Origin of the sequence: Dyella acidiphila, from assembly GCF_014863405.1 — a bacterium.
GTDB lineage: Bacteria > Pseudomonadota > Gammaproteobacteria > Xanthomonadales > Rhodanobacteraceae > Dyella_B > Dyella_B acidiphila.
Genome location: NZ_JACZZA010000001.1, coordinates 1 through 109,141 on the forward strand (window position 1 = coordinate 1; position 109,141 = coordinate 109,141).

Below are 109,141 nucleotides of genomic sequence, written 5' to 3' on the forward strand. Positions count from 1 at the left end.
CGCCTTGAATTCACCACCGAAACGCTCTGCGCCGATCTTCGTCAGCGCCGCCGTCAGCGTCGTCTTGCCGTGGTCCACGTGACCGATCGTGCCCACGTTCACGTGCGGCTTGGTGCGTTCGAATTTACCCTTTGCCATGAGCGTTAAATCCCGATGGAATCAGTGAGTGAAGGAAAGCCTAAACCAAGGTTTTCAGGCGATGCCGCAAGAAGTTCTGCGGTGGTGCTCATGACTGGAATCGAACCAGCGACCTCTTCCTTACCAAGGAAGTGCTCTACCGACTGAGCTACATGAGCATAAAAAACACGGCGACGAGATCAATGGAGCGGGAGACGGGAATCGAACCCGCACCATCAGCTTGGAAGGCTGAGGTTCTACCATTGAACTACTCCCGCCCTGTGCGGAACTCGTCTAACAAACCGCTACAGCGTGCATCCATTCCCGCTTGCGACCTGTTGGCCAGCCCTGCCCGGTTGCCCGTAACAATGACTGGTGGAGGGAGGTGGATTCGAACCACCGAAGGCGTAAGCCAGCAGATTTACAGTCTGCCCCCGTTGGCCGCTTGGGTATCCCTCCAACAAAGAACGGCTATTGTGTGGATGGAGGCCGTTTGTGTCAACACCCGATGACGAGAAACGGGCCGTTTTCCCAAGATTTTTCTGACCAAATACGGCCCGGTCAGTCGTTGCCGGCACCGCGCGTATCGACCAACTGCTCCATGCTCTTGGAAAGCTCCAGCAGATGCAGTGCTTTCTCCTGCAGGCGCCGCTCGTTGTCGTCGCGCGGCGTCCACTGGGGCACCGGCGTGGGCTTGCCATCGGGCTTGTCCAGCGCGACGAATACCATCACGCAGCTGGTGGCCAGGCGCTCTTCGCCAGTACGCAGGTCCCGCGCCAGCACATCCACCGCCATCTGCATGCTGGAGCGACCCGTATGGATCAGCTTGGCCCGCACGCTGACCACATCGCCGATCAGGATCGGCTTGACGAACTGGATGCCACTGACCGCCGCAGTCACGCAGTACGCCCCGCTCCAGCCTACGGCACAGGCATAGCCGGCCTGGTCGATCCATTTCATCACCATGCCGCCATGCACCTTGCCGCCGAAATTGACGTCGGTGGGCTGGGCGAGAAAACGGAAAGTCACTTCATGCTGCTGGCCTGACATGCAATCTCCGGCGAGGGGGCGCCATGGAACGAGGCGCGCATTATGCGCCTTTGGCGCGCGGGTTCGGCAGCACCAGCAGCATCGGCGTAGTCATTACGCCCAGGGGCGACGGCCGCTCCGGCCCGATGGCGCGAAAACCTAGCCGCCGATAGACCGGCACGGCGCAACGGGTCGCATTGAGGGTAAAGCGGCGGGTTCCTGCACGACGCTGCGCATCCCGCAGGGTCCGCCACCATAGACGCCGCGCTATTCCCCGTCCCTGGTAGCGCGTGCTGACAAAGAATTGCACCAGATGCGTGTCATCCCGCATGGCCGAGACACCAACCAGCACATCATCCAGATAGGCGAGATGGAAACGCTGCCCTTCCTGGATTTTCTCGCGCATCGCCTTGGCACTGCTCCGCGCTAATAATGCCGCAGCCACCTTGCGCGACTGGTCCGGCAGCACCCAGCGGCGCAGCACACGGCGGATCAACACGCCGACAACGCGCGCATCCTCCATGCGCGCCAAGCGCAGATGCAATCGCAAAGCTTCCACCGCCACCACCTGTCGCTCCACGGCTGAGGCAACCATGTTTGCACGAGCTCCCGGCGAGTGCCTTCCCACACAGAAAAAGGCCGCATTACGCGGCCTTTTTTTTGCTCAACCCATGCAACGCCTAGACGTTGAACAGGAAGTGCAGCACGTCGCCATCCTTGACCACGTAATCCTTGCCTTCCTTGCGCAAACGCCCTGCCGCCGCAGCACCGGTCTCGCCCTTGTACTGGATGAAATCGTCGTAGCCCACCGTTTCCGCACGGATGAAGCCGCGCTCGAAATCGGTATGGATCACGCCAGCAGCCTGTGGCGCAGTGAAGCCGCGCTTGATGGTCCAGGCGCGCACTTCCTTCACGCCGGCGGTGAAATAGGTCTGCAGGTTGAGCAGCTTGTAGCCGGCGCGGATCACGCGGTTGAGGCCCGGCTCTTCCAGGCCGAGATCCTTCAGGAACTCGTCGCGGTCGGCGTCTTCCAGCTGCGACAGCTCCTCCTCGATCGCCGCGCACACCGGCACCACCTCGGCACCCTCGACCACCGCGCGGGCGCGCACGGCGTCCAGATGCGGATTGTTTTCGAAGCCGTCCTCGCGCACGTTGGCGATGTACATCAGCGGTTTGAGGGTAAGCAGGAACAGGTCGCGCACCAGCGCCTTTTCGTCTTCATCCAAGCCCAGGCTGCGCGCCACCTTGCCTTCGTTGAGGCCGGCGGCGAGCTTCTGCAGCACCGGCTTCTTGGCCAGGGCTTCCTTGTCGTTGGCCTTGGCCGCGCGCTCGGCGCGATTCAGCGCCTTTTCCACCGAATCGAGGTCGGCCAGCGCCAGCTCGGTGTCGATGGTTTCGATGTCGGCGATCGGATCGACCTTGCCCGCCACGTGGATGATGTCGCTGTGCTCGAAGCAGCGCACCACGTGTGCAATGGCATCCACCTCACGGATATGCGCCAGGAACTTGTTGCCCAGGCCTTCGCCCTTGGAAGCGCCAGCCACCAGGCCGGCGATATCGACGAACTCCACCGCAGTGGGAATCACCTTCTGCGGATTGACGATATCCGACAGCGCCTGCAGGCGCGGGTCCGGCACCGGTACCACGCCCACGTTCGGCTCGATGGTGCAAAACGGAAAGTTCGCCGCCGCGATGCCGGCCTTGGTAAGCGCGTTGAACAGGGTGGACTTGCCGACGTTAGGCAGGCCGACGATGCCGCATTTGATACCCATGAGGAAATCCGTGCAGGTGGCGGACAGGCCGCCAGTCAATGATGAAGGTCAGCCCGGCCGCCGATTCAGGCGGGCTTGGTGTGCAATTGCTGCATGGCCTTGTCGAATTGACCCTCGACAGCCAGCGGCAGCACATCGAGCGCGCGGGCAATGCTGTCGATTATCGCATCTTCGTCCTTGGCGGAAGGACGGCCCAGCACCCACGGCGTCACCTTGTCCTTGTGGCCAGGGTGGCCGATGCCGATACGCAGGCGATGGAACTTGGCATGCCCCAGGTGCGCAATGATGTCGCGCAGGCCGTTCTGGCCACCGTGGCCGCCATCGAATTTCATGCGGATGGTGCCCGGATCCAGATCCAGCTCGTCGTGTGCCACCAGGCACTCATCCGGCTCGATCTTGTAATAGCGCAGCGCCGAGGCAACAGCGATGCCGCTTTTGTTCATGAAGGTGGCGGGCTTGAGCAGCCATACCTGCTGGCCGCCGATGCGCACCTTGCAGGTTTCGCCATGCAGCTTGCCGTCGAGGCCGAAGCGCTCGCCCTGCCCCGCTGCGAGGGCGTCAACAAACCAGAACCCGGCGTTATGCCGGGTTCTGAGGTGTTCGGCACCGGGATTGCCCAGTCCGACGATAAGTCGTAGCCCTGCCATATGTAGGGTCGCCGCAGGCCCCATCCCTCTCCCGGCAAGGGAGAGGGGGAAAGGCGCCGTAGCGGCTTACTTCTTGGCAGCGTCGCCGGCGGCCGGCTTGGCAGCTTCGCCTTCGGCACCTTCGGCAGCCGGGGCTTCGTCGACTTCTTCCTGCACGAATGCGGCAGTGACCACCGCCACGTCGTGATCCACGCCCAGGTGCAGCGACGGGATTTCAACGTTGGCCGGCAGCTTGATCTGCGACAGGTGGACGATGTCGCCGGGCTTGAGGTCGGCCAGGTCGAGTTCGAGGAACTCCGGCAGATCCTTCGGCAGGCAGGACACTTCCACTTCGTTGAGGTTGTGCGAGATGACCACGCCAGCGGTCTTGCCGGCCGCGGACTTTTCCTGGTTCAGGAAGTGCAGCGGCACGCTCACGCGGATCGCTTCGTTCTCGTTGATGCGCAGGAAGTCCATGTGCAGCATCTGCTGCTTGAACGGATGCTTCTGCCAGTCGCGCACCAGCACCTTCTGCACCTTGCCGTCGACGTTCAGGTCGAGCACCGAGGAGAAGAACCACTCGTGCTTGGCGGCGAGCAGGATGGTGTTGTGCTCGATCTGGATGTTTTCAGCGGGCTGGCCCGCACCGTAAACAACGGCCGGCACGAAAGACGCGTGACGCAGGCGGCGGCTCGCACCTTTGCCCTGGTCCTTGCGGCTCTGCGCCGGGATCTCATGAATCTTAGCCATGTCAGTAATGCCTTGGATTGGAAAGCCGCCTCACGGCAGCCGAACTGACTCCCCCGCGACCAGAGGAGCCGGATTGCCCGCTTGCGCGGACGGAAAAGCGGGTAAGTATACAGAAAATCGAGCGTTATGGCCCCTCCTCCCCTGCAGGAAGAGGCCTGGGACACGAGGGTCACCGCCAGGAAAGCCACGGAAGCTCGCCCTTCCCCGAGGGGGAGAGGCGAAAAAACACGCGCTCAGTCGATATAGAGCGAGCTGACCGACTCGCCAAAGGCGATACGGCGGATCGTCTCGGCCAGCAGCTCGGCCACCGACAGCTGGCGGATCTTGGCGCAGGCCCTGGCCTCGTCGCGCAGCGGCAAGGTGTTGGTGACCACCAGCTGGTCGAGCTGGGAGCCCTCGATATTGCGGATCGCCGCACCGGACAGCACCGGATGCACGCAGTAGGCCACCACCTTGCGGGCGCCGCGCTCCTTCAGGGCGGCGGCGGCGGCGCACAGCGTGCCGGCGGTATCGACGATGTCGTCCACCATCACGCAAGTCTTGCCTTCCACGTCGCCGATGATGTTCATCACCGTGGCCACGTTGGCCTTGGGGCGGCGCTTGTCGATGATCGCCAGATCGGCGTCGTCCAGGCGCTTGGCGATGGCGCGGGCACGCACCACGCCGCCCACGTCCGGGCTGACCACGATCAGGTCGTCCATGCTGTGGTTGCGCCAGATATCGGCCAGCAGGATCGGCGAGGCGTAGACGTTGTCCACCGGCACATCGAAGAAGCCCTGGATCTGGTCGGCATGCAGGTCCACCGTGAGTACGCGGTCGACGCCGGCGGTGCCGATCAGGCGGGCGACCAGCTTGGCGGTGATCGGCACGCGCGCCGAGCGCGGGCGGCGATCCTGGCGGGCGTAGCCGAAGTACGGGATCACCGCGGTGACGCTGGCGGCAGAGGCGCGCTTGAGCGCATCGACCAGGGTGAGCAGCTCGAACAGGTTTTCGGCACTGGGCGCGCCCGTGGGCTGCAGCACGAACACTTCCTGCCGGCGCACGTTCTCTTCGATTTCGATCTGCACTTCGCCGTCGCTGAACTTGCCGACCAGCGCCTTGCCTAGCGGCACGCCCAGTCGGTGAGCAACGTCTTCGGCGAGGGCGCGGTGTGCGTTGCCGGCGAACAGCATCGGGCTGGACGTATCCACGGTTGTTTCCTCAGAAACCAGGCCATTGTGTGAATGGCTGGGGCGGCAGGATTCGAACCTGCGCATGCGGGAATCAAAATCCCGTGCCTTAACCAGCTTGGCGACGCCCCAGTGTTACTCGTTTTTGCAATTCGCTTCCCAGCCGCTTCAACCCGCTGCAGCATGGCGGGACAACGCCCGCCGCAACGGTGAAACTCCCACACCCTCGGCCACCCAGGCCGTGAACGTTGCCGGGCAGCGCCTGGCGACCGCTTCGGCCCGTTCGGGCGTTGCCGTTTCGAGGAAAACGCAACCGCCGCTGCCGGAAAGCCGCGCGTGGCCGTGGCTTCCGAGCCAGTCCCAGGCCGCCGCAACCCGTGGGTAGCGCGCACGAACGACAGGCTCGATCACGTTCTCCAACGTTTCGCCGGAAGCAAAGAAGGAAATTGTCGCCGCGGGCGCAATTCGTGTCAATTCAGTTGCTTGAAATATTTCCTCAACTGCCACGCTTTCGTGCGGATCGATCAGCACGTACCAACGCTGCGGCAACTTGGTGGACGTAGCACGTTCATGCGTCAATGTCGTCTGCACGGAGCGCCCGTGCAGGAATATCGGCACTTCACGGTCAAGCTCGCGCCCCAGTTCGGCCAGTTGCTCGATCGTCAGGCCGGTGCGCCAGAGGTGATTCAAGGCCACCAGCACGGTGGCGACGAGCGAACTTTCGCCGGCAACGCCGACACCGGCAGGAATGCGCTGCTCGATCCGGATATCCGCACCGGCCTGAATATGCGCATGTTCGCGCAGCAGGTTTGCCGCGCGACGCGCCAGTTCCGCATGTGCCGGGTTACCGGCATGCGCATCGATCAGATCGTCGGTACGCGCACGCAAACGGAGCTCGTCACAGGCATCGAGCAGACGCACGATCCGCTGCCATTCGCGCGGCTCGTCATCGCGCGGTTTCACCGGCGGCGCAAGCAGATCGAGCTTGGCCGGTGCCGGCCACACGCTCCACTCATGCGCGTCCGGCGGCGCCAGCCGGCGGGTCATGAATACGCGCAATGTCTCGGGAAAACCATGTTCTTCGTCGCGCTCGCGCGCATAGGCGAAATCCGGATCGTGCTTGTCCACGATCGAAAAACCGTGCTTTGCATAGAACGGCGCATTCCACGGCACATCCGCCAGCGTGCCCAGATCGACCCGGCGATAACCTGCCGATCGCGCCCATTCACAGGCGCAATTCAGCAACGCGCTGCCGATGCCGCGCCTGCCGTAAGCAGGCAACACATCGATTTCGGCAATGCCCACCACCCTGCCACCGTGTTCGGTATCGAGCCAGACAAAACCGACCGGCTCATCGCTGTCATCGGGCAACGCCACCCAGACGAGTCCCTGCTGGATTTCCATGGCGAGCTGATCGGGCGGAATGGAAACGGCGCGATAGAACGGCCACGCCTGGTGACCGCGGAACATTTCGACTGCGCTGCGCTCGATCGCGCAAATCGCATCCACGTGCGCGGCAGTGGCGCGTTCAACACGAAAAGTCATCGAATCAGGTGACAAAAGACGGCTCCAGCGTTTGAGCGCACGACGAGGGAAAAACTCATTGCAGGTTCCACGACTTGATCGCGAGATGCACTTTGTAGGGCGGATTTTCCGCAAAAACCTTGGTCGGCAGCGGCGGTTGGCGGGTCATATCCCAGGCCGGATAACTCACTGCCCAGCCATCCTGCTGCAATAGCGACGGCAATTTGTTGTCGCCGAAACTCAGCTCGGCGCCACCGCCCTGCGCACGCACCGCCAGCACCCACGCACGCAGTTCGTCGAGCGGCACATCCCAGCCGATCGCACGACGCATCAGCGCCTCGGCGCTCGCGCCTTGCAGCGGACCGCCTTCCACCCCTTCCAGCACGGCGCCATCGGGGCCGCCGGTGAGGTGCACGCTCTTGCCGGTGATCGGGTTGTAGCGCACGGTGACGTCGTAACGATCGCCGTTCTGGATCCAGGTCAGCGTGCCGCTGCCGCCGTCCTTGCCATTGGAAACCCCGATCAGGCCTTCCATGGTCCAGTGATTGGCATTCGCCAGCTGCTGTTCGCGCGCATCCTGCTGCGCCAGCGAGGCGGCATCGCCACGGTTCCGGACCAGTTGCTGCGGCGGTGCGCAGGCAGCCAATAGCAGCGGCGCCAGCGCCGCGAGAAAACGCAAGGATGATTTCATGGCCGCAGACGCTTCAGGGTTTCTTGCAAGGTACTGTTTTTTGGATCCATGCGACGCACCTGATCGAAAATCTGCTGCGCCTGCTCGTGATGCCCCTGCTTCCACAGCACCTCGCCCAGATGCACGCCCACGTCGGCGTCCTTGCCGTTCTCCCAGGCGCTGTGCAGCACTTCCACCGCCTGGTCCAGATGGCCAAGGCGATATTGCAGCCAGCCCCAGGAATCGGCGATGGACGGATCATCCGGCTTGGCGGCGCGTGCCGTAGCAATCAGTTTTTCCGCTTCCGGCAGATCGCGGCCCGCATCGGCGAGCGTGAAGCCCAATGCATTGCTGGCATCGATATCGTCCGGCTTGACCTTCAACAGCCGGCGAAAATCAGCCACGGCCTCGTTGATCTTGCCGATCTGCGCGTACGCCAGGCCGCGCCCATAAAGCAGGTCCGGATCGTCCGGCACCACTTGCAGCGCATGCGAGAAAGCATCGATCGCTTCGGCATAGCGCTTGTCGCGCAGATACAGGTCCGCGTCCACTTCGTAGGCGCGGCGCAATTGCGCGGGCTGGTCGAGATAGTCGGTCTGCATTTCCGCCAGCTGCTGGTGCGCTTCGGCGCTGCGACCCAGGTCCTGCAGCAGAATCGCGGTGCGCAGGTCGGCGTCGAAGGCGTGATCGTCGTCGTCGGAGACCTGGTCGTACCACTTCAGCGCATCCTCCTTGCGGCCCAGCACTTCGGCCAGCTGGCCCAGCAGATACGCACTGCTTTCGCGCACATCGGACGGTGCCTGCGACAACTGTTTGTAGACCTGCTCCAGCGCCTTGTTGTCCTTGGCGCTGGCGGCGAGTGCGGCGCGCATGGCGTAGGTTTGTGCGTTTTGCGGGCCGCGCTCCAGCAACTTGCTCGCCTGCGCGTAGTCGCCGCTCTGCCCCAGCACCGAGGCATAGGTAAGACGCAGGCCGATATTGCCCGGATCCTTGACCTGCGCCTGCTTCAGCAGATTCAGGCCGCCATTGCGGTCGCCGTTATTGAGTTTCAGCTGGGCGGCCCAGGCGTACGTGTCGGCGGTGCCGAAACGCTTCATGGCGCCATCGGCAAGCTGCTGGGCATAGGTGTGGCGCCCAAGCTGCTCGCCGAGCTGGCTCATCGCCAGCCACGCCTTGGGGTCCGGCGGCAGGCGATCCGGCGTGGCCAGGGACTCCAGCAGGTTGGAAGCCAGGGCGGAATCGCGGCTGCCGATCAGCACGCGCCCGAACAGGCGCCAGGCATCCTTGTCGCCACTGGCCAGCAGCAGCGACAGCTGGTGCTTGGCCTCGTCGGTACGGCCCTGCTCCACCGCCAGTTCGGCGCGGGCCTGGGCCAGCTGTGCCGGGGTCGCGCCGAGCGCCTGCCAGCGGTCGATGGCGCGGGCGGCACCATCCGGATCGTGGATGGCGATCGCCAGGGCGGCGGCCTTGCCGGCCACCTCGGGATCGTTCGAAATCATCATGGCCTTGCCATAGGCCTGCGAGGCAACCTTGAGATCGGAGCCCGCCAATCCCAGTTCACCGGCCATCAGCTGGGCCAGCAGGTCGTGGTCCAGGTCCGGCGTGGCGACCGTGATCCGTGCCAGCGGCTGCGGCGTGGACGGCGACGCGGGGCCACTCCGATTCGGCAGCGCGGCGCATCCCGTCATGCCCAAGACCACCAACCCTACAGCTACATACTGCCGCACTTGCTTGAACTTGACCGTTCCGCTCAGCACACTATTCCTCCACACCACCTGTCGGTTCCGGTCACATCCGGCCATGTCTAGTCTACGCCGGCCCAAGCCCGCCGCCTCGCCTCTCATCTCGTCATGAAGCTGATCGCCCTCGGGCTCAACCACCTCACTGCGCCGGTCAGCCTGCGCGAGCAGGTGGCGTTTGACGAAGATGCAACCGGTCTGGCGCTGCGCGAGCTGGCGCAGGAGCCCGGTGTCGACGAGGCGCTGATCCTTTCTACCTGCAACCGTACCGAGCTTTACGTCAGCGTAACGTCTGGCGCCGAGCACGTAGCGCAGGACTGGTTCAACCGTCACCATCGACTGACTCCGGGCAAGCTCGATGAGTTCCTCTACCGGCATGATGACGAAGCGGCCGTGAGGCATATGTTTCGGGTCGCCACCGGACTCGACTCCATGGTGCTGGGCGAACCGCAGATCCTGGGCCAGGTGAAGGACGCCTATCAACAGGCCCGCGGCGCCAACGCGCTGAAGACCCCGATGGACCGCCTGCTGCAGCACACCTTCGCGGTGGCCAAGCGCGTGCGCACCGATACCCGCATCGGCGCGCATACCGTATCCGTCGCCTTCACCGCCGTGCGCCTGGCCGAGCGCGTCTTCACCGACCTGCGCCAGGCCTGCGTGCTGCTGATCGGCGCCGGCGACACCATCGAGCTGGCCGTGCGCCACCTGGCGGAAAAGCAGGTGCGCCGGCTGATCGTCGCCAACCGCACGCTGGAAAATGCGCAGGAGCTGGCCAGCCGCCATGGCGGCTATGCCATCGCCCTGCACGATCTGCCGCAGCACCTGGCCGAAGCGGACATCGTCATCGCCTCCACCGCGGCTCGCCAGCCGGTGCTCACGCGCGCGATGGTGGAAAAGGCCATCGCCACGCGCCGCCGCAAACCGATGTTCATGGTCGACATTGCCGTGCCGCGCGATATCGAACCGGCGGTGGGCGAACTGGACGACGTGTATCTCTACGGCATCGACGACCTGCGCCAGGTGATCGACGACAACCGCCGCTCACGCGAAAACGCCGCGCATGAAGCCGACGCCATCATCGACCTGCAGGTCGAACGCTACATGGCCTGGCGCCGCGCGCTGACGGTGAAGAATCCGGCGCTGGACCTGCGCCAGCACGCCGAAATCTATCGCGACCAGGTGCTGGAAAAAGCACGCGCCATGCTTGCCCGCGGCAAGTCGGCGGATGAAGCGCTTGCGTTCCTCGCCAACACGCTCACCAACAAGCTGTTGCATCACCCCAGCGCACGCCTGCGCGAAGCGGTGCTCAGCGGCGACCACGATCTGCTGCATGCCGCCGGCCGCCTGTATGGGCTGGACGAGGAAGCACAGGCCGCGCTGAAGGACGCATCACTGGAAGACAAATAGCGAGGGCGGCTGGCTGCCGCAGGCGCATCGCGCCGTTACTTCCATCCTCCTCGCCATCTGGTTGCTTCCCATGACCCCTTCCATTCGCCGCAAACTCGAAGCCATTGCCGAACGTCACGAAGAAATCGGCCTGCTGCTCGGGCAGGCCGAGGTACTCGCCGACAACACCCGCTTCCGCGAACTCTCGCGCGAATACGCCCAGCTCGAACCCGTCGCCGCCGCCATGCGCGAACAAGTGGGCATCGAGCACGAACTGGCCGATGCGCGCGGCATGCTGGACGACCCCGAACTGCGCGATATGGCGGCCGACGACATCGGCCGCCTGGAAGCCCGCGCGGCCGAGCTGGAAGGCGAACTGCAGTTGCTGCTGATCCCCAAGGATCCGCGCGACGAGGCCAATTTGTTCCTGGAAGTACGCGCCGGCTCCGGCGGCGACGAAGCGGCGATTTTCGCCGGCGACCTGTTCCGCATGTACACCCGCTACGCCGAGCGCCAACGCTGGCAAGTAGAGGTGCTGAGCGAGAATCCGGGCGAGCACGGCGGCTACAAGGAAATCGTCGCCCGCATCGAAGGCCGCGGCGCGTACTCGCGCCTGAAGTTCGAATCCGGCGTGCATTGCGTCAAGCGCGTGCCGCTCACCGAATCGCAGGGCCGCGTGCATACCTCCACCGCCACCGTGGCGGTGCTGCCCGAACTGGACGAGATCCAGGACATCGAGCTGTCGCCGGCCGACCTGAAGATCGACACCTTCCGCGCCTCCGGCGCCGGCGGCCAGCACGTGAACAAGACCGATTCGGCCATCCGCATCACCCACCTGCCCAGCGGCATCGTGGTGGAATGCCAGGACGAGCGCAGCCAGCACAAGAACCGCGCCCGCGCCATGAGCCTGCTGAAGGCGCGCCTGCTCGACGAGGCGCAGTCCAAGCAGGCCGCCGCGCAGGCGCAGACGCGCCGGCTGCAGGTGGGCACCGGCGACCGCAGCCAGCGAATTCGTACCTACCGCTACAAAGACAACCTGGTTACCGACCACCGTATCGGCCTGGACCTGTACCGCCTGTCGGAGATCATGCAGGGCGACCTGGACGAACTGATCGGCACCCTGACCCGCGAACACCAGGCGGACGAACTGAAATCGCTGGCCGGCGCCTGAGACGGGCCGCGAAAAGTGCGCAGTGCGTAAAAGCCGCAGGATCGCGTTACGCTTAACCTGCACACGCAAGGGGGCCCCTTCTTATCGCGCCAATGCCTGCCGGCTCCGCTGGCAGGTAGCCTGTACCTACGCCGCCACTCCAACGCATTGCCAGCTCCATGACCGACGCAGCACCCAACGACATCGCTCCGATCCTGCAGCAGCTCAACGAGTTGCTGCGGCGTGACGCCAACGAAGAGGCTCTAAGCGTGGCCGCGCGGGCGCGCCGGCAGTTTCCGGTATCGCCCGACCTGCTGCGCCTGCAGGGCATGGCGCTGTTGCGCCTGGGGCGGCGCCGCGAGGCGCAGGTGGCGATGAATCGCGCCGCCGAAGTGGCGCCGGGCAATCTGGAAGTGCAATGCAATCTGGCCAGCCTGGCGCTGGCCGACGGCAAGCCGGCCGCCGCGATCGAGCGGATGCAGAAAGCCCTGGCGCAGGCCCCCGGACATCCGGCCTTGCTGCAGGTGCTCGGCACGGCCTATATGGAAATCGGCCAACACGTGCAGGCACGCGATGCATTCGCACTGGCGGTGCAGAACATGCCGCAGCATCCGGCTATCCGCCTCAACCTCGCCTCCGCCGAAATGGAACTCGGGCGCCTGCCCGAGGCCGAGGCACACGTGCGGCAGGCGCTGCAGCACGCGCCGGCTTCCGACGCCGCGCACGCCATGCTGGGCCATATGCTGCATCGGCAGCGCCGGCCGCAGGACGGCGCCGCCTCCCTGCTGCAAGCCGGCAAGCTCGCCCCGAACAATGTGCAGCACGTATACCAGGCCGCGCTGATGCTGGACGAAGCGGGCGATCTGGTCGGCGCCAACGAGGCCTTCACCGATGCCTTGGCGCGCGCCCCGGATTCGGTGGTGGTGATGGCGCAGACCTTGTTCACCCGCCGCCGCCTGTGCCGCTGGCAGGGCCTCGACGGCCTGAGCGAACAACTGCAGTTCGCCGTGTCGGAAAATCAGCCTGGCGTACATCCGTTCGCTTTTCTCGCCGAAGATGTCGATGCCGCCATGCAGCTGCGCTGCGCCCGAATCTTCGCCGGATTGATCGAACAGCAGACAGCCGGCTTGCGCCAGCAGCTCAATCTGCGCCACAGCCTGCCCTTGCCGGACAGCCCGGTACGCATCGGCATGTTGTCGGACGGCTTCCATGAAGCCGCGGTCGGCCAGCACATCGTGGCACTGATCGAAGCGCTGGCCGACAGCGAACTGGACATCCACCTGTTCGCCACCACGCCCGACGACGGCGGCAACACCCGCCGGCGGCTTTCGGCCGCAGCCACGCTGCACGATGTCTCGGGCCTCAATCATGCGCAGCTGGCCAGGCTCATGCATGGCACGGCGATCGAAATCCTGTTCGACCTCAATGGCTACCGCGGACGCGGCAATGCCGAAATGATGTCGCTGCGCGCGGCGCCGATCCAGGTGGGTTGGCTGGGTTATACCGGCAGCTCGGGCGCGCCGTGGATGGACTATCTGCTGACCGACGCTGTCACCGTTCCCGCTTCGCTGCGCGAACACGTCAGCGAGAAAGTGATCCGTATGCCGCGCTGTCCGCAGCCCAGCGATCCCCTCCGCGAGGTGGCCCCTGCGCCTTCGCGCGAAGCGTGCGGACTGCCGGAAAAAGGCGTGGTATTCGCCTGCTTCAACGAAACCTATGCGATCAATCCGGCAGTGTTCGCGCGCTGCATGCTGATCCTGCAGCAGGTGCGCGGCAGCGTGCTGTGGCTGCTGAGCGGGCCGGCCGATTCGGACGACCGTTTGCGCCAGGCTGCGGCCGCACTGGAGATCTCGCCGGAACGCCTGATCTTCATGCCGCGCCTGCCGTACCACGAATACCTGGCGCGCTATGCGCACATCGACCTGTACCTGGACACCTTGCCGGCCAACGCACGCGCCACCGCTTCGGATGCGCTGTGGTCCGGCTGCCCGGTGCTGACGCGCAGCGGCGACACCATCCCCGGCCGTACCGTGACCAGCCTGCTCCATCAGCTGGGGCTGCCGGAACTGATTACCGCCGACAGCGTGTCGTTTATCGGCATGGCCACGGCGCTGGGCAATGACCACGATGCACTGGCCACGCTGCGCCGCCACCTGGCCGAGCGCTGCCGCAGCGGTTCGCTGTTCGACATGCAGGGCTTTGCCGCGGATTTCCGCCGCGTTGCACTGGCGATCAGTGCGCGCCATCGCATCGGGCGCCCACCCGCCGATATCGACCTGTAAGATGGCTGCCGGTTGTTCCACGGGGAGATCCACCGATGAGCAAGCCGGACAAGCAATACAACAAGACCATGGAAGCGCTGCAGATCGAGCTGGCCGGGCTGCATCGCTGGCTGCGGCGCAGCGGCAAGCGCCTGATCGTGCTGTTCGAAGGGCGCGATGCCGCCGGCAAGGGCGGCACCATCAAGCGCATCACTGAAAGCATGGATACGCGCGGCTATCGCATCGCCGCCCTGGGCAAGCCGGACGAAACCGAAACCACGCAATGGTATTTCCAGCGCTATGTGGCGCACCTGCCAGCGGCCGGCGAATTCGTGCTGTTCGATCGCAGCTGGTACAACCGCGCCGTGGTGGAACCGGCGATGGGTTTCTGCAGCAAGGCGCAATACGAGGCGTTCCTGGCCGCGGTGCCGGTGTTTGAAAAACTGCTGACCGACGACGGCATCATCCTGCTCAAATACTGGCTGGCGGTGGACCAGAAAGAGCAGGAAGAACGCTTCGCCGAGCGCGCCAAAGATCCACTCAAGCGCTGGAAGCTCTCCCCGGTGGACCTGGCTTCGCGTGCCAAGTACGCCGAACTGGGCCAGCTGCGCGATGTGATGATCGAGCGCACGCACACCGCCAATGCACCCTGGTTCGTGGTCGACTTCAACGATCAGAAGCGCGGGCGCATCAACTTGATCCGCCACCTGCTGGAACAAGTGCCGCGTCACGACACGCCGATCCCGGCGGTGAAGCTGCCCAGGCTCAAGCACAAGCCCAGGCACGAACACGTCACCGACAAAGCCTTGTGGGTCCCCGACAGCTTCGACGGTTGAGCGCCGGGTTTCAGCCGACCGCGAAGCCGCTGGTCAGCGGCGCGTCGTAGTCGCTGCGCAGCACCTCATCGACCTGCGCAGCCGGCGGCCCCTGCCACAGCCATTGCTCCAGTGCCTGCAGGGCTTCGGGCGTACCGCCGGCCACCACTTCCACCCGGCCATCCGGCAGGTTGCGGGCATGGCCTTGCAGACCGAGCTTCAGGGCCTCCTCGCGCGTGCTGGCGCGAAAGAACACGCCCTGCACTTTGCCGCTGACCAGGAAGCGTGCGCTGCGACTCATCTGCTCAACGCCCGATCGCGGCACTCAGCATCGCCGGCTTGATCGGGCCGGTGAAGTGCTTGGCCACCTTGCCATCGGGGCCGATCAACCAGGTGGTCGGCAGGCCCAGCGGCGTATCGAAGTCCTTCAACGGCTTGTCCATGGTGACCTGCGCCACCGGAAAACTGACCGGATGTTTCTGCAGGAACGTGCGGATATCGGCCGGATCCGTATCGTCGTAAGCAATACCGATGGCGCTGACATTGGGGTGCGTGGCGACGAACTTGGAAATATCCGGCAATTCCTTGATGCACGGCGCGCACCAGGTCGCCCAGAAATTGACGATCACCCAATGGCCGCGCTGTGTTGCCAGATCGTATGGCTTGCCGTCGAGCGTGGTGATCTTCAGCGACGGCTGCGCCGGCATGGCGGCGAAAGCGGGAGCGGCCAGCGCGCAGACAGCCAGCAGCAGCGACGAGGCGAACAACTTCATGTTTCGGATTCCTGGGGATGGGGAACAGGTAGGCGCACGGAGGCTGCGCGGCTGACAGGATAAACCTTGTCCAGCCGCGTCCCCAAGGCGCTGTCCAACGAACGTGCCAGTTGCTCCAGCAGCGACAGCAGCTCGGGCGGCAGCTCGATGCCGGACTTGGCCACCTGCTCCGCCGGATTCAGCGGCAGCCGGTAGCGGTTGTGACGATAGACGTGCAGCAGGTCCGTGCTGTCGAGGCTGCGCATCAACAGCCAGCCGCCGGTATCGCTGCGCTGGATCAGGCCGGCCTGTGCCAGATCCTCGAAATAGGTGACGATCGCGCTGCTGCGCAGGCACGGTTCGGTGGCGCGGATCGCCGCCGGATCCACGCTGTGACCGGCACGGTGCGCATCGATGAAATGACGCAGCACCACCAGCAGCCCCAGAAACTCCGAGCCCTGCGGCATGGCATCGCAAGGCTTCTGGTATTCGAACGCCGACACCGATGCGGCCACCGACGCGCACAAAATCACGATCACCCACGACAAGTAGATCCACAACAGCAGCAGGGGAATGATCGCCAGTGCGCCATAGATCTGCTGATAGTTCTGCGCGTGACGCACGTAATGAGTAAAACCCCAGCGCGCCAGCTCGAACAACAAGGCGCCAAGCAAGGCGCCGAGGGCCGTGTGCCGGCGATTGACGCGGCGATTGGGTACGGTGCTGTACAGCAGCCACAGCGTGAGGAAGGTGACCGCAAACGGCATCGCCTTCAGCAGCTGCTGGCCGATGCCCAGCGACTCGGTGGCGTTGCGCAGCATCGGCACCGCGGCCACGTAAGAAGTAATCGCGATGCCGCCGACCACCAGCACCGGCCCCAGCGTCAGGGCGGCCCAGTAAAGCAACAAGCGCGGCCCCCATGGCCGATGGGTTTGCACGCCCCAGATGCGGTTGAGGCGGTCTTCGATGCTGATCATCATCGACACCGCACTGAACAGCATCACCAGGATGCTGATGCCGGTGAGCTTGCGCGCGTTGGAGGCAAAATCCATCAGCGCGGTCTGCACTGTCTCGCCCGCCGCCGGCACGAAATTGCTGAAGACAAAATTGATCAGCGTGTCGCGCGCATCCTCGAACATGGGGAAAGCGGCGAACATGGTGAGCACCACTACGGTGAGCGGCACCAGCGAGACCAAGGTGGTATAGGACAGTGCGCCGGCCGTCTCGAAGCATTTGTCGTCGAGGAAGCGCTGCCACAGAAAATGGCTGAAGGTAAGCGTGCGGTCGCGATCGAAGCGCAGGTTCATGATGCCAACTTCCCTGATCCCCCACGTACACTACCCCATTCGATCTGAATCGCCCAAACGCCCATGAGTGACATCCTGATCCTCTACTACAGCCGCAACGGACACACGGCCCAGCTGGCGCGCCTGATCGCCCGCGGCGTGGAAGAGATCCCGGGCATGCGGGCACGCCTGCGGCAGGTGCCGCCGGTGGCACCGGTCACGGAAATTGCCCATCCGCCCGAACCGGAAGATGGCGCACCGTATGTGAGCCGGCAGGATCTGCACGAATGCGCCGGCCTTGCGCTGGGCAGCCCGACCCGCTTCGGCAATATGGCCGCCCCGCTCAAGCATTTCATCGATAGCACCGGCGCCGAATGGGCCAGCGGCGCCCTGGTCGGCAAACCGGCGGCGGTGTTCACCGCCACCAGCAGCATGCATGGCGGCCAGGAATCGACCTTGCTCAGCATGGCGCTGCCGCTGCTTCATCACGGCATGCTGCTATTGGGTATTCCCTATACCGAGCCGGCCCTGAGCAGCACGCTCAGCGGCGGCACGCCGTATGGCGCCAGCCACGTCGCCGGCAGCAAAGGCGACAACGCGATCACCGAGCACGAGCGCGAACTGGCGCGCGCGTTGGGCCGACGCCTGGCCGACACGGCCCGCAAGCTGGCGGCAGGCGCATGAGCGCTTCGCTGTCGGCAAGCTTGCGCGTCGGCATCGCCGCATGGGCCGGACTGATCATCCTGCAATGCGTGTGGTACGCATGGTTGTTTCCGCCGCAGCAGTTGCCCATGGCGCTGGTCTTGGCGATCGCAGTGATTCCGTTGCTGCTGCCGCTGTTGGCGATACGCACGCCACGCCGCGCACTGTTGCTGGCAGGCATGCTCAGCCTGTTCTATTTCTGCCACGGCATCGCCGAAAGCTGGAGCTCGGTGCCGGAGCGCTGGCCGGCCCTGCTGGAAGTGCTGCTGGCGGTGCTGCTGATCGGCACGCTCGGCGCCGGCGTGAAACGCAAGCCGAAACCTGCTGCGCGCTAGCCGAATATCACCATGCTCTGGCGGCTCAGCGCGAGCGGCTCGCCATGCGGTCCCCACAGCATGACCTGCTGACTGGTATAGCCATACTGGGCTGCCTGCAGCAACGCATCCACACGCCAGCCGGTCAACGGCAGGCCGCGGCTGTCGGCAAACAATTCCAGCATCCAGGTCAGCGAACTGCCGGGCGCCGGCTGGTGCAGCATGGAGAGCGCCACGGGCGGAATGAAATCGGCGAAGGCGATCACTTGCGCTTCGTCCGCCACGCCATCGTCCTTCAACGCCACTTCCACCACCTGCGCGGTCTGCTTGCTGCCGGTGAACGGAATATCGCCTTGCAGCCAGCGCGCCTCGAAATGCTGGGTGAACTGCGGCAACAGGCCCGGCACATAGCGCAGCACATGCTGTGTGGCCAGCGCTTCTACCGCCGGCTGCTCGGGCAATACGCGCAAGGCGGATTCCCGCGGCGCGCCGAAGATGCCGATGACCATGCAGGCCGTCGCATCGCCATCCAGCAGGCGCGCTTCCAGCTGGATCACGTTCTTGCCCTGGCGCAGGATGCTCGCCGCAATGCGCACGGTGCCGGCCGGAACCGGGGCGATAAAGCTCACCTGCAAGCTGCGCAACGGCACATAGCCGGGCAGCAGTTCGCGCATCACCTGCACCGCCAGGGCCGCCTGCAGGCCGCCGAAGGCGCTGCGCCCTTGCAGCCAGTCTTCGCTGATCGCGGCAATCCATGTATCGCCATCGCGGCGCACGCTTTTCAGCACTTCTGAAAATCGCATGTTTTTGCCTCCCTAGGTCGCGGCCATGCTACCGGAAGCTCGCGTGCAGGCGCAGTCATGGCCGCTGCGGCAATCATGCCTATACTGGCCACGACCTTCGGCGAGGTGCTCGGCATGGGATTCCTGCAAGACGCTCCGCAACTGTCGCATCCGTATCGTGGCGACCGCTTGTTGCTGGGATGGCTGGACCGCGTCTTCCCCTCCAAGCGCCGTGCGGCACTCGATGCGGATCTCGATGCGCTGGGCGATTACGCCCAGATGGCGTTCGAACGCAGCAGCCGCAGCACACGCCGCAAACCGGTGCTGACCCAGTGGGATGCATGGGGGCGCCGCGTCGACCGGATCGAATTGACCACCGCCTGGCAAGAAGGCCCGGCCCTCACCACCCGCCACGCCATTCTTGCCGCAGGCCACGAAAGCCACGAACACGCGCGGCTGGAAGAATTTGCGCGCGTCTACGTCTATCACGTGGCGAGCGAGTTCTATACCTGCCCGCTGGCGATGACCGACGGCGCCACCACCGCCTTGAAGGCCTCCGGCAACCAGGCCCTGATCGAGCGCGCGCTGCCGCACTTTCTCAGTCGCGATGCGCACGCTTTCTGGCTCTCCGGCCAGTGGATGACCGAAAACACCGGCGGCTCGGACGTCGGCCAGACCGAAACCGTCGCCAGGCAGGATGCCGACGGCCAGTGGCGGCTATATGGCCGCAAGTGGTTCAGCTCGGCGGTCGTCGGCGAAGCGGCCCTGGCACTGGCGCGGCCGGAAGGCGCCGACCAGGGCGCCGGCGCGCTGGCCCTGTTCTTCGTCGAAACCATGGACGGCGCGGATCGCAAGCCGCAGCTGGTGATCGACCGCCTGAAGGACAAACTCGGCACGCACGAACTGCCCACGGCGGAAATCCATCTCGAAGGCATCCCCGCCTGGCCGCTGGGCGAACTCGGACATGGCGTGCGCCAGGTGGCGCCGATGCTCAACATCACGCGGACCTGGAATGCCATTTGCGCGGTGGCGAGCATGGCGCGCGCGATCAGCCTGGCGCGCGACTACGCCCTGCGCAGGCGCGCTTTCGGCCGCCTGCTGATCGAGCAGCCCCTGCATGCGCAGACGCTGGCCGACATGCAAGCCGAATTCGAGGGTGCCTTCGCACTGGCGTTTGAAGTGGCGCATCTGCTGGGAAGAGTGGAGCACAACGCCGCCACGCTGCAGGAAACCGCATCGCTGCGCCTGCTGACCCCGCTGGCCAAACTGTGGACCGGCAAGATGGCCGTCAATCTGTGCTCGGAAGCGCTGGAATGCTTCGGTGGCGCCGGCTACATCGAAGACACCGGCCTGCCGCAGCTGCTGCGCGACGCGCAGGTGTATGCGATCTGGGAAGGCACCACCAATGTGCTTTCGCTCGACAGCCTGCGCGCGCTGGCCGGCAACAACAGCTTCACCGCGTTGCGCAAGGTCATCGCCGGCTGGCTGGGCGAGGCGCACAACAACCAAGCATCCTTCGCCGTGCAGGCGGCGCTGGACGCCACCGCGACGCATATGGACGCGAAAAAGGTCGAGCGCAGCGTGCTGGAAGCCGGCGCGCGCGGCATCGCCACCACCCTGGCCCGCTGCGCGGCAGCGGCGCTGCTGGCGCGCCAGGCCGCCTGGGCCTCCTCGCGCGGCGACGAACGCCCGGCGGCGGCGCTGCGCCGCTTCATCGACCACGGCCTGCTGCGCCTGTCCGACATCAGCGGCGAAGACACGCGTCTCTTGCTTGAATAAGGCTGAAAGGGGGCGTACGGCGGTCATGATCGGCAAGCCGGTCTGCGGTTAAACTGCGCGCCTCCACCTCCACGGCACCCCGACCATGCAGCACCTGACCATCGTCACCACCGGCGGCACCATCGACAAGATCTATTTCGACGACAAGTCGGACTACAAGATCGGTGCACCGCAGATCGGCGAGATCCTCAGCCAGTTGGGCGTGGCGTTCCAGTTCGACGTGATCCCGATCCTGCGCAAGGACAGCCTGCACATCAACGCCGAAGACCGCGTGCTGATCCGCTCGGCGATCGAAGCGCAGCCGCATCGTCACGTGCTGGTTACGCACGGCACCGACACCATGGTGGAAACGGCGCACGAGCTGGCCAATATCAAGGACAAGGTGATCGTGCTGACCGGCGCACTCAATCCGGCGCGTTTCCAGGGCTCGGACGCGGTGTTCAATATCGGCTGCGCGGTGGCCGCGGTGCAGACCCTGCCCGACGGCGTCTATATCGCGATGAACGGGCGCGTGTGGGATCCGGCCAAGGTGCGCAAGAACCGCGATGCGAACCGCTTTGAAGAAGTGAAGTAAAGCAACGCACGAACGGCGGCCTGGGCCGCCGTTTCGCTTACAGCATGCCGGTTTCGAGCTTCGCCGCGTCCGACATCATCGAGTGATTCCACGGCGGATCGAACACCAGGTCCACATCCGCCTCGACCACGGTGGGAATCAGTTCCAGCTTGGTGCGTGCATCGTCGATCAGCACATCGCCCATGCCGCAGCCGGGCGCGGTCAGCGTCATCTTCACGTAGATTTTGCGCTGCTCGGTGCCGACCGCTTCCAGGCTGAGGTCGTAGACCAGGCCCAGCTCGACTACGTTGATCGGAATTTCCGGATCGAACACGGTGCGCAGTTGCTGCCAGGCCAGTTGCTCGACATCGGCATCGCTGGCATCGGCGCCCAGTTCCAGCGGCGGCGGCGGTTCCTTGCCCAGCGCATCGGCATCGTTGCCGGCAATGCGGAACAGGTTGCCTTCCACGTACACCGTGAAACTGCCACCCAGCGCCTGGGTGATATAGCCCACCTGCCCCGCCGGCAACGTGACATTTTCGCCCTGCGGCACCATGACCGCCGTGCAGTCGCGCGCCAGGGTGAAGGGTTCGCTGCTAAGACTGAAACCGCTCATGCCATCTCAACTGATCGTTATGGAAAGCCGTCCGGGGGCTTGCCGGCCCTCTATTATGCCGGCCGCCTGCGCGGCTTGTCCCTCACATCAGGTTGCCGGCCGGCAAACTCAAGGGACAGGCCCGGCGGCGGCGCGGGCTACACCAATCGTGCAAACAGGCCCTAAGATGCGCGCTTTGCCCGCAGGACCCGCATGACCGTGAGCCGCCTACCATGACCGCACGCCAGATCATCGGCGAATGTTTCGCGCTGCTGTGTGCGGTGATGCTGGGACTGGCGGCCGGCGCCGTCTGGCTGCTGCCAACGGTCTACCTGCAGCGCCCGCTGCGCTGGCTGGCCGTGCTGGCCGGATGGCTGCTCGGCGCGGCTGTGCGCCAATGGGTGCATGGCCGCGGCTGGCATGCGGGGGTGCTGGCCGCCGTCGCCACCGTGGTGGCGAGCGCTTATATCCACGTGCTGATCGCCACCGTGAACATCTCGGCCATGATGGGCTACGGCTTGCTCGACACCATGCACACCGCCGGCCTGTCCATGCTGCTGGACATGGCGCGGATCGGTGTGCGCCTGCCGGACCTCGCCTGGACGATCGCCGGCATCGCCGCCGCGCTGATCAATGCGCGGCGGGCGCCGCGCCGCAAGACGCGGGCGGCGGACTAGGCGTCCAGCGTCTTCAGCGCGGAAACCAGTTGGCCGGCCGCGGCCTGACCGTCGCCGTACAGCATGCGCGCGTTATCGGCATAGAACAGTGCGTTTTCGATGCCCGCAAAACCGGTGCCCTTGCCGCGCTTCACCACGATCACCTGCCTGGCATCGGCCACGTCGAGGATCGGCATGCCATAGATCGGCGAGGCCGGGTCGGTCTTGGCCATCGGGTTGACCACGTCGTTGGCGCCGATCACCAGGGCGACATCGGTGGCGGGAAATTCGGGATTGATATCTTCCATGTCCACGATCAGGTCGTAGGGCACGCCCGCTTCGGCCAGCAACACATTCATATGCCCGGGCATGCGGCCGGCGACCGGATGGATGGCGAACTTCACCTTCACGCCGCGCGCGATCAGCAATTGCGCGAACTCCCACACCTTGTGCTGCGCCTGGGCCACGGCCATGCCATAGCCTGGCACGATCACCACGCGTTCGGCATAGGCCATCATCACCGCCGCATCCGCCGCCTCGATCGGCTTCTGGCTGCCGTCGATGGCCTGCGCAGTGGCGCCGGCCACCGCGCCGAAATTGCCGAACAGCACATTGCCCAGCGAACGGTTCATGGCCTTGGCCATCAGCTGGGTCAGCAACGTGCCGGCCGAACCGACCACCATGCCGGCGATGATCATCGCCTCGTTGTGCAGTACATAACCTTCGAACGCCACCGCCAGACCGGTGAAGGCGTTGTAGAGCGAGATCACCACCGGCATGTCGGCGCCGCCGATCGGCAGCGTCATCAGCACGCCGAACAGCAAGGCCAGGCCGAAGAATGCGCCGATCAGGCCCAGGCTCAGATGCCCGCTGACCAGTACCGCCCCGATCGCCACCGCCGCCGCCAGCGCCAGCAGATTCACCACCCGCTGGCCAGGGAACACAAAACGGCGATCCAGCCAGCCCTGCAGTTTGGCGAAGGCGATCAGCGAGCCGGAAAAACTCACCGAACCGATCAACGCCCCCAGCACGCCCAGCGTCAGCGCCACCGGACTGAGCGGCGCGACCACCGTCGCGGCATGCAGCGCCGACCAGCTCTCAGGCAACAGCGGATAGGTGTTGGGTGCGCTCACCCCGTTCAGTGCCACCAGATCGCCCACGTGGCCGATCAGCTCGCTGGCGCCGATCGCCGCCGCCGCGCCGCCGCCCATGCCGTTGTACAGCGCCACCATCTGCGGCATGGCGGTCATTGCCACGCGGCGCCCGGACCACCAGGCCGCCGCCACGCCGATCAGCACGGCGGCAATGATCAGGCCGCGGTTTTCCATCTCCGGCAGCAGTAACGTAGCGACCACCGCCAGCAGCATGCCGAAGCCCGCCCACACGATGCCGCCGCGCGCCGTGCGCGGCGAGCTCATGCGTTTCAGGCCAAGGATGAACAGCAGGGCGGCGAGGAAGTAACAGGCATCGATAACCGTCTGCAGCCAGGCCATCACTTGGCCTCCCCGTTGCCCTTGCCGGGCTTGCTGGACTTGAACATTTCCAGCATCCGTTCAGTGACCACATAGCCGCCGGCCGCGTTGCCGGCGCCCAGCAGCACGCCGATAAAGCCGATCCCCATCTCGAACGGGGTTCGGGCGTGCCCTAGCGCGATCATGGCCCCAACTAGGACAATACCGTGGATAAAGTTCGAGCCGGACATCAACGGAGTGTGTAGGATCACCGGCACCCGCGAGATGATCTCGTAGCCCGTGAACGCGGCCAGCATAAAGATGTAAAGCGCCAGGAACCCGTCGAGCATGCGTTTCCCCCGCCAATCAGTCGTGTACGCCTCATCATACGGTGAGAGCGCGGCGCTGATCCATGCCGCGAGCGCCGATAGGGCCGTTCGCGGGACTTGTCATCAACGCCCCTGGTCAACCCTGGCAGGGTTCGCGCGTTGATGTCGAGAGTCGAACAGATGGAGCCCCGGGATGCTCGCCCTGACGATTCAGAGAACAACGCTATGAACAGCGTTTCAGCGCTGTTTGAGGCGGAAATTCTTGCGCAGGACACCCGGGCGGTTCCGACCACCCTGGATGCTTTCCTGGCCAGCATGGAGCGGCGTGCATTCCGCATGGCCGAGATGCACCTGGGCAACCGGGAAGACGCCCTGGACGCGGTCCAGGACGCCATGCTCCGGCTGGTCAAGCACTACCGCAACAAGCCCGCCGAGGAATGGACACCGCTGTTCTGGGGCATCCTGCGCCGCCGCATCGTGGATCTGCAGCGCCGCCGCAAGGTGCGCTCGATCGTGGTCGGCTGGCTCGGCGGCGGACACGATGACGATGGCGATGAATTGCCGGCATGGGAGCCGGCCGACACCGGTCCGGACCCGTTGGAAAAACTGCATGGCGAAAAATCCTATGCAGACATGGCTGCAGCCGTGCAGCAGCTTCCGCAGCGTCAGCGCGAAGCCTTCATCCTGCGGGTGCTGGAAGGATTGGACGTAGCTGAAACCGCCCATGCCATGGGCTGTTCGGAAGGTAGCGTGAAAACACATCTCTCGCGGGCCATGCAACACCTGCGCGAGGAATTGGAGGCGTGGCGATGAATTCGTCCGATAAACAATTCGAACAGCGCGCCCGCGCGCTCTACCAGGAGGCGGCCCAGCGCATCGATCCGGTTACCGCCGGCCGCCTGCGCGCAGCGCGACGCACGGCACTGGAAGCGGCCAAGGCGCAGCCCTCGGCGCACCATCGTGCGCGCGTGCTGCTGCCGGTGGGCGCACTGGCCGCAGTCGCCCTGGCGGCGATGATGATCTGGCAGCCGGCGCCGCACCAGCCGCAGGGCAATGCACCCGCCGCCGCGATGGCCACCACCACAGAACAGGACCCCGAGCAATTGCCGCCGGGTGCCGACAAGGCCGATCCTGGTCTTTACCAGAATCTCGACTTCTACAGCTGGCTCGCTGCCAACGACAGCAACCAGTCCAAACGCTGATCCATGCTGCCACGACGACTCTGCCTGCCATCGCTGTTTGCCCTGATGCTCGGCCTGCTGGCCGCGACACCAGCGCACGCGCAAGGCATCACGCATCCATGGAACACGCTTAGCCCGGCGCAGCAGAACATGCTGCAGCCGCTGCAATCGAAATGGGACACCCTGCCGCCCAAGCGGCAGGAGCACATGCTTGAACGTACGCAGGACTGGATCAAGCTGCCGCCCGACCAGCAACAGCAGATCCGCGACCGCATCGCACGCTGGCAGCAGATGACGCCGGAACAGCAGGAACAGGCGCGCCAGAACCAGCACCTCTACGACACGCTGCCGGCCTCCAAGCAGCAGCAGTTGCACGAAGCGTTCAAGCGCTTCCAGCAGCTTCCGCCGGAGCAACGCGAAGCTCTGCGCCGCAAGTGGCAGGAGCAGAGTCCGGATCAGCGGAGGCAGTGGCTGGAGCACATGGGGCCGGGCTCGACCCTGCCCGGCAAGCACGCGTTCGGCATGCCCGGCCGCTAAGCGCTTGTGCGTGCCAGGCCGGCGCGGCTGACTCAGCTCTTGAACAAGATCTCGCCGTTGCGGACGAGGCAGCTTTTCGCCACCAGCTCGTCATTGAAATCCGGCGCCAGTGCGCCGTCGCGGATCAATAGCTCGGCAAAGTTGTAAATATTGCGCGCATACATTTCCGACGCGTGCAGCGGTGCACCGGCCGCGAGATTGAGCGGACCGAGGATCAGCACATCGCCGTGCTCAACCCGCTCGCCCGGCCGGGTCAACTCGCAATTGCCGCCGCTTTCGGCCGCCAGATCGACAATCAGCGCACCGGGCTTCATGCCCTCCACCATCGCCTTGGTGAGGATCTTCGGCGCCGGACGGCCCGGCACGGCGGCGGTGCTGACCACCACATCGAACACTTTCAGATGGTCGGCAAGCGCCTGCTGCTGCGCTGCGCGTTCTTCGGCCGTCAGCTCGCGCGCATAGCCGCCGCTGCCGGCCGCGCTGACACCGAGCTCCAGAAACTTCGCACCCAGCGACTCGACCTGCTCGCGGGTCTCCGGGCGTACGTCGTAGCCTTCGATTTGCGCACCGAGCCGGCGCGCGGTGGCAATCGCCTGCAAACCGGCAACGCCGGCACCGATCACCAGCACGCGCGATGGGCGAATGGTGCCCGCCGCAGTGGTCAGCATCGGAAAGAATTTCGGTGCGTTCTCCGCTGCAATCAACATGGCGCGATAGCCGGCGACCGCCGCCTGCGAACTGAGCACATCCATCGCCTGTGCACGCGTCGTGCGCGGCAGCAATTCGAGCGAGAACGCGGTCAACTGGCGCGCAGCAAGCGCATCGATACGTGCTGCCGCGCCATGCGGGCGCAATTGCCCCAGCACGATGCAGCCTGCACGCAAGCGGGCCAGCACATCTTCATCCGGCGGCAAGACGCAGGCCAGCAAATCGGCCTGGCCGATAACCTGCTCCGCTCCCGCAAACTCCACCTCCGCATAGCTCGCATCGGGAAACCCGGCGGGCGCGCCTGCACCGTGTTCAAGCAAGATCCGCAGGCCTTTGCCGCGAAGCTTCTTGGCCACTTCCGGCGTGATCGCCACGCGCCGTTCGCCGGCGGCGGTTTCACGCAATGCGGACACGGTGATCGACATCGGCCATCCCCTGCGGAGTAGTCCGGTCATCCTAGCCGATGGCCGGGCCCAGGCGAACCTTCCTTGCGCGCGCATGCTTCGGGTTAGACTGGCCGGCCCGCCGGCCGGAGACCGTGATGTCCGAGCAGCCTGTCAGCAGCACTTTGTTGGACCTCGCCCGCCATGCGCGCGAAACCGCTTATGCACCCTATTCCCGCTTTCAGGTCGGTGCCGCGCTGCAGACGCACGATGGGCGGCAATTCTCCGGCTGCAATGTGGAAAACGCCGCGTATGGCCTGTGCAATTGCGCCGAACGCACGGCCCTGTTCAGTGCCATCGCTGCCGGCTGCAAGCCGGGCGATTTCAGCGCGATCGCGGTAATCGCCGACACCCCCGGCCCGGTCACGCCCTGCGGCGCCTGCCGCCAGGTGCTGGCCGAGCTATGCGGTCCGGGCATGCCCGTGCTGCTGGCCAATCTGGCCGGGGCGACCCGCCAGACCACGGTGGAAGCCCTGCTGCCCGACGGCTTTCAACTACGGGCCGGGCACGGCGTCTGAAGCGGCGAGCAATTGGCCCAGTGCCTGGTCGAAGGAAGGCGGATCGTCCACGAACACCGCATGCCCCACGTTCGGCACCACCACCAGATGAGCGCCGCGGATAGCTTTCGCCATATCCTTCTGCGCATCCAGCAACGGTGAATTGCCCGACGCGATCACCCACGCCGGCCGATCGATGTGCTGCAGTGCAGGCCGGCGATCGGCACCGAAAATATCCGCTTCCAGCATCGCCGCGCCTACCGCCGGCGGCGTGTGCTGGGCCAGCGCGATGACTGCATCGAGCTGCGCCTGCGGCAGTGGGCGCCGAAAGATCGAGCGCACCATGCCGGCACTGTAATCGGCCGGTTCGCGCGCATACGTCGACAAACCGGACAGGATCGCCTTGCTGAAAGCCTTGCGCAGATCGAGTTCGTTGATGCCGGCAGACACCGGCGAATCCACGAATGCCACTCCGGCCAATGCATGCGTGCCGAATTGCTGGATGTAGGCGGCCACATCCTGTGCACCTTGCGACCAGCCCACCAGTACGAAGCGATCGATGTGCAGCGACATCATCAAGGCATGCAGATCCTGCGCACGGCGTTCGGGTGTATTGCCGCTGAGCATGATCGACGATGCACCCTGCGAGCGCGAATCGATGGCGATCACTTCGCGGTCTTTGCAGAAGCGTTGCAATTGTTCGCTCCAGAGCGACGCGGTTAGCGTCCAGCCGGGAATCAGCACCAGCGCAGGCGCACTGCCCGTGCCGGCGTGAAGATAGTGAATACGGGCGCCATCATCGGTGGTGAAGTAACCGTCATGCTGCGTATCGGCGGCCCACGCAAGCTGTGCCGTGAATACCGCAAATACAGCCAGGAACGTGGCCGCCATGCCTGCCAGACTCTTCATGCGCTTGCACTCGCCGGAAAGACGAGGCCGATCGTACGGCGGCGTCGGTGGCCCGTCTGCGTGACCTCCAGGCATCGTGGCCGGCCGGCGACGGTTGTAGGATAGGCGTTCACCTCTACAGCTCCCCTCCATGTCCAGTCCGCTTTCGCTCATTCAGCAACGTCATTCCGCCCCTTCGCGCCAGTTGGGCGAGCCGGCGCCCGACGCCGCCACCTTGCATACCCTGCTGGAGGCTGCCATTCGCGTGCCCGATCACGGCAAGCTGGTGCCGTTCCGCCTGATCAAACTGCGCGGCCAGGACAAGCTCGCGTTCGGCGAGTTGCTGAGCGCTCGCGCCATTCGCCGCGACCCGCAGCTGCCCGAATCCAAGCGCGAGAAAGAACGCCTGCGCTACACCTTCGCGCCCCTGGTGATGGTGGTTGTCGCGCGCGTGGATGCCGACGCGGGCATTCCGGAGATCGAACAAAAACTCTGCGCCGGCAACGTGGCCTACAACATTCTGCTCGGCGCCTACGCGTTGGGCCTGGGCGCGCAATGGCTGACCGGCTGGGCCGCCTACGATGCGGAAGTGGCGCAGCTGCTGGGCCTGGCCGAGAACGAATCGGTCATCGGCTTCGTGCATCTGGGCACGCCGCAGTCGGACATTCCCGATCGCGATCGCCCCGCGCTGAACGATCTGCTCAGCGCATGGAAGGCGCCGGCGTGACGCGCAACAGCCATCCCACGGCGCATCTGGTCGATGGCAGCCTGTATGTGTTCCGCGCCTGGCATTCGATGCCGGACGAGTTTCACGATGTGGATGGCCATCCGGTCAATGCGGTGCATGGCTATACGCGCTTTCTGTGCGAACTGCTGGAACGCGAAGGTCCTTCGCATCTGGCGGTCGCCTTCGATGCATCGCTTACCACGTCGTTCCGCAACGCGATCTATCCGGCGTACAAGGCCAATCGCGAGCTGCCGCCGCCGGATCTGGAGCGGCAGTTCGTGCAGTGCCGCGCCGTCACCGAAGCGCTGGGCATCCGCGTATTGATCGATCACAGCTTCGAAGCGGATGACTTGATCGGCAGCAGCCTGTGGACCTTGCGTGCGCTCGGCTTCCGCAGCGTGATCGTGTCGGCCGACAAGGACTTCGGCCAGTTGCTGGGCGAACACGACGAGCAATGGGATTTCGCGCGCAACCTGCGCTGGGGACCGAGCGGTGTGTTCGAACGTCTGGGCGTACATCCGGAACAGGTCGCGGATTTTCTCGCCCTGTGCGGCGACGCCGTGGACAACATTCCGGGTGTACCGGGCATCGGCGCCAAGACCGCCGCTGCACTGCTCGCGCATTTCGGCAGCCTCGACGCCCTGCTCGAGCGCGTCGAGGAAGTGCCGTTCCTGCGCCTGCGCGGCGCAGCCAGTTGCGCGGCGAAACTGCGCGAACACGGCGACGCGGCCAGGCTTTATCGCCGGCTCACGCGCATTGCGCTGGATGCGCCGGTGGAAAGCCATGCCGAGGCGCTGGTGCGCCGTCCGCTACCCGATGCGCTGGACGCGATCAGCGAACAATTGCGCTTCGGACCGCTGACGCGCAGCCGCTTGCGCACGCTCAACAGCGGCGCGCGCTGACCCTCTGCCTTCCCTCTCTTTCAGGCCGCCCCATGAATTCCGACCGCATACCGCAGGACGCCACGCTCGAACCCGAGACGCTACACCAGGGCAAATGGCTCAGCCTGCGCCGCCGCGGACGCTGGGAATATGCCGAGCGCAACAACCCCGGCGGCGCGGTGATCATTCTGGCAGTCACGCCGGCGGACAATATTCTGTTCGTGGAGCAGTACCGCGTCGCCGCTCAGAAATTCACCATTGAAATGCCGGCCGGCCTGGTCGGCGATCTGGCCGGCAGCGAAAGCGAAAGCGTGCTGCTGGCGGCGCAACGCGAGCTGGAAGAAGAAACCGGTTATCGCTGCAGCCGCGTGACGTTCGTGCACGAAGGCCCGACCTCGGCCGGTATGAGCAGCGAAATCATCGCCTTCGTGCGCGCGCACGAGTTGGTCAAAGTCAGTGCTGGCGGCGGCGATGAAAGCGAAGACATCGTGGTGCACGAAGTACCGCGCAAAGATGCCGGCGCATGGTTGCTGGCGCGCAGCGCCGAAGGCTATTCGATCGATCCCAAGCTGTTCGCCGGCCTGTGGTTCATCGAACACGCCGGGCTGTTCGGCTGAGTGCGCTAGTCGGCTTTCAACCCACGCAGGCGCCACGCCGTCAGCAGCATGCCGACCAGCGCCAGCGCAGACCACCAGCCGGCGCGGCCAAGGTCGTGGCCCAGCCATAATAGCACCGCGTCCACCGCGCCAACCACCAGCACGGCGATCGCCGGCGCGAGAATCACATCGACGCGCTGGTAATGCCAGCGCAGCAGCAGGCCGGTGCCCACCGCCGCGAGCAGGATAGAACCGATGCAGCGCACCCACCAGTAATCCGGCGGCACCGGCAGATCGGGAAAAATATCCGCCAGCGGCACATCGCCCGGCTGCATGGCAAAGCCCACGCCGTCCGCCGCATCGGCCGCCGGCACCAGGCGATTGCCGTTGACCTTCGCCACCACTGTCACATCCTGCACCGGCACCGCTTCCCAGCTCACTTTCAGGTCGCCCAGTTGCGGATTGGCCGGCACCGCACTGGTCACCAGGCTGTTGTTGTACAGGCTGAAACTGGCGGCGAGATTGCCCGGCAGGCTGCGCAGGTCCGGCGCCACCGGCTGGCTGCCGCTCAAGCCGCGGATCAGCGCCGGGTCGAGCACGAAATCGTTGAGGCGCACTGCGCCCGCATCGAACTGCGCGCCCTGCAGCGGGAACTGGCCTGGATTGGCGTGTCCGTCGGGATGCTCGAAATGGCTGGAATCGACCGGATGATCTTCCCAGTCCAGCTCGTAGGACGCCGGGCCGCCATAACGCACCTCATGCCACTGGAACATCTGCACATGGCGGATCAGCACCGGCTGGCTGGTCTGCTGATTGAACTGCCGGTCCAGCGGCGCCTCCACCACCTGCAGGGCCCCGACCACGCGCACCATGTAACCCTGCTCGTCGGCATCCGGACGGCCATTGCTGCCCAGGTTGAGCACGTCGCCGCCATGCCGCTCCATCTGCACGCGGTAATCGATATGCCCTTTCTCAGTCACGGCAGCCACGCCGACCCCGACCAGCAGGATCAGCGCACCCAGCGCAGGCAACAGCAATTCACGGATTGAGAGTGGTGGCTTGCGCTCGCCGCTCATCGAACCTCCGGCTGGGACAGATGGAACGGATACTCAGATCGCGCCGCGTAATTCGGGCTGCTCGTCGGTCGTACCATAGCGCCCGCGCTCGTCGCGTGTCACGCGGGCGATGGCGCAGGCATGGTCATGGGTGAAGAACAGCCGCACGCTGCGTGCGAGCTTGTCGTCCAGGAACGTGCGCTTTTCTTCGATCAGGGCTTCCGGAAAGCGGTCGTAGCCCATGGTGATGGGCAGGTGCACCCAGGGCCGGCCGGGGATCAGGTCGGCGCAAAAAACTACGCTGGCGAACTCCGCCAGCATCAGGCCCGGCGTATGGCCGTCAGAGAAGTGAAAGCGTACGGATTGCCCCAGCGTCTGCGAATACTCGCCGGCCACCAGTTCCAGCCGGCCGCTCTGCGCCAGCAGATCCTGCAGTTCGGGAATAAAGGAAGCGCGATCGCGCGGATGCGGTTTCAACGCGCGCTGCCAGTGCGCGGCGCCGACCAGGAACTTCGCGTGCGGAAACAGCAGCTGCGGGGTCTTGCCTTCCTGCCACGGCGCCAGCAGGCCGCCGGCATGATCGAAATGCAGATGCGAGAGCACCACCACATCGATGTCTTCATGCGACACGCCGGCCTCGGCCAGCGAATCGAGCAGCACATGGTGGCTTTCCACCACGCCGTAGCGCTCGCGCAGCGAAGGCTCGAAGAACGCTCCGATACCGGTTTCGAACAGCACGTTGCGGCCGTCCAGATCCTTCACCAACAGGCAGCGGCAGGCGAGCGGAATGCGGTTGAGTTCGTCCGGCGCGATCCAGCGCGACCACATCGCTTTGGGCGCATTACCGAACATCGCGCCGCCATCGAGTTTCTGGGTATTGCCGTTGATCGACCACAACTGCATGAGTACGTCCCGCCTGAAGTATCAGCGCAAGTATCGCACCCGGCCCCTCTCCCGATGTGAGAGAGGGGTTAGCGAATCATCGATTACTGCACCTTGCCCAGGCCGTCCTGGCGGCGCGGATCGCTGGCGGCATCGAGCTTGTTGCTGCGGCGATCCCAGATCACCACATTCATGAAGCCCCACGGCTCGCGATCTTTCAGCGTGTAGCCCATCTTGCCGAGCGCAGCGCTGGTGGCGGCATCGAAGGCGCCGGGCTCGACGTAGACCAGGTCCGGCATGAACTGGTGATGGAAGCGCTTGTGCGCGGCAACCTGGTGCGCATCGCCGCCATCGATAAAGGCCAGGATGCCTTCCAGCACCTGCGTGATGATGGTCGAGCCGCCCGGCGAACCGATCACCGCGGTGCGGTCGGGGCCGATCACGATACTCGGCGACATCGACGACAACATGCGCTTGCCCGGCTCCGGCGCATTCGCCTTGCTGCCGAGCAGGCCATAGACATTGGGCTTGTTCGGCACCAGCGCGAAATCATCCATCTCGTCGTTGAGCAGCACGCCAGTGCCCTGCGCGACGAAACTGGAACCGAGCACGTAATTCACCGTGGAGGTGATCGCGACCATGTTGCCGTCGGCATCGATGATCGAGAAATGCGTGGTATGCATGCCCGGATCCTGGCCGCTGGTAGGCGCCAGCATCGACGACGGCGTGGCCTTGTCCGGCAAGATGGTCTGGCGCAGGCCGTCGGCGTAATACGGCGAAAGCAGCATATCCAGCGGCATCTTCACGAAATCCGGATCGCCCAGGTAATCGTTATGATCGCGGAACGCGCGGCGCATCGCTTCGATCACCAGATGCGTGCGATGCACCTGGTCGAGCTGGCTGAAATCGAAACCGGAAAGAATATTGAGGATCTCGGCAATCGCCACGCCACCGGACGAGGGCGGCGGCGCCGTGATGATCTTGTAGCCGCGGTAGTCGACCGTGATCGGCGTGCGCTCTTTCACGCGATATGAAGACAGATCTTTCAGTGTCCAGCGGCCGCCGGCAGCGTGGACGGCATCGACCAGCTTCTGCGCGGTAGCGCCGCTGTAGAAGCCCGAGTCACCGTATTGCGCCAGCAGTTCAAGCGTGTGCGCCTGGTCCGGATTGCGCCACGTTTCACCTTCGGCGGGCAGCTTGCCGTTCGGCAGATAGATCGCGGCCGAGGCCGGCCAGCGCTGCAGGTTTTGCTGTTCTTCCTTGATCGAGCCAAGCAGGCGCGAATCCGGCTTGAAGCCGTCGCGTGCGGTGCGGATCGCCGGTGCCAGCGATGCACTGAGCGGCAGCTTGCCGTAGTGCTTGGACAGCCACACCAACCCGGCCGGCTCGCCCGGAATACCGGCAGAGAGCGGCCCTTTCAGTGCGGTATCGCGATTGGGTGTGCCATCGGGATTGAGGTAATCCTTGGGATCCACCGCGGCCGGCGCGGTTTCGCGCGCGTCGATAAACACATTGCGGCCGGTGGCTGCCACGTGCATGGTGGCCATGAAGCCGCCGCCGACGCCCGAGCTTTCCGGCTCGACCACCGACAAAGTGGACGCCACCGCAATCGCCGCATCGAAGGCATTGCCGCCTTTGGCCAGCACCTCGAAGCCCGCTTCCGTGGCCAGCGCATTGGCGCTGGCGATGCCGGCATGGCCGGGGCGCTGTGCAAGCTCGCCCGCCGGGGCGGCAGGCCTGGAACTGTCAGCGGCAACTGCGCCGCCGGTGGTGCCCAACAGAAAACCGATCAACAGCACGTGCCAGCGCAGCGCAAGCTTCATCCCTTGGTCTCCATCAGATGTTGGTACTTGTCTTCGAGCTGCTCGCGCGTTTCGGCGTGCACAGGGTCGACGATGATGCATTCCACCGGGCACACGACCACGCACTGCGGCTCGTCGTGGTGACCGATGCATTCAGTGCAGAGAGCGGGATCGATGACGTAGAACTCCTCGCCGAGCGAAATCGCCTTGTTCGGGCAGACGGGTTCGCAGACGTCGCAGTTGACGCAGGTATCGAGGATCTTCAGGGACATGCTGCTTAAGTCTACAGGGCCGGCGCGGGGTTGTGCGAAGCAGCAAGGCTGGAACGGCCTGGGAATGCGCCCCGCCGCGGCGGGAGCAGGCAGGGGGCTGGTGCGCACACTGGGCAGCAGCCCGCCGCAGCCCTCCCCTCCTTAGAGGAGAGGGCGCAGAGCCATTACATCTGCACGTAGCGGATGGTGGCGTCGGTCGGCTTGAGCACGTCGCTCACGCGCTGCTCGTCGGCCTTGTCGCCGATGATGACCAGGATCACGCCCTTCATCGAACCGGGCTTGGCATCCTTGAACGCATCCGTGACCAGGTCGGCCGTCTTGCCCGAATCGGGGCCACCGATGGCCACCAGGTTACCCGGCAGAACGCCGCGGGCCACGATGTCCTGCACGTTGCTCAGCTGGCGATCGCGGGAATCCTTGGCATCGTCGCTGTCGCCGGCCGGCACCAGGTAGGCGTACGGCTGCGGCGCGGACATGCCCTGCATGTTGGCCTGCACGATCTGGCCCAGGTAGGCGTTCCAGCCCTTGCTGTCGTTCGGATCGGTGGGCTTGGGAACCTGCGCCGGCGCCTGGGTGGTCTGCTGCTGGCTGTCGCCGCTGTTGTTGTTGCATGCCGTCAGCGCCAGGCAGCCAGTCAACGCGAGGGCGGTGGCGATGAGAGTGAGTTTACGCATAGTTATCCCCTTCGGTTTCGGGTTGCTTTTTGTGCCAGCGCTGCCGCATGGCTTGTTGGACCGCCGGATGCACGAAACCGGAGATGTCGCCGCCAAGGCGACCGATCTCCCGCACCAGCGAGGACGAAATGAAGCTATATTGCTCGGCCGGCGTCAAGAATAGCGTCTCGGCCTTGGGAATGAGATGACGGTTCATGCTCGCCAGCTGGAACTCGTATTCGAAATCCGACACGGCGCGCAAACCGCGGATGATCACGCCGGCCCCGATCTGGCTGACAAAAGAAGCCAGCAGGCAGTCGAAGCCGCGCACTTCCACGTTCGGCAGGTCGGCCAGCGCCAGGCGCGCCAGGGAGATCCGCTCCTGCATGGTGAATCCGGGACCCTTGCCCTTGTTGGGGCTTTCCGCCACCGCCACCACGATGCGCTCGAACAACGGCGCGGCGCGTGCAACCAGATCCGCATGGCCGTTGGTGATCGGGTCGAAGGTGCCCGGGTAAACGGCGAGGCGAGTGTTGACCGGCGGAATGTTCACGAAAACAGCTTCGCGGGGGTGGGTGCACTAGCTTAACGGATCGTTTCAGGAGCGGCGATAGAGCGCATATCGGACTTCCCCCGCCTGCCCTTCGCGATGCATCGCCCAGTTCGCCGGCACCGCCGGCGCATGGCCGCGCGGGGATTCCACGTAGATCTGCGCCGCATTGGCCAGCCAGCCGCCCTCTTCCAGTTGCCGGGCCAGCGGCTCCCACAGTTGCAGCGCAAAGGGCGGATCGAGGAAAGCCAGCCCGAACGGCTGCGCTGTCCGCTGCAAAAAGCGCACGGCGTCCACGCCGGCCACCTCGGCCTGCACCTTCAGGCGGACCAGGTTGGCGCGCAGCGCGTCGGCGCAGGCCGCATCCGGCTCCACGAACTGCACCGCGCCGGCCCCGCGCGACAGGGCCTCGATGCCCAGCGCGCCGGTACCCGCGCACAGATCCAGCACGCGCGCCCCGGCCAGGGTCGGCGCCAGCCAGTTGAACAAGGTCTCGCGCACGCGCTCGGGCGTGGGACGCAGGCCGGGAAGATCGGGCACGTTCAGGCGCGAATTGCGCAAGTGGCCGCCGATAATGCGAATACGCCCAGGCGCCGCCTTCATGCCCAGGCGCCCTCAGCGGACAGTACGAGTCGGGGTGATAGCATTTACCTATTGTCTTTGAATCCCATGCCCCATGCTCAAGTTTTGGAAGAAGAAGCCGGCCGAGAACGGCACCGGGGAAACTAACGAGGATGTTGCGCAGGAGCAGGCCGCCGAAGTCGGCACGCCGCCGGACGCAGCGCCCGCAGCCGACCTCGCCGCCCCGGCGCCCGCCGACCTTGCCGCCGAACCGGCCGCCAAGCGCGGCTGGCGCGAGCGCCTTTCCGGCAGCGTGTTCGCCCGCGGCCTGTCCTCGCTGTTCTCCCGCCATCCCAAGCTGGACGACAGCCTGCTGGACGAGCTGGAAACCATCCTGATCACCGCCGACGTCGGCATCGAAGCCAGTACCGCGCTGGTCGAGAACCTGCGCAAGCGCATGCACAAGCGCGAATTCGCCGACGCGGACGCGCTGCTGCAGGCCCTGCGACAGGAACTGGTCGCCCTGCTGGAACCGGTGCAGCAGCCGCTGGAGATCGGCGGCCACAGTCCGTTCGTAGTGCTTACGGTGGGCATCAACGGCGCCGGCAAGACCACCACCATCGGCAAGCTGGCCCGGCGCTGGCGCGACCAGGGCCGCGAGGTGCTGCTGGCTGCCGGCGATACCTTCCGCGCTGCCGCCGTGGAGCAGCTCAAGACCTGGGGCGAACGCAACCAGGTGCCGGTGATTTCCCAAGGCCAGAACGCCGATGCCGCCAGCGTGATCTTCGACGCGCTGCAGGCCGCGCGCTCGCGCCAGGCCGATGTGCTGATCGCCGACACGGCCGGCCGCCTGCATACGCAGGGCGGCCTGATGGACGAACTGGGCAAGATCGCCCGCGTGCTCAAGAAACTCGATGCCGACGCGCCGCACGAAGTATTGATGGTGATCGACGGCACCACCGGCCAGAACGCAGTTAACCAGGTACGCCAGTTCCGCCAGATCGTCGGCGTTACCGGCCTGGTGGTGACCAAGCTCGACGGTACCGCCAAGGGCGGCGTGGTGTTTGCGCTGGCGCGCGAATTCGGCCTGCCGATCCGTTTCGTCGGCCTGGGCGAAACCGCCACGGACCTGCGCGTGTTCGATGCACAGGCCTATGTCGACGGCCTGCTGCCTGCCGAGTTCGCCCGCACCTGATGGCTCTCGCACGCCCACTGCGATTGCTGCTGATCGTTTTTGCCAGCGTGCTGGGCGGCATCGTTCTTACCGTGCTCGCGGCGCTGTATCTGCTGCTGCAGCCCGACCGCTTCACCGCAATGCTGCAGCAGCAGGCCAACGATGCGGGCCTGCAGCTGATGCTGTCGAGCCCCGCCAGTCCCACGCTATTTCCGCGCCCGGCACTGCAGCTGGAAGGCATCACCCTGGTCGCGCGCGACAACGGCTCGGGCAACGTATCGAACATGCCGATTCTGCTGGCCGCAAACGGTAGGCTGGTATTGCCGTGGCGCACGCTGTTCGGCGGCCCGATGGTGATTTCGCGCATGCAGATCAATTCGCCGCGCGTGGATCTCGATGCCCTACAGGCATGGCTGATCTCGCTGCCGCCGCAGTCGGCGGCGGTGCCGGAACAGATTCCGCGCATCGCCACCGGCGTGCGCATCCGCAACGGCAGCCTGATGCAAAACAACAGCCAGTGGCTGGACGACGTATCGCTCGATACCGGACGCCTGACGGCAGGACAACGCTTCGGCGTCAACCTGTCCGGCAAGGAAACCGACGGCACCCCGCTGCAGCTGCAATTGACGATGGTGCCGAGCATCGCCGACGGCGTGCTGGTACTGGATAGCATCACTGTGCACGCCGCGGACAGCAGCGCGACCGAACTGCATATGTCCGGCCACGCACGCTGGATGGGCGGCAGCAATCTCGCGCTGCAATTGCAGGGCAAGTTCAACCTGGCACAACAAGGCAGCTATGACGCGGCCGCGCTGCTTTCGGCGCCGGGGCAGAACACACCTTTGCTGCTGCACCTCAAGCTGCAAGGCAAGGACAACCACATCGATCTGCAATTGCCGCCGCTGGCGCTGGCGCAATGGTGGAATCAACTGGCCAATCCGCAAGGCCCGCAACTTTCCGCACCACCCGGCAATGGACAATTGCAGATGGCCACGCTCGATCTCAAAGGCGTCCACATCGAAGGCCTGAGCGTGCAGACCGGCAATGCCGTACCGGCCCCCGCGAGCACCGCCGCGCCGGTGGCAAAACCTGCGGCGCCGCAGCCGTGACCGTATTTGCCGATGCCTTGCTGGCCTGGTTTGATCGCCACGGCCGCCACGACCTGCCCTGGCAGCATCCGCGCGATGCGTATCGCGTATGGCTGTCGGAAATCATGCTGCAGCAGACCCAGGTAGCTACGGTCATCCCGTATTTCCAGCGCTTCGTAGCCGCGCTGCCGAGCTTGCACGCGCTGGCAGCTGCCGACGAAGACAGCGTGCTGGCCTTGTGGTCGGGCCTGGGCTATTACCGCCGCGCGCGCTTTCTGCATCGCGCCGCACAGTTGTGCGTGGAACAACACCAGGGCGAACTGCCGCGCGATTTCGACGCGCTCGCGGCACTGCCCGGCATCGGCCGCTCCACCGCGGGCGCGATCCTGGCGCAGGCATATGGCCTGCGCTATCCGATCCTCGACGGCAACGTAAAACGCGTGCTGACGCGCTTCCACGGCATTGTCGGCCATCCGTCCGAGCGCGAAGTGGAAAAGCAGCTCTGGCTGCGCGCCGACGAACACACGCCAGCCGCGCGCACCGCCGACTACACCCAGGCGATCATGGATCTGGGCGCCACGGTATGCGTGCGCACGCGCCCGCTATGCGACGCCTGCCCGATGCAAGCGCATTGCATTGCACACCGCGACCATCTCACGGCACAGCTGCCGACAGCCAAACCAGGCAAGCGCATTCCCACCCGCAGCACCTTGATGCTGATCCTGCGCGACGGCGAAGGCCGTGTGCTATTGCAGCGACGCGGGCCGCAAGGCGTGTGGTCAGGCCTGTGGAGCCTGCCCGAATCGGCCGACAGCGACGGCGCGTGGCGCGAAGCACAACGCCACGCGCAGATCGAAGACGCCCGCTCGCTGACTCCGTTTGTGCACGTCTTCAGCCATTACCGGCTGCAGATCCAGCCACTGCTGTTCGACCATGCAGCACCGGCACGCGCAATCGCCGATAATGCCGATCTGCGCTGGTACGCCATCGCCGATTTGCCATCGCTCGGCCTGCCCGCTCCCGTCCGCAGCTTGCTGACGGCGTTGCCGGAACCTGCCGTGCCGTAACCCATGCAACACGAGATATCACGATGAGCCGCACGATTCATTGCGCCAAACTGGACATCGACGCCGAAGGCCTGGACTTCGCCCCCTGGCCCGGCCCGCTCGGCCAGCGCATCTACGCCGAAATCTCCAAGCCGGCCTGGCAGCAATGGCTGACCCACCAGACCATGCTGATCAACGAATACCGCCTCAATCCGCTGGATCCCAAGTCCCGCCAGTTTCTGGGCGCGGAAATGGAGAAATTCCTGTTCGACGGCGATGCGCAAAAGCCCCAGGGCTATGTGCCGCCAGAGGCGGAGTCTTGACGCGGAAAGCCGCATCAGATTTAATGTGCGGCTCCACTCGGCCGGGTAGCTCAGTTGGTAGAGCAGGGGATTGAAAATCCCCGTGTCGGCGGTTCGATTCCGTCCCCGGCCACCATATAAACAAAAACGCCAAGGTGAACAGCCTTGGCGTTTTTGTTTGCGTTGCACGGAATCATCCGCGCCGTTGTTTCCCGCGCGCTCAAAACGAGGTCGAGAGCGTGGTCATCCAGTCGGGCAGCACGCCGATCAGCGCGGTTTCCAGCTGACGATCGATGCCGCTGAGGATCAGCACGCCGACCAGCAGGATCAATGCACCGAGCAATTGCCGGCCGCGCGCACCTGCGCTCATCAATTTGCCGCGCCAGCGTGTGATCAAGCCCTGTGTCGCGAAGGCCATGACCAGCAAGACGGTGGCGATGCCGAGTGCAAACGCCAGCATCACAAACGCCACCTGCCCCAAATTTTTGCCCTGCGCCGCAAGCACGATCGCGGCGCCTAGCGTGGGCCCCACGCACGGACTCCAGACCAATCCAAGCAACACGCCGATACCCGCCTGCCCGATCAGCCCGAAACGCTCCAGGCGTGCCTGATGGGCACCGGCCCAGTTCGCCAGCGGCGCGGCGAGTTGTTCGACCAGGTGTTGCAGTTTTGGAATCAGCAGCACCAGGCCAACCAGCAGCAACAACACCGCGCTCCAGCTGCGGATCGACTGGCTGTTCAAGCCGATCGATGCACCGATGGTGGCGGTGGCAAATCCCACCAGCGTAAATGACGCCACCAGACCTGCTGCCAATGCCAAGGGACCCCAGCGATGACGCTGCGCGGCGCTGCCAAGCACGATCGGCACCAGCGGAATCACGCATGGCGAGAGAATGGTGAGTACGCCGGCCAGATAGGCGACCAACGGATTCAGATGGCCATTCATCGGCGGCCGCCTGCAGCAAGCTGGTCACGCATACCTGTTTTTTTGTACATTGCCTGCATCCTCAGTGAGCACCGCATGCATCGGCACGGCGGTTTCTGCACAGGCATTCGCCGTCGCGCACGCACAGGTTACGCCGCGTAACCCTCGCCCGAGCCACGGCGAATAGTCGATCGTCACCTTTGGAGGATTTGCCCATGTCCGCGCTACGTACGCTGCTCGCCGCCGCCCTGTTCAGCCTGGTATCCACCGCCCCGCTGATGGCGCAACCGATCCAGCCTTTCAGCATGGCTGCACTGAAAGCCGCGCAGACGGCCGGAAAGCCGATCCTGGTAGATGCCTACGCCAGCTGGTGCCCGACCTGCCGCAAGCAAGCGCCGACCATCGACGCCATGGCGAAGGATCCGGCGTTCGACAAACTGTTGATCCTGCGGCTCGACTACGACAATCAGACGGCCGAAAAGCAGGCGCTGGGCATCGTGCAGCAAAGTACGCTGATCGTGTTTCGCGGCAATAAGGAAACCGGGCGCGAGATAGGCCTGGTCGAACCGGATCAAATTCGTACGCTGGCGAAGTCGGCGCTGCCGTAATCTGCGCCGGCTAAACAGCATCGCAACGCATGCCTGCGTATGCTGCGCACGCAGCCAAGGAGAGCTCGTCATGCGCATGCCTCATTTCATACTTGCAGCGACGGCCGGCGCGATGCTGGCCGCCTGCGCCACGCCATCCAACGAGCATGCGCCCGCCGGTGCGGCGTCGAACTGGATCAGCTACACCTGCAGCGACGGACAGGAAGTAAAGGCCGCATACCCGGATAGCGACACTGCCCTGCTCGAGATCAAGGGCAGCAGGCATAGCCTGCATAGCGTCATCTCTGCCAGCGGCGCACGTTATACCGGGGACGGCTGGCAGTGGTGGACCAAGGGTATGCACGACGGCATGCTGGCGCCGCTGGCCGCGGGCGAAAGCATTGCCAGCGCCGCCGGCGTGAACTGCCACGCCGACTGAATTCACGGCGATCTAACATCCGCATCAGCTTCGTCATGCCGGCGACCGCAGGCTGCCATCGTCGTGACGCATAGGAATAATTGGCGCGTCATCGACATCCGGCATGCTGCCATGCATCGGATGATGGAGTACGACCCGATGACGTCGCAGTATGTTTTCCCCTCCAGCCGCGGCCTGTTCCGGATTGTCCGGCACGGGCATCGTTGGCGCGCGCTGATCGAGGCGCGCGAACTGGCGCGGCACGATACCGCCGAAGCAGCGCTGGGAGCGCTGCGGTTGGCGTGGCCGCAGGCGAAATTGCCGCCCTACCTCAGCCAGTGGCGCTATCTGGCCGAACCGTATGCGTTGCCGCATGCGCGTCTGACGCGCGCCACCGCCAGTTCCAGATCGACCGCCGCCGAGGCCAACTCCAGCCATGTACGCCGTTCGCGACGCACGCTGGGGCGCTCGAACCGTGACGTGCCTGATCACGGATAAGTCGCGCCGCGCTATTCCTTCGCGTTGATCACATCCAGGAAGTCGCGGCCGTAACGCTGTAATTTCGCCTCGCCCACTCCGCTGATGGCGGCTAGATCGTCTTCGTTTTCCGGCATCGCGCGCAGCATCGCCAGCAAAGTGGCGTCATGGAAAATCACATAGGCCGGCACGCCATGCTGCTTGGCCAATTTGGAGCGCAGCGCACGCAAGGCATCCCATAACTCTTGCTCGTACGCCTCGATGCCCAGGCTCGCACCGGTCACCAGCTGGCTGTCGCGACGACGCGAGGCGCGACGTGCAGGCCGCGTTTCCTCGCGCATATGGATCTTGCGCTGGCCGACCAGCACGTCGCGACTGGCGGTGGTGAGGCGCAGTGTGCCGTAGCCTTCCGGATCCGTGGCCAGCAGCCCCGCGGCCAGCAGTTGGCGGAACACCGAACGCCATTGCTTCTCGTCCATGTCGGCGCCGATACCGAAGGTGGTGAGATGATCGTGGCCGAGCTGGCTCATGCGTTCGCCGTCGATGCCGCGCAGGATGTCGATCACATGCCCCGAGCCAAAGCGCTGGCCGCTGCGATACACCGCAGAGAGCGCCTTCTGCGCAGGCACGCTGGCGTCCCAGGTTTTCGGCGGTTCCAGGCAGTTGTCGCAATGGCCGCAAGGGCCATGGAAATCTTCGCCGAAGGCCGACAGCAGCAGCTCGCGCCGGCATTGCGTGGCTTCTGCATATGAGAGCAGCAAATCGAGCTTGCCGCGCTCGATGCGCTTGCGCTCGTCGCCCGATTCGGACTGCGCAATCATCTGGCTCATCGTGACCACGTCCGACAAACCGTAGACCATCCACGCATTCGCCGGCAGGCCATCGCGGCCGGCGCGGCCGGTCTCCTGGTAATAGCCTTCCATGCTGCGCGGCAGATCCAGATGCGCCACGAAGCGCACATCGGGTTTGTCGATGCCCATGCCGAACGCCACCGTCGCCACCATCACGACGCCGTCTTCGCGCAGGAACCGCTGCTGGTTGGCAGCGCGTGTCGCCGCATCCAGGCCGGCGTGATAAGGCAGCGCCTCGATGCCGGCAGCGGACAGCCATTCGGCAGTTTCGTCCACCTTGCGCCGGCTCAGGCAATACACGATGCCGGCATCGCCGCGATGGCCATCCAGAAACGCCAGCAGCTGACTGCGCGCGTTGTGCCGCAGCGCAATCGCATAACGGATATTGGGCCGGTCGAAGCTGGACACGAACGGACGCGCATCCTGCAGCCCCAGCCGCTCGACGATCTCTTCGCGCGTACGCGGATCGGCAGTGGCCGTCAGCGCGATGCGTGGCACCTGCGGAAAGCGCTGGTGCAGCAGGGTGAGTTCGCGGTATTCCGGGCGGAAATCGTGCCCCCATTGCGAGACGCAGTGCGCCTCGTCGATCGCGAACAGCGCCACCTCGGTACTTTCCAGCAGTTCCAGGAAACGCGCTGTAAGCAAGCGCTCCGGCGCCACGTACAGCAGATTCAGGCCGCCTGCGAGCAAACGGCGCTCGACCTCGCGCTGCTCCTGCGCGTCGAGGCTGGAATTGAGATACGCGGCCGACACGCCGGCTTCGCGCAAGGCATCTACCTGATCCTGCATCAGCGCGATCAGGGGCGACACCACAATGCCGGTGCCCTGCCGCAGCAGCGCCGGAATCTGGTAGCACAAGGATTTACCGCCGCCGGTCGGCATCAGCACCAAGGCGTCGCCGCCTTCGCTGACGTGTTCGACGATGGCTTGCTGCGGACCGCGGAAACTGGCGTAACCGAAGACGCTCTGGAGGATATCGAGGGGAGTTGCGGGCATCCGCGGAATGCTAGCAAACCGGCCTCGCTTGCTCACGCGGCCGGTGTAGTCGCAGGTACCGGCCATGCTGCGCGATGTGCCGATTTATCTGTCCGGCATGCCCCACAAGGCGCGATCCACATCCGCATCCAGCCCGAAGCGCGACAGCGGCACCCGCCCGTTCTTGACCTCCACGCCCTCGGCGCGCAGCAGCCGGCATTGCTCGCGGAAACCGCGGCTGCCCGGCGCCATGGCGATATGACCGCTGGAGCGCAGCACGCGGAACCACGGCAGTGTCATGCCGTCCGGCACCTCGCCCAGCAGGCGGCCGACCAGCCGCGCGCGCCCCGGCAGGCCGGCACGTGCGGCGATCGCGCCATAGCTGGCCACCCGCCCCGGCGGAATGGCTGCGATGGCCTCGAAAACCTTCCTATATTCCGCTTTCATGACGGCGTGCACCCGCGCTTCGGTCGTGGCAGAGTACCAGTCCTCCCCGTTCCGCTCGGGTGCCCGCATGCATCACTTCGAAGCCGTGCGTTCGCTGATCGGCAGCCTGCACGTTCTGCGGCAGAACGATCCTTATCTGATCAGCTTCGATCTCAGCCTGCCGCAGGGGCGGCATCAGGGCATCTACCTGGCCGAACTGGAAGACGAAGGCGGCCGCCGCTATCTGCGCATCTCCACGCCGATCGGCCCGCTGGCCGGCATCGACCCAAGGCGTTGCCTGCGCTTCAACTGGGAACAGCGCAACGGCTTTCTGGCGGTAGCCGACCTGGACGGCTCGCCGTTTCTGCACCTGTGCGAGAACCGCCCCTACGAATTGCTCAATCAGCAGGATCTGCAGCGCCTGATCGGCGAGCTGGGCAGTCTGGGCGATCAGCTCGAACAGGCGATCGTCAGCGGCGGCGACAGTTTCTAGCCGAACGTCCGCGCCAGCTGCACGAAGCCGTAGGCGATCAGCGCCGTCACCGGCAGGGTGAGAATCCACGCCCATACCATGCGCTGCACCACCGACCAGCGGATCGCATTGAAACGCTTGGCCGCGCCCACGCCCATGATCGACGACGACACCACGTGCGTGGTGGACACCGGCAAGCCGAACATCGAGGCGACCAGAATCACCAGTGCCGAGCTACCTTCCGCGGCAAAACCGTTGATCGGATGCAGCCGCACCATCTTGTGCCCGAGCGTCTTGATGATGCGCCAGCCACCACCGGCGGTACCCGCGGCCATGGTCAACGCACAGACCACCGCCACCCAGTGTGGCACGGCGAAGCCGCCTGCGCTGGATGCGTGAATGCGCAGAAACGAAAGCCATGACGGCAGCCCGTCGAAATCACCCGCTGTGGTAGCTCCGGCCAGCGCTAGCGCGATGATGCCCATGCTCTTCTGCGCATCGTTCATGCCGTGCGCCAGGCCCATCGCACTGGCCGACACAATCTGCGCCTTGCCGAACAGGCTGTTCACGAACGGCGTGCGCCCCAGATAGCGCAGAAAGCCCTTGCGGCTGGCGAACCACGCCAGCAGCGCATACAAGGCGCCCATCAGCAGAAAGCCGAGCACGAAGCCCATGATCGGCGACACCACCATCGGCACCACCACTTTCGGCAGCACGCCCTTGCCGTCCCACCAGTGCGCGCCCTGCGCCCAGACCACCGCCGCAAAGCGGCCGCCTGATTCGGCGATCGCCGCGCCGACCAACGCACCGACCAACGCATGGCTGGAACTGGACGGCAGGCCCAACCACCAGGTGATCAGGTTCCACACGATCGCCGACAACAGCGCGCAGATCAGCAATTGCGAACCGGCTTCGACCACGCCGGTATTGACGATGCCCGCGGCGATCGTCGCCGCCACCGCTGTGCCCCACAGCGCGCCGATCATATTGGTGATCGCCGCCAGCAAGACGGCCTGGCCGGGCGTCAGCACCTTGGTCGCCACCACGGTGGCAATCGAATTGGCGGTGTCGTGAAAACCGTTGATGTAAGTAAAAATGAGCGCGATCAACACGACCGCGATAACCAGGCCCAGGCTCATGCGCCGGCTCCCGGCGGAGCGCATCGCGCGAAAAAGAAGGCGTGCAAGGCGCGTTCCTCAGGAGTTTTTCAGCACGATGGAATAGACGATGTTGCCGACGTCGCGGCATTTGTCGATGGCTTTTTCGAGCAGCTCGAACAGATCCTTGGCCAGCATCGCGCGCATCGCATCGTTGCTTTCCAGGTACAGCGTGCGGTACGGCGCCAGCAGCATGCGGTCGCCTTCCGATTCCAGCGTCTGCAGGCGATCCTGCAGCTTCTTCACCGGATCGATGCGCAGGCCCTTGCGCAGTTCGCCGATCATTTCCACCACCACCTCGGTGGCGCGCGCCAGCACCAGGGTGCGCTGGCCGAAATCCACGCCGGCCAGGCGGCCGGCCACGATCTCGTAGCGCTCGGCGAATTTCTCCACGCTCTTGGGCACCTTGTAGAGCGCGGTGTTGAGCGCCTCGATGTCTTCGCGATCCAGCGCGGTAACGAAAGTATTCACGAGTTCTTCGCTGATCTGCCCGGCCAGTGCTTTCTCGCGGGCGCGGGCCGCGGCGAAGGCGGCCATGATCGGCGCGCGGTCGGGCTGGGTGACCAGCTCATGCAGGGCCTTGGCACTTTCGCGGGCGGCATCGGCGCTCTGTTCGAGCAGGCCGTAGAACTTGTCGCCTTTGCCGAAGATGGTCTGGAGTGAAAACATGCGGAAGGGCCTTAAGGCGCGGGAATGGGCAATATTTCCGCTATGTTACAGGACGCCCCCGGCGCACCGCACCCGCGCCGGGCCGCGCCACCACGGCCTCGCCGTGCCTTACACTTGCTCCCCATGCCCGCATCTCATCCCCCGTCGCGATGCTGACCACACTCGCGTTCGTCCTCATCCTCGCCCTGTGCAACGGTTTCTTCGCGCTATCGGAAATGGCGCTGGTCGCCTCGCGCAAGAGTCGTCTCAAGCAGATGGCGCGCAGCAGCCGGCGGGCCCGGATCGCCCTGCGCCACGCCGAGGCCCCGGAGCACTTCCTGTCCACCGTGCAGGTCGGCATCACCCTGGTCATGCTGATCACCGGCGCCGTGGCCGGCGACGCCATCGGCGGCCAGATCAGCGAACTGCTGCATGACGGCAGCATCACCTGGCTGGCGCCGTATACGCGGATCGTCGGCATCGTGCTGGGCTTCGTGGTGATCTCTTTTATCCAGATCGTGGTCGGCGAACTGGTGCCCAAGCGGCTGGCCCTGTCGGCACCGGAAAAAGTATCGGTAATCGTTGGCATGCCGATGCTGGTGCTGGCGCGCGCCACCGCCCCCTTCGTGTGGATGCTCAACCGCTCCAGCGGCGTGCTGCTCAAGCTGCTGCGCGTGCAGGACCGCGGCCAGACCGCCGCCACCGAAGAGGAAATCCGCCTGCTGGTGGCCGAAAGCACCGAACAGGGCGTGCTGGACGCCGACGAGCAGGCCATGGTGAACCGCGTGCTGCGCCTGGGCGATCGCACGGTGGACAGCGTGATGACCCCGCGCATGCGCATTGCGTGGCTGGACCAGAACGCGCCGCTGGCGGAAAACCTGGAAGTGCTGCGGGAAACGCCGTATTCGCGCTACCCGGTCTATCGCGGCGACGAAAGCGACATCGTCGGCGTGGTGGAAGTGAAAAGCCTGCTCGGCGGTATTGCCGCCGGCAAGCCGGAGCTGTTCCGCATCCTGGCCAAACCGCTCTACGTACCTGCCACCGCACGCGCGCTGGACCTGCTGGAAGAATTCCGCGATGCCGAAACGCCGATGGCGCTGGTGGTAGACGAATACGGCGATATCGACGGCGTCGTCACCTTGAACGATCTGCTCGCGGCGGTGGTCGGCGCCAACCAACTCGGCCACGGCAAGGAGGAGCATCTGCCGATCGTGCAGCGCGAAGACGGCAGCTGGCTGGTCGACGGCTCGATCTCCACCGACGACCTGCGCGAACTGCTGCATCTGGACCAATTGCCCGGCGAGGACGAGCACGATTTCCGCACCGTGGCCGGCATGGTGATGGCGGCGCTGGGGCATATCCCGGTGACCGGCGAGGTGTTTGCGTGGCGCGGGATCCGCTTTGAAGTGGTGGATCTGGATGGTGCGCGCATCGATAAATTGCTGGTGACGCCGGCGCCGCGCATCGAGGCGGCCGACGACGAGCAGTGATTGCATGGGTATAGCTTGGGTTACTCAGGATTTGATCCGCGGTAACCGAACAAGACCTGTATTCGTTTGCGAGCTCTGCTTTGTAGCGTGGATTGCGCAGTGTTGGGTTACGCTGCGCTAACCCAACCTACGATTTGACCTACGGCGCGGCGTAGCTCGCGCTTATTTTTTATCGCCTGCCAGGCGTGCCATGCGTTGTGCGTCGGCAAAAATGCCGTGCAGCATGCGCAGCTCGCGCTCATCCATCTGGACGCGCTGAAACAGTTTGCGCAAGCGCAGCATGATGGTGGTTGGCGCGCGGCCTTTGTGGAAATCGATATCGTCGAGCATCTGCGCCAGGTGCTCGAAGAAGCGCTCCATCTGCGCGGCATCGGCAGGCGGCTCGTCATGCACCGGCGGCGGTGCGGGCAGATGTTCGCCCAACAGCGCCACGCGCAGCTCGTACGCCATCACCTGCACCGCCTGCGACAGATTGAGCGAGCTGAAATCCTCCACGCTGGGAATGCGCACCATCGCGTGGCAGCGCGCCAGCTCTTCGTTTTCCAGCCCGGTGCGTTCGTTGCCGAACACCAGCGCCACCTGCTCGCCGCGCTGTGCGGCCGCCAGCGCCTGCGCGGCGGCCTCGCGCGGGGTCAGCTCGGGCAGGTTCACGCCGCGCCTGCGGGCGGACAGGCCGAAGGCCAGGCTGCTGCCGGCGAGTGCTTCGACCAGTTCGCCGTGGACGCCCGCCTGTTCCAGTACATCGTCGGCGCCGGCCGCCAGCGCGGAGGCTTCCCGGTCCGGAAACTTGTGTGGCGCGACCAGCTCCATGCGAGCAAAGCCCATGGTGCGCATGGCGCGCGCGGCACTACCGATATTGCCCGGGTGGGAGGTGCGCACCAGCACGAAGCGAAAGCAAGCAGGGAGGTCGGGAGCGGTGGTCATGCGCAGGCGGGTATCCGATGAGGCTGGCAAGGATAGTGGAGTTGGCGCCGGACATGGCCCGCCGGGCGACGACACCCCACCCGACCTGCTAGAATCCCCGGCCGCTAACCCGTTCTTTTGCCAAGCCAAAGCCATGACCAGACCCGCCGTCAACGTTGCGGTACGCGCCGCACGCTCCGCCGGTAACGTGATCCTGCGTTACATGAACCGCATCGACGGCCTCAACGTCGTTGAAAAGCAACGCATGGATTTCGCATCCGAAGTGGACCGGCTGGCCGAGGCAGAGATCGTCAAGGAACTGCGCCGCGCCTACCCGACCCACGCCATCCTGGCCGAGGAAAGCGGCGCCACCGGCAAGGGCCCGCTGGTCTGGGTGATCGATCCGCTCGACGGCACCCACAACTACTTGCGCGGCATTCCGCACTTCAGCGTCTCCATCGCCCTGCTCGACCGCGGCGAGCCGGTCTACGCGGTGGTGTTCGATCCCCTGCGCGACGAGCTGTTCACCGCCAGCAAGGGCGATGGCGCCTACCTCAACGACCGCCGCATCCGCGTCAGCAAGCGCGAAAACCTGGCCGGCGCGATGATCGCCACCGGCTTTCCGTTCCGCCAGCGCGCCAACCTGGATGCGCAACTGGCCATGACCCGCGCGCTGCTGGGCCAGGCCGAAGATATCCGGCGCTCCGGCTCGGCCGCACTGGATCTGGCCTATACCGCCGCTGGCCGCTACGACGGCTTTTTCGAGATCGGCCTCAAGCCCTGGGACATGGCGGCAGGCGTGCTGCTGGTGCGCGAGGCCGGCGGCCAGTACGGCGATTTCGCCGGGCGTGACGGCATTCCGGAAAGCGGCAACGTGATTGCCGGCAACCTGCACATCGTGAAAGCCATGACCGAAGCGATCGGCGCGAACGCCACGCCTTCGCTGCTGAAGGCCTGAGTCGTTCCACCATGTTGCAAGCAAAAAGGCGCCGTCGGCGCCTTTTGTTTTTTGCTCAAACCTCGATCTCAACGCGCTTGCCCTGCGGATTCACAAGCTTGCAGCCTGCGCAGCAATCACTTCGTAATGCTGCACGTTCGATTCGAATTCCAGCAGGAATTCGGCATCTTCCGGGTAGTACTTGGCCTTCAGCAGGTCATCACCGGCAAACGCGCGAATCGCTTGTTCGCCAGTCCAGTGCGTTACCGTCAGGAAATGAGTGACGTCGCCATCCTCGCGCCGCAGTATCGCGACATCGAGGTTGCCGGGCACAGAGCGGTAATCAGGTATCGCCCTTTGCTGCAGGAAGTGCGCGTATTCGTCGGCGCGTGCGCGCGTTGTACGTCCATGCCAGATGCGACAGATCATGCGAGCCTCGCTATAGCCGGTGGCACAGCCTGGGTCGGCGCAGGGTAACCCAGGCTACGGACTGCTACGTCAGCCTTCGCGCAGAAAGCTGCGCAGGAATGGCACTGTCACGCGCCGCTGCGCAGCCAGCGAGGCCTGATCCAGGCGATCGAGCAGATCCAGCAAGGCCCCCAGATCGCGCACATAACGTGCAAACAGCCAATCGAGCACCGTGTCGTCGAGCTCGATCCCGCGCACCGCGGCCTGCGTTTTCAGCACCTCGCGGCGTTCGGCATCTTCCAGCGGTTTCAGCGCGAACTGCGTGCAGGCGCCGAGGCGCGAACGCAGATCGGGCAGCGTCAACGACAATTGCGCGGGCACCGTCTCGGCAGCGAAGAGCAAGGCGGTAGCCTCGGCACGTGCGCGATTGTAGAGATCGAACAAGGCATGCTCGGCATCGCGATCGCCGGCAATCGCATCGAGATCGTCCAGCGCGATAAAGGCGCTGCCAGCCACGCCGCGAATCGCCGCACTGCGTTCGCGCAGCGCTTTCAACGGCAGATACTGCACGGTGCGCCCGGCTTCATGTGCCGACTGGCAAGCCGCCAGCAGCAGATGGCTTTTGCCGCTGCCGCTGCCGCCGCTCAGATAAAGCCACGGCGCGCCCGTTTGCACAGACAACGCCTGCACGGCAGCAAGCGTGGCGGCGTTGGCGCCCGGATAAAAATGCTCGAAGCGCTGGCGGCGCGGCCAGCGCAGGGTCAACGGTAACTGCGCGGTCATGGCTTGTGCGGTTCACTGCCTTCGTCGGCAACGCGGGTGCGGGCGTGGATATCGCCATGCTGGTCCTCGCTGACAATCACTTCGGCAAGCACGGTGTCGGGCGTGCCCTCTTCCGTGTACAGATCGCTCAGCTTGTAGCGTTCGGCCAGATAGCGCAGCAGCACCAGGATCACCGAGGCCGCCGGCAGCGCCAGCAGCACGCCGAGGAAGCCGAACAGATAGCCGCCGGCCAGCACGGCAAAGATCACCGCCACCGGGTGCAGGCCGATTTTCTCGCCCACCAGGCGCGGCACCAGCACATAGCCTTCCAGCAGCTGGCCGATCACGAACACGCCAATCACCATCAGCAGATGCGTCCAGTCGCCGTGCTGCACCAGCGAAGCGATGATCGCGGCGCCAAAGCCGGTGATGAAACCCAGATACGGCACGAAGCTCAGCAGGCCGGCCACCATGCCGATCAGCGGACCGACCGAAATGCCGACCAGCGTCAGCGTGCCGCCGTAGTAAATCGCCAGCGCCAGCATCACCAGCAGCTGTCCACGCACGAAGGCGCCGAGCACGGCATCGGATTCGCGCGCCAGGTGTGCCACCGTGGGCTGGACCGAACGCGGCAGCATGCGATCGATCCATGCCACCAGGCGATCCCAGTCGCGCAGCAGGTAGAACCACACCACCGGGATCAGCACCAGGTTGGTCATCCACACCACCACGCTGATGCTGGAGCGCGAGATCTTGCCCACCACGCTGCCGATCGAACCCAGGTGCGCCTTCAGTTCGGCCATCAGGCGATCGGTGTCGAAGGCATTGGGATCCAGGTGCAGCCTGACCTGCAGCCACGGCAGCGCCTTGTCGCGACCCCACTCGACGTAATGCGGGAAGTTGTCCACCAGGTTCTCGATCTGACGCACGATCAGCGGCACCAGCAACAGCAGGGCCGCAGCGATTGCCAGGATCAGCACCACGAACACGATGCTGACCGCCAAGGTGCGCCCCAGCCCCAGCCGCTCCAGCCGGTTGGCCAGCGGATCGCCGAGATAGGCCAGCATGGCCGCCACCGCGAACGGCATCAGCACCGGCGCCAGCAGCCAGATCAGCAGGCCGATGACAACGGTGATCGCCAGCATCTGCCAGCGGCGGGATGTCTCTTGGCTTATGGACACGAAAAATTCATCGATGGCGCCAGGGTGCGGCAGCCAAGTGTGGCCGATGTGGGCGGCTGTTCAAAGTCTTGCGGCACGGCCAGATCCATCATCGCGTGCGCCGCGCACGCCAGCCGCGGCGCGACCAGCGGATGGTGTAATCCAGGCCGCTGGCGATGCACAGCGCCGCCACTGCCCAGGCCAGGCCGCCCGCCGCCGGTACCGGCCAGCCGATCAAGGCCAGCAGCACGCAAAGCAGATACAGGATCTGCAGCAAGGTGCAGGCCTTCGACAGCAGGCTCGGCTGTGGCTGGATGCGGCCGACCAGCACGCGCCACAACACGGCGCCCGCCGCAATCCATAGATCGCGGCCGCAGACGATCGCCGCCAGCCACGCCGGCGCCTCGCCCCGCCAGGCCAGGATCACGAAGCAGGCGACCAGCAGCAGCTTGTCGGCGATCGCATCGAGCATGCCGCCAAGGCGGCTTTGCCAGCCGTAATGGCGGGCCAGAAAGCCATCCAGCCCGTCGGAAACACCCGCAACCGCAACCAGGATCAGCGCGTACGACCAGTTGCGCTGCCACAGCAGGCAGCCGATCGGCCCAACCAGCAGCACGCGCAATACGGAGATCGCGTTGGGCAAATGCCGCCAGGGTGAAGGCGACGCGGCAGGCATCGCGGCCAGTGATGCCTTAGTGCAGCCAGCGCAGGCTGACGTCGGCGCCGTCGTGCGCGCCACCCTGCATCAGGCGACCGCCCGCGGTGAGGTTCGCCGCCAGACCGTCCAGCGGCATCGCCGCCTTCACCGCCAGCAGCACGCCATCGTCCTGGCCACCCAGGGTGCTTACCTTCTGCACCGTGGGATCGGCGCGCAGCGTGGCCATCAGGTTGGCGTAATCCATCGCCGAGTGCAGGCCGCTCACCCACAGCTTGCCGTCCACCGCGGTGGCGCCGATCACATTGAGCGCCTGGCCCAGGCGGTCGGTGGCGCTCTTGCCGGCGTCGGCAAACATGCTGTCTTCGTTATTGCCCTGCGTGCTCCAGTGCTGCGACTGGCCGCCGCTGATCAGCGACCAGTCGGCGCCGCTGGCGTGCAGCTCGCCCACCAGCACCAGGCCGGTGTGATACAGCCGGGCGATCGCCGACAAGGCGGCCGGATCGGCGCTTTCCAGCTTGTCCAGGTCCGGCAGCTGCGAGGGATCGGCATAGCTCACCTGGTAACCGTGCTTGCCCACGGCATCGCCCAGCGCGCTGAGATCGTCCTTGTCGAGCACCTTGCCGTCCGCACCCTTCACCACCACCAGCAGCGGCGGCTTCACCCCGGCGGTGGTCGCGCCCATCTGGGTGACCAGCCGCTGCACGGCGCCCTGGTCGAAGGTGACCGACAAGGTGAGGCTGGGCGGATTGCCCTGGCCGCGCTCGTACTGGAATTGCTTGACGATGCCACCGGCGTTCTGCAGCGCATCGGCATAACCGGGCTTGCCGCTCATGTCCTGGCCGCCCGCCACGCGCGCCAGCACCTGGCCCAGTGCGGTGGAGAACGCCTGGCTGCGCTGGGCGTCGCCAACATCGGTTACCGGCACTACCACCGTATAGGGCGAGCCGGTCTGGCTCAGCGCCATCCGCGGCAGGCCCGCGACGAGACCAAGCAGCAACGTAACGATCAGCAGACGTGGAAAGCGCATGGGCGGGCCAGGTTCGGGGGCGGGGATTCACCGGAAAGTCTGCCCAATCCAGCCCTTAACGTCTATCATTGCAAGCTTGCTAAAAGCCGGATCCGCCATGTCAGACGCCCTCACCTACCGCGCCGCCGGCGTGGATATCGATGCCGGCAACGCCGTGGTCGAACGCATCAAGCCGCTGGTCAAGCGCACCTTCCGCCCGGAAGTGATGGGCGGCCTGGGTGGCTTCGGCGGCCTGTTCAATCTCGGCACGCGCTACAAGGAGCCGGTGCTGGTCTCGGGCACCGACGGCGTGGGCACCAAGCTCAAGCTCGCCCAGCAGCTGGGCCGCCACGACACCATCGGCATCGACCTGGTCGGCATGTGCGTGAACGACGTGCTGGTGCAAGGCGCCGAACCGCTGTTCTTCCTCGATTACTTCGCCACCGGCAAGCTGGACGTGGATACCACCGTGGCTGTGGTTGGCGGCATCGCCAAGGGCTGCGAACTGGCCGGCTGCGCGCTGATCGGCGGCGAAACCGCGGAAATGCCCGACATGTATCCGCCGGGCGAATACGACCTCGCCGGCTTTACGGTCGGCGCCGTGGAAAAGGCCGAACTGCTCAGCGGCGAACAGATCGCCGCCGGCGACGTGATTCTCGGCGTGGCCTCCTCCGGCCCGCATTCCAACGGCTATTCGCTGATCCGCAAGATCGTCGAACGCGCCGGCAATCCGCTGACGCTCGATCTGGGCGGCGTGACCCTGGCCGATGCCCTGATGGCGCCCACCACCATCTACGTCAAGCCGATGCTGGAGCTGCTGAAGTCGGTGCCGGTACACGGCATGGCGCACATCACCGGCGGCGGCCTGAAGGAAAACATCATCCGCGTGGTGCCCGACGGCCTGGGCCTGGCGCTGGACGCCAATGCCATCGTGCTGCCGCCGGTATTCGACTGGCTGATGCGCGAAGGCAAGGTGGCGCGCGAGGAAATGTGGCGCACCTTCAACTGCGGCGTGGGCTTCACCATTGTGTTGCCGCGCGATGCGGTGACGGCTGCCTCCGCCCTGCTCGCCAAGCACGGCCTGGCCAGCGCGGTGATCGGCGAAGTGGTAGCCGCACAGGGCGACGAGCGCGTGCATATCGGCTGACCCGCATTGCCTTCACCGCTTCGCATTGCAGTACTTGCCTCCGGCCGCGGCAGCAATTTCGCCGCGCTGCTGGCTGCGCGCGAACGCGGCGAGCTGGCGGCGGAATTCGTGCTGGTGGCCAGCGACAAGCCTGATGCCGGCGCCTTGCAGCTCGCGCAGCTGGCCGGCGTTCCGCATTGCGTGCTGGAACCGAAAGACTACGCAACACGACGCGATTACGACTTCGCCGTGTTCGAGCGCATCGCCGCCAGCAAACCGGACCTGCTGGTGTTGGCCGGCTACATGCGCATCATCGACGGCGATGCGCTGAAGCCCTGGGTCGGGCGCATGATCAACATCCACCCTTCGCTGCTGCCCAAATACCGCGGCTTGCATACGCATCGGCGCGCCATCAAGGCCGGCGACGATGAACATGGCGCCAGCGTGCACTTCGTCACCGCCGAACTCGACGGCGGTCCGGTGATCGCGCAGACCCTGCTGCCGATCGGGGCTGGCGACGACGAACACGCACTGGCCGAGCGCCTGCTGCCGCTCGAACATCAGCTGCTTCCCGCAGTAGTGGCATGGATCGCCGCAGATCGCCTGCTGCTGCGTGAAGAGGGCGTCATGCTGGATGGCGAAGTGCTTCGCAAACCTTTGCGGATGCGAGACGGAAAACTCGTTCGCCAATAAGGCAACAAGGCGTTCAGGATCGGCACGTACACTGCCGATCCATGCGCACACTCAAACTCCCCCGCACGCTCCTTGCCGGTCTCGCACTGGCCGTCTCCCCCACGCTATTCGCTGCCACGCCCACGCCATTCACCGCCACCTACCAGGTCTCCAGCCAGGGCGAAGAAATGGGCACCGCCACCATCACGCTCAAAGCACTGGGCAACGGCGAATACGAATACAGCAACCAGATTCACGGCACCGCCGGCCTCGCGGCCGCGCTGGGCGCGAACTCCAGCGACGTTACGCGCTTCCGCTGGAACAACAATGCACCGGAAACCGAGAGCTACCGTTCCACCGTGGTGGCGTTCAAGACCAAGCAGCGCTCGATGCAAGTGAACTGGAACAGCAAGCAGGTCAGCGTGGATGAAGGCAAAGGCTCCTCCAGCTACGCCGCCCAACCGGGCATGGTCGACCGCAATACGCTGCCCTTCGCACTGGGCATGGCGCTGCGCAGCGGCAGCCAGAACGTAAGCCTGCCGGTGGGTGTGCGGCAGCGCGTGGAGCAGCAGCAATTCAAGGTGCAAGGTGCCGAAGCCGTGCAGGTACCCGCCGGCAGCTTCCATGCCGAGCGCATCACCCGCACCGATTCGGACAGCCACTTCGATGCGTGGTACGTGCCCAAGCAGTTCGTGGTGCCGGTCAAGCTGGCGCAGAGCGACGGCGGCAATCTCACCTTGCAGCTGGTGCACTACAGCTCGCCGTAAGGCGACAAATAAAAGGGCCGCGAAAGCGGCCCTTTTTTTGTGCTTGCGCGCTTGCGCTCAGGTCGGCAGGCGGCGAATCCGCGCACCCAGCGTGCCGAGCTTTTCCTCGATGTTTTCGTAGCCGCGATCGATGTGATACACGCGGTCGACCGTGGTATCGCCCTCGGCGACCAGGCCGGCCAGCACCAGGCAGGCGGATGCGCGCAGGTCGGTGGCCATGATCGGCGCACCGCTCATCTTGTCCACGCCCTGGATGATGGCGGTATTGCCTTCCAGGCGGATATCCGCGCCCAGGCGCTGCAATTCGTGCGCGTGCATGAAGCGGTTTTCGAACACCGTCTCGGTGATGATGCCCACCCCTTCGGCCACGCAGTTGAGCGCGGTGAACTGCGCCTGCATGTCGGTGGGGAACGCCGGATACGGCGCGGTGGTGATGTTCACCGCCTTCGGCCGGCGGCCCTGCATATCCAGCTCGATCCAGTCCGGGCCGGTGGAAATGTGCGCACCGGCCTCTTCCAGCTTGGCCAGCACCGCATCGAGCGTATCGGCGCGCGCATTGCGGGCACGCACCTTGCCGCCAGTCATCGCCGCACCGACCAGGAAGGTGCCGGTTTCGATGCGGTCGGGCAGCACTTCGTAGGAGGCGCCGTGCAGGCGTTCCACGCCATGGATCACCATGGTGGAGGAGCCTGCGCCTTCGATCTGCGCACCCATCGCGTTGAGGCAGTTGGCCAGGTCGACCACTTCCGGTTCCTGCGCCGCGTTGTCGATGATGCTGGTGCCGGAGGCCAGCACCGCCGCCATCATCACGTTCTCGGTACCGGTCACGGTCACCATGTCCATGACGATGCGCGCGCCCTTCAGCCGCTTGGCGCGAGCCTTGATGTAGCCGTTCTCCACGTCGATATCCGCGCCCAGCGCCTGCAGGCCGCGGATGTGCTGGTCGACCGGGCGCGAGCCGATCTGGCAGCCGCCGGGCAGCGAAACCTCGGCCTGGCCGAAGCGCGCCACCAGCGGCCCCAGCACCAGGATCGAGGCGCGCATGGTTTTCACCAGCTCGTAGGGGGCGAAATAGCGATCGGCGGAGCGCGGGTCCACCTGGATCTTCATGCGATCGTCCAACACCAGCTGCACGCCCATCTGGCCGAGCAGTTCCATGGTGGTGGTGACGTCATGCAGGTGCGGAACGTTGCTGATCGTTACCGGCTCATCGGCCAGCAGACAGGACGCGAGAATCGGCAGCACGGCGTTCTTGGCGCCGGAAATGCCTACTTCGCCGCGTAGCGGCTCACCGCCGCTGATCAGGATTTTGGCCATCGGGAATCCTTGGAAAAAACGAAACCCGGAAAGCGGCTGCAGCGGGCATCAACGGCGCGCAGCGGCTTCTTCCGGGGTCAGGGTCTTGAGTGCAAGCGCATGGATCGCGCCCCCCATCAGGTCGCCCAGTGTGGCGTAGACCAGCCGGTGGCGCGCCAGCGGCAACTTGCCGGCAAACTGCGCGGCCACTACTTCGGCTTCGAAGTGCACGCCGTCGTCGCCTTGCACGTTTGCCTGGGCACCGGGCAGGCCGGCTTCGATCATTGCCTGGATGCTGGCTGCGTCCATTAGTCTTCCAAATCATTGGGATCCTGAACGCCGGCCGCTCTATGCCGAGGGGCGGAACTTTGGCGTCAGGCATCAAGATAGAATGCGAATATGCCATGTTAATGGAAATCTGCTGCCGCAGAAACGACATGGCGCCGGCAACCCTGCCCCGAGGACGCATGAACGCACCCATCGCCAAGCCCAAGTCCACCCGGGTGGATGCCGCCGCCATCGTGAGCAGCGCCCGCATGGTGATCGCCACCGAGGCCGCCGCCATCCGCGCGCTGGAGCCGCGCATCGACCGCCATTTCGTGGACGCCTGCCGCCTGATCCTGGGCTGCAAGGGGCGCCTGGTGGTAACCGGCATGGGCAAATCCGGCCATGTGGGGCGCAAGATCGCCGCCACCCTGGCCTCCACCGGCACGCCGGCGTTCTTCGTCCACCCGGGCGAAGCCAGCCACGGCGACCTGGGCATGATCCTGCCGCAGGACGTGGTGCTGGCCCTGTCCAATTCGGGCGAGACGGACGAAATCCTGTTCATCCTGCCGGTGATCAAGCGCCAGGGCATTCCGCTGATTTCCATCACCGGCAACCCGTATTCCTCCCTCGCCGGCCAGTCCGACGTGCACCTGGACGCCGGCATTTCGACCGAAGCCTGCCCGCTGGGCCTGGCCCCTACCGCCAGCACCACCGCCGCCCTGGTGATGGGCGACGCGCTGGCCATCGCACTTTTGGAAGCGCGCGGGTTTACCTCTGAGGACTTCGCGCGTTCCCACCCTGCCGGGAGCCTGGGGCGCCGCCTGTTGCTGCATATCAGCGATGTGATGCACACCGGGCCCGGCGTACCGATGATCTCCCCCGACGCCAGCCTTACCGAAGCCTTGATGGAAATGACGCGCAAGCATTTGGGCATGACCGCCGTGGTCGATCACGAACAGCAGCTGCTGGGCGTGTTCACCGACGGCGACTTGCGCCGCGCCCTGGACGACGACGGCGTGGACCTGCGCAACGCCAGGGTCAGCGACCTGATGACGCGCGGCCCGAAGGTGATCGGCGCCGACAAGCTCGCCATCGAAGCGGCGCAGCTGATGGAGAAGTACCAGATTCACGCCTTGCTGGTGGTCGACGACGCACAACGCGTGGTCGGCGCACTGAACATCCACGATCTGCTGCGCGCACGCGTGGTCTGAACCCGAACCAAGCCGCCACCACATGGGTTATCTCGCCAATCTTCCCGCCGACCTGCTCGCCCGCGCCGCCAAGATCCGCCTGGCCGCGTTCGACGTGGACGGCACGCTCACCGACGGCCGCCTCTGGTACAGCGAAAGCGGTCATGAAACCAAGGTCTTCCACGTGCATGACGGGCTCGGGCTGAAGCGCCTGCAGGCCAACGGCATCCAGGTGGCGATCATCAGCGCACGCATCAGCCATCCGGTAGCTCTGCGCGCCGAAGAGCTGGATATCGCCCACGTCTACCAGGGCCAGAACGACAAGCGCGAATGCCTGCGCCAGATTCTCGAGGCGCTCAAGCTGCAGTCCGAGGAAGTGGCCTTCGTCGGCGACGACCTGCCCGACCTGCCGGCCATGAGCCTGAGCGGCCTGGCGGTTGCCGTGGCCAATGCGCACCCGTGGGTGGCCGAACGCGCACACTGGCAGACGCGGCTCGAAGGCGGCCTGGGCGCCGTGCGCGAAGTGTGCGACCTGATCCTGCACGCGCAGGGCAAGAGCGCCAGCGAACAGGAGCACTGGCGGTGAATTTTCGCCAATACCTGCGCGACAACCGCACTACCGTCACCATCGTGCTGCTGGCCATCGCAGCGCCTGCCAGCTGGATGCTGCGCAGCTGGGTAGTCGGTGCGCCGGAAGTCAACGACTTCGTCGGGCCGCCGATTTCCGATTATTTGCTGTACGACTCCAAAGTATGGAGCTACGACGTCGACGGCCTGCTCAGCTTCACCATGACCGCGCCGCGCATGGATCGGCGTGCCGGCGACGAATCGCTGTACATCAACACGCCGGTGTTCGACATCACCTCCAAGAAGCCCGGCGTGCCGGACTGGCACGGCAATGCGCCGTTCGGCTGGGTCAACAAAAGCGGCACGCTGATGCGGCTGGACGGCTCGGTATATATGCACCGCCCTGCCTACCCGCTGGGTCCCATGGCAACATTGTGCACCTCCAATGTCACCGGCTGGCCGAAAGAGAACCGCATCGAGACGGCGGATCCGGCCACCATGACGCAGGGAGCCACCGTAATGAACGGCGTCGGCATGCGCGCCAGCCTAAACGATAACCATCTGGAGTTGCTCAATGACGTGCACGGCGTGCTGTATTCAAGCCAGAACAACGCTACGGCTAAGCCTGTTGATTGCCGGACTGTTGCTGCTGCAACCGGCGCTGGCCAGGCAGGATGACCGCAACCAGCCGATCCACGTGGTGCACGCCAACAGCATGGACGGCTACAACGAGCCCAACTCGATCAGCACCTTCAAGGGCAGCGTGCTGATCACCCAGGGCACCATGAAGCTGACCGGCGAACTGGCCAAGATCTGGACCGCCAAGGAAGACACCTCGGTCGATCACATCATCGTGACCGGCACGCCGCAGAAGCGCCCGCACATCGAGCAGCTCGACGACAACGGCAACCTGATGACCGGCGATGCAGACCAGCTCTACTACGACAACGTCAACAGCATCGCCATCCTCACCGGCAACGCCTTCGTGCACCAGCAGAACAAGGGCGACGCGCATGGCGCCAAGCTCACCTACAACACGCAGACCGGCTACATGGTCGGCGAGAGCGGCAGTGCCGGTCCGGTGACGATGACCTTCCTGCCCAAGCAGAAACCGCTGCCGCCGCCGAAGAACGGCAAGCCGGGCGCACCCGCGCCGGCGCCGGCCTCCACCCCGGCCAAACCGGCGGACGGCACCACCAAGCCGGCCGCGGCTTCCAGCTCACCCACCGCGCCGGCGCCTGCCAGCAGCGCGTCGACCAAGGAATAAACGTTCTCTATGCTTTCCGCCGAAGGCCTGCAAAAAAGTTTCCGCGCACGCAAGGTCGTGCGCGACTTCGCGTTCTCGATCCGCCAGGGTGAAGTGGTCGGCCTGCTCGGCCCCAACGGTGCCGGCAAGACCACCTGTTTCTACATGATCGTGGGCCTGATCGAGGCCGACGCCGGCGCCATCAAGCTCGACAAGCAGGACATCACCGCCCTGCCCATGCATCTGCGCGCCAAGCTCGGCATCGGCTACCTGCCGCAGGAAGCTTCGGTGTTCCGCCGGCTCAGCGTGTCCGACAACATCATGGCCGTGCTGGAACTGCGCGAACCCGACCAGCGCAAGCGCGACGCGCAGCTGGAAAGCCTGCTGGACGAACTGAAGATCGCGCACATCGCCGGGCAGAAAGGCATCAGCCTTTCCGGCGGTGAACGCCGCCGCGTGGAAATTGCCCGCGCCCTCGCCGCCGAACCGCGCTACATGTTGCTGGACGAACCGTTCGCCGGCGTGGACCCGATCTCGGTGGGCGAAATCCAGCGCATCGTGCGGCATCTCAAAGAGCGCGGCATCGGCGTGTTGATCACCGATCACAACGTGCGCGAGACGCTGGGCATTTGCGACCGCGCCTACATCATGAACGAGGGTGAGGTTCTTTCGCGCGGCACGCCGGCCCATATCCTGGCCGACGAGAAGGTGCGAGAAGTCTATCTGGGCCGCGAATTCCGACTGTAATAGCGCAACTCAAGCGGCTCCACAAGACCTAATTTGCGCGGCTTCACATCCGCACGCACCACCGCTCATTCCGGCCGTGACAAGTATGGTCGGCGTTCCGCCGAAGGGTTAGGATGAACCCATATTCACCCCTTCGGCAGGCATGAAACCAGGGCTTCAGTTCCGTCTCAATCAACAGCTGGCTCTTACGCCGCAGTTGCAGCAGGCCATCCGCCTGCTGCAATTGTCGCAACTGGAGCTGGCCGCCGAGTTGCGTCAGCTTGCCGAGAGCAATCCGCTGCTCGAATTTGCCGAAGACGCGGACGGCGAGACAAACGAAGACGACGCCGACAGCGAGTTCGAGAACGACTACGAGCCCGCGGTCTCCGCTGGCAGCGAAAGCACGTCCAGCAGCGACACCAACGACGAAGCGCCGGACTGGACCGAGCCGGATATCAGCACCGACGAACCGATCGATTTTTCCTCCAGCAACGGCAGCGGCAACAGCTCGAACAACCGCGACGACGAAGGCATGGAACCGCAGAACGCCGCGGCCGAATCACTGCAGGAGCATCTGCTGTGGCAGCTCAATCTGACACCGATGGATGCGCGCTCGAAAGCGATCGCCACGGTATTGATCGATGCCTTGAATACGGATGGCTATCTGGGCGAAGGCCTGGATGCGGTGCTCGCCGCGCTGCCCCCGCACCTGAAAGCCACGCTTGAGGAAGTAGAGAGCGTACGCCGGCAGTTGCAGCACTTCGATCCCGCCGGCGTGGCCAGTGTCGACCTGCCCGATTGCCTGCGCGCGCAGCTGGAGCAGTTCGATCCCGGCACGCCGCATCGCGAACTCGCCCTGCGCATTGTCGAGAGCGAACTGGAACTGCTGGCGCGCAACGACATCGCCAAGCTGGCCCGCCGCCTGCACGCCACCGAGGAAGAAACCACCGCCGCCGCGCTGCTGATCCGCAGCCTGGACCCGCGCCCGGGCGCCGCGATGGACACGACCCCGGTGGAGTACGTCGCACCCGACGTCTACGCCCGCAAGGACGGCACCCGCTGGCGGGTTCTGCTCAATCCCGAGAGCCAGCCGAAACTTAGTCTTAACCAGCATTATTGCAGTCTGATCGCCCAGGCGCGCAGCGACGATGCCACCTGGATGCGCGGGCAGCTGCAGGAAGCGCGGTGGCTGATCAAGAGCCTGGAATCCCGTGCCGAAACCCTGTTGAAGGTGGCGGAAGCCATCGTGCGTCGGCAAAGCGCTTTCCTGGACTACGGTCCGGAAGCCATGCAGCCATTGGTGCTGCGCGAAGTGGCGGAGGAAGTGGGTATGCATGAATCGACCATTTCACGTGTAACCACCCGCAAATACATTCACACGCCGCGCGGCACGTACGAACTGAAATATTTCTTTTCCAGTGGCGTTTCCACCGAAGACGGCGGCAGCGCGTCCGCCACGGCCATCCAGGCCATGCTGCGCAAGCTGGTCGACGGCGAAGATCCGCGCAAGCCGTTGTCGGATCAGGCGCTGGCCGAAGAACTGCACAACAAGGGCATTCAGGTGGCCCGCCGCACGGTCGCGAAATACCGGGAAATCCTGCGTATTCCCAGCTCCAGCGAACGACAGCGCAGCAGCTGAACCAGCCCGGCCCCGTTCTCCGCAACGGGGAACTTGCGCGCAAACGGAACGTTCCCATATCGAAGAGTAAGGTTTCGCTTCACGGTGCCACCGATCGTTTCACGGCGATCCGCGCACCCAACCACGCCGCCCCCGGGCGGCCAGCTCTAGTAAGGAGGCGCACCATGCAATTCCAACTCAGTGGTCAAAAGATCGACATCACCCAGGCCCTGCGCACTCATGCAGAAGCCAAGCTCGATCGCTTGACCCGCCTCGACGACCACATAGTCAGCCTGAGCGTCGTGCTTTCGGTGGACAAGCTCCAGCAACGCGCCGAAGGAACGCTCAACGTGGCAGGCAAGAGCCTGCATGCCGAGGCCGCCGAGAACGATATGTACGTCTCCCTGGACAAGCTGTTCGACACGCTTGTCACGCAGTTGCGCCGTTACCGTGAAAAGTTGTGTGACAAACACCAACGCGAGGTATACGAGGCCCGCCAGGCCGCCATGTAAGCTCGCTCGCGGCCGCCTCTTCGCACGGAGAGGCGGCCGCAAGGCCTCCCAACCGCCCGCCAGCCCTCCCCGCCGCAGCGCCGATTACAACCGATCGCCCCCAAACTGGCACAATGTTCCAGCCGCCGCCCCCGACCAGGCAGCCCGACGGCACAAAGGAACATTCTTGGATCGGCTTACCGCACGACAACTCTTCGATGACATTCACGAGCGCATGGGGCTACGCTGGATCGCGGGCATGCGTGGTGAGTCGCGCGTGCTCGAATACGGCTCCACCCCTGCCCGGCGTCCGTCGCTGGTGGGTTATCTCAATGTCATCTATCCGAACAAGATCCAGATCGTCGGCACGGAAGAGCTGAGCTATCTGGACAGCCTGGATTCGCGCCAGCGCTGGGAAGTGGTGCACAAGGCCGCGGCCACGCGCCCAGTGGCATTCATCGTCACCAAGGACCAGCCCATCCCCACCGACCTGCGCGAAGTGGCGGAAGAAACCGATACCCCGCTGTGGCTCAGCGCCAAGCGCGGCCACGAGCTGCTGACCTGGATGCAGTACCACCTGGCGCGCAGCATGGCGCCGCGCCTGACCTTGCACGGCGTGCTGCTGGAAGTGTTTTCGATCGGCGTGCTGATCACCGGCGAGGCCGGCTCGGGCAAGAGCGAGCTGGCGCTGGAACTGATCAGCCGCGGCCATCGGCTGGTCGCCGACGATGCGCCGGAGTTCACCCTGATTGCGCCGGACGTGATCGACGGCGCCTGCCCGGAGCTGCTGCAGGATCTGCTCGAAGTACGCGGCCTGGGTGTGCTCAACGTGCGCGAAATGTTCGGCCACACCTCGGTAAAAACCTCCAAGTACCTGCGCCTGGTGATTCACCTCAAGCCCTTGCGCGACGGCGAAAACACCGATGCCATGACGCGCCTCACCGGCGACGTCGGCCATCGCGAAATTTTCGACGTGCAGGTGCCGATGATCACCCTGCCCGTCGCTCCCGGCCGCAACCTCGCGGTGCTGGTGGAAGCGGCCGTACGCAGCCATATGCTCAAGAGCAAGGGCATCGACCCGGCCATGAGCTTTATGGACCGCCAGGCCCACCAGATGCGTCGCCTTCCTCCCTGGTAATGCCATGAGTCAGCAGCAAGACAGCCCCCTTCCCGCCGACGATCCGAGCGCCGTCCATCTGGTGGTCGTGACCGGCATGTCCGGCGGCGGCAAGACCGTCGCCCTGCGCGCACTGGAAGACCTGGAGTTCTACTGCGTCGACAACCTGCCCAGCGCGCTGTTGCCGCAGGTGGTCGACGCCGCCACGCACGGCGACAGCCACCGGCGCCGCATCGCGGTCGGTGTGGACGTGCGCAGCCGCGACGAAGATTTCCAGCACATGCCCAAGGTGCTCTCGGCCCTGGCCACGACCGTGCACGTGCATCTGATCTTCATCGACTGCAGCGACGCCGTGCTGATCAAGCGCTATTCGGAAACGCGCCGCCGGCATCCGCTGGCCACGCGCGGCCTGTCGCTGGCCGATGCCATCGCCGAGGAACGCCGCCTGCTGCGCCCGCTGATGGCGATCGCCGAGCGCGTGATCGACTCCAGCGACTTGAACGTGCACCAGCTGCGCCGCCTGATCGCCACCGGCTATGCGCAGACCATGCCCGGCCTGACGCTGATGTTCCAGTCGTTCGCCTTCCGCCGCGGCCTGCCGCTGGATTCGGATTTCGTGTTCGATGCGCGCTGCCTGCCCAATCCGCATTGGCAGCCGGCCCTGCGCCCGCTGTCGGGCAAGGACGGCCCGGTGCGCGACTTCCTCGAACAGCAGGCGGTGGTCGGCGAATATTTTGCCGATACCGCGCGCTGGCTCGACGCCTGGCTGCCGCGCTTCGAAGCGGACGACCGCAGCTACGTCACCATCTCCATCGGCTGCACCGGTGGCCGCCACCGGTCGGTCTATCTGGTCGAGAAGCTCGCCGCGCACTACCGCGTCTCGCGCGAAGGCGTGCTTACTTTCCATCGTGAACTCGAGTGATCTCCATGTTGTCTTTACGTAACTCAAGCGAGGCCGCCGTGTCATGAGCGTCGGTGTGCTCCTGATGACCCACGAGTCGGTCGGCCAGGCGTTGGTGAAGGCGGCGCGTCATGTGCTGCCCAAACTGCCGCTGCGGGTCGCCACGGTGGAAGTGCCTGCCCGCGCCGATCCGGATGTGATGCGCACGCTTACAGCCAAGCATGCGCGTGAACTGGATCACGGTGACGGCGTGCTGGTGTTGGCGGATCTGTACGGCGCCACGCCATGCAATATCGGCCTGTCTTTGAGTGCGGTCGGGGTAAGGCTGCGCTGCGTATCCGGTTTGAACCTGCCCATGCTGCTGCGCGTGCTCAATTACGCCGACAAGCCGCTGGATGAACTTGCGGAAATCGCGGCCAGCGGCGGTCGCGGGGGAATCTTCATAGACCATGCTTGAAAAAGAAATCGTCGTCTCCAACAAATTGGGCTTGCACGCCCGCGCATCAGCCAAGCTGGTGCAACTGGTGCAAAGCTACAAATCCACCGTCTGGCTGATCAGCAAAGGTCGCGAAGTGAATGCGCAAAGCATCATGGGCGTGATGATGCTGGCTGCCGGCATCGGTACGCCGTTGATCGTGCGCGCCGACGGTGCGGATGAATCGGCGGCGCTGGATGCCGTAGTGGATCTATTCAATCGTAAGTTTGACGAAGGGGCGTAATGCATGAGGCAGGGAACCGGGAACCGGCAACGTCAAGCAGCCGCGCGCAAGCTCGTATTGCGCCGGCAGCCTGATGCCGCCCTTTCCTCGCCCCCCGTTTTCGGCGCGTCGCGTGGAGGCTGCCCATGAGGCAGATCCTCTCCGGCACGATGGCCTCGCGCGGCATGACCCTGGGCCGCGCGCGACTGGTGCAGCCCAGTCGCTATCTGGTCGATACGCGCCCGCTCACGGAAGAAGAAATCAGTTCCGAGCTCGAGCATCTGCACACCGCGCTGGAAACCGCGCGGCAGGAACTGCGCGAATTGCGCGGCAAGCTGCACGGTGCGCTGGCGCGCGAAGTGAACGAATTCATCGACGCGCACAGCCTGCTGCTGGACGATGCCGAACTGCTGCGCGGCCTGGATGAAATGATCACCATCGGCCGCTACCGCGCCGGCGCCGCACTGAAAAAACAGCGCGACCGCCTTGCCGGTGTTTTCGGCGCGATGGACGATCCCTATCTGCGCAGCCGCATGGAAGATGTCGACCAGGTGATCGGCCGCGTCATCTCCGCCCTGCAGCGGCAGACCAGCGTCGAGGAACGCAAGCTGGCCGCGCGTGTGGGCGAGATCCTGGTGGCCGATACGCTGGCCCCGGCCGACATGGCGCATCTGGCGGGCAATGGGCTGCTCGGCGTCATCACCAGTTCCGGCAGCCCCTATTCGCATAGCGCAATCCTGGCGCGCAGCCTCAACCTGCCGATGCTGGTGGGCACGCGCGATGCGCTGGCGACCATCCACGACGACGACCTGATCCTGCTCGACACCGAGCACGGCGAAGCCGTGGTGCATCCCACCGCACAGGACCTGGCCCGCTATCGCTCGTGGCAGCGCGAGGCCGCCGCGGAAGGACGCCGGCTGGCCAGCCTCGCCAATGCGCCCACGCAAACGCGCGATGGCATCAGCGTGCATCTGCTGGCGAATGCCGAATCGGCCAGCGATGTCGCCCTCGCGCGCTCGCGCGGCGCCGATGGCGTAGGCCTGTATCGCACCGAATTTCTGTTTCTGCGTCACAAAGGGCTGCCGTCGGAAGACGAGCAGTTCATTGCCTATCGCGACGTGGTGCTCGGCATGGGCGGCGCGCCGGTCACCATCCGCACGCTCGACCTGGGCGCGGACAAGGCCGATGCCGCCGGCCTGGTGATCCGTGGCGAAGAAAATCCCGCGCTGGGCGTGCGTGGCGTGCGTCTTTCGCTGCGCCATCCGGCGGTATTCACCACCCAGATCCGCGCCATCCTGCGCGCCGCCTGCTATGGCCCGGTGCGCGTGCTGGTGCCGATGGTGACGCAGCCGGACGAACTGATCGCAGTACGCACGCTGTTCAAGCTGGCGCGGCAAGAGCTCAAGCGCGAAAACATCGACCTGCCGGAAAAGCTGGCGCTGGGCGCGATGATCGAAGTGCCCGCGGCGGCGATCAATGTGCGCGCGCTGCTCGAACACGCGGATTTCCTGGCCATCGGCACCAACGACCTGGCGCAGTACGTGCTCGCCGCCGATCGCGGCAACGACGCGCTGGAAAACATTTACAACCCGCTGCAGCCGGCGCTGCTGCGCTTGCTGTCGCACGTGATTTCCGCCGGACGGCGCGCCGGCAAGCCAGTGAGCCTGTGCGGCGAAATCGGCGGCGACGTGAACTTCACTGCGCTATTGCTGGCCCTGGGCCTGAATGAATTCAGCATGCACCCGAGCAAGATCCTGCATGTGCGCGATCGACTGGCGGCGCTGGACCATGCCTTGTTGCGTGCGCATGCGCCGAAGCTGATTCGGGCACGCACGCATGAAGAAGCCGAAGAGCTGCTGGCCTCGATCTCCAATACTTGCGGTCACTGACTTCGCGCTCGCCACGCGTGCTTGGTTGCGTTGGTGAGAGATCGTTGGGTTACCCCCGGATCAAGTCCGGGGTAACCCACCTACGACACCGAGAGCAAAAATGCTTCCAGCGCGGCGCCACGATATTTCTCCCGGTGCAGCAGGATGGAAAGCTTGCGCTGCAGATCCAGGAACGGTGTTTTCAACGCTGCCAGGCGGCCGGTAGCCAGCGCATCGGTCACCGCCACTTCCGGCAGACAGGCAATGCCCAGCCCGGCCGTCACCGCCTGCTTGATCGCCTCGATCTGATCGAGCTCCATCACTGTTTCGCCCGGCGGTAGCTGCGCCAGCGCGCGTTCGCTGGTGGTGCGCGTGGCCGAACCGGGCTCGCGCAATACCCAGCGTGCGCCGGCAAAATGTTCCGGCTGCAGATGGCGTTGTTTGGCCAAGGGATGGTCGGGCCGCGCGCACACCACCAGCTTGTCGTCGCGCCACGGACGCATCTCGATCAGCGGATGGGTTACCGGGCCCTCCACACAGCCCACGTCCAGGCTGTGATCGAGCACCGCCGCCGCGATATCGCCGGTATTGGCCACGCGCAGGCGGATCGCCACCTGCGGATGGCTGCGCACGAAATCCCCCAGCAATTCGCCGACGCGATAGTTGCCGACGGTATTGCTGGCGCCGATGCGCAGGTCGCCCGCCAGCGATTCCAGCTTGCCGCTGGCGCGGCGCCCGAACTCGGCGTGCCGCTCCAGCAGTTCCTGCGCCAGCGGCAGCAGCTCGCGCCCGCGGGCGTTCAGGCGCAGCCGGCCGCGCTCGCGGTCGAACACGGGCGCATCGAGCTGCCGCTCCATTTCGGCCAGGGCCATGCTGGCGGCGGGTTGGGTGAGGTGCAGGCTCTCCGCCGCGGCCCGCACACTGCCGTGCAAGGCGATCTGCACGAAAACCTCGAGCTGGCGCAAGCTGACGTTAAGCATCAGCTTAGTTTATATAGTTGATTAGATATTTCAAATTTTCCTAATAGGAGGCGACGCGGACAATAGGCGCATTCCCCAGTGAGGTGGCGCTCATGCACGCTACTACCACCCTCCCCTCGACCCATTCCCATCCCGCCACCCGCCTGGCCGGCCTGCTGCTGGCGCTCGGCATCGCGGCCGTCGCCTGGCTGCTCGGCCGCGTCGTTCCGCTGATCGGCGGCCCCGTGTTCGGCATCCTGCTCGGCATCGCGGTACGCAATCTGTTTACCCTGCCGAATGCCGTCAATCCGGGCATCCAGTTCGCCAGCAAGCAAGTACTGCAGTGGTCGATCATCGCGCTGGGTTTCGGCCTCAGCCTGACCCAGGTGGCCAAGACCGGCCTGGAGTCGCTGTCGGTAACCCTGGTGACCATGACCACCGCCTTTGTTACCGCGCTGGTGCTCGGGCGCCTGCTGAAGGTGCACGACAAGCTGCAGATCCTGATCGGCGTAGGCACCGCCATCTGCGGCGGCTCGGCGATTGCCGCGGTGACACCGATCATCAAGCCGGACGATCACGACACCGCCTTCGCCATCTCCACCATCTTCCTGTTCAACGTGGTGGCGGTGCTGCTGTTCCCCTTGCTCGGCCATCTGCTGCACCTGTCGGATCTGGGCTTTGGCATGTGGGCGGGCACGGCGATCAACGACACCTCCTCGGTGGTCGCGGCCGGCTACAGCTACAGCAAGGCGGCCGGCGATTTCGCCACCATCGTGAAGCTGACGCGCGCCACGCTGATCATCCCGATCTGCCTGATCCTGGCGATTGCCGTGGCCGTGCGCGAAAAACGCGCCGCCAGGCACGCCGGCACGGCCAGCGATTTCAGCCTGGGCCGCATCTTTCCCTGGTTCATCCTGTGGTTCCTGGTCGCTTCGGCGCTACGCACGGCCGGTTTCGTGCCGGTAGCGATCCAGCCGGCGCTGCACCTGGCAGCGGAATTCATGATCATCGTGGCGCTCACCGCCATCGGCCTGTCTGCCAACCTGCGCAAGATGGCCTCGACCGGTGCACGGCCGATCCTGCTGGGGCTGGGGGTATGGGCCGCGGTATCGATCAGCAGTCTGCTGGTGCAGATGGCGATCGGGCAGATGTAACGCGGCGGCGCTCGTGCTTTACGAGCGCCCCTGTTCGGCCAGGGTCAGCGCAACTTTGTCGCGCAGATAGACCGGCAACGCATGTTCGGGCGCCTGCGCCTTGCCCGCCTTGAACTCGCTCACCGCCAACGTTGCGATGTGGCGCGCCTGCGGATAGCAGGCACCGTCAGCCGAACGCGGTGCAGCGCCCAGCCGACCGATCAGTGCCTGGGCGTAAGTGGCCCAGCCACTGCCGACTACGTTCCACGCCGCCGCTGGCGGCAGCAGCAGCGATTCGGCAGTGCAGACGCGCTCCTCATCCAGCGCAAGCAGGCCACCGTTGCCGTCGCGGCGATAGCTGGCCGCATAGATTTCGCCCATGCGCGCATCGATCACCGCCAGGATGGCCGCATCGTCTTCCGGTGCCTCCAGGGCCAGCGCCGCCAGCGAGGACACTGTCACCACCGGCAGATCGAGCGCCATCGCCATGCCCTGCGCCAGCGACACCGCCAAACGCACGCCGGTAAACGCACCGGGGCCGCGGCCGACGGCGATCGCATCCAACGCATGCTTGCCGAGGCCGGCCTCGGCAAGCAGCTCATCCGCCATCGGCAGCACGCGCTCGGCATGCCGGCGCGGCGCCAGTTCGCTGCGCGCCACCACGGTTTCGCCGTGGACCAGGGCAACGGAGCAGGATTCGGTAGCGGTTTCGATGGCGAGCAGGTTCATGCCGGCATTCTAACGGCCGCCATCGCCACGCCGTCAGTAACGCTTGGCCTTGGGGTTGTAATAGCTGGTATCGGTGGCATCCAGCAGCCGCTGCATGGCCGGCCCCGGGTGCCTGAAACCGTAGGCGGCGAGCACTTCTTTCTTGCCTGGAATGTCGTACTGCCCGGTGACGCCTTCCATCGGCGTCCCATCGGTAGGCACCTCCGGCGGCCGCGGCAGTTGTTCCGGCCAATGCTGGGCGTGCAGGGTCAGCGGCGGACACCAGTGGCGATTATTCGGATGCACCGGCTCGCGCTCGGTAATCGGCACCACCGCACGCTTGCCGAAGGTCTGCACGAAGGCCTGGTAGAAATCGTATTCGAGCGTGTTCTCGATGGTCGGCTCGATGCCGTCCAGCATGGCGAAGAAACGCGGATCGTTGCGTGCAATGAAGAACTGGGTGGACAGGGTCTGCTTGCGCTTTACGCCGAAGTCGCTGCCCATCGCATTGAGCACCTTGGCCACGCCCAGCTTGGCCTTGGCGAAGGGATGCTGCTGGCGGCGCCATTGCGTGCGCTGGTCGGTGCTCCAGGTGGAAGCCGCCAGAAACGCCTTGGGCTGGCGATCGAGGCGCTCGATATAGCGCCGGATGATGTCCTGGTCGAACACCCAGGTATCGGCCTCGACATGCACCAGGTATTGCGGGTTGTAGATCTCCGCCGCCGCCCGGCAGGACTGCCGCAGCAGATTCAGTGCGCCATAGATGATGGTGCGCGGCTGGCAGCGCACCAGCACGTCTTCCATATGCGGCTGATAGCCGGGATCGGAGCAGGCATGCACGATCAGCCAGGGCTCGGCATAGTTGAGCTTGATGATCTCCTGATTGATCCGCGCGCAATCGGGGCGCTCATGGTTGGTCATGCAGATGACCGCCTTGGGCCGCGTCGCCGTGGCCGCCGGCCGTGGCGGCCCCGCGGTTGCGATGTCTACTTCGTTGCGCTCTTCCATCCCCACCCGTTATCTCGCTCAATGTCCCGCCGGTGGAAAAATATAGCGGGATTTCCGTACGTCCAGCTGAATTTTCCAAGCAGCAAGAACCTTCGGGCAGCACTGCCGCCGGACGGACAAGCGGGTATGCGTGCACCGCCTCACCCGTCAGCCCAAGCCGGGCGAGGCACCACGCCACAGGCGCAACAGCCTGAGTTTCCCGCCTTTTTTTGGCAAGCCGCCGCTCCGCTCCGTACAATGCAGGTTTTCTTGCCCAGATACCGCGCACCCGCTCCGGTGCGCCACTGCGAGTCCCCGAATGGAAAAGAGTTTCGAACCCCGCCCGATCGAATCGAAGTGGTATTCCCGCTGGGAAGCCGGCGGCCAGTTCAAAGCCGACGCGTCCCGGCCCGCGGGGCACGGCCAACCCTATTGCATCCTGCTGCCGCCGCCGAACGTCACCGGCACCCTGCACATGGGCCACGCCTTCCAGCAGACGGTGATGGACATGCTGATCCGCTACCAGCGCATGCGCGGCATGAACACGCTGTGGCAGGTGGGTACCGACCACGCCGGCATCGCCACGCAGAAGATCGTGGAGAACCAGCTCGCACTCGAACACAAGACGCGCCACGACCTCGGCCGCGAACCCTTCGTCGAGCGCGTATGGCAGTGGAAGGAAGAATCCGGCTCCACCATCACCAACCAGATGCGCCGCCTGGGCGTGGCCGCCGACTGGTCGCGCGAACGCTTCACCATGGACGAAGGCCTGTCCGCCGCCGTGCGCAAGGTGTTCGTGGAGTGGTACCGCGCCGGCCTGATCTATCGCGGCAACCGCCTGGTGAACTGGGATCCGGTGCTGGGCACGGCCGTGTCCGACCTGGAAGTGAACATGGAGGAGCGCGATGGCCACATGTGGCACATCCTCTATCCCTTCAGCGACGGCCCCGGCCACGACGCAGACGGCCATCCGCTGCGCGGCATGCATATCGCCACCACCCGCCCGGAAACCATGCTGGCCGATGGCGCGCTCGCCGTGCATCCGGATGACGAACGCTACAAGCACCTGGTCGGCAAGTACGTCGACCTGCCGCTGTGCGATCGCCGCATTCCGATCATTGCGGACGATTTCGTCGATCCCGCCTTCGGCTCCGGCTGCGTGAAAATCACCGGCGCGCACGACTTCAACGACTACGCCTGCGCCAAGCGCCATGGCATCGAGATGATCACGATCATGACGCTCGACGCCAAGATGAATGACAACGCGCCGGTGAAATACCGCGGCCTGGATCGCTATGCCGCGCGCAAGGTGATCGTGGCCGACCTGGAAGCACTGGGCCTGCTGGAAAAAATCGTCTCGCACAAGCATCAGGTGCCGGTGGGCGATCGTTCCGGCGCGGTGATCGAGCCGATGCTCACCGACCAGTGGTTCGTCGATCTCACCAGCGAAAAAGGCCGCCAGGCAATCACCGAACCGGCACTCGATGCGGTGCGCTCGGGCGAGATCAGGTTCGTGCCGGAAAACTGGAGCACCACCTATACGCAGTGGCTGGAAAACATCCAGGACTGGTGCATCAGCCGCCAGCTGTGGTGGGGGCATCGCATCCCGGCGTGGTACGACGAGGCCGGCAATATTTTCGTGGGCGAAGACGAAGCCGATGCCCGCGCCAACGCAGCCAGCACTGTCGTAGGCGCACTGAAGCAGGACGAGGATGTGCTCGACACCTGGTTCAGCTCCGCACTGTGGCCGTTCTCCACGCTCGGCTGGCCGGCCCAAGGCCCGGTCAAGAACGAGCGCGGCGACGTAGTCGCCAACTGGCAGACCGACCAGATCTTCCTGCCCAGCGCCGTGCTGGTCACCGGCTTCGACATCATCTTCTTCTGGGTCGCGCGCATGGTGATGGCGACCAAGTACTTCACCGGCCAGGTGCCGTTCCGCGAGGTGTACATCAACGCCATCGTGCGCGACGCCGAAGGCCAGAAGATGTCCAAGTCCAAGGGCAATACGCTGGATCCGCTGGACTTGATCGACGGCATCGAGCTGGAACTGCTGGTAGAGAAATCGACCAGGTCGTTGCTGATTCCGCAGGTGCGCGAAAAAGTCGAAAAGCGTATTCGCAAGGATTACCCCAGCGGCATTCCCGCGATCGGTACCGATGCGCTGCGCTTCACCTTCGCCGCGCTGGCCAGCTATAGCCGCACCATCAACTTCGACATCAAGCGTGCCGAAGGCTACAAGGCGTTCTGCAACAAGCTGTGGAACGCAGCGCGCTTCGTGCTGATGAATCTGCCGGAAGGCGAACTGCCGGCACCGGCCGGCGCACCGGCGACGGAAGCGGAGCGCTGGATCCTCACCCGCCTGAAGCAGACGCTGGGCGAAGTGGAGCAGCATTTCGTCACCTATCGCTTCGATCTGCTGGCACAGGCGCTGTACGAGTTCGTGTGGAACGAGTATTGCGACTGGTTCCTGGAGCTGTCCAAGCCGGCACTCAATGGCGACGATGCGATCGCTGCCACATCCACCCGCCATACCTTGCTGGTGGTGCTGGAAACGGTATTGCGCGCACTGCATCCAATCGTGCCCTTCATCACCGAAGAGATCTGGCAGTCGGTAGCGCCGAAGCTCGGCATCAAGGCCGACGGCATCCTGCAGCGCCCGTGGCCGGATGCCGGTGAAATTCCGGCTGACGAAGCGGCCACCGCCGAGGTCGAGTGGTTCAAGAACGTGCTCAGCGGCATCCGCCGCATTCGCGCGGAAATGAACATCGCCCCCGGCAAGACCATTCCGCTGCTGCTGGCCGATGGCGATGCCAGCGATCGTGCGCGTGCGGCCAAGTTCGCCGCGCAGATCAGCTTCCTGGCCCGCGTGGAGGCGCCGCAGTGGATCGACTCCGGCAGCGACGAACCCGCCGCCGCAGCCGCCGTGGTCGGTTCGCTGCGCGTGCTGATTCCGCTGGCCGGGCTGATCGATCTGGGCGCGGAGAAAACTCGCCTCGCCAAGGAGATCGGCAAGATCGAAGGCGAGCTCAAGAAGTGCGAGAACAAGCTGAGCAATGCCAACTTTGTCGCCAATGCACCGGCCGAAGTGGTGGCGCAGGAGCGTCAGCGCATTGCCGACTGGAGCGCGCAGCTTGCGACCATGCGCGAGCAGTTGCAGAAGCTTGGTTGAAACATGCTCTGCTCCCTCTCCCCGCAGGGGAGAGGGAAAAGCGCCGCACCACGTTACGATCCGGGAAATTCCAGCGCCATCACGATCGCTTCCTCGCGCCCGCCATGCGCAGGGTAATAATGCGGCCGGCGGCCGATCTCGCGAAAACCCATCGACACATACAACTGCTGCGCATTCGGATTGGATGGCCGCACTTCCAAGAACACGCGCTCGGCGCCGTTCCAGCGTGCGATATCCAGCAGGCGCTTCATCAAATGGCGCCCGAAGCCCTGCCCGCGCTGCGCAGGATCGATGCATACGTTGAGAATGTGCGCCTCGCCGGCACCGGTCGACAGGATGCCGTAGCCGATCACCTGGCTATCCATGCACAGCACCCAGGACGGATGGCCGGCTTTCAGGCAATCGCCAAAAATGCCCTGGGTCCAGGGGAAATCGTAGGAAGCTTTTTCCAGTTCGCTGACGCGGACGAGATCCTCGCGACGCATGGCGCGCATCTCCAGTGCGGGACGCGCCACTGCCACCATCAGCGTGCGGCTCCCGCCTGCAGGGCGCGGCGCACGCTGCGCAGCGCCTGCCACAAGCGGCGCTTGGCCGCCGCCTGGCCCAGCACGTCGGCCGGCGCGTCGGCCAGCACGATATGCGCATCGCGCATCACCGCTGCCGGCAGCGCGCGTCCCAGCGTATGCGCCTGCGCCTGGCCGAACACCAGATAAGCCTGCGCATGCGGCACCTGCAGGGCGTCGTCGGCACTCGCCTCGATGCGCGCCGCGCGCGCCAGCTGCGGACCGAAGGCATACAGCGCACGCCCGAGCAGATCGAGCTCGCGCACCGAACAACCTTTCGGCACCACCACCACCACGTCGGCATGCGCCAGTGGCTCGGCGTCAGCTACGGTCGCGACCGGCGCTGCCGTGGTTGCCGCCATTCGGCGCTGCCACGGCACTACACCCAGCGCATGCAGCAGGCGGCTGCGATGGGCAGAGCTGGCTGCCAGCACGCTCATGCCGTGCCACGGCGCGGACGCTTGCGGCGCGTAGCCAGCCCCCACAGCGTCAACACCGGTCCGGACAGCAGATACAGCGTGAACACGCCCAGCAGCACGCGCGGCGGATCGACAAAGAACGGCACCAGCACCAGCACGCCGATCAGGATCCACAGGAACGGCACCTTGTCGCCCATCGGCAGCGACTTGAAGCTGTAGTAGCGGAAGCGGCTGACCATCAGCAGGCCCACGATCACCGCCATGAACGGCGTGAACACGTCGAGCTGGTCGCCGGCGATGCCGAAGTTGTCCATGCTCCACACGAACGACATGCACACCGCCGCCGCGGCCGGACTGGCCAGGCCCTGGAAATAGCGCTTGTCGATCACCGCCACCTGGGTGTTGAAGCGCGCCAGGCGCAAGGCGGCGCAGGCGGCATAGATGAAAGCGGCGGCCCAACCGATCTTGCCGCCCAGCGGCCCGTACTCGCGCAGGCTCGACAACGACCAGTTGTACATCACCAGCGACGGCGCCAGGCCGAAGCTCACCAGGTCCGACAGCGAGTCGTATTGCACGCCGAACTCGCTCTGGGTATTGGTCAGGCGCGCCACGCGCCCGTCCATGCCGTCCAGCAGGGCGGCCACGAACACGGCAATCGCCGCATCGGTGAAACGGCCGCCGATGCTGACCACAATGGCGTAGAAACCGGCGAACATCGCACCGGTGGTGAACAGGTTGGGTAACAGGTAGATACCGGGATGCCGCGGCGCCCGGACTGGCGTGGTATCGCTCATGAATCCATCCGTGACGGGATGCGCGAAGTGTAGCAGGGGCACCGCAAAACGCCCTCGGCCGCCGCCCTGGCGCCGGCCGCCCCGGTCGGCTGGGCCCCGCGGAACGTGCAAGAAAGCACGTTATCGATATTTCCATGCAGCCAAGGCTTGTGGTCCGCCCTGCACCAGTTGTTAACTAGTGCTTCACCTCGATTCCGCCTGCCCGGAGCTTGCCCATGCGTCGCCTGTCCATCGCCCTTGCGTTGTTGCTGGTCGCGCCGCTGGCCACGGCCCAGGTTTACAAGTGGACCGATGCACAGGGCACCACCCATTACTCGGAAAGCCCGCCGCCGGTGGGGACCAAGTACAGTCAGGTCACCGTCAGCGGTGCCGACCAGCCGGTCTCGGCGCCATCCGGCAGCGATGCCGCGGCACCCGCGCCGAGTTCGTCCGGCACCGCCCAGAACAGCGACGGCGCACCGGCCGGGATGATGGTCGACAACCCGGCCAACCGCGCCAAGCTCTGCGCCACCCTCAAGAACAGCATCAACACCTTGCAGGGCGCCGCGCCGGTGGTCATGCAGGGCTCGGGCGGCCAGCAGCAGCTGCTAAATCCCGACCAGCGCAAGCAGCAGCTCGACGCCAGCCAGTCGCAGTTCCAGCAGTACTGCAGCAACAGCAGCAGCTGATCGATCCGGAGTTCGCCGTTCCACTCGGGATGGGGGCGCCGGCCCAGCTATAATCGCGTCTTTTAACGCCGGATTCGCCGCACATGCGCCTCAGCCAATTCCACCTGGCCACCGTCAAGGAAGTCCCCGCCGATGCCGAAATCGCCAGCCATCGGCTGATGATTCGCGCGGGCATGATCCGCAAGCTTGCCTCCGGCCTGTACACCTGGTCGCCGCTTGGCCTGCGCGTGCTGCGCAAGGTGGAGCACATCGTGCGCGAGGAAATGAATCGCGCCGGCGCGATCGAAATGCTGATGCCTTCGGTGCAGCCGCGCGAGCTGTGGGAAGAAACCGGTCGCTGGGAAAAATTCGGCGGCCAGCTGCTGAAGATCAAGGACCGCAAGGAGCAGGAATTCTGCTACGGCCCCACCCACGAGGAAGTGGTGACCGACTTTGCGCGCAATGAGCTGAAGAGCTACAAGCAGCTGCCGGTCAATTTCTACCAGATCCAGACCAAGTTCCGCGACGAAATCCGCCCGCGCTTCGGCGTGATGCGCGCGCGCGAATTCCTGATGAAGGATGCCTACTCCTTCCATCTCAACCAGGAATCGCTGAGCGAAACCTACGAGGTGATGTACCAGGCCTACGCGCGCATCTTCACCCGCCTGGGCCTGAAGTTCCGCGCCGTGCAGGCCGACACCGGCGCCATCGGCGGCAACGCCAGCCACGAATTCCAGGTGCTGGCCGACTCGGGCGAAGACGCCATCGCCTTCTCCGACGGTTCGGACTACGCCGCCAATATCGAAAAAGCCGAAGCGCTTGCGCCCACCACGGCTCGCCCCGCCCCCGCAGCCAGCCTGCAGCGCGTGGATACGCCGCGCGTGCGCACGGTCGAAGACGTCACCCGGCATTTCGGCATCGCGGCCGAGCACGTGCTGAAAACCGTGCTGGTGCGCGGCAAGGACGGCCTGGTAGCGCTGTGCCTGCGCGGCGATCACGAGATCAACGAAGTGAAGGCCGCCAAGCTGGCCGAGCTGCCGGACGAATCGGTACTGGCCAGCGAGGAAGAAATTCTCGCCGCGGTCGGCAGCCGCCCCGGCTTTATCGGTCCGGTCGGCCTGCCCGATTCGATTCCGGTGATCGTCGATCGCAGCGCCGCGATGCTGGCCGACTTTGTCTGCGGCGGCAACGCCAACGACACCCATTACACCGGCGCCAACTGGGAACGCGATGCACGCATCACGCGCGTGGAAGATCTGCGCAAGGTGATGGCGGGCGATGCGTCGCCCGACGGCAAGGGCACGTTGCATATGGCGCGCGGCATCGAAGTGGGCCACGTGTTCCAGCTGGGCAGCAAGTACGCTGAGGCGCTCGGCGCCAGCGTGGTGGACGATCAGGGCAAGCAGCAGGTGATGCTGATGGGCTGCTATGGCATCGGCGTCAGCCGCATCGTGGCCGCCGCGATCGAGCAGCGCCATGACGATGCCGGCATCATCTGGCCGGAGCCGATGGCGCCCTGGCGTGTGGCCTTGTGCGTGATCAACCCGAAGAACGCACCCGACGTGAATGCGGCGGCCGAATCGCTTTACAACGAGCTGACTGCGCGCGGCATCGAGACGGTGTGGGACGACCGCGGCCTGCGCCCCGGCGCGATGTTCGCCGATATGGAATTGATCGGCATTCCGCATCGCGTGGTAGTAAGCGAGCGTGGACTGGCCGCCGGCACCCTGGAATACCGTGCCCGCGACGCCGCCGAAAGCACCGCCATTACGCGCGAAGGGCTGTTCGACATACTGGCTTGAATTCGTTTCATTCGTAACAAAAAAGGCCGCGCAATGCGGCCTTTTTGCGATCCGCAGCCACTGTTCCCATTAGCCGCCCGATTAACCCGTTTGCAATAAGTCTGCAGGGGTATTCCGAGACATAATCGATTATGTCGTGCATATCCGCTTTGCAATTCAGGGATATATGCGTAAAAATCGAAGATTCGTCCGGGCCCTTATTTCATAATCCAATAGCCCGGCATGTCCCTTCTCTTCTTTCATTTACCGGGAGCGCCAGATGGCCGTCGATCTCAAGAGTCTCAACCACAGTCAGCTCACTGACCTCATCAGCAAGGCCCAGGCTCGGCAGGACGAATTGCGCAAGGAAAAGGTCGGCAAGCTGCGCGAGAAAGTGCTGGCCATGATCAAGGCCGAAGGCTATGCCTTCGAAGACATCTTCGGTGGTGCGCGTCCCGTCGGCGCCAAGCGCCGCGGCACCGGCACCGTGGCGCCCAAGTACCGCAATCCGGCCGATGCGGAACAGACCTGGTCCGGCCGCGGCAAGCGCCCGCGCTGGTTCAGCGATGCGCTGAAGGCCGGCAAGAAAGAAAAAGATCTGGCGATCTGATCCGCCGCGCCGCTGCATCCCGAAAACGCCGGCCCCTGGCCGGCGTTTTCATGTCCGCCGCGCTTTCTTCGCTTGCGGCGACATTGCATTATCCATCGCATGGTTCTCCCACCCAGCGCCAGCGCAGCGGTTTGACGGCACCCAATGATCTTTCGTCGCGCCGCTGCACGCGATGAAAGGCTTACTCCACCGCACAGGTTCCGCATGACTTCCTCCGAGCATCAACACTGGGATCCCGGTCAATACCAGCAGCATGGCCGCTTCGTATCCGATCTTGGCGCACCCATTCTCCGGCAGCTCAATCCACAGCCGGGCGAGCGCATCCTCGATCTGGGCTGCGGCGATGGTGCGTTGACCTTGAAGCTGGTCCAGGCCGGCTGCGAAGTGCTCGGCGTGGACAGCAGCGCGCCGATGATCGACGCGGCACGCAAGCTCGGCGTGCCTGCTCGTGTGATGGATGGCGCATCGCTGGATTTCACGGCGGAATTCGATGCGGTGTTCAGCAATGCCGCTTTGCACTGGATGCCGCAGCCGGAGCAGGTCATCGCCGGCATTTGGCGCGCCCTGAAACCGGGCGGCCGCTTCGTCGCCGAATTCGGCGGTCACGGCAATGTCGCCAGCATCGTCAACGCCTTGCGCAGCGCCCTGGCGGCACGCCACATCGCTGCGCCCGAACCGTGGTTTTTCCCGACGCCGGAGCATTATCGCTCGCTGCTGCAGCAACAGGGATTCGACGTTCAATGGGTAGAACTGGTGCCGCGCCCGACCTTGCTGCCCGGCGATGTCGGCGCCTGGTTGAATACCTTTGCGCAACCGTTTATCGCTGCCATTCCCGCCGCCGAACGCGCTGACTTCCTAAGTTCGCTGGTGGAAGCGCTGCGCCCGTCCATGTGCGATGAAGACGGCAAGTGGTGGGCGGATTACGTGCGGATTCGTTGCCACGCCAGCAAGCCATGAGCCGACCAGCGGCGGAGCTGCGCATGTCCCGCTATAGCGACCGCCGCGGCGCAATCAGCAATTCGCCGAACATCAGGCCGGCCACCAGCGAGATCAGAATCGTCACCAGCAACAAGCCGGTATCGAAGCCCAGCGTCGCATTGCGTTCGAGCAGATAGGACACGCTGCGAAAGCCGACGCTGCCCGGTACCAGCAGCAGGATGCCCGGCTCGCGCACCACCGCGCCGGGGCGACCCCAATAGCGCGCATAGCCGTTGGCGATCGCGCTCAGCACAAAGCCGCCGAGGAAGACGCCGAACGGCGCGCCGGACAAATGCGGCGAAATCTCGCCGCCCAGGCGCGTGGCGAAGTAGCCGATGATCACTGCCACGATCACTACCGGCCAATCGCGCCAGGCCGCACGGAACAGCATGGCAAAGGCCACCGCCGCCACCAGCAAAGCCGGATAGTCGACCCATTGCGGCAACGCCGGCAGGGTGAAATCGCGCGCCTCGATATCGAACAGGGCGCAGATCTGGGTGGCCGCCACGGTGCCGAAGGTGAGCTTGAGCAAGGTGGACATCGCACCGCCCATGCGCGCCATGCCGGAGACCAGATGCTGGCTGGAGATCTCGCGCACGGCGGTGGTCAGCGACATGCCCGGCACCAGCACGATCAGCCCGGCCAGGATCACCGACTTGATCGCCAGCGGCACCACGAAGGCGCTGAACACGATCGCCACCGTGGTGGCCACCATCGCGCAGATCGCATCGCTGGCCACCGCCAGGCGCGGCCGGGTGCCGGCCAGGATGGTGATGCTGCCGATGATCACGCCGACCAGCGCGGCCACCAGCAAGTCGACCCAGGAGCTGTGCAGGAACAGCGCCGCAATGGCGCCTGCGGACAGACCATAGCTGGCGATCACTCCCGCCTGCTGCAGCCGCGTATCGGGCAGCTCCAGCGTGCGCAGCAGGCGAAAGCCTTCGCGCAGATCCAGCTCGCCGGCAATTACCCGGTCGGCAATCTCGTCGGCGCGGCACAGCTTGTCCAGGTTCACGTCGCCGGGCAGCAGGCGGATTACCTGCGTGACCTGCGCCAGGCGTCCCTCGTCGCCATGCGCGAGGTCGGCGAAGGAAATGATGATCGCGGTGGGGCTCGACCACACTTCGGCGCTCAGGCCGATGCGCTGCGCCGAGCCGGCAATCGCCATCTCCAGGCGCGGCGACGCGGCACCGTATTTGTGCAGGCGCGTGGCCAGTTCCACCAGGAAAGCAATGCGGGTATTGAGCGCGGTGGTGGCGAACTGGACGCTCATGCGTCCCGCCCGGCAATAATCAGATGAGCTGGCAAAGTCGACTCGGCGGCGAGGGCAACGATGCCGACATGGTTACACAGGATGTCGTCGCCGCCTTGTTCCATGCACTCAGGCCGCTCGCACCTTCAAAGTGGTGCCTTCCACCGCCACCACTTCCACGGTGGCGCCCAGCGGCAGATCCGGTCCGCTGACCAGCCATTGCCCATCGCCCACCCGCGCCTTGCCGCGGCCGTTGACGATGGCTTCGATCAGCACGTAGCGCTGGCCGATCAGTTGTTCGCCGCGGCGGTTGAGTGCTTCCCTGCCCGGCTCCTGTTCCAGTTGCAGCCGCGGGCGCAGCAGGTAGGCGTAGATCGCGCAGGACAGGAAGGCCAGCAGGGCGAACGCGATCGCCTGGGCCAGCAATCCCAGCCCCGGCAACAGCAGCACCAGCAGGCCGGTCACGGCGGCGCCGATGCCGATCCACAACATGAAATAGCCGGGCATGATCACCTCGATGGCGATCAGCACCAGCGCAACGATCCACCACAGGTAATGCGCGGCAAGACTGGCGAACATGGACAGCTCCAGGTGTGCACAAGCAACGGGGCTATACAGTACTTTCCCCGTCGCTCCGGCTTTCGCCGGAATGAGGGGATCGGCGCGACATCCAGCGCCGAAAAATCCGAATCAGCCGATCGAAGGCGGCGTACGCCGTGTACCCGACTTTTCCTGCTGCTGCGTCAGGGATTCCTTCGCCAGCTCCGTAATGCCGGCCAGCGAACCGAGAATGCCGGTGGCCTCGATCGGCAGCAGCAGCATTTTCTGGTTCGGCGAATTGGCCATTTCCTTCAGCGCTTCCACGTATTTGTTGGCGACGAAGTAATTGAGTGCATTGACGTCGCCGCTGGCGATCGCATCGGAGACCAGCTTGGTAGCCTGCGCTTCGGCCTCGGCCAGGCGGATGCGTGCTTCGGCTTCGCGGAACGCGGCTTCCTTCTTGCCGTCGGCGGCCAGGATCATCGACTGCTTCTCGCCATCGGCCCGCAGGATCGCGCTCTGGCGCAAACCTTCGGCCTCCAGGATCTGCGCGCGCTTCTCGCGCTCGGCCTTCATCTGGCGTGCCATCGAATCGACCAGGTCGCGCGGCGGTGCGATGTCCTTGATCTCGATGCGATTGACCTTCACGCCCCAGGGATGGGTGGCCTCGTCCACCACGGTAAGCAGCTTGGCATTGATCGCATCGCGCTGGCTCAGCGATTCGTCCAGGTCCATCGAGCCGAGCACGGTGCGGATATTGGTCATCACCAGCGCCAGCGCCGCCTGCTCCAGGTTGGCCACTTCATAGGCGGCCTTGGCCGCGTCCAGCACCTGGTAGAACACCACGCCGTCCACGCGCACCACCGCGTTGTCCTTGGTGATCACGTCCTGGCTGGGCACGTCCAGCACCTGCTCCATCATGTTCATCTTGCGGCCGATGCCGTAAACGACCGGCACCAGGAAATGCAGGCCGGGCGACAAGGTGTGGGTGTATTTGCCGAAGTGCTCGACCGTCCATTCGTAGCCCTGCGGCACGATCCGCACCAGCTTGGACACGACGATCACCACCAGCGCGATCAGGACCAGACCCAAGATCATTCCCATACCCATACCCCCGCCTCCGTTGGATCGGCCGAGTATAGGCTAGTCGTTTTACGAGGCCGGGGCGGCGATCAGCCCGGATTGGTCGGCTGTGGCAGCACCATGGTCACGCGCAGGCCGCCATCTTCACGGTTGGCCAGCGCGATGCGGCCGCCGTGCGCCTCGCTGATCTCGCGCGCCAGAGCCAGGCCCAGGCCGGTACCGGAACGCTTGGTGGAATAGAACGGCAGCAGCGCCTGCGCCAGCACGGCTTCGCTCATGCCGGGGCCGCGGTCGCCCACTTCGATGCGCAGCTCGTGGCCGACCTGGGTCAGCGCCAGGCTCACGCCTTCCGGCGCACTGCCCGATTCATGCGCGTTCTTTACCAGGTTGATCAACACCTGCTCGATCTGCGCCAGATCGAACCAGCCGGCCTGCGCCGGCATGGCGCCCACCAGCTGGAAACGGCAATGCAGGGCCAGGCCATCCAGGAACGGCCGCCACTCCACCACCGCATGGCGCGGTGCCGGCAGCTTGGCGAAGCGCGCATAACCGTCGATAAAACCGTGCAGATGCCTGGCGCGCTCGCCAATGGTGGCGAACACGCCGGGCAGGCGCTGGATATCGCCGCGGCGCGCCAGCTCCGCGCCCGAATGCGCCAGCGAGGAAATCGGCGCCAGCGAATTGTTCAATTCATGGCTCACCACGCGGATCACGCGCTTCCACGCCGCCACTTCCTGGCGCGACAACTCGCGCGTCATGCGCCGGTACAGTTGCAGGCGATGCGGTCGTCCCTGCAAACGGAACGCGCGCTGCGACAAATGGAAGGTCTCTTCGCTGCCGTCCATTTCAACGCTGAACAGCGCGTCTTCGCTGCCCTCGGTGGCCTTTTGCAAAGCCTCCGGCGCATCGGCGATCAGGGTGGCGAAGTGCAGGCCGTTGAGGCTGCGGCCTTCGTTGAACAAATGGCGCGCGGCAATATTGGCGTAGGCCACGCGCCCGTTGCCATCGGTCAATACCAGCGCCACCGGGGTGTTCTGCACCACCGTGTCGAGCAGCAGTTCGCGCTGCGCCAGATTCTGGCGCTGTTCGCGCAGGGTCTGGCCCAGTTCGTTGTGCACGCGGATCAGGTCGCCAAGTTCGTCGCGCCGATGCAAGGCAATGGAGATGCTGAAATCGCCGTCGCGATAACTCGCCACCGCGCCTTCCAGCGCACGCAGCAGGCGCTTCACCGGCTCCATCACGATATGCGCGAACCACCACGACAGCGGCACCAGGATCGCTGCGCAGATGATCACCGCATCGGAGCGGTTGGGAAACGCGATGCTGATGCCCAGGCTATCGTGCATCCAGCCCAGCAGCTGCGGCAGCGGATAGTGAGTGACGCCGACATAGACCAGCGCACCGCTGAGCGACGCGGCGGCGAGCAGTACGGTCAGGCGGCCTTCCAGCGATCTCAAACGCATGCAGCTGTTCCCTGATGGTGGGCGCTGTAGGTTGGGTTAGCGCAGCGTAACCCAACAATCCGGCTTCGTAGCGACATCGTTGGGTTACGCAGCGCTAACCCAACCCACTCCGGCCTACGGTCTACGCCTGGGCGATCAGGCCGTAGCGTTCCATGCGGCGGTACAGCGCCTGGCGCGACAGGCCCAGCGACTGCGCCGCGCGGCTTACCACGCCGTCGGCTTTGTGCAGCGCCGTCTCCACCACCTCGCGGCTGGGCTCATCCAGGTTGCGCACGCTGACCGCGGCGCCCGCGTGCTGCGGCAGGTTGAGCTGTTCGGGTGTGATCGGGCCGGAGCCGGCCAGCAGCGCCGCGCGTTCGATCGCATTCTTCAGCTCGCGCACGTTGCCCGGCCAGCTGTAAGTCAGCAGTGCATCGCGCGCGGCGTCGCTCAGCTCCGCGCGTCCGGCGAGGAAGAATTCGGCCAGCGGCAGGATGTCGTCGATACGCTCGGACAGCGGCGGCAGATTCACCTCGATCACATTGAGGCGGTAATACAGATCTTCGCGGAACGTGCCGGCACGGATCATCGCCTTCAGGTCGGCATTGGTCGCGCTGAGCACGCGCACTTTCACCTTGCGCGTGCGACCCGAACCCAAGCGCTCGAACTGCCCCGTTTCCAGCACGCGCAGCAGTTTCATCTGCCCAGGCAGCGGCAGGTTGCCGATTTCGTCCAGGAACAGCGTGCCGCCGTCGGCCAGCTCGAAGCGGCCTTCGCGCGCCTTGTTGGCGCCGGTGTAGGCGCCTGCCTCGGCACCGAACAGTTCGGCCTCGATCAATTCGCCCGGCAGCGCGCCGCAATTGACCGCCACGAACGCGCCGCTGCGCACTTCGGAGTTGGCGTGCACGATCGCGGCGATGCGCTCCTTGCCCGCGCCGTTGGGGCCAGTGATCAGCACCGGCACATCCGAACGCGCCACCTGGCAGGCCAGGTCCAGCGTGCGCGCCATCGCCTCGGAGGCGAATATCAGGCCGTCGAGGTTGTATTTGCGCTGCAGCGCGTCACGGCGCTTGCGGCGCTCCTGGCGCGTGCGGTTCACCTCGCGCGTGGTCTCGGACAGCTCCAGCAGGTTCTCCACCGTGGCCAGCAGCTTGGCATCGTCCCAGGGCTTGGCCAGGTAGTCGGCGGCACCGGCCTTGACCAGCTCCACCGCGGTCTCCAGGTGCGTCCAGGCGGTAAGCAGGATCACCGGCAGGTCGGCATGCCGCTCGCGGATGGCGCGGAACAGCTCCACACCCTCTTCGCCCGAGGTGGTGTCGGCGGTGAAGTTCATGTCCTGGATCACCACGTCCACCGGATCGCGGCCCAGCATTTCCAGGCCTTCCTCCGGTGTAAGCGCGACCAGCGGGCGAATGTCGTGCAGGGACAGCAGCAGCGACAGGGCTTCGCCCACGGACGGGTTGTCGTCGATGATCAGTACGGTACGCATTCGTTTTCTGCACATGTCGGCATGGATGCCGCTCCCGCCCAAAAGGTTGCCATGCCTAACGGCCTACGTATATGAAAAGTTGCCCGCGTCAGCCCGCGCGCGTGGCCACCACCGGCGGCACCGCCGCCGCGCGCAGCGCCGGCCACAGCACCGCCAGCTGGCCCAGCGCCCACAGCGACACCGCCCCGGCGCCCAGGTAGTACCAGGGCATGCGGCTCACTTCGTAGTTCTCCATCAGGTAGATATTGATGGCGAAGGCAAGCACCACGCCGAGCGCCACGCCAGCCGTGCTGAGCAGGAAATTCTCGGTCTGGAAGTAATGCAGGATATGCGTATAGGTCGCGCCCACCGCACGGCGGATGCCGATCTGGCTGCGCCGCTGGCCGACCCAGAAGCTGGTCAGCCCCACGATGCCCAGTGCCGTCACCGCCAGCATCACCACGCAGACCATCGCCAGCATCCAGGCCATATTGCGGCTGCCGGCGAAGTAATCGGCACGCATGTCGAGATAGGTTTTGGGCTCCAGCACCGCGCCCGGCTCCAGCTTGCCCAGCGCCTGCATGGCCTGCTGCAGCACCCGGTCGCGGTCCTGCGGTGCGCTGCGCAACAGATAGCGGTTCAAGTCGGCGCTGGCGTGCAGTGGAAAGAACAAACTCGAATAGCGCCCGGCCGGCCCGCTGAATTCCGGATCCTGCGCCAGCACGTCGGCCACTACGCCGATCACCGTCCAGGCGGTCTTGTCGCTGCTGCTGTAGAGCTGCTGGCCCAGCGGCGATTGTCCCGGCCACCAGCGCTGGGCGTCGGCCTGGTTGACGATCACCACGTGGCTGCTGGATTGATGGCTGGTGGTGAAGCCGCCCTGCGCATATTCCTCGGCATTGAAGAAACGGCCCTGCAGCAGTTGCAGGCCCAGTGCCTGCTCGCCGCCGCGACTGATGAAGTATTGCGAGCTGTTGATCTGGCTGTCCTGCTCCGGATTGGGCGTGAAGCCGTTGAGCATGGCATCGGTGCTGAGCGGCAAGGCGTTGATCGCTGCCACCGCCTGCACGCCAGGCACGCTGCGCAAGGCGGCCAGGTCGCGCGCGATGCTGTCGGCGGCGTGCTGGTCGTCCAGGCCGCCGACATGGATGATCGCGATGCCCGCTTCGTCGATCGCGTTTGCAGCATGTGTGCCGATCAGGCACTGCGCGATCATGAATACCGCGTTGCACAGCACTGCGCAGGCCAGCGCGATTTCCAGCACGATCAGCAACGCGGGAATGCGGTGTTTGCGCAGGCTGGCGAGGATGGGACGGATTTCCATGCGCAGCCTCAGGCGGACTTCAATTGCGGGGCGGGGGTAATGACGCAGGCGCGCCAGGCCGGCAGGATGCCGGCGATCAGGCTGGCGATCAGCGCCACCGCAAACGTACAGGCGAACATCGACAAGTTCAGATGCGCGAGACTGGCATATTCGGCCGGCTGGCGGCGGATGCACCACAAGCCGAACTCGGCGAACAGCAGCCCGAACGCACCGCCGGCAATGCCGATCAAGCCCGCCTCGACCATGAACTGCGCAAAGATCGCCGGCCGCGATGCGCCCAGCGCACGCCGCACGCCGATCTCCTTGGACCGGCGCAGGCATTTGGCCAGCAGCAGGCCGACCGTGTTGACGATGCAGATCAGCAGAAAGCTGAAAGCCAGTCCGGTCTGCATGCGCACGTTGTCCGGCACCACGTGCTGGCTGTCCAGCCAGTGCATCAGCGTCGACAAACTGGACCGCGGCCGCTGGAAGCGCCCCAGTTCCACCTGCTGCTGCGCGTAGGCGGTAAGGAATGAAGCATAGGCTGAGGCTGCGCTCTTATCCGGCAACTGCGCCCAGAAGCCCAGCCAGATCACCGGCGCGGTTTCCAGTACCTCGCGATTGCCGTCGCCATAGGAAAATTCGTTGATCGGATCCAGCGCTGCCGCGCGCGCCGAGGTCAGCGGCACAAACACCGCATCGCCATCGCCATAGTTACGGCCACCCAGATACAGCGAGTAAAAATGCGGCTGCGGGCTCCAATGCCTGAGCACGCCGATGATGCGGAAATCCTGGTCGTTGATGCGCAACATGCGTCCGACGCTGTTGGCACCGCCGAACAGCCGGTTGTTCAGTGCCTCGGCAATCACCACCACCTTCGCGCGCGTCTCGTCATCCGCCGCGCTCCAGCCACCGCCGTACTGGAACGGGGCTTCGAACATGCCGAAGAAATCCGCGGTGGTCATCACGCCATCGCTGAAGAACGGGCGCTTCTGGGTGGTGGTCGGGGTCAGCTTCATCCGGCTCATCGCCACGGCCGCCTGGCGCGGCGCGCGGTGCGCGTGCAGCAGGTTCATCGCGTCGACATAGGTCAGCAGCCAGGGCAGTTTGTCGCTGCGCGAGAATGGATGATCCTTGGGATACGGATCGAGCTGCACATAAAACAGCTGGCTGCTTTTTTCCGGCAGCGGATTGCCGGACAACAGCCGCAGCAGGGTCAGCGTGGTCATCGACGCACCGATGCCCAGCGCCAACGCCAGCACCATCAAGGCGGTAAGCACCTTGTTGCGTTTGAGGCTGCGCAGTGCCAGATCCAGATAGTAAGCAAACATAAAACGCCTTCTCATCGCCCCCGTGTCATACCGAACGTGTCGCAACCACCGGCGGCACCGCCGCCGCGCGCAATGCCGGGCCCAGCACCGCAACCTGCCCGATCGTCCACAGGATCAAGGCACCGACCGGAAAATACAGCGCCGGCATGCGCGGCAATTCGTAGTGCACGATCAGGAACAGATTGATGCCGTAGGCCAGCACCATGCCCAGTCCGATACCCATGCTGGTAAGCAGGAAATTTTCGGTCTGGAAGTAGCGCAGGATGTTGCCGCGCGTGGCGCCGAGCGCACGCCGCACGCCGATGCTGCGATTGCGCTGCGCCACCCAGAAACTGGCCAGGCCGACGATGCCCAGCGCGGTCACCACCAGCAAGGCGATGCATACGCCGACCAGGATGCCGGCCATGGCGCGATCGTTCTGGAAAAACTCGTGCCGGTGCTCCTCCATGGTGCCCTTGGCGGTAACGATGCGGTTGGGATCGTTCGCCCTCAGTTTCTCCAGCGCCGCCTTCAGCACGCGATCGCGATCCTCCGGCGCACAGCGCAGGATGTAGCCATCGCCTTGCTCCAGCGTCAGCCGCACCGGCCAGACCGAGCTGTAGCCGGCGCCGTTGCTCATGCGGTCACGCCCGGGACGGATCAGGTTGGCCATTACGCCCACCACGGTAAACGGCATGCCCGGACCGACATAGAACTGCTTACCCAGCGGATCCTGTCCCGGCCACAGCCGCTCGGCCATGTCGCGCGTAATCAGCGTCGAATGCGGCAGCTTGTCGTACTGCTTGTTGGCCAGCATGGTGAATACGTCGGTGAGATCGACGTATTCCTCGGGCAGCAGATCGCGACCTTCTACCAGCTGCACGCCGAAGGTTTTCACCAGGTTCTCGCCGAAGTACTGCGTCGCGTCGAGCGTGGCCACGCGCTGGTTGGGATCGGTGCGCACATCCATATTGTTCGAGCCGTTGTCGAATGGCATTTCGTTCGGCAGGGTCACCACGGTTACACCCGGGATCTGGCGCAATGCGGCCATGTCCTGGGCCGCGCGCGCCATGCCGTCCGTGCGGCCGCCGATATTGGACAGCTCCACATAGACCAGCTCGCGCTCGGCAATGCCGCTGGGAATATGGATGCGGTCCAGGCGCTGGCCGATCAGGAAGATGGTGTTGCAGACGATGGCGCAGGTGAATGCAATCTGCAGCACCAGCAGGCAGCAGGTCAGCTTGTGCTTGCGCAGAGTGAAGAGAATCGGCCGGATATCCATGCGATTACGCCTTCAGTTGCAGGGCGGGAGCGATGTGGCAGGCGCGCCATGCCGGCAGCAGACCTGCCAGCATGGTGGCCAGCACGGCGATGGCGAACGTGGTCAGCAGCATTGCCGAATCCATATGTGCAAGCTTGGCGTAGTCCGACGGTTGCTGGCGCACCAGCCACAGTCCAAGCAGTGCCAGCAGCAAGCCCAGCACGCCGCCGACGAAACCGACTACGCCCGATTCCAGCAGCAGCTGGCCGAACAGCGCGCGGCGCGAGGCACCCAGCGCACGGCGCACACCCAACTCGCCCGCACGGCGCATGAACTTGGCCAGCATCAGGCCAACCGTATTGATCAGACAGACCAGCAGGAAGCCCATCGCCAGCCACGCCTGCAGGCGCGTATCGCTGGGCACCACCTGCTTGTATTCCAGCCATTGCGGCACGTTGCGCAGGCGCATGGTCGGCGGCCGCGCGAAGCGGCCGCTGGCATGCTGGTCTTCGGCATAGTGCTGCAAAAAGCTGCGGTAGTCCGCCACGCTGGCCGGGGTATCCAGTTGCACCCAGAACTGCATCCAGGTGCAGGTGGATTGTTCCAGCTTGGCCTGCTCGCCACCGCCGTCACCCCAACAATCGACCGAGCCGTCGTGTTCCATATGCAGGTCGCGCGAGGTCGACAACGGCAGATAGACCTCCTCGTAGTCGGCATACGCACCCATGTTGAGATCGTAGAAGTGCGGATCGGGCCGCCAGTCGCCGAGCACGCCGATAACGCGGAAATCCGCCTCCTGCAGGCGCAGGGTCTTGCCCACGCTGTTCTGGCCGCCGAACAACTTGTCGTTGAGCGCGGTACTGATCACTACTACGCGCGCCTTGCTGTCGTCTTCGGCGCTGCTCCAGCCGCTGCCATAGTGGAACGGCACGCCGAACATCGGGAAGAAATCGGCGGTGGTGTAGCGCCCGTTGGCGTGGAACGGATCAAGGTTGGTCTGCGCCGGCTGCAGCGGCACCATGCCGCCGGTCATCAAGGCCTGGTGGGTGGCGCGCTTGGCGCGCAGCAGATTCATGCCGTCGATCCAGGTGAGCTGTTCCGGCGGCTCGATACCGGGCACATAGCCGACCGTGTCGCGCGGATCGAGCTGCGGGAAATACAGCGATCCGCTGCGCCCGGGCAGCGGATCGCCGGACAGCACATGCAGTACGGTCAGCGTGGTCATGCAGGCACCGATGCCCAGCGCCACCGCCAGCACCATCAGCGCGGTGAGCACCTTGCTGCGCCGCAGACTGCGCACCGCCAGATCGAGGTAGTAACCGAACATGTGCTTGTCCCCAAAGGTTATCGGGCCGCGGAATCCATCGCCTCAGGCCGAACGGGTGGCCACTACCGGCGGTACGTTGGAGGCACGCCGCGCCGGCACGAATACCGCCGCCTGCCCCAGCACCATCACCACCACCAGTCCGCTCAGCACGTACACCACCGGCATGCGGTCCATCTCGAAATTCTGGATCAGCAGCAGGTTCAGGCCGATCGCCAGCCCGATGCCGATCACCGCACCCACCCCGGCAATCAGCAGGTTCTCCAGCTGAAAGTAGTGCAGGATGTCGATCTTGCGTGCGCCCAGCGCGCGGCGCACGCCGATCTGGCGATGACGTTGGCCGACCCAGAAGCTGGTCAGGCCGACGATACCGGCCGCGGTTACCGCCAGCAGGATCAGGCATACCACGCCCATCAGCACCGCCATGCCGACGTCGGCGCGATACGCTTCGGCGCGGATGTCGGCGAACGAACGCACGCCATCCTCATCGTCGATCACGCGCATCGGGTTGACCCGGTAGAGCAAATTCGACACCCCGCGCCGCACCGTATCCAGTTGCCCGGGCTTGGTGCGAATGGCATAGCGCGCAAAATTGGAATTCAGGCGTACCGGGCCGATGGTCGAGTTCCAGGTGAAAGCGCTGACCCAGCTGCTGTTACTCGACACCTGCAAGCGCTCCACCTCGCCGATGATGGTGCTCGGCTTGGTGTCGCCATTGAGATAGATGCCCTTGCCGAGCGCATCGCCTTTCGGGAACAGCTTGTCCGCCAGCGCCTTGGTGATGATGACCACGTCAGGTTCGGAGTTGTCGCGGAAGGCTTTGTTGGTGACATCGCCGGCGTTGAAATTGCGCCCGGCGACCAGGTGCACGCCCAGCGTGGCCAGCACTTGGTCGTCGCCGTAGTAAAACACCGTGCGCGCATCGCCGCCGCGCAGATCGGTGCCCGGCTTGAGCGCTACCGCGCCGCCCCAGGTCGAATTGAGCAGCGGAATCGTATTGATCGGCGTTACCGAAGACACGCCCGGCATGGCGCGCAGTGCGGCCAGGTCCTCGCGCAGCATCGAATCCTGCTTCTGGATGCTGGCGGCATCATCGCCGCTGGGCGCGCCGACCCACTGCTGCTCGACCAGCAGCAGGTTGCTTTCATCCATGCCGGTGGGCCGCTGCACGTTTTCCACGCGGCTGTAGATGATGAAGATGGCGTTGCACACGATCGCCAGGGTCAAGGCGATCTGCAAGGCGATCAGCACGACGCCGGCCTTGTGCTTGCGCAATGCGGCAATGATGGGGGGCAAGTTCATGACGTCGCTCCTCAGTTCGATTTCAGTTGCAGCGCAGGTTGCACGCGCGACGCACGGAAGGTGGGATACAGGCCGGCCAGCATGGTCGCAACCACCGCCACCAGCAGGGTCAGCAGCAGCAGGCCGATGTCCAGCCGGGCCAGCGAGGCAATTTCCTTGGGCAGCACCCAGCTCACGCTATGGATGCCGATCCAGGTAAGCAGCAATCCCAACACGCCGCCGGTCAATCCAACGATGGCCGCTTCGATCAGGAATTGCGTGTAGATCGCCATGCGCGGCGCGCCGAGCGCACGGCGCACGCCGATCTCCGAGCTGCGGCGCAGGAACTTGGCGAGCAGCAGGCCGGCGGTGTTGACCAGGCACACCACCAGCAGGCCCAGGGCCACCACCAGCGAGATCTGGGTATCGCTGGGCACTACATGTTCGCTGTCCAGCCATTCATGCAGATCGCGCAGGCGATTGTTCGGTGCCCAGCTGAAACGGCCCGCTTGTTTCTGGTCGCGTGCATAGCCGTCCAGATACTCGCGGTAGGCAGCAGCCGCCGCCTTGTCGTCCAGCTCGACCATGAAGGAGATCCACACGCAGGTGGACTGCTGCAGGCCGACGAAACCGGAGCTCTTGGGAATTTCCGAGCAGTTGGTATTGCCGTTGTTGGGCATGCCGATATCGATGGCACGCAGGAACGGGATGAACACGTCTTCGTGACCGGTGGTAAAGCCGCCGGTATTGACCACGTCGAAGAACACCGGCTTGGGACTCCAGTTGTCCAGCACGCCGACCACGCGGTAGTCCTTGCCGTCGATATTGACCGTCTTGCCTACGCTGTTGCCGCCGCCGAACAGCTTCTGGTTGATCTCGCCATTGAGCACTACCACTGCGGCACGCTGCGTATCCTCGGCGCTGCTCCAACCGCTGCCGTATTTGAACGGCGCGTCGGTCATCGGGAAGAACTCGCTGTAGACCGCATGGCCGCCGACATTGATCGGATGCTTGCTGGCGTCGGGCGGCACGATCGACGGCGATATCGCATACATCGCCGATTGATACTTGGCGCGGTGATCGCGCATCAGGGCGATCGCGTCCAGATAGTCCATCGCATCCGGCGGATCGTTATTGCTGCTGCCGTCACGGTGACCCTTCTGTCCCCACATATCGATCTGCGGCACATACAGGTGAGCCGACTTCCACGGAATCGGATCGCCCGAGACGGCGCGGAACACCGAATAGCTGGTCATCGACGCGGCCACGCCAAAGGCGATCGCCAGAATCATCAGCGCGGTCAAACCGGGGCTTCTTTTTAGACTGCGTACTGCCAGATCAACGTAATAGCCCAGCATGGGGCACCTCCACCTGTTATTGACCATCCCCGCGAGGGGATCCCTCCGTCATATCGATCGCGTCGCTTCCACCGGCGGCACGCGCGAGGCGCGCAACGCCGGCGCCAGCACGGCGCCCTGCCCCAGCAACAACAGCGTCACCACGCCGGCCAGCAGATATCCCGGCGCCAGCCGGTCCAGCTCGAATTGCTTCATCAGCCACAGATTCAGCCCGATCGCGAGCACCCCGCCCAGCACTACGCCGCCTACTGCAATCAGCAGGTTCTCGGTCAGGAAGTAGCTGAGAATGTCGTGCCGGGTGGCGCCCAGCGCGCGGCGCACGCCGATCTGCTTGCGCCGCTGGCCGACCCAGAAACTGGTCAGGCCGACGATGCCGGCACCGGTGATCAGCAGCAGGATCACGCTGATGCCGCTCATCAGGATCGCCATGCCGCGGTCGTCGCGATAAGCCTGTTCGCGGACCTGTGCGAAGCTGCGCACACCATCCTTGGGACTGATCACGCGCAGCCGATTGGCCGCATACAAAGCAGCGCGAACGCGATGCATGACCTCATCCAGCTGACCGGGCTGCACACGCACGATGTACTGCACGATCGGGGTCAGCTCGCGATACGGGATCAAGGTGGAGTAATCGGCCCACTTGGCGAAACTGGTATCCACCCACGGCGTGCGCAGCTCATCCACGATGCCGATCACGATGCTCGGCTTGGCGCTGATGTAGATCGGCTGGCCGATCGCCGACCGCTGCGGAAACATGAGCGCCGCCAGTGCGCGCGTAATGATCACCACGTCCGGCTTCACATAGCCCTGCCGGTCGAGCTGGCCGATTTCGTCCGGCCGGAAATTGCGCCCTTCCACCAGTTTCAGGCCCAGCGTGGCCAAGGCATTTTCGTCGGCAAAATAGATGCCCGAAGTGGTCACCGACTTGAGCTTGTCCGGCGAGTGACTGACGCCCAGGGCCATGCCGCCGTTGCCCAGCGGAAAGGTGTTGGTGGCATAGACATTCGCCACGCCCGGCACCTTGCGCAAGGTATCCAGGTCGGCTGCCATCAGCGAGGCCATCTGGTCGGAGCCCGGCTTGCCGGCCCATTGATTGCCGATTACCAGCAGGCTGGCTTCGTCGATGCCGCTGGGCTGGTGCAGGCGCACCAGTCGGGCGTGAATGATGAACAGCGCATTGCAGACGATCGCCAGCGTCAGGGCGATCTGCGCGGCGATCAGCAAGGTGCCGGCCTTGTGGTGGCGAAGTGCGGCGAGGATCGGTTTGATCTGCATCGTCATCGCCTCATTGAGACTTCAGCTGCCACGCCGGCTGCACGTGGGCCGCGCGCCAGGTGGGATAGAACGCGGCAACCACCGTCGCGACCAGCGCGCACAACAAGGTCAGGCCGATCAGGCCCACGCTCATATGCGTCATGCGCGCAATCTCCGGATCGAACACCAGCCCGATGCTGAGCATGCCGACGCCGGTCAGCAGCAAGCCCACAACGCCGCCGGCCACGCCGACCATCGCCGCCTCGGCCAGATACTGCGTCCAGATTTCCCGCCGCGAGGCGCCGAGCGCGCGGCGCACACCGATTTCCCCGGCGCGGCGCATGAACTTCGCCAACAGCAGGCCCACCGTGTTCACCAGGCAGACCAGCAGAAAGCCGAGCGAGAGCAGCAGCGACATACGCGTTTCCGGCGGCACCACTTTTTCGTGCTGCAGCCATTGGGTCAGGTCGAACAGTTGCGCATTGGGTGGCCAATGGAAGCGGCCGGCGCGGTTCTGTTCGGCGCCATAGCCTTGCAGGTAATCCCGATAAGCCTGCACCGCCGCACTGTCCGGCAGTTCGACCCAGAGCGAGACCCATACGCAATTGGAACGCAGCCAGCCGTCCCAGCCCGGATCGCGGCCGGCACTGCCGTAGCAATTGTTGTTGCCGGCGGTGTCGGTATGCGTATCTACCGCCTGCGTAAACGGCAGGATGAAATCCGGCGGATCGTTGAAGCCGCCGGAGTTATTCACGTCGTAGAAGCGCGGACGCGGATTCCAGTCGGCCATCACGCCCACGATGCGGTAGTCATGATCGTCCAGCCGCACGCTGCGGCCCACGCTGTTGGCGCCGCCGAACAACTGCTGGTTGAGTTGGCTGCTGATCACCACGACTGCTGCGCGCGCATCGTCCTGCTCGCGGTTCCAGCCACCGCCGTAGACGAACGGCGTCTCGAACATGGGAAAGAAGTCGGCGTAGGCGGCGTACCCGGTAACGTAGAACGGTTCGCGTGAGACGTCGGCCGGGATCAGCGTGTGGTTCAACGGGTAGATCGCCGTCTGCCGAGCCGCCTTGCGGTCGCGCATCAGCGCCATCGCATCGGTATAGGTGAACGCATCGGGGATGTCGTCGCCATTGCCCCGCTCCTGCGGACCCCACACATCGATCAGCGGCGCAAACAGCTGTGCGGATTTATCCGGCAGCGGATTGGCCGATACCGCGCGGAATACCGCATAGGTGGTCATCGACGCAGCCACGCCCACGCCGATGGCCAGCACCATCAGCACGGTCAACACCGGGTTGCGCCGCAAGCTGCGCACACCCAGGCGTAGGTAATAGGCAAGCATCGACTCCATCTATGTCCTCTCCCTTAGTGGAACAATTTGTAGTGCAGCGGCCTGCTCATGCCGGCCGCGTCGCTTCGATCGGCGGCACGCGCGACGCACGCAAGGCCGGCGCCAGGACCGCGCCCTGGCCAAGCAGCAGCAGAATCACGATGCCAGCCAGCACGTAGGTCACCGGCAGCAAGTTCAGCGTGAAGCGAGTGACCAGCCAGAGATTGAGGCCGAAGGTCAGCAGCACGCCGATGGCCACGCCACCCAGGCTGATCAGCAGGTTTTCGGTCATGAAGTAGTGCAGGATGTCGCGATGCGTCGCACCCAATGCGCGGCGCACGCCGATCTGCCTGCGCCGCTGGCCGACCCAGAAGCTGGTCAGGCCGACGATGCCCGCGCCGGTGATAGCCAGCAGCACCACGCAGATGATGCCCATCAGGATCGCCATGCCGCGGTCCTTCTCGAAGGCGCGATGGCGCACTTCGGCAAAGCTCAGCAAGCCGTCCTTGGGATCGATCATGCGCATGCGGTTTTCCGCGAACAGCGCCTTGGGCGCGGCGTGCATGGCCTCCTCCAGCTGACCCGGCTTGGCGCGCACCACATAGGTAAGCCCCCAGGGCATGGCGATACGGATCGGCGTGATCATCGATTCGCCCAGATACGAGGCACTCCAGCTCGATACATCCTGCCGATGCAGCACGTCCACGATGCCCACGATAGTGATCGGGCTGCTGGTCATGGCGTAAAAGGTCTTGCCCAGCGCGTCGCCGTTCGGATACAGCTTGTCGGCCATCGCCTTGCTGATGATGGCGACCGCGGGAACGATGCTGTCGCGCAGGCCCTTGTCCTGAATTTCGTCGGCACGGAAATCGCGTCCGGCGATCAGCTTCAAGCCGAGCGTGCGCACGAAGTTTTCGTCGCCCGTATAGAACGATGCGTCCGTGGTGGGAGAAAGCTGGTCCGGCTTCATCGTGATGAAGTTGTCCCAGGTGCTGGGACCGAACGGATAGTTGTTGACGGCCGAAACGTCCTGCACGCCCGGCACCTGGCGCAGCGCGGCAACATCTTCTTCGATGTGCTGCACCGCCTGCTGGGTGGAATATTGTTCGCCCCACATATTTCGGATCACGAACAGGTTCGGCTCATCGACGCCGCTCTGCTCAGACAGATGCGACAGGCGCTGATTGATGATGAACAGCGCATTGCAGACGATGGCCAAGGTCAGGGCAATCTGCAGGGCGATCAGAATGGTGCCGGCTTTATGGCGGCGCAGGGCGGCGAGAATCGGCTGGATTTGCATGATCGTTGGCTCGCCTCAGTTCGACTTCAATTGCCAGGCCGGCTGTACTTGCGCGGCACGCCAGGCGGGATAGAAAGCAGCTGCCACGGTGGCAAAAATCGCCGCCATCAGGGTCATGCCGATCAGCGACAGATCCAGATGCGCCAGGCGCGCTACCTCCGGTTCGAACAACAGGCCCACGCCGGACATGCCCGCCGTGGTGAGCAGCAGACCCAGTACGCCGCCGGCCAGCCCGACCGCCGCGGCCTCCACCAGGTACTGCGCGTAGATCTCGTGCCTGGTCGCACCCAACGCGCGGCGCACGCCGATCTCGCCGGCGCGGCGCATGAACTTGGCCAGCAGCAGCCCGATCGTGTTGACCAGGCAGATCACGAAGAAGCTCAGCGCCACCACCAGCGAGATACGGCTTTCCGGCGGCACCACTTCCCTCACATCGAGCCACTTCATCACGTCGGGCAAACGCACATTCGGCGCCCAGGCAAAGCGACCGGCGCGCTGCTGGTCGGCCGAATAAGCTTCCAGGAATTGGTGATAGCGGGTGACCTCGGCGGCCGTATCCAGCTCGACCCAGGGCATCAGCCAGACGCAGTTGCTTTGCAGATACTGGTCCCAGCCGTTGTAGGTGATCCGGCCGCGGCAGCTGTTGCGGCCGGCGTTGTCGGTATGCAGGTCCAGCGCGCGATTGAGCAGAAAGTAGAAATCCGGCGGGTTGTCAAAGCCGGCCTCGCTCCATACGTCGTAAAAGCGCGGCGAAGGATCCCAGTGCCGGGTCACGCCGACGATGCGGTAGTCGTGCCCGGAAAGGGTGATCTTCTGGCCGACGCTGTTCGCGCCGCCGAACATGCGCTGGTTGAAGGCGTCGGTAATGACCACATCGGCGGCGCGCGCATCGTCGTCGGCCGTGCTCCAGCCGCTACCGTACTGGAACGTCACATTGAACATGGTGAAAAAGTCGGCTGTTACCGCGTAGCCGGTGCTGGCCGAGGGCACCGCATTGGCTTCATGCGGCAGCACCGTCTGCATCACCTGGTAAATCAGCGTCATGCGCGAAGCCTGGTGTGCGCGCAGCAAAGCCATGGCATCGACATAGTTGAGCGCACCCGGCGGCTCGCCATGCTCGTTTTGCTGCGGGCCCCAGCTGTCGATTTCCGGCATGAACAGCTGCGCGGATTTTTCCGGAATGGGATCGCCGGATACCGCGCGGAACACCGAGTAGGTGATCATCGAGGCGGCCACGCCAAAGCCGATGGCCATCACCATCAACGCGGTAAGCATGGGATTGCGCCTGAGGCTGCGCAGACCGAGTTGTGAGTAATAGGCGAACATGCTGGTTCCCGTTGAAGCCCTTGTTCCCTCGCCGCCATTCCCGCTTGTGCGCGAATGGCGGCGTCCGCAGCGATGCCGCTATCAGCCGCGCACTTGGCCGGCGGCAGCGGTATACGCCGTGTGGAAGCGCGGATCCTCCGCCAGATCCACCACCTGGCCATCGATGATGTGCACGTTGCGCTGCGCACGCGCGGCCAGTTCCGGATCGTGCGTCACCATCACGATGGTGGCGCCCTCGCGATGGATCTCTTCGAGCAGTTCCAGCACGCCGCGGGCCATCTGCGTATCCAGGTTGCCGGTCGGTTCGTCGGCGAGCAGCAGGCGCGGGCTGCCGGCGAGTGCGCGGGCGATCGCCACGCGCTGTTGCTGGCCGCCGGAGAGTTCGGCCGGATAATGCTTGGCGCGCGAGGCCAGGCCGACGCGCTCCAGCGCGCCCATGATGCGTTCCTTGCGCTCCGGCGCCTTCATGCCGCGATAGCGCAGCGGCACTTCGACGTTGTCGAACACGTTCAGATCGGGAATCAGGTTGAAGGCCTGGAAAATGAAGCCGATCTTTTCGTTGCGGATCTTCGAACGCGCGTTGTCGTCGAGGTTGCTCACTTCGATATTGTCGAGGTGGTATTCGCCGCCGGTGAAGGTTTCCAGCAGGCCGGCGATGGTGAGGAAGGTGGTCTTGCCCGAACCGGACGGGCCGGTCACGGCGACGAACTCGCCTTCCTTCACATCGATGTTGAAATCGCGAAGCGCGTAGGTTTCCACCACTTCGGTGCGATAGACCTTGGACAGATGCGTCATCTTCAGCATGGGTTTCATCCTTTGGTTGGTAGCCGTCAGCGGCTGATTACGACGCGCTGTGCGCCTTTGAAATTGTCGGTGCCGGAGATCACGATGTTGTCGCCTTCCTTCAGGCCATCGAGAATCTCCACTTTGTCGATGCTGCTTTCGCCCACGCGGATCGGCGTCTTGGTGGCGATGCCGTCGCGCACGATGTAGGCATAGCTGCCGCCGGATTCATCCACGAACGAGCCACGCTGCACGGTCAGCACATTGTTGCGATGGTCGAGCAGGATGCGCACCGACAGGCGCTGGTTCTGGCGCAGCTGCTTGGGCGTTTCGCCGTCGAAGCGCACGCGCGCCGCCACTTCGCCATTGACCACTTCGGGCGAGATCGCACTGACGATGCCCTTCCAGGTGTTGTCGTTGCCGCTGATTTCACCGTTCATGCCGATGGCGAGGTCGCGCGCAAAGCTTTCCGGCACCTTCACTTCCACTTCCAGCGCGGACAGGTCGATCACGCTGAGCAGCTGTGCGTCCTTGGCCACGGTGGCGCGTTCGGCGATAAACAGCTGGCCGACCTGGCCATCCACCGGCGAGCGCACATTGAGGTTGTCGACCTGGCGCTGCAGATCCTGCACCACATATACCTGGCGATCGTGCGCGAGCTTCTTCGCCTTGACGTCGAAGTTCTCGCTGTCGTTGTTCAGGCCCAGATCGTTCTTGGCGTGAGCCAGCGTGATGTTGGCCTTGTCCAGGGTGTCCTGCGCGCGATCCACTTCCATCTTCGGCACGCCGCCACCCTTGTAGGCGGTTTCGTAGCGATCCAGGTCGCGCTTGGCGGTTTCCACGTCGATCTTGGCGTTGTCGTAGGACTTCTGCATTTCCGAGCTTTTCTTGCGCGCATCGACCTGCGCCTGCAGATAGGCCACTTCCATGCCGTCGGCGTTGGATTGCTCCTGCGCCAGCTTGTTGCGCAGCTCGGGACTGTCGATCACCGCCAGAACCTGTCCTTTCTTCACGGTGTCGCCGGCGTGCACCTGCAAGACCACGGCGCCGCCATAGGTGGCGTATAGCGTGGGACTGACCGCGGCCACCACCTGGCCTTCGGCAGCGATGTCGCGGATAAACGGCCCGCGCTGCACGGTGGCGAAAGCCAGCCGCGACGCACTCACCGATGCATCGGCCGAAAACAGGCGCATGATGCCGGGCATCACCAGCGCCAGCACGACGACGGCCGCCACGGCGGCACCGATCCACAGAAGTTTTTTCTTCGGGCTCGGCTTGACCTGAACGAGTCGGTCCTGAGCTGAAGTGTCACGAATCATGGTGTGTTCCCTGACCGCGGACAGTGCGGCCCCACACCTGACGCAGCAATCCGCGTGCCAGCCGGCGGATGCTGAAAAATAAGCGCTTATTCAATCGCTTACAGGCACTCATCGGGAGAGTGCCGCTGTCCGCGGACAGTGCGGCGGACAGATGGACAAGTGTCCGGACAGACCCTAGCGGGAGAGCAGCGCGGACTCGGCCTGGGCGATGCGCGCGGCAACCCGATCGCCCAGCGGCGACAGCGGCGCCGGACGCCCGCGTTCGAGCAACTGCAGGCCGCCCAGTTCGCGCAGCGTGAAATTGAGCACGGCCGCACTGTCGGGCCGCAGCGGTGGCGCGTTGGAGCGCACCGACAATTCGTCATCCACCGCGCATGCGTTGATCAGGCCATCCCAGGCCAGATAGTCGGTGTCGGGCAGCAGATGCAGCCGCGCACGGATCCAGCCCGAGCGGTCCACGCATTCGAGCCATTCGCGTGGGCCGTCGTCGGTGACGACACTGGTGGCGATCAGCCCATATGTATCGAGCAGCGGCGACAGACTGCGCTCGGCCACCAGCAGGCCCGGCAGCGAGGTGTCGCGAACCAGCGCGGTCGAAGCGTTATGCAGATAGAGCACGCTGCCGAGACTGGGCAGCTTGCCGATCAGATGCTGCGCGCTGACGCGCAGGCTGCGTCGCGCGACCAGCGGGCGCGGCGCGTGGCAGCAAAGCGGGGAGGAACGGTTGGCCAGCCAGCCAAACATGGCGATCTCCTGGATCGGCTCCGGCTGGCATGCGCATCGGCGCGCTGGCGATAGAGGTTGGGGGTGCCTCTGCGTAGCGCAGGAGGCAACAGGCGGGGCTTACTTGGTGAGGATCAGCTTGCCGTTGCGGGTCAGCCGCAGGTGGTATTCGCTGCCCAGGTGCTGGATCACCAGCTCGCGCTCGCCGGCCAGCAGCCGCTGGCTGGAAATGCGCCGCACCGGCGTGGCGGCCGGGCTTGCATCAACGCTGGCCAGCATGGGCGGCTGGATGGGACGAGAAAGGGTAAGCGTTCCGGTGGTGGACATGACTCGGCTCCGTCGTCGGGGGATGACGATCAAATGATAATTATTCTCATTTAATAGTCAACTCCCCTGCCGCGAGCCGCCACCGCTCAGGCGAGCAGCTGTTCGATCCGCTCTTTCAGGGCCTGGTCGAACTTTGGCAGCAGGTCCAGCGCGCGCAGATTCTGTTCCAGCTGGTCCTTGCGGCTGGCGCCCAGGATGACGGTGGAGACATGCGGATTGGTCAGGCACCACGCGATCGCCAGCTGCGCCGTGGTCGCCCCCAGCTCCGCGGCGAGCGCCGGTAGCTGTTTCACTTTTTCCGCGCGCTCGCCCTGCTCGCCCAGCACCATGTCGCGCAACCATTCGTAGCCCGGCTGGGTCAGGCGCGATCCCTGCGGCACGCCCTGGCTGTATTTGCCGCTGAGCAGGCCCGAGGCCAGCGGCGACCAGATGGTGGTGCCCATGCCGTAGCTGTCGTAGAGCGGCGCGTATTCCTGCTCCACCCGTTCGCGATGCAGCAGGTTGTACTGCGGCTGCTCCACCACCGGCGCATACATGTGCATGGCCTGCGCGGCACGGTGCGCTTCATGAATTGCCGTGGCCGGCCACTCGCTGGTGCCCCAGTAGAGAATCTTGCCCTGGCGCACCAGCGTGTCCATCGCCGCCACGGTTTCCTCGACCGGTGTTTCCGGATCCGGGCGATGACACAGATAAAGATCCAGATGCCCCACGCGCAGGCGTTCGAGCGCCTGGTGGCAGCCCTCGATCACATGCTTGCGCGACAGGCCGCGCTGGGTGGGGCGCGGCTTCTCCGCCGCGCCGAAATACACCTTGCTGGACACGCAATAGCTGTCGCGCGGAAAGCGCAGATCGGCCAGCACATCGCCCATCAGGCGCTCGGCTTCGCCGTGGTTGTAGGTTTCGGCGTTGTCGAAAAAATTGACGCCGTTATCCCAGGCCAGCGCCATCATCTCGCGCGCTTCCGAGCGCCCCACCTGGCGCCCGAAAGTGACCCACGCGCCGAAAGACAACGCGGACAACTGCAAGCCGGTGCGGCCAAGGCGGCGGTATTGCATGGGAATCTCCTGCTGTTTCAGCCAACCGTACGCAAACGCTGTTACTCGACGGTGAAATCGACCACGGTGCTGTCCAGCGAACTCTCCGGATTATGCGTGTGCAAGACCAGCGCCACGTCGTATTTTTCCAGATACGCCAGCGTCATCTTGTCGGTGACGATGCCGTTGCTGTCGACCGCCTGACAACTCAGCTCGCGCGCCTGCCCCTGGATGGCGGGATGAATTTCCGATGCGTCGTAATGCCTGCCAGCGTCGCAGATCACCTGGCCCGGATCGGCAAATGCCGCCTGCCCGCTCGCGCCGTACAGGTACGCAAACACCATATGGCCGTCCGTATTGGCGTCCAAGCGCAGAATCTTGCGCGCCTCGATCATCGGCGGCAGTGCATTGGCATTGCCCGGCACCGTCTGGGTGAGGAACGGAAAATAACCGCGATACGTCAGATCAAAGCGCACGAAGGCGGTGGCATTCTGCTGCTGCACCGACTGCATGCGGCGGACCAAGCCATGCCCCGCATTTTCCAGTACCACCGTCACCATGTAGGTAGACGGACTGGACTGGCCCGGCTGGGCCGGTTGCGCGGCACTGCTGACCTGGTCGCGCGTATGCACCACGATCTTGTTGAACGATACCGGAGCCAGATTGGCGTTGATAACGGCGCTCTTCACCTCTGCGCCAAGCGCGTCGGTGCTGAAGTGCTGCGAAAAATAGCTCGATCCTGCCGCCGGTGCCGCGGCCGGTGCAGCAGGCGCCGCGCCCGGCTCTGCCATCTGCATGCCGCCGGCCGTGGCGGCGCAGCTCGCGAAAAACATCGACGCCAGCAGGGATGCAACCATTGTTTTCTTGATGGCGAAGGCCATGACTCGTCCTCGTTCCGGCAGTGACTGGCAGATGGAAGGTGAACACGACCGGCGCCAACGCAGCGTCATGTCCAAGCCGGCCTAAGATACCCGCAGCAGCAGCCACAATACGACTGCGGCGAACACGCCTGCGATCACGTCGTCGATCATCACGCCGAGTCCACCTTTGAGGTGACGATCCAGCCAACGGATCGGCCATGGTTTCCACACATCGAACAGGCGGAACAGCGCGAAGCCCGCCGCCAGCGCCCACCATGGCGCGAGCAAGGCCGGCAGCAAGGCGATCCACTGGCCGATGAATTCGTCCCAGACCAGGCTGCGATGATCGTCCACACCGAGGATGCGGCCGGATACATCGCAAGCCCATACGCCGATCGCAAAGCCGATCACGATCACCAGCAGATTGATCGAGACGGATGCATGGCGCAGCCACAGCAGCCACGGCAGCAGCGCTGCCAGCGAACCGAACGTGCCCTGCGCCACCGGCGCAAGGCCGGAACCGAAACCGCAGGCGAGCCAGCCGGCCGGCGTGGCCAGCAGTGCGCGACGTTGCGCGGCGGTAAGTGTCTTGCGTTCGTTCATGCGCCGAAATGATCCCAGCCGCGCTGTGCGGGTTGCAGCCATTGCCCGGTCGCATCGCGCACGCGCACGCCCGCGCCTTCCACGATGCGACCGATGCGGGTGACACCGCAGCCGAGCCGCGCCAGGTCTGCCTGTACTTGTGCGGCGCGCAACGCCGGCACGGTAAAGCACAGTTCGTAATCGTCGCCGCCACTCAAGGCGAAAGCCTGCGACGAAGCATCGTCGAACAGGTCCAGCAGCGCGGACGAGCGCGGCAGCAACGCGACATCGAGCTCGGCGCCGACCTGGCTGGCTGCGCAGATATGTCCGAGGTCGGCCAGCAGGCCATCGGAAATATCGATGCACGCATGCGCGTAACCGCGCAGTGCAAGTCCCGCGGCAATACGCGGTGTCGGACGATTGAGGCGTTCGATCAGATACGCGGCACGCGCATCGCCATCGCGATGGTCCTGTTGCAGCAGGCGCAGGCCCGCCGCGGCATCGCCCAGCGTGCCGGTGACAAATACGACATCGCCCACTTGCGCACCTGCCCGCAGCAAGGCCAGCCCAGGCGGCACAAAGCCGTGTACGGCAACACTCAAGGTCAGCGTGCCGCGGGTGGTATCCCCGCCGACCAAAGCCAGCCGATACGGTTGCGCCAGCTGCGCAAAACCGTCGGCAAGTTCATCGATAAAGCTTGCGTCGGCCTTGGGCAGGCTCAGCGCCAGCAATGCCCATGCGGGCGTCGCCCCCATCGCCGCCAGGTCGGACAGATTGACCGCCAGCGCTTTCCAGCCGATGTCGGCCGCAGAGGTTGCGGACGGAAAATGCACGCCCTCGACCAGCGTATCGATAGCGACCGCCAGCTCCTGTCCGGCCGGCACGGCCAGCAGCGCTGCATCGTCGCCGATCCCCAGGCGCACATCCTCGCGCGCTTGCGCGGTGCGTTGGCGGATGCGCTCGATAAGGGAAAATTCCATGGAATCCGCCGCTGCGCCTGTTCGCGACAGCAATGTCGCGGTCTATACGTGCATAAGCAATGCAGTGCCCGTTGCACGGTCGCGTACGCAGCGCGTGCGCGACCATGCCATCCGCTTAACCGTGCTTTTCGCTGCCCCGCGCTTGTGCGGCCAGCTTGTCCAGCACGCCATTGACGTAGCTGTGTCCGTGATCCGCGCCGAAGCGCTTGGTCACTTCGATCGCTTCGTTGATGATCACGCGGTACGGCACGTCGGGGCGGAATTTCAGTTCGTAGGCGGCCAGGCGCAACACCGCGCGCTCGATCGGATCGATCTGCGCCACCTCGCGGTCGATATAAGGCTTGAGCGCCTCGTCGATCGCTTCGAGATGGCGCTCGACGCCGCGCAGCAAGTCCTCGAAGTATTCCAGGTCCGCCACTTCCATATCCTGCTCGTGGCGGAACTGGTCGATGACCGCATTCATCTTGCTGCCGCTCATCTGCCACGCATACAGGGCCTGCAGCGCGCGGCGACGAGCGCGCGAGCGCGCGGCCAGATCGATGCCTTCGGGACGCTGGTTCATTACAGCTTTCCGTACAAGTTGACCATTTCCAGCACGGCGATGGCCGCATCCGCGCCCTTGTTGCCGGCCTTGGTGCCCGAGCGCTCGATCGCCTGCTCGATGGTGTCGGTGGTGAGCACGCCGAAGGCCACCGGCACGCCGGAGCCGAGGGCGGCCTGGGTCAGCGCCTTGGCGCATTCGCCGGCCACGAAGTCGAAGTGCGGGGTGGAGCCGCGGATCACCGCGCCCAGCGCGATCACCGCGGCATAGTTGCCCGAGTGCGCCAGCTTGTGGGCGGCCAGGCCGATTTCCCAGGCGCCGGGCACGCGGATCAGGTCGATCGCGTCGTCGTTCACGCCGTGGCGCACCAGCGCATCGCGCGCGCCGGCCACCAGCGCCTCGACCACAAAGCCGTTGAAACGGCCGGCGACGATGGCAAAACGGCCCTTGGGCGTGGCGAAATCGCCTTCAATGGTTTTCATGCGGGGTAGCTTCCTGTGGACGGGCCGGACCCGTGCGAGCCCGGTATTTTACGGGTTTGGGGAGGTGACTGCTTGGATCGCGCTGAGCGAGGGCTCGTGTGGGTGCCGCAAATGCGGATAAGCGTTGAAATCCAGGCTGGCCCGCCGCCCGATCACGCGCAGCCGCGCCGGTGCGCCGAACGGCAGGGTGAATTTGTCCGGCTCGTGGCCAAACGGCATGCCCGACAGCACGGGGATGCCGGCCATGCGACGGATCTGGGCGAAGCCGTCGGTCAGGTCGTAGCCGTTGTCGTAGGCGGCCGGGCGGCATTGGGTGAAATCGGCCAGGATCAGCGCCCGCTGGCGCCCCAGCACACCGGAAAGATGCAGCTGGTACAGCAGCCGCTCGATCCGGAACGGCGGCTCGCCCACGTCTTCCACGAACAGGATGCCGCCGTCGATGCGCGGGAAATACGGCGTCTGCAGCAGGCTGCACAGCATGGCGAGGTTGCCGCCCCATAGCGGCCCCTCCACCGCCAGCTCGGCCGTTTCGCCGCAATCCCAGCTGGCATTGCCCTGCGGCGCGCTGATGGTGCGCCAGAAATGCCGCCAGGTGAGCGGACTCAGTTCCTTGGCGCCGAAATCCGGCCCCAGCATCGGGCCGCCGAAACTGAGCAGCCCGGCGCGGGCATACAACGCCATCTGCACGGCGGTGAAATCGCTGTGCCCGACCAGCACCATCGGCTGGCCGGACAGGCGTTCGCGCAGCGCGTCGTAGTGCAGATGCTCCAGCAGCCGCGTGGCGCCATAGCCGCCGCGGATGGACAAGGCGACATCCGGCAGTACCTCGGCCGTGGCCAGCGCATTGAGATCGGCCGCACGCTCGGCATCGCTGCCGGCATAGCGCAGCTCGGCGCGGCCCAACACCTCCTCGCCCTCCACTGTGCAGGCGGCCTGGCGCAGGCGGGCCACGCCGCGGGCCATCGCGGCGCGGTCATGCGGATAGCCCGAAGGCGCGATCAGGCGAATGCGACAGGAGGCATGGGCCGACATGAAGCGGGATTCTCCGGGATCTCTGCGCGGGG

At 64.9% G+C, this 109,141-nt stretch carries 118 protein-coding genes and 5 tRNA genes; 48 read left to right on the top strand and 75 right to left on the bottom strand.

Features of this window, described 5'->3' with window-relative positions:
- From IGX34_RS00005 to IGX34_RS00070, 14 genes are all read right to left on the bottom strand, one after another.
- A partial coding sequence (locus IGX34_RS00005; RefSeq protein ID WP_238482135.1) for a GTP-binding protein occupies positions 1 to 138 on the bottom strand: 138 nt, incomplete at its 3' end.
- Positions 139 to 220: 82 nt separating this feature from the next.
- Positions 221 to 296, bottom strand: a tRNA-Thr gene (locus tag IGX34_RS00010).
- A 25-nt stretch (positions 297 to 321) separates the two neighbouring features.
- A tRNA-Gly gene (locus IGX34_RS00015) sits at positions 322 to 395 on the bottom strand.
- Between the two features lie 95 nt (positions 396 to 490).
- Positions 491 to 576 (bottom strand) — tRNA-Tyr (locus IGX34_RS00020).
- 102 nt (positions 577 to 678) lie between these two features.
- Positions 679 to 1,167 (bottom strand): acyl-CoA thioesterase, encoded by a 489-nt coding sequence (locus IGX34_RS00025; protein ID WP_192553624.1) that lies wholly within the window; start codon positions 1,165 to 1,167, stop codon positions 679 to 681.
- Positions 1,168 to 1,207: 40 nt separating this feature from the next.
- Positions 1,208 to 1,714 (bottom strand): GNAT family N-acetyltransferase, encoded by a 507-nt coding sequence (locus tag IGX34_RS00030; RefSeq protein WP_338015385.1) that lies wholly within the window; start codon positions 1,712 to 1,714, stop codon positions 1,208 to 1,210.
- 112 nt (positions 1,715 to 1,826) lie between these two features.
- Complete coding sequence (gene ychF, locus IGX34_RS00035) at positions 1,827 to 2,918, bottom strand: redox-regulated ATPase YchF (protein WP_192553626.1); 1,092 nt, start codon at positions 2,916 to 2,918, stop codon at positions 1,827 to 1,829.
- A gap of 65 nt (positions 2,919 to 2,983) precedes the next feature.
- Positions 2,984 to 3,565, bottom strand: a complete 582-nt coding sequence (gene pth, locus IGX34_RS00040; protein WP_192553627.1) for an aminoacyl-tRNA hydrolase — start codon at positions 3,563 to 3,565, stop codon at positions 2,984 to 2,986.
- Between the two features lie 66 nt (positions 3,566 to 3,631).
- Positions 3,632 to 4,294 carry a 50S ribosomal protein L25/general stress protein Ctc gene (locus tag IGX34_RS00045; protein WP_192553628.1) on the bottom strand — a complete coding sequence of 221 codons (663 nt, stop codon included), beginning with the start codon at positions 4,292 to 4,294 and terminating at the stop codon, positions 3,632 to 3,634.
- Between the two features lie 233 nt (positions 4,295 to 4,527).
- The gene (locus IGX34_RS00050; RefSeq protein WP_192554464.1) at positions 4,528 to 5,466 is read right to left on the bottom strand and encodes a ribose-phosphate diphosphokinase; all 939 of its coding nucleotides are present in this window, start codon (positions 5,464 to 5,466) and stop codon (positions 4,528 to 4,530) included.
- Positions 5,467 to 5,518: 52 nt separating this feature from the next.
- Positions 5,519 to 5,595 (bottom strand) — tRNA-Gln (locus IGX34_RS00055).
- A 36-nt stretch (positions 5,596 to 5,631) separates the two neighbouring features.
- Positions 5,632 to 7,122 (bottom strand): 4-(cytidine 5'-diphospho)-2-C-methyl-D-erythritol kinase, encoded by a 1,491-nt coding sequence (ispE, locus tag IGX34_RS00060; RefSeq protein ID WP_338015386.1) that lies wholly within the window; start codon positions 7,120 to 7,122, stop codon positions 5,632 to 5,634.
- Positions 7,064 to 7,678: a lipoprotein insertase outer membrane protein LolB gene (gene lolB, locus IGX34_RS00065; RefSeq protein WP_192553629.1), complete on the bottom strand. Its 615-nt coding sequence runs from the start codon at positions 7,676 to 7,678 to the stop codon at positions 7,064 to 7,066. The genes ispE and lolB overlap by 59 nt, the downstream gene beginning before the upstream one ends.
- Entirely contained in the window at positions 7,675 to 9,345 is a 1,671-nt protein-coding gene (locus IGX34_RS00070; RefSeq protein WP_225737118.1) for a tetratricopeptide repeat protein, read from the bottom strand. Before IGX34_RS00070 ends, lolB begins: the two co-directional genes overlap by 4 nt.
- 162 nt (positions 9,346 to 9,507) lie before the next feature.
- Here IGX34_RS00070 and hemA point away from each other — a divergent pair, with 162 nt between their 5' ends.
- The 4 genes from hemA (at position 9,508) to ppk2 (ending at position 15,029) form a co-directional block, all read left to right on the top strand.
- Positions 9,508 to 10,803: a glutamyl-tRNA reductase gene (gene hemA, locus IGX34_RS00075; protein ID WP_192553631.1), complete on the top strand. Its 1,296-nt coding sequence runs from the start codon at positions 9,508 to 9,510 to the stop codon at positions 10,801 to 10,803.
- Positions 10,804 to 10,873: 70 nt separating this feature from the next.
- The gene (gene prfA / locus IGX34_RS00080; protein ID WP_192553632.1) at positions 10,874 to 11,953 is read left to right on the top strand and encodes a peptide chain release factor 1; all 1,080 of its coding nucleotides are present in this window, start codon (positions 10,874 to 10,876) and stop codon (positions 11,951 to 11,953) included.
- A 158-nt stretch (positions 11,954 to 12,111) separates the two neighbouring features.
- Positions 12,112 to 14,214 (top strand): O-linked N-acetylglucosamine transferase, SPINDLY family protein, encoded by a 2,103-nt coding sequence (locus IGX34_RS00085; protein WP_192553633.1) that lies wholly within the window; start codon positions 12,112 to 12,114, stop codon positions 14,212 to 14,214.
- Between the two features lie 35 nt (positions 14,215 to 14,249).
- The gene (ppk2, locus tag IGX34_RS00090) at positions 14,250 to 15,029 is read left to right on the top strand and encodes a polyphosphate kinase 2 (protein WP_192553634.1); all 780 of its coding nucleotides are present in this window, start codon (positions 14,250 to 14,252) and stop codon (positions 15,027 to 15,029) included.
- 10 nt (positions 15,030 to 15,039) lie between these two features.
- Here the strand turns inward: ppk2 and IGX34_RS00095 are convergent, their stop codons facing one another.
- From IGX34_RS00095 to IGX34_RS00105, 3 genes are read right to left on the bottom strand one after another with little or no spacing between them, the layout of a single operon-like run.
- The gene (locus IGX34_RS00095) at positions 15,040 to 15,309 is read right to left on the bottom strand and encodes an acylphosphatase (protein WP_192553635.1); all 270 of its coding nucleotides are present in this window, start codon (positions 15,307 to 15,309) and stop codon (positions 15,040 to 15,042) included.
- A gap of 4 nt (positions 15,310 to 15,313) precedes the next feature.
- Complete coding sequence (locus IGX34_RS00100; RefSeq protein WP_192553636.1) at positions 15,314 to 15,781, bottom strand: TlpA family protein disulfide reductase; 468 nt, start codon at positions 15,779 to 15,781, stop codon at positions 15,314 to 15,316.
- A complete protein-coding gene (locus tag IGX34_RS00105) occupies positions 15,778 to 17,067 on the bottom strand; it encodes a YihY family inner membrane protein (RefSeq protein WP_192553637.1) in 1,290 nt (429 codons plus the stop codon). Before IGX34_RS00105 ends, IGX34_RS00100 begins: the two co-directional genes overlap by 4 nt.
- A gap of 63 nt (positions 17,068 to 17,130) precedes the next feature.
- Here IGX34_RS00105 and wrbA point away from each other — a divergent pair, with 63 nt between their 5' ends.
- A complete protein-coding gene (gene wrbA, locus IGX34_RS00110; RefSeq protein ID WP_192553638.1) occupies positions 17,131 to 17,730 on the top strand; it encodes an NAD(P)H:quinone oxidoreductase in 600 nt (199 codons plus the stop codon).
- Complete coding sequence (locus IGX34_RS00115) at positions 17,727 to 18,083, top strand: DUF2069 domain-containing protein (protein WP_192553639.1); 357 nt, start codon at positions 17,727 to 17,729, stop codon at positions 18,081 to 18,083. Before wrbA ends, IGX34_RS00115 begins: the two co-directional genes overlap by 4 nt.
- Here IGX34_RS00115 and IGX34_RS00120 read toward each other — a convergent pair.
- The gene (locus IGX34_RS00120; protein WP_192553640.1) at positions 18,080 to 18,865 is read right to left on the bottom strand and encodes an acyl-CoA thioesterase; all 786 of its coding nucleotides are present in this window, start codon (positions 18,863 to 18,865) and stop codon (positions 18,080 to 18,082) included. The two genes, IGX34_RS00115 and IGX34_RS00120, sit on opposite strands and share 4 nt — an antisense overlap.
- A gap of 114 nt (positions 18,866 to 18,979) precedes the next feature.
- Here IGX34_RS00120 and IGX34_RS00125 point away from each other — a divergent pair, with 114 nt between their 5' ends.
- Positions 18,980 to 20,623, top strand: a complete 1,644-nt coding sequence (locus IGX34_RS00125) for an acyl-CoA dehydrogenase family protein (RefSeq protein ID WP_192554466.1) — start codon at positions 18,980 to 18,982, stop codon at positions 20,621 to 20,623.
- A gap of 85 nt (positions 20,624 to 20,708) precedes the next feature.
- Positions 20,709 to 21,197, top strand: coding sequence for an asparaginase domain-containing protein (locus IGX34_RS00130; protein WP_192553641.1), 489 nt, complete (start codon positions 20,709 to 20,711; stop codon positions 21,195 to 21,197).
- Positions 21,198 to 21,234: 37 nt separating this feature from the next.
- On the opposite strand, the gene sufT is transcribed toward IGX34_RS00130, so the two are convergent.
- Complete coding sequence (gene sufT, locus IGX34_RS00135; protein WP_192553642.1) at positions 21,235 to 21,792, bottom strand: putative Fe-S cluster assembly protein SufT; 558 nt, start codon at positions 21,790 to 21,792, stop codon at positions 21,235 to 21,237.
- A gap of 212 nt (positions 21,793 to 22,004) precedes the next feature.
- On the opposite strand from sufT, the gene IGX34_RS00140 reads away from it, so the two are divergent.
- On the top strand, positions 22,005 to 22,448 hold the full coding sequence (locus IGX34_RS00140; RefSeq protein WP_192553643.1) for a hypothetical protein: 444 nt from the start codon (positions 22,005 to 22,007) through the stop codon (positions 22,446 to 22,448).
- On the opposite strand, the gene IGX34_RS00145 is transcribed toward IGX34_RS00140, so the two are convergent.
- Positions 22,445 to 23,920 carry an NAD(P)(+) transhydrogenase (Re/Si-specific) subunit beta gene (locus IGX34_RS00145; protein ID WP_192553644.1) on the bottom strand — a complete coding sequence of 492 codons (1,476 nt, stop codon included), beginning with the start codon at positions 23,918 to 23,920 and terminating at the stop codon, positions 22,445 to 22,447. The genes IGX34_RS00140 and IGX34_RS00145 overlap by 4 nt on opposite strands.
- Positions 23,920 to 24,228, bottom strand: a complete 309-nt coding sequence (locus IGX34_RS00150; protein WP_192553645.1) for an NAD(P) transhydrogenase subunit alpha part 2 — start codon at positions 24,226 to 24,228, stop codon at positions 23,920 to 23,922. The genes IGX34_RS00145 and IGX34_RS00150 overlap by 1 nt, the downstream gene beginning before the upstream one ends.
- 204 nt (positions 24,229 to 24,432) lie before the next feature.
- Here IGX34_RS00150 and IGX34_RS00155 point away from each other — a divergent pair, with 204 nt between their 5' ends.
- The 3 genes from IGX34_RS00155 to IGX34_RS00165 are packed head-to-tail and all read left to right on the top strand — an operon-like array spanning position 24,433 to position 25,925.
- Positions 24,433 to 25,020 carry an RNA polymerase sigma factor gene (locus tag IGX34_RS00155; RefSeq protein ID WP_225737120.1) on the top strand — a complete coding sequence of 196 codons (588 nt, stop codon included), beginning with the start codon at positions 24,433 to 24,435 and terminating at the stop codon, positions 25,018 to 25,020.
- Positions 25,017 to 25,409 carry a hypothetical protein gene (locus tag IGX34_RS00160; RefSeq protein ID WP_192553646.1) on the top strand — a complete coding sequence of 131 codons (393 nt, stop codon included), beginning with the start codon at positions 25,017 to 25,019 and terminating at the stop codon, positions 25,407 to 25,409. Before IGX34_RS00155 ends, IGX34_RS00160 begins: the two co-directional genes overlap by 4 nt.
- 3 nt (positions 25,410 to 25,412) lie before the next feature.
- Positions 25,413 to 25,925: a DUF3106 domain-containing protein gene (locus tag IGX34_RS00165; RefSeq protein WP_192553647.1), complete on the top strand. Its 513-nt coding sequence runs from the start codon at positions 25,413 to 25,415 to the stop codon at positions 25,923 to 25,925.
- Positions 25,926 to 25,957: 32 nt separating this feature from the next.
- Here IGX34_RS00165 and IGX34_RS00170 read toward each other — a convergent pair whose 3' ends face one another.
- Positions 25,958 to 27,058, bottom strand: coding sequence for an NAD(P) transhydrogenase subunit alpha (locus tag IGX34_RS00170; protein WP_192553648.1), 1,101 nt, complete (start codon positions 27,056 to 27,058; stop codon positions 25,958 to 25,960).
- A gap of 116 nt (positions 27,059 to 27,174) precedes the next feature.
- Here IGX34_RS00170 and cdd point away from each other — a divergent pair, with 116 nt between their 5' ends.
- Positions 27,175 to 27,594 (top strand): cytidine deaminase, encoded by a 420-nt coding sequence (gene cdd / locus IGX34_RS00175; protein WP_192553649.1) that lies wholly within the window; start codon positions 27,175 to 27,177, stop codon positions 27,592 to 27,594.
- Here the strand turns inward: cdd and IGX34_RS00180 are convergent.
- A complete protein-coding gene (locus IGX34_RS00180) occupies positions 27,571 to 28,482 on the bottom strand; it encodes an alpha/beta fold hydrolase (protein WP_192553650.1) in 912 nt (303 codons plus the stop codon). The two genes, cdd and IGX34_RS00180, sit on opposite strands and share 24 nt — an antisense overlap.
- Positions 28,483 to 28,612: 130 nt before the next feature.
- On the opposite strand from IGX34_RS00180, the gene IGX34_RS00185 reads away from it, so the two are divergent.
- Genes IGX34_RS00185 through IGX34_RS00195 form a run of 3 tightly spaced genes read left to right on the top strand, consistent with a single transcriptional unit; the run spans position 28,613 to position 30,686 of the window.
- On the top strand, positions 28,613 to 29,188 hold the full coding sequence (locus IGX34_RS00185) for a nitroreductase family protein (RefSeq protein ID WP_192553651.1): 576 nt from the start codon (positions 28,613 to 28,615) through the stop codon (positions 29,186 to 29,188).
- The gene (locus tag IGX34_RS00190; protein WP_192553652.1) at positions 29,170 to 30,090 is read left to right on the top strand and encodes a 5'-3' exonuclease; all 921 of its coding nucleotides are present in this window, start codon (positions 29,170 to 29,172) and stop codon (positions 30,088 to 30,090) included. The genes IGX34_RS00185 and IGX34_RS00190 overlap by 19 nt, the downstream gene beginning before the upstream one ends.
- Before the next feature lie 32 nt (positions 30,091 to 30,122).
- Positions 30,123 to 30,686, top strand: a complete 564-nt coding sequence (locus IGX34_RS00195; protein WP_192553653.1) for an NUDIX hydrolase — start codon at positions 30,123 to 30,125, stop codon at positions 30,684 to 30,686.
- 5 nt (positions 30,687 to 30,691) lie between these two features.
- Here the strand turns inward: IGX34_RS00195 and IGX34_RS00200 are convergent, their stop codons facing one another.
- The 7 genes from IGX34_RS00200 to rsmD all read right to left on the bottom strand — a co-directional run bounded on the left by IGX34_RS00200 (position 30,692) and on the right by rsmD (position 36,482).
- Positions 30,692 to 31,741, bottom strand: a complete 1,050-nt coding sequence (locus IGX34_RS00200) for a TMEM43 family protein (protein ID WP_192553654.1) — start codon at positions 31,739 to 31,741, stop codon at positions 30,692 to 30,694.
- A gap of 33 nt (positions 31,742 to 31,774) precedes the next feature.
- On the bottom strand, positions 31,775 to 32,623 hold the full coding sequence (locus tag IGX34_RS00205; RefSeq protein WP_192553655.1) for an MBL fold metallo-hydrolase: 849 nt from the start codon (positions 32,621 to 32,623) through the stop codon (positions 31,775 to 31,777).
- An 83-nt stretch (positions 32,624 to 32,706) separates the two neighbouring features.
- Positions 32,707 to 34,425 (bottom strand): gamma-glutamyltransferase, encoded by a 1,719-nt coding sequence (ggt, locus tag IGX34_RS00210; RefSeq protein WP_192553656.1) that lies wholly within the window; start codon positions 34,423 to 34,425, stop codon positions 32,707 to 32,709.
- Complete coding sequence (locus IGX34_RS00215; RefSeq protein WP_192553657.1) at positions 34,422 to 34,676, bottom strand: YfhL family 4Fe-4S dicluster ferredoxin; 255 nt, start codon at positions 34,674 to 34,676, stop codon at positions 34,422 to 34,424. Before IGX34_RS00215 ends, ggt begins: the two co-directional genes overlap by 4 nt.
- 164 nt (positions 34,677 to 34,840) lie before the next feature.
- The gene (locus IGX34_RS00220) at positions 34,841 to 35,350 is read right to left on the bottom strand and encodes a hypothetical protein (protein WP_192553658.1); all 510 of its coding nucleotides are present in this window, start codon (positions 35,348 to 35,350) and stop codon (positions 34,841 to 34,843) included.
- On the bottom strand, positions 35,343 to 35,876 hold the full coding sequence (gene coaD, locus IGX34_RS00225; protein ID WP_192554468.1) for a pantetheine-phosphate adenylyltransferase: 534 nt from the start codon (positions 35,874 to 35,876) through the stop codon (positions 35,343 to 35,345). Before coaD ends, IGX34_RS00220 begins: the two co-directional genes overlap by 8 nt.
- A gap of 51 nt (positions 35,877 to 35,927) precedes the next feature.
- Positions 35,928 to 36,482: a 16S rRNA (guanine(966)-N(2))-methyltransferase RsmD gene (rsmD, locus tag IGX34_RS00230; RefSeq protein ID WP_192553659.1), complete on the bottom strand. Its 555-nt coding sequence runs from the start codon at positions 36,480 to 36,482 to the stop codon at positions 35,928 to 35,930.
- 73 nt (positions 36,483 to 36,555) lie between these two features.
- Here rsmD and ftsY point away from each other — a divergent pair, with 73 nt between their 5' ends.
- From ftsY to IGX34_RS00250, 5 genes are all read left to right on the top strand, one after another.
- On the top strand, positions 36,556 to 37,635 hold the full coding sequence (gene ftsY / locus IGX34_RS00235; RefSeq protein WP_192553660.1) for a signal recognition particle-docking protein FtsY: 1,080 nt from the start codon (positions 36,556 to 36,558) through the stop codon (positions 37,633 to 37,635).
- Positions 37,635 to 38,723 (top strand): AsmA family protein, encoded by a 1,089-nt coding sequence (locus IGX34_RS21945; protein WP_225737121.1) that lies wholly within the window; start codon positions 37,635 to 37,637, stop codon positions 38,721 to 38,723. Before ftsY ends, IGX34_RS21945 begins: the two co-directional genes overlap by 1 nt.
- Complete coding sequence (gene mutY / locus IGX34_RS00240; RefSeq protein ID WP_338015387.1) at positions 38,720 to 39,769, top strand: A/G-specific adenine glycosylase; 1,050 nt, start codon at positions 38,720 to 38,722, stop codon at positions 39,767 to 39,769. The genes IGX34_RS21945 and mutY overlap by 4 nt, the downstream gene beginning before the upstream one ends.
- Positions 39,770 to 39,792: 23 nt before the next feature.
- Positions 39,793 to 40,071, top strand: coding sequence for an oxidative damage protection protein (locus IGX34_RS00245; protein ID WP_192553662.1), 279 nt, complete (start codon positions 39,793 to 39,795; stop codon positions 40,069 to 40,071).
- Positions 40,072 to 40,110: 39 nt separating this feature from the next.
- Positions 40,111 to 40,186: transfer RNA gene (locus IGX34_RS00250), tRNA-Phe, on the top strand.
- A gap of 84 nt (positions 40,187 to 40,270) precedes the next feature.
- Here IGX34_RS00250 and IGX34_RS00255 read toward each other — a convergent pair.
- On the bottom strand, positions 40,271 to 40,996 hold the full coding sequence (locus tag IGX34_RS00255) for a cytochrome c biogenesis CcdA family protein (protein ID WP_192553663.1): 726 nt from the start codon (positions 40,994 to 40,996) through the stop codon (positions 40,271 to 40,273).
- A 194-nt stretch (positions 40,997 to 41,190) separates the two neighbouring features.
- Here IGX34_RS00255 and IGX34_RS00260 point away from each other — a divergent pair, with 194 nt between their 5' ends.
- The 3 genes from IGX34_RS00260 to IGX34_RS00270 all read left to right on the top strand — a co-directional run bounded on the left by IGX34_RS00260 (position 41,191) and on the right by IGX34_RS00270 (position 42,478).
- On the top strand, positions 41,191 to 41,583 hold the full coding sequence (locus tag IGX34_RS00260) for a thioredoxin family protein (RefSeq protein ID WP_225737122.1): 393 nt from the start codon (positions 41,191 to 41,193) through the stop codon (positions 41,581 to 41,583).
- Positions 41,584 to 41,653: 70 nt separating this feature from the next.
- Complete coding sequence (locus IGX34_RS00265) at positions 41,654 to 42,001, top strand: MliC family protein (RefSeq protein WP_192553664.1); 348 nt, start codon at positions 41,654 to 41,656, stop codon at positions 41,999 to 42,001.
- A 138-nt stretch (positions 42,002 to 42,139) separates the two neighbouring features.
- Positions 42,140 to 42,478, top strand: a complete 339-nt coding sequence (locus IGX34_RS00270) for a hypothetical protein (protein ID WP_192553665.1) — start codon at positions 42,140 to 42,142, stop codon at positions 42,476 to 42,478.
- An 11-nt stretch (positions 42,479 to 42,489) separates the two neighbouring features.
- Here IGX34_RS00270 and recQ read toward each other — a convergent pair whose 3' ends face one another.
- Both recQ and IGX34_RS00280 read right to left on the bottom strand, forming a co-directional pair.
- On the bottom strand, positions 42,490 to 44,304 hold the full coding sequence (gene recQ / locus IGX34_RS00275; protein ID WP_192553666.1) for a DNA helicase RecQ: 1,815 nt from the start codon (positions 44,302 to 44,304) through the stop codon (positions 42,490 to 42,492).
- An 84-nt stretch (positions 44,305 to 44,388) separates the two neighbouring features.
- Complete coding sequence (locus IGX34_RS00280) at positions 44,389 to 44,730, bottom strand: MGMT family protein (RefSeq protein WP_192553667.1); 342 nt, start codon at positions 44,728 to 44,730, stop codon at positions 44,389 to 44,391.
- A 67-nt stretch (positions 44,731 to 44,797) separates the two neighbouring features.
- On the opposite strand from IGX34_RS00280, the gene IGX34_RS00285 reads away from it, so the two are divergent.
- Complete coding sequence (locus tag IGX34_RS00285; RefSeq protein WP_192553668.1) at positions 44,798 to 45,202, top strand: hypothetical protein; 405 nt, start codon at positions 44,798 to 44,800, stop codon at positions 45,200 to 45,202.
- On the opposite strand, the gene IGX34_RS00290 is transcribed toward IGX34_RS00285, so the two are convergent.
- A complete protein-coding gene (locus IGX34_RS00290) occupies positions 45,199 to 46,320 on the bottom strand; it encodes an inorganic phosphate transporter (protein ID WP_192553669.1) in 1,122 nt (373 codons plus the stop codon). The two genes, IGX34_RS00285 and IGX34_RS00290, sit on opposite strands and share 4 nt — an antisense overlap.
- A 57-nt stretch (positions 46,321 to 46,377) precedes the next feature.
- Positions 46,378 to 47,007, bottom strand: a complete 630-nt coding sequence (locus IGX34_RS00295; protein ID WP_192553670.1) for a DUF47 domain-containing protein — start codon at positions 47,005 to 47,007, stop codon at positions 46,378 to 46,380.
- A 149-nt stretch (positions 47,008 to 47,156) separates the two neighbouring features.
- On the opposite strand from IGX34_RS00295, the gene IGX34_RS00300 reads away from it, so the two are divergent.
- Complete coding sequence (locus IGX34_RS00300; protein ID WP_192553671.1) at positions 47,157 to 48,476, top strand: hemolysin family protein; 1,320 nt, start codon at positions 47,157 to 47,159, stop codon at positions 48,474 to 48,476.
- Between the two features lie 162 nt (positions 48,477 to 48,638).
- Here the strand turns inward: IGX34_RS00300 and IGX34_RS00305 are convergent, their stop codons facing one another.
- Entirely contained in the window at positions 48,639 to 49,400 is a 762-nt protein-coding gene (locus IGX34_RS00305) for an RNA methyltransferase (protein ID WP_192553672.1), read from the bottom strand.
- A gap of 133 nt (positions 49,401 to 49,533) precedes the next feature.
- Here IGX34_RS00305 and IGX34_RS00310 point away from each other — a divergent pair, with 133 nt between their 5' ends.
- On the top strand, positions 49,534 to 50,337 hold the full coding sequence (locus tag IGX34_RS00310) for an inositol monophosphatase family protein (RefSeq protein ID WP_192553673.1): 804 nt from the start codon (positions 49,534 to 49,536) through the stop codon (positions 50,335 to 50,337).
- Between the two features lie 90 nt (positions 50,338 to 50,427).
- On the opposite strand, the gene IGX34_RS00315 is transcribed toward IGX34_RS00310, so the two are convergent.
- The 5 genes from IGX34_RS00315 to IGX34_RS00335 all read right to left on the bottom strand — a co-directional run bounded on the left by IGX34_RS00315 (position 50,428) and on the right by IGX34_RS00335 (position 54,331).
- Positions 50,428 to 50,745 carry an antibiotic biosynthesis monooxygenase gene (locus IGX34_RS00315; protein WP_192553674.1) on the bottom strand — a complete coding sequence of 106 codons (318 nt, stop codon included), beginning with the start codon at positions 50,743 to 50,745 and terminating at the stop codon, positions 50,428 to 50,430.
- A 69-nt stretch (positions 50,746 to 50,814) separates the two neighbouring features.
- Complete coding sequence (hda, locus tag IGX34_RS00320; RefSeq protein WP_192553675.1) at positions 50,815 to 51,507, bottom strand: DnaA regulatory inactivator Hda; 693 nt, start codon at positions 51,505 to 51,507, stop codon at positions 50,815 to 50,817.
- Complete coding sequence (locus IGX34_RS00325; RefSeq protein ID WP_338015388.1) at positions 51,504 to 52,667, bottom strand: AI-2E family transporter; 1,164 nt, start codon at positions 52,665 to 52,667, stop codon at positions 51,504 to 51,506. Before IGX34_RS00325 ends, hda begins: the two co-directional genes overlap by 4 nt.
- Before the next feature lie 88 nt (positions 52,668 to 52,755).
- On the bottom strand, positions 52,756 to 53,322 hold the full coding sequence (locus tag IGX34_RS00330) for a CDP-alcohol phosphatidyltransferase family protein (RefSeq protein ID WP_192553676.1): 567 nt from the start codon (positions 53,320 to 53,322) through the stop codon (positions 52,756 to 52,758).
- A 16-nt stretch (positions 53,323 to 53,338) separates the two neighbouring features.
- A complete protein-coding gene (locus tag IGX34_RS00335; protein WP_192553677.1) occupies positions 53,339 to 54,331 on the bottom strand; it encodes a DUF2066 domain-containing protein in 993 nt (330 codons plus the stop codon).
- Between IGX34_RS00335 and purM the strand changes: the two genes are divergently transcribed.
- From purM to IGX34_RS00350, 3 genes are read left to right on the top strand one after another with little or no spacing between them, the layout of a single operon-like run.
- The gene (gene purM / locus IGX34_RS00340) at positions 54,330 to 55,457 is read left to right on the top strand and encodes a phosphoribosylformylglycinamidine cyclo-ligase (RefSeq protein ID WP_425598762.1); all 1,128 of its coding nucleotides are present in this window, start codon (positions 54,330 to 54,332) and stop codon (positions 55,455 to 55,457) included. The two genes, IGX34_RS00335 and purM, sit on opposite strands and share 2 nt — an antisense overlap.
- Before the next feature lie 6 nt (positions 55,458 to 55,463).
- On the top strand, positions 55,464 to 56,129 hold the full coding sequence (gene purN / locus IGX34_RS00345; RefSeq protein WP_192553679.1) for a phosphoribosylglycinamide formyltransferase: 666 nt from the start codon (positions 55,464 to 55,466) through the stop codon (positions 56,127 to 56,129).
- 41 nt (positions 56,130 to 56,170) lie between these two features.
- A complete protein-coding gene (locus IGX34_RS00350; protein WP_192553680.1) occupies positions 56,171 to 56,875 on the top strand; it encodes a DUF3108 domain-containing protein in 705 nt (234 codons plus the stop codon).
- A gap of 57 nt (positions 56,876 to 56,932) precedes the next feature.
- On the opposite strand, the gene murA is transcribed toward IGX34_RS00350, so the two are convergent.
- Complete coding sequence (gene murA, locus IGX34_RS00355) at positions 56,933 to 58,192, bottom strand: UDP-N-acetylglucosamine 1-carboxyvinyltransferase (RefSeq protein ID WP_192553681.1); 1,260 nt, start codon at positions 58,190 to 58,192, stop codon at positions 56,933 to 56,935.
- Positions 58,193 to 58,240: 48 nt separating this feature from the next.
- Positions 58,241 to 58,480 carry a BolA family protein gene (locus tag IGX34_RS00360; RefSeq protein ID WP_128897323.1) on the bottom strand — a complete coding sequence of 80 codons (240 nt, stop codon included), beginning with the start codon at positions 58,478 to 58,480 and terminating at the stop codon, positions 58,241 to 58,243.
- 158 nt (positions 58,481 to 58,638) lie between these two features.
- Here IGX34_RS00360 and IGX34_RS00365 point away from each other — a divergent pair, with 158 nt between their 5' ends.
- From IGX34_RS00365 to ptsP, 12 genes are all read left to right on the top strand, one after another.
- Positions 58,639 to 59,649 carry a KpsF/GutQ family sugar-phosphate isomerase gene (locus tag IGX34_RS00365; RefSeq protein ID WP_192553682.1) on the top strand — a complete coding sequence of 337 codons (1,011 nt, stop codon included), beginning with the start codon at positions 58,639 to 58,641 and terminating at the stop codon, positions 59,647 to 59,649.
- 22 nt (positions 59,650 to 59,671) lie between these two features.
- Complete coding sequence (locus IGX34_RS00370; protein ID WP_192553683.1) at positions 59,672 to 60,214, top strand: KdsC family phosphatase; 543 nt, start codon at positions 59,672 to 59,674, stop codon at positions 60,212 to 60,214.
- Positions 60,211 to 60,873, top strand: coding sequence for an LPS export ABC transporter periplasmic protein LptC (gene lptC / locus IGX34_RS00375; RefSeq protein WP_192553684.1), 663 nt, complete (start codon positions 60,211 to 60,213; stop codon positions 60,871 to 60,873). The genes IGX34_RS00370 and lptC overlap by 4 nt, the downstream gene beginning before the upstream one ends.
- Positions 60,824 to 61,462 carry a lipopolysaccharide transport periplasmic protein LptA gene (gene lptA / locus IGX34_RS00380; RefSeq protein WP_225737123.1) on the top strand — a complete coding sequence of 213 codons (639 nt, stop codon included), beginning with the start codon at positions 60,824 to 60,826 and terminating at the stop codon, positions 61,460 to 61,462. Before lptC ends, lptA begins: the two co-directional genes overlap by 50 nt.
- Positions 61,463 to 61,471: 9 nt before the next feature.
- The gene (lptB, locus tag IGX34_RS00385) at positions 61,472 to 62,188 is read left to right on the top strand and encodes an LPS export ABC transporter ATP-binding protein (protein ID WP_192553686.1); all 717 of its coding nucleotides are present in this window, start codon (positions 61,472 to 61,474) and stop codon (positions 62,186 to 62,188) included.
- Positions 62,189 to 62,330: 142 nt separating this feature from the next.
- Positions 62,331 to 63,806 (top strand): RNA polymerase factor sigma-54, encoded by a 1,476-nt coding sequence (locus IGX34_RS00390; protein WP_192553687.1) that lies wholly within the window; start codon positions 62,331 to 62,333, stop codon positions 63,804 to 63,806.
- A gap of 164 nt (positions 63,807 to 63,970) precedes the next feature.
- Positions 63,971 to 64,297, top strand: coding sequence for a ribosome hibernation-promoting factor, HPF/YfiA family (gene hpf, locus IGX34_RS00395; protein WP_192553688.1), 327 nt, complete (start codon positions 63,971 to 63,973; stop codon positions 64,295 to 64,297).
- Positions 64,298 to 64,463: 166 nt separating this feature from the next.
- Positions 64,464 to 65,414: an HPr(Ser) kinase/phosphatase gene (hprK, locus tag IGX34_RS00400; protein WP_192553689.1), complete on the top strand. Its 951-nt coding sequence runs from the start codon at positions 64,464 to 64,466 to the stop codon at positions 65,412 to 65,414.
- Between the two features lie 4 nt (positions 65,415 to 65,418).
- The gene (rapZ, locus tag IGX34_RS00405; protein ID WP_192553690.1) at positions 65,419 to 66,315 is read left to right on the top strand and encodes an RNase adapter RapZ; all 897 of its coding nucleotides are present in this window, start codon (positions 65,419 to 65,421) and stop codon (positions 66,313 to 66,315) included.
- Between the two features lie 43 nt (positions 66,316 to 66,358).
- Positions 66,359 to 66,751, top strand: a complete 393-nt coding sequence (locus tag IGX34_RS00410; protein WP_192553691.1) for a PTS sugar transporter subunit IIA — start codon at positions 66,359 to 66,361, stop codon at positions 66,749 to 66,751.
- Positions 66,744 to 67,013 carry an HPr family phosphocarrier protein gene (locus IGX34_RS00415; protein WP_192553692.1) on the top strand — a complete coding sequence of 90 codons (270 nt, stop codon included), beginning with the start codon at positions 66,744 to 66,746 and terminating at the stop codon, positions 67,011 to 67,013. Before IGX34_RS00410 ends, IGX34_RS00415 begins: the two co-directional genes overlap by 8 nt.
- A gap of 125 nt (positions 67,014 to 67,138) precedes the next feature.
- Positions 67,139 to 68,881 carry a phosphoenolpyruvate--protein phosphotransferase gene (ptsP, locus tag IGX34_RS00420; RefSeq protein ID WP_192553693.1) on the top strand — a complete coding sequence of 581 codons (1,743 nt, stop codon included), beginning with the start codon at positions 67,139 to 67,141 and terminating at the stop codon, positions 68,879 to 68,881.
- A gap of 80 nt (positions 68,882 to 68,961) precedes the next feature.
- Here ptsP and IGX34_RS00425 read toward each other — a convergent pair whose 3' ends face one another.
- Positions 68,962 to 69,840, bottom strand: coding sequence for a LysR substrate-binding domain-containing protein (locus IGX34_RS00425; protein WP_192553694.1), 879 nt, complete (start codon positions 69,838 to 69,840; stop codon positions 68,962 to 68,964).
- A gap of 92 nt (positions 69,841 to 69,932) precedes the next feature.
- Here IGX34_RS00425 and IGX34_RS00430 point away from each other — a divergent pair, with 92 nt between their 5' ends.
- Complete coding sequence (locus IGX34_RS00430; RefSeq protein WP_192553695.1) at positions 69,933 to 70,973, top strand: YeiH family protein; 1,041 nt, start codon at positions 69,933 to 69,935, stop codon at positions 70,971 to 70,973.
- An 18-nt stretch (positions 70,974 to 70,991) separates the two neighbouring features.
- Here the strand turns inward: IGX34_RS00430 and tsaB are convergent, their stop codons facing one another.
- Together tsaB and IGX34_RS00440 are read right to left on the bottom strand one after the other, a co-directional pair.
- Positions 70,992 to 71,681, bottom strand: a complete 690-nt coding sequence (tsaB, locus tag IGX34_RS00435; RefSeq protein ID WP_192553696.1) for a tRNA (adenosine(37)-N6)-threonylcarbamoyltransferase complex dimerization subunit type 1 TsaB — start codon at positions 71,679 to 71,681, stop codon at positions 70,992 to 70,994.
- Positions 71,682 to 71,714: 33 nt separating this feature from the next.
- Complete coding sequence (locus IGX34_RS00440) at positions 71,715 to 72,581, bottom strand: hypothetical protein (RefSeq protein WP_192553697.1); 867 nt, start codon at positions 72,579 to 72,581, stop codon at positions 71,715 to 71,717.
- Between the two features lie 385 nt (positions 72,582 to 72,966).
- On the opposite strand from IGX34_RS00440, the gene IGX34_RS00445 reads away from it, so the two are divergent.
- Positions 72,967 to 75,816 carry a valine--tRNA ligase gene (locus IGX34_RS00445; protein ID WP_192553698.1) on the top strand — a complete coding sequence of 950 codons (2,850 nt, stop codon included), beginning with the start codon at positions 72,967 to 72,969 and terminating at the stop codon, positions 75,814 to 75,816.
- Positions 75,817 to 75,869: 53 nt separating this feature from the next.
- Here the strand turns inward: IGX34_RS00445 and rimI are convergent, their stop codons facing one another.
- Genes rimI through pssA form a run of 3 tightly spaced genes read right to left on the bottom strand, consistent with a single transcriptional unit; the run spans position 75,870 to position 77,592 of the window.
- A complete protein-coding gene (rimI, locus tag IGX34_RS00450; protein WP_192553699.1) occupies positions 75,870 to 76,340 on the bottom strand; it encodes a ribosomal protein S18-alanine N-acetyltransferase in 471 nt (156 codons plus the stop codon).
- Positions 76,340 to 76,819: a hypothetical protein gene (locus IGX34_RS00455; protein ID WP_192553700.1), complete on the bottom strand. Its 480-nt coding sequence runs from the start codon at positions 76,817 to 76,819 to the stop codon at positions 76,340 to 76,342. Before IGX34_RS00455 ends, rimI begins: the two co-directional genes overlap by 1 nt.
- The gene (gene pssA, locus IGX34_RS00460; RefSeq protein WP_192553701.1) at positions 76,816 to 77,592 is read right to left on the bottom strand and encodes a CDP-diacylglycerol--serine O-phosphatidyltransferase; all 777 of its coding nucleotides are present in this window, start codon (positions 77,590 to 77,592) and stop codon (positions 76,816 to 76,818) included. Before pssA ends, IGX34_RS00455 begins: the two co-directional genes overlap by 4 nt.
- A gap of 215 nt (positions 77,593 to 77,807) precedes the next feature.
- Between pssA and IGX34_RS00465 the strand changes: the two genes are divergently transcribed.
- From IGX34_RS00465 to IGX34_RS00480, 4 genes are all read left to right on the top strand, one after another.
- On the top strand, positions 77,808 to 78,260 hold the full coding sequence (locus IGX34_RS00465) for a DUF4124 domain-containing protein (RefSeq protein ID WP_192553702.1): 453 nt from the start codon (positions 77,808 to 77,810) through the stop codon (positions 78,258 to 78,260).
- 83 nt (positions 78,261 to 78,343) lie between these two features.
- Positions 78,344 to 80,041 (top strand): proline--tRNA ligase, encoded by a 1,698-nt coding sequence (locus IGX34_RS00470; protein WP_192553703.1) that lies wholly within the window; start codon positions 78,344 to 78,346, stop codon positions 80,039 to 80,041.
- Positions 80,042 to 80,300: 259 nt separating this feature from the next.
- Entirely contained in the window at positions 80,301 to 80,630 is a 330-nt protein-coding gene (locus IGX34_RS00475; protein ID WP_192553704.1) for an H-NS histone family protein, read from the top strand.
- 204 nt (positions 80,631 to 80,834) lie between these two features.
- Positions 80,835 to 81,587, top strand: coding sequence for a class I SAM-dependent methyltransferase (locus IGX34_RS00480; protein WP_192553705.1), 753 nt, complete (start codon positions 80,835 to 80,837; stop codon positions 81,585 to 81,587).
- Between the two features lie 31 nt (positions 81,588 to 81,618).
- On the opposite strand, the gene IGX34_RS00485 is transcribed toward IGX34_RS00480, so the two are convergent.
- The 26 genes from IGX34_RS00485 to ldcA form a co-directional block, all read right to left on the bottom strand.
- Positions 81,619 to 82,881, bottom strand: coding sequence for a threonine/serine exporter family protein (locus IGX34_RS00485; RefSeq protein WP_192553706.1), 1,263 nt, complete (start codon positions 82,879 to 82,881; stop codon positions 81,619 to 81,621).
- A 108-nt stretch (positions 82,882 to 82,989) separates the two neighbouring features.
- Complete coding sequence (locus IGX34_RS00490; protein WP_192553707.1) at positions 82,990 to 83,439, bottom strand: NfeD family protein; 450 nt, start codon at positions 83,437 to 83,439, stop codon at positions 82,990 to 82,992.
- A gap of 111 nt (positions 83,440 to 83,550) precedes the next feature.
- Positions 83,551 to 84,504 carry an SPFH domain-containing protein gene (locus IGX34_RS00495; RefSeq protein WP_192553708.1) on the bottom strand — a complete coding sequence of 318 codons (954 nt, stop codon included), beginning with the start codon at positions 84,502 to 84,504 and terminating at the stop codon, positions 83,551 to 83,553.
- Between the two features lie 68 nt (positions 84,505 to 84,572).
- Entirely contained in the window at positions 84,573 to 85,946 is a 1,374-nt protein-coding gene (locus IGX34_RS00500; protein ID WP_192553709.1) for a sensor histidine kinase, read from the bottom strand.
- Between the two features lie 121 nt (positions 85,947 to 86,067).
- Complete coding sequence (locus tag IGX34_RS00505; protein ID WP_192553710.1) at positions 86,068 to 87,414, bottom strand: sigma-54-dependent transcriptional regulator; 1,347 nt, start codon at positions 87,412 to 87,414, stop codon at positions 86,068 to 86,070.
- An 88-nt stretch (positions 87,415 to 87,502) separates the two neighbouring features.
- Positions 87,503 to 88,717, bottom strand: coding sequence for an ABC transporter permease (locus IGX34_RS00510; protein ID WP_192553711.1), 1,215 nt, complete (start codon positions 88,715 to 88,717; stop codon positions 87,503 to 87,505).
- An 8-nt stretch (positions 88,718 to 88,725) separates the two neighbouring features.
- Positions 88,726 to 90,027 (bottom strand): ABC transporter permease, encoded by a 1,302-nt coding sequence (locus tag IGX34_RS00515; protein ID WP_192553712.1) that lies wholly within the window; start codon positions 90,025 to 90,027, stop codon positions 88,726 to 88,728.
- A gap of 25 nt (positions 90,028 to 90,052) precedes the next feature.
- Entirely contained in the window at positions 90,053 to 91,288 is a 1,236-nt protein-coding gene (locus IGX34_RS00520; protein WP_192553713.1) for an ABC transporter permease, read from the bottom strand.
- A 4-nt stretch (positions 91,289 to 91,292) separates the two neighbouring features.
- Positions 91,293 to 92,594, bottom strand: a complete 1,302-nt coding sequence (locus tag IGX34_RS00525) for an ABC transporter permease (protein WP_192553714.1) — start codon at positions 92,592 to 92,594, stop codon at positions 91,293 to 91,295.
- 42 nt (positions 92,595 to 92,636) lie between these two features.
- Entirely contained in the window at positions 92,637 to 93,893 is a 1,257-nt protein-coding gene (locus tag IGX34_RS00530; protein WP_192553715.1) for an ABC transporter permease, read from the bottom strand.
- Positions 93,894 to 93,904: 11 nt separating this feature from the next.
- Complete coding sequence (locus tag IGX34_RS00535) at positions 93,905 to 95,230, bottom strand: ABC transporter permease (RefSeq protein ID WP_192553716.1); 1,326 nt, start codon at positions 95,228 to 95,230, stop codon at positions 93,905 to 93,907.
- A gap of 48 nt (positions 95,231 to 95,278) precedes the next feature.
- Entirely contained in the window at positions 95,279 to 96,505 is a 1,227-nt protein-coding gene (locus IGX34_RS00540; protein ID WP_338015389.1) for an ABC transporter permease, read from the bottom strand.
- A 10-nt stretch (positions 96,506 to 96,515) separates the two neighbouring features.
- A complete protein-coding gene (locus tag IGX34_RS00545; RefSeq protein ID WP_192554471.1) occupies positions 96,516 to 97,832 on the bottom strand; it encodes an ABC transporter permease in 1,317 nt (438 codons plus the stop codon).
- Between the two features lie 55 nt (positions 97,833 to 97,887).
- Complete coding sequence (locus IGX34_RS00550) at positions 97,888 to 99,120, bottom strand: ABC transporter permease (protein ID WP_192553718.1); 1,233 nt, start codon at positions 99,118 to 99,120, stop codon at positions 97,888 to 97,890.
- 15 nt (positions 99,121 to 99,135) lie between these two features.
- Complete coding sequence (locus tag IGX34_RS00555) at positions 99,136 to 100,446, bottom strand: ABC transporter permease (protein ID WP_192553719.1); 1,311 nt, start codon at positions 100,444 to 100,446, stop codon at positions 99,136 to 99,138.
- A gap of 81 nt (positions 100,447 to 100,527) precedes the next feature.
- Positions 100,528 to 101,250: an ABC transporter ATP-binding protein gene (locus IGX34_RS00560; RefSeq protein ID WP_192553720.1), complete on the bottom strand. Its 723-nt coding sequence runs from the start codon at positions 101,248 to 101,250 to the stop codon at positions 100,528 to 100,530.
- 26 nt (positions 101,251 to 101,276) lie between these two features.
- Entirely contained in the window at positions 101,277 to 102,548 is a 1,272-nt protein-coding gene (locus tag IGX34_RS00565) for an efflux RND transporter periplasmic adaptor subunit (protein ID WP_192553721.1), read from the bottom strand.
- Positions 102,549 to 102,722: 174 nt separating this feature from the next.
- A complete protein-coding gene (locus tag IGX34_RS00570; RefSeq protein WP_192553722.1) occupies positions 102,723 to 103,292 on the bottom strand; it encodes a hypothetical protein in 570 nt (189 codons plus the stop codon).
- A 99-nt stretch (positions 103,293 to 103,391) separates the two neighbouring features.
- On the bottom strand, positions 103,392 to 103,598 hold the full coding sequence (gene hemP, locus IGX34_RS00575) for a hemin uptake protein HemP (protein WP_425598763.1): 207 nt from the start codon (positions 103,596 to 103,598) through the stop codon (positions 103,392 to 103,394).
- An 86-nt stretch (positions 103,599 to 103,684) separates the two neighbouring features.
- Positions 103,685 to 104,653 (bottom strand): potassium channel beta subunit family protein, encoded by a 969-nt coding sequence (locus IGX34_RS00580; protein ID WP_192553723.1) that lies wholly within the window; start codon positions 104,651 to 104,653, stop codon positions 103,685 to 103,687.
- 41 nt (positions 104,654 to 104,694) lie between these two features.
- Positions 104,695 to 105,513, bottom strand: coding sequence for a hypothetical protein (locus IGX34_RS00585; protein ID WP_192553724.1), 819 nt, complete (start codon positions 105,511 to 105,513; stop codon positions 104,695 to 104,697).
- 81 nt (positions 105,514 to 105,594) lie between these two features.
- Entirely contained in the window at positions 105,595 to 106,095 is a 501-nt protein-coding gene (locus tag IGX34_RS00590; protein WP_192553725.1) for a phosphatidylglycerophosphatase A family protein, read from the bottom strand.
- Positions 106,092 to 107,054, bottom strand: a complete 963-nt coding sequence (thiL, locus tag IGX34_RS00595) for a thiamine-phosphate kinase (protein ID WP_192553726.1) — start codon at positions 107,052 to 107,054, stop codon at positions 106,092 to 106,094. The genes IGX34_RS00590 and thiL overlap by 4 nt, the downstream gene beginning before the upstream one ends.
- Positions 107,055 to 107,169: 115 nt before the next feature.
- A complete protein-coding gene (nusB, locus tag IGX34_RS00600; RefSeq protein WP_192553727.1) occupies positions 107,170 to 107,616 on the bottom strand; it encodes a transcription antitermination factor NusB in 447 nt (148 codons plus the stop codon).
- Positions 107,616 to 108,077, bottom strand: a complete 462-nt coding sequence (gene ribH, locus IGX34_RS00605; protein WP_192553728.1) for a 6,7-dimethyl-8-ribityllumazine synthase — start codon at positions 108,075 to 108,077, stop codon at positions 107,616 to 107,618. The genes nusB and ribH overlap by 1 nt, the downstream gene beginning before the upstream one ends.
- Positions 108,078 to 108,125: 48 nt before the next feature.
- A complete protein-coding gene (ldcA, locus tag IGX34_RS00610) occupies positions 108,126 to 109,109 on the bottom strand; it encodes a muramoyltetrapeptide carboxypeptidase (RefSeq protein WP_192553729.1) in 984 nt (327 codons plus the stop codon).
- Positions 109,110 to 109,141 lie beyond the last annotated feature (32 nt).

Excerpts from the sequence above, each read along its gene's own strand:
- ggt (WP_192553656.1), bottom strand. The coding sequence starts at position 34,425 with ATGAAGCTTGCGCTGCGCTGGCACGTGCTGTTGATCGGTTTTCTGTTG.
- IGX34_RS00310 (WP_192553673.1), top strand. The coding sequence starts at position 49,534 with ATGACCAGACCCGCCGTCAACGTTGCGGTACGCGCCGCACGCTCCGCC.
- IGX34_RS00495 (WP_192553708.1), bottom strand. The coding sequence starts at position 84,504 with ATGGGAATGATCTTGGGTCTGGTCCTGATCGCGCTGGTGGTGATCGTC.
- IGX34_RS00260 (WP_225737122.1), top strand. The coding sequence starts at position 41,191 with ATGTCCGCGCTACGTACGCTGCTCGCCGCCGCCCTGTTCAGCCTGGTA.
- IGX34_RS00330 (WP_192553676.1), bottom strand. The coding sequence starts at position 53,322 with ATGCCTGCCGCGTCGCCTTCACCCTGGCGGCATTTGCCCAACGCGATC.
- IGX34_RS00515 (WP_192553712.1), bottom strand. The coding sequence starts at position 90,027 with ATGTTTGCTTACTATCTGGATCTGGCACTGCGCAGCCTCAAACGCAAC.
- IGX34_RS00585 (WP_192553724.1), bottom strand. The coding sequence starts at position 105,513 with ATGGCCTTCGCCATCAAGAAAACAATGGTTGCATCCCTGCTGGCGTCG.
- ppk2 (WP_192553634.1), top strand. The coding sequence starts at position 14,250 with ATGAGCAAGCCGGACAAGCAATACAACAAGACCATGGAAGCGCTGCAG.
- IGX34_RS00025 (WP_192553624.1), bottom strand. The coding sequence starts at position 1,167 with ATGTCAGGCCAGCAGCATGAAGTGACTTTCCGTTTTCTCGCCCAGCCC.
- IGX34_RS00160 (WP_192553646.1), top strand. The coding sequence starts at position 25,017 with ATGAATTCGTCCGATAAACAATTCGAACAGCGCGCCCGCGCGCTCTAC.
- IGX34_RS00095 (WP_192553635.1), bottom strand. The coding sequence starts at position 15,309 with ATGAGTCGCAGCGCACGCTTCCTGGTCAGCGGCAAAGTGCAGGGCGTG.
- IGX34_RS00100 (WP_192553636.1), bottom strand. The coding sequence starts at position 15,781 with ATGAAGTTGTTCGCCTCGTCGCTGCTGCTGGCTGTCTGCGCGCTGGCC.
- IGX34_RS00360 (WP_128897323.1), bottom strand. The coding sequence starts at position 58,480 with ATGGACGCAGCCAGCATCCAGGCAATGATCGAAGCCGGCCTGCCCGGT.
- prfA (WP_192553632.1), top strand. The coding sequence starts at position 10,874 with ATGACCCCTTCCATTCGCCGCAAACTCGAAGCCATTGCCGAACGTCAC.
- IGX34_RS00125 (WP_192554466.1), top strand. The coding sequence starts at position 18,980 with ATGGGATTCCTGCAAGACGCTCCGCAACTGTCGCATCCGTATCGTGGC.
- IGX34_RS00130 (WP_192553641.1), top strand. The coding sequence starts at position 20,709 with ATGCAGCACCTGACCATCGTCACCACCGGCGGCACCATCGACAAGATC.
- IGX34_RS00510 (WP_192553711.1), bottom strand. The coding sequence starts at position 88,717 with ATGGAAATCCGTCCCATCCTCGCCAGCCTGCGCAAACACCGCATTCCC.
- IGX34_RS00070 (WP_225737118.1), bottom strand. The coding sequence starts at position 9,345 with ATGACGGGATGCGCCGCGCTGCCGAATCGGAGTGGCCCCGCGTCGCCG.
- murA (WP_192553681.1), bottom strand. The coding sequence starts at position 58,192 with ATGGCCAAAATCCTGATCAGCGGCGGTGAGCCGCTACGCGGCGAAGTA.
- ldcA (WP_192553729.1), bottom strand. The coding sequence starts at position 109,109 with ATGTCGGCCCATGCCTCCTGTCGCATTCGCCTGATCGCGCCTTCGGGC.
- IGX34_RS00530 (WP_192553715.1), bottom strand. The coding sequence starts at position 93,893 with ATGAACTTGCCCCCCATCATTGCCGCATTGCGCAAGCACAAGGCCGGC.
- IGX34_RS00255 (WP_192553663.1), bottom strand. The coding sequence starts at position 40,996 with ATGAATGGCCATCTGAATCCGTTGGTCGCCTATCTGGCCGGCGTACTC.
- IGX34_RS00145 (WP_192553644.1), bottom strand. The coding sequence starts at position 23,920 with ATGGCCTGGCTGCAGACGGTTATCGATGCCTGTTACTTCCTCGCCGCC.
- IGX34_RS00280 (WP_192553667.1), bottom strand. The coding sequence starts at position 44,730 with ATGAAAGCGGAATATAGGAAGGTTTTCGAGGCCATCGCAGCCATTCCG.
- IGX34_RS00265 (WP_192553664.1), top strand. The coding sequence starts at position 41,654 with ATGCGCATGCCTCATTTCATACTTGCAGCGACGGCCGGCGCGATGCTG.
- IGX34_RS00285 (WP_192553668.1), top strand. The coding sequence starts at position 44,798 with ATGCATCACTTCGAAGCCGTGCGTTCGCTGATCGGCAGCCTGCACGTT.
- IGX34_RS00335 (WP_192553677.1), bottom strand. The coding sequence starts at position 54,331 with ATGCGCTTTCCACGTCTGCTGATCGTTACGTTGCTGCTTGGTCTCGTC.
- IGX34_RS00440 (WP_192553697.1), bottom strand. The coding sequence starts at position 72,581 with ATGACCAACCATGAGCGCCCCGATTGCGCGCGGATCAATCAGGAGATC.
- IGX34_RS00165 (WP_192553647.1), top strand. The coding sequence starts at position 25,413 with ATGCTGCCACGACGACTCTGCCTGCCATCGCTGTTTGCCCTGATGCTC.
- IGX34_RS00570 (WP_192553722.1), bottom strand. The coding sequence starts at position 103,292 with ATGTTTGGCTGGCTGGCCAACCGTTCCTCCCCGCTTTGCTGCCACGCG.
- IGX34_RS00185 (WP_192553651.1), top strand. The coding sequence starts at position 28,613 with ATGTCCAGTCCGCTTTCGCTCATTCAGCAACGTCATTCCGCCCCTTCG.
- IGX34_RS00270 (WP_192553665.1), top strand. The coding sequence starts at position 42,140 with ATGACGTCGCAGTATGTTTTCCCCTCCAGCCGCGGCCTGTTCCGGATT.
- IGX34_RS00580 (WP_192553723.1), bottom strand. The coding sequence starts at position 104,653 with ATGCAATACCGCCGCCTTGGCCGCACCGGCTTGCAGTTGTCCGCGTTG.
- IGX34_RS00195 (WP_192553653.1), top strand. The coding sequence starts at position 30,123 with ATGAATTCCGACCGCATACCGCAGGACGCCACGCTCGAACCCGAGACG.
- IGX34_RS00350 (WP_192553680.1), top strand. The coding sequence starts at position 56,171 with ATGCGCACACTCAAACTCCCCCGCACGCTCCTTGCCGGTCTCGCACTG.
- IGX34_RS00475 (WP_192553704.1), top strand. The coding sequence starts at position 80,301 with ATGGCCGTCGATCTCAAGAGTCTCAACCACAGTCAGCTCACTGACCTC.
- hemA (WP_192553631.1), top strand. The coding sequence starts at position 9,508 with ATGAAGCTGATCGCCCTCGGGCTCAACCACCTCACTGCGCCGGTCAGC.
- ftsY (WP_192553660.1), top strand. The coding sequence starts at position 36,556 with ATGCTCAAGTTTTGGAAGAAGAAGCCGGCCGAGAACGGCACCGGGGAA.
- IGX34_RS00455 (WP_192553700.1), bottom strand. The coding sequence starts at position 76,819 with ATGAGCGTGCTGGCAGCCAGCTCTGCCCATCGCAGCCGCCTGCTGCAT.
- IGX34_RS00190 (WP_192553652.1), top strand. The coding sequence starts at position 29,170 with ATGGAAGGCGCCGGCGTGACGCGCAACAGCCATCCCACGGCGCATCTG.
- rsmD (WP_192553659.1), bottom strand. The coding sequence starts at position 36,482 with ATGAAGGCGGCGCCTGGGCGTATTCGCATTATCGGCGGCCACTTGCGC.
- pth (WP_192553627.1), bottom strand. The coding sequence starts at position 3,565 with ATGGCAGGGCTACGACTTATCGTCGGACTGGGCAATCCCGGTGCCGAA.
- IGX34_RS00045 (WP_192553628.1), bottom strand. The coding sequence starts at position 4,294 with ATGGCTAAGATTCATGAGATCCCGGCGCAGAGCCGCAAGGACCAGGGC.
- IGX34_RS00540 (WP_338015389.1), bottom strand. The coding sequence starts at position 96,505 with ATGCAGATCAAACCGATCCTCGCCGCACTTCGCCACCACAAGGCCGGC.
- IGX34_RS00425 (WP_192553694.1), bottom strand. The coding sequence starts at position 69,840 with ATGCTTAACGTCAGCTTGCGCCAGCTCGAGGTTTTCGTGCAGATCGCC.
- IGX34_RS00370 (WP_192553683.1), top strand. The coding sequence starts at position 59,672 with ATGGGTTATCTCGCCAATCTTCCCGCCGACCTGCTCGCCCGCGCCGCC.
- IGX34_RS00545 (WP_192554471.1), bottom strand. The coding sequence starts at position 97,832 with ATGCTTGCCTATTACCTACGCCTGGGTGTGCGCAGCTTGCGGCGCAAC.
- IGX34_RS00465 (WP_192553702.1), top strand. The coding sequence starts at position 77,808 with ATGCGTCGCCTGTCCATCGCCCTTGCGTTGTTGCTGGTCGCGCCGCTG.
- lptB (WP_192553686.1), top strand. The coding sequence starts at position 61,472 with ATGCTTTCCGCCGAAGGCCTGCAAAAAAGTTTCCGCGCACGCAAGGTC.
- IGX34_RS00155 (WP_225737120.1), top strand. The coding sequence starts at position 24,433 with ATGAACAGCGTTTCAGCGCTGTTTGAGGCGGAAATTCTTGCGCAGGAC.
- IGX34_RS00245 (WP_192553662.1), top strand. The coding sequence starts at position 39,793 with ATGAGCCGCACGATTCATTGCGCCAAACTGGACATCGACGCCGAAGGC.
- IGX34_RS00390 (WP_192553687.1), top strand. The coding sequence starts at position 62,331 with ATGAAACCAGGGCTTCAGTTCCGTCTCAATCAACAGCTGGCTCTTACG.
- IGX34_RS00415 (WP_192553692.1), top strand. The coding sequence starts at position 66,744 with ATGCTTGAAAAAGAAATCGTCGTCTCCAACAAATTGGGCTTGCACGCC.
- IGX34_RS00500 (WP_192553709.1), bottom strand. The coding sequence starts at position 85,946 with ATGCGTTTGAGATCGCTGGAAGGCCGCCTGACCGTACTGCTCGCCGCC.
- ribH (WP_192553728.1), bottom strand. The coding sequence starts at position 108,077 with ATGAAAACCATTGAAGGCGATTTCGCCACGCCCAAGGGCCGTTTTGCC.
- purM (WP_425598762.1), top strand. The coding sequence starts at position 54,330 with ATGGGCGGGCCAGGTTCGGGGGCGGGGATTCACCGGAAAGTCTGCCCA.
- IGX34_RS00410 (WP_192553691.1), top strand. The coding sequence starts at position 66,359 with ATGAGCGTCGGTGTGCTCCTGATGACCCACGAGTCGGTCGGCCAGGCG.
- IGX34_RS00315 (WP_192553674.1), bottom strand. The coding sequence starts at position 50,745 with ATGATCTGTCGCATCTGGCATGGACGTACAACGCGCGCACGCGCCGAC.
- IGX34_RS00520 (WP_192553713.1), bottom strand. The coding sequence starts at position 91,288 with ATGGATATCCGGCCGATTCTCTTCACTCTGCGCAAGCACAAGCTGACC.
- IGX34_RS00115 (WP_192553639.1), top strand. The coding sequence starts at position 17,727 with ATGAGCGCTTCGCTGTCGGCAAGCTTGCGCGTCGGCATCGCCGCATGG.
- IGX34_RS00205 (WP_192553655.1), bottom strand. The coding sequence starts at position 32,623 with ATGCAGTTGTGGTCGATCAACGGCAATACCCAGAAACTCGATGGCGGC.
- IGX34_RS00305 (WP_192553672.1), bottom strand. The coding sequence starts at position 49,400 with ATGACCACCGCTCCCGACCTCCCTGCTTGCTTTCGCTTCGTGCTGGTG.
- IGX34_RS00300 (WP_192553671.1), top strand. The coding sequence starts at position 47,157 with ATGCTGACCACACTCGCGTTCGTCCTCATCCTCGCCCTGTGCAACGGT.
- IGX34_RS00550 (WP_192553718.1), bottom strand. The coding sequence starts at position 99,120 with ATGCAAATCCAGCCGATTCTCGCCGCCCTGCGCCGCCATAAAGCCGGC.
- IGX34_RS00565 (WP_192553721.1), bottom strand. The coding sequence starts at position 102,548 with ATGATTCGTGACACTTCAGCTCAGGACCGACTCGTTCAGGTCAAGCCG.
- pssA (WP_192553701.1), bottom strand. The coding sequence starts at position 77,592 with ATGAGCGATACCACGCCAGTCCGGGCGCCGCGGCATCCCGGTATCTAC.
- lolB (WP_192553629.1), bottom strand. The coding sequence starts at position 7,678 with ATGAAATCATCCTTGCGTTTTCTCGCGGCGCTGGCGCCGCTGCTATTG.
- IGX34_RS00290 (WP_192553669.1), bottom strand. The coding sequence starts at position 46,320 with ATGAGCCTGGGCCTGGTTATCGCGGTCGTGTTGATCGCGCTCATTTTT.
- rimI (WP_192553699.1), bottom strand. The coding sequence starts at position 76,340 with ATGGTGGCAGTGGCGCGTCCCGCACTGGAGATGCGCGCCATGCGTCGC.
- IGX34_RS00480 (WP_192553705.1), top strand. The coding sequence starts at position 80,835 with ATGACTTCCTCCGAGCATCAACACTGGGATCCCGGTCAATACCAGCAG.
- IGX34_RS00535 (WP_192553716.1), bottom strand. The coding sequence starts at position 95,230 with ATGCTGGGCTATTACGTTGATCTGGCAGTACGCAGTCTAAAAAGAAGC.
- wrbA (WP_192553638.1), top strand. The coding sequence starts at position 17,131 with ATGAGTGACATCCTGATCCTCTACTACAGCCGCAACGGACACACGGCC.
- IGX34_RS00085 (WP_192553633.1), top strand. The coding sequence starts at position 12,112 with ATGACCGACGCAGCACCCAACGACATCGCTCCGATCCTGCAGCAGCTC.
- nusB (WP_192553727.1), bottom strand. The coding sequence starts at position 107,616 with ATGAACCAGCGTCCCGAAGGCATCGATCTGGCCGCGCGCTCGCGCGCT.
- IGX34_RS00560 (WP_192553720.1), bottom strand. The coding sequence starts at position 101,250 with ATGCTGAAGATGACGCATCTGTCCAAGGTCTATCGCACCGAAGTGGTG.
- rapZ (WP_192553690.1), top strand. The coding sequence starts at position 65,419 with ATGAGTCAGCAGCAAGACAGCCCCCTTCCCGCCGACGATCCGAGCGCC.
- IGX34_RS00590 (WP_192553725.1), bottom strand. The coding sequence starts at position 106,095 with ATGAACGAACGCAAGACACTTACCGCCGCGCAACGTCGCGCACTGCTG.
- hpf (WP_192553688.1), top strand. The coding sequence starts at position 63,971 with ATGCAATTCCAACTCAGTGGTCAAAAGATCGACATCACCCAGGCCCTG.
- ychF (WP_192553626.1), bottom strand. The coding sequence starts at position 2,918 with ATGGGTATCAAATGCGGCATCGTCGGCCTGCCTAACGTCGGCAAGTCC.
- IGX34_RS21945 (WP_225737121.1), top strand. The coding sequence starts at position 37,635 with ATGGCTCTCGCACGCCCACTGCGATTGCTGCTGATCGTTTTTGCCAGC.
- IGX34_RS00170 (WP_192553648.1), bottom strand. The coding sequence starts at position 27,058 with ATGTCGATCACCGTGTCCGCATTGCGTGAAACCGCCGCCGGCGAACGG.
- sufT (WP_192553642.1), bottom strand. The coding sequence starts at position 21,792 with ATGAGCGGTTTCAGTCTTAGCAGCGAACCCTTCACCCTGGCGCGCGAC.
- IGX34_RS00445 (WP_192553698.1), top strand. The coding sequence starts at position 72,967 with ATGGAAAAGAGTTTCGAACCCCGCCCGATCGAATCGAAGTGGTATTCC.
- ptsP (WP_192553693.1), top strand. The coding sequence starts at position 67,139 with ATGAGGCAGATCCTCTCCGGCACGATGGCCTCGCGCGGCATGACCCTG.
- IGX34_RS00200 (WP_192553654.1), bottom strand. The coding sequence starts at position 31,741 with ATGAGCGGCGAGCGCAAGCCACCACTCTCAATCCGTGAATTGCTGTTG.
- IGX34_RS00180 (WP_192553650.1), bottom strand. The coding sequence starts at position 28,482 with ATGAAGAGTCTGGCAGGCATGGCGGCCACGTTCCTGGCTGTATTTGCG.
- IGX34_RS00490 (WP_192553707.1), bottom strand. The coding sequence starts at position 83,439 with ATGTTCGCCAGTCTTGCCGCGCATTACCTGTGGTGGATCGTTGCGCTG.
- IGX34_RS00140 (WP_192553643.1), top strand. The coding sequence starts at position 22,005 with ATGACCGCACGCCAGATCATCGGCGAATGTTTCGCGCTGCTGTGTGCG.
- tsaB (WP_192553696.1), bottom strand. The coding sequence starts at position 71,681 with ATGAACCTGCTCGCCATCGAAACCGCTACCGAATCCTGCTCCGTTGCC.
- IGX34_RS00555 (WP_192553719.1), bottom strand. The coding sequence starts at position 100,446 with ATGTTCGCCTATTACTCACAACTCGGTCTGCGCAGCCTCAGGCGCAAT.
- IGX34_RS00485 (WP_192553706.1), bottom strand. The coding sequence starts at position 82,881 with ATGAGCGTCCAGTTCGCCACCACCGCGCTCAATACCCGCATTGCTTTC.
- IGX34_RS00050 (WP_192554464.1), bottom strand. The coding sequence starts at position 5,466 with ATGCTGTTCGCCGGCAACGCACACCGCGCCCTCGCCGAAGACGTTGCT.
- IGX34_RS00525 (WP_192553714.1), bottom strand. The coding sequence starts at position 92,594 with ATGTTCGGTTACTACCTCGATCTGGCGGTGCGCAGTCTGCGGCGCAGC.
- IGX34_RS00505 (WP_192553710.1), bottom strand. The coding sequence starts at position 87,414 with ATGCGTACCGTACTGATCATCGACGACAACCCGTCCGTGGGCGAAGCC.
- cdd (WP_192553649.1), top strand. The coding sequence starts at position 27,175 with ATGTCCGAGCAGCCTGTCAGCAGCACTTTGTTGGACCTCGCCCGCCAT.
- thiL (WP_192553726.1), bottom strand. The coding sequence starts at position 107,054 with ATGGAATTTTCCCTTATCGAGCGCATCCGCCAACGCACCGCGCAAGCG.
- IGX34_RS00105 (WP_192553637.1), bottom strand. The coding sequence starts at position 17,067 with ATGAACCTGCGCTTCGATCGCGACCGCACGCTTACCTTCAGCCATTTT.
- recQ (WP_192553666.1), bottom strand. The coding sequence starts at position 44,304 with ATGCCCGCAACTCCCCTCGATATCCTCCAGAGCGTCTTCGGTTACGCC.
- IGX34_RS00220 (WP_192553658.1), bottom strand. The coding sequence starts at position 35,350 with ATGCGTAAACTCACTCTCATCGCCACCGCCCTCGCGTTGACTGGCTGC.
- hda (WP_192553675.1), bottom strand. The coding sequence starts at position 51,507 with ATGACCGCGCAGTTACCGTTGACCCTGCGCTGGCCGCGCCGCCAGCGC.
- IGX34_RS00215 (WP_192553657.1), bottom strand. The coding sequence starts at position 34,676 with ATGTCCCTGAAGATCCTCGATACCTGCGTCAACTGCGACGTCTGCGAA.
- IGX34_RS00365 (WP_192553682.1), top strand. The coding sequence starts at position 58,639 with ATGAACGCACCCATCGCCAAGCCCAAGTCCACCCGGGTGGATGCCGCC.
- IGX34_RS00295 (WP_192553670.1), bottom strand. The coding sequence starts at position 47,007 with ATGTTTTCACTCCAGACCATCTTCGGCAAAGGCGACAAGTTCTACGGC.
- IGX34_RS00150 (WP_192553645.1), bottom strand. The coding sequence starts at position 24,228 with ATGCTCGACGGGTTCCTGGCGCTTTACATCTTTATGCTGGCCGCGTTC.
- IGX34_RS00430 (WP_192553695.1), top strand. The coding sequence starts at position 69,933 with ATGCACGCTACTACCACCCTCCCCTCGACCCATTCCCATCCCGCCACC.
- IGX34_RS00120 (WP_192553640.1), bottom strand. The coding sequence starts at position 18,865 with ATGCGATTTTCAGAAGTGCTGAAAAGCGTGCGCCGCGATGGCGATACA.
- hemP (WP_425598763.1), bottom strand. The coding sequence starts at position 103,598 with ATGTCCACCACCGGAACGCTTACCCTTTCTCGTCCCATCCAGCCGCCC.
- IGX34_RS00470 (WP_192553703.1), top strand. The coding sequence starts at position 78,344 with ATGCGCCTCAGCCAATTCCACCTGGCCACCGTCAAGGAAGTCCCCGCC.